The organism is Pseudomonas sp. MIACH (assembly GCF_001269925.1).
In the GTDB taxonomy this organism is placed as follows: domain Bacteria; phylum Pseudomonadota; class Gammaproteobacteria; order Pseudomonadales; family Pseudomonadaceae; genus Aquipseudomonas.
The window spans coordinates 1-106,419 of the sequence record NZ_LHVO01000066.1 but is presented as its reverse complement, the minus strand read 5'-3'; the positions used below and the strand labels follow the sequence as shown (position 1 = coordinate 106,419).

General features: G+C 61.0%; 88 protein-coding genes and 3 pseudogenes. 41 read left to right on the top strand and 50 right to left on the bottom strand.

Annotated elements, in window-relative coordinates; all coding sequences use genetic code 11:
- Positions 1-208: 208 nt before the first annotated feature.
- The 10 genes and pseudogenes from hemE to pilM all read right to left on the bottom strand — a co-directional run bounded on the left by hemE (position 209) and on the right by pilM (position 14,666).
- Positions 209-1,276: a uroporphyrinogen decarboxylase gene (gene hemE, locus AD670_RS29785; protein WP_053140577.1), complete on the bottom strand. Its 1,068-nt coding sequence runs from the start codon at positions 1,274-1,276 to the stop codon at positions 209-211.
- 241 nt (positions 1,277-1,517) lie between these two features.
- Complete coding sequence (locus AD670_RS29780) at positions 1,518-2,936, bottom strand: FAD-dependent oxidoreductase (protein ID WP_053140574.1); 1,419 nt, start codon at positions 2,934-2,936, stop codon at positions 1,518-1,520.
- Between the two features lie 32 nt (positions 2,937-2,968).
- Complete coding sequence (gene gltB, locus AD670_RS29775) at positions 2,969-7,414, bottom strand: glutamate synthase large subunit (RefSeq protein WP_053140571.1); 4,446 nt, start codon at positions 7,412-7,414, stop codon at positions 2,969-2,971.
- A 353-nt stretch (positions 7,415-7,767) separates the two neighbouring features.
- Entirely contained in the window at positions 7,768-9,339 is a 1,572-nt protein-coding gene (locus AD670_RS29765) for an SPOR domain-containing protein (protein WP_053140567.1), read from the bottom strand.
- A 10-nt stretch (positions 9,340-9,349) separates the two neighbouring features.
- A complete protein-coding gene (gene aroB, locus AD670_RS29760; protein ID WP_027605004.1) occupies positions 9,350-10,450 on the bottom strand; it encodes a 3-dehydroquinate synthase in 1,101 nt (366 codons plus the stop codon).
- Positions 10,451-10,575: 125 nt separating this feature from the next.
- The gene (gene aroK / locus AD670_RS29755) at positions 10,576-11,094 is read right to left on the bottom strand and encodes a shikimate kinase AroK (protein WP_010213757.1); all 519 of its coding nucleotides are present in this window, start codon (positions 11,092-11,094) and stop codon (positions 10,576-10,578) included.
- 4 nt (positions 11,095-11,098) lie between these two features.
- Positions 11,099-12,355, bottom strand: a pseudogene (locus tag AD670_RS29750) (type IV pilus secretin PilQ); the annotation flags it as partial.
- Between the two features lie 138 nt (positions 12,356-12,493).
- Positions 12,494-13,465, bottom strand: a complete 972-nt coding sequence (locus tag AD670_RS29745; protein WP_053140560.1) for a pilus assembly protein PilP — start codon at positions 13,463-13,465, stop codon at positions 12,494-12,496.
- Positions 13,462-14,013: a PilN domain-containing protein gene (locus AD670_RS29740; RefSeq protein WP_053140557.1), complete on the bottom strand. Its 552-nt coding sequence runs from the start codon at positions 14,011-14,013 to the stop codon at positions 13,462-13,464. The genes AD670_RS29745 and AD670_RS29740 overlap by 4 nt, the downstream gene beginning before the upstream one ends.
- Positions 14,010-14,666: a type IV pilus assembly protein PilM gene (pilM, locus tag AD670_RS29735; RefSeq protein ID WP_053140554.1), complete on the bottom strand. Its 657-nt coding sequence runs from the start codon at positions 14,664-14,666 to the stop codon at positions 14,010-14,012. Before pilM ends, AD670_RS29740 begins: the two co-directional genes overlap by 4 nt.
- A gap of 220 nt (positions 14,667-14,886) precedes the next feature.
- Between pilM and AD670_RS29730 the strand changes: the two genes are divergently transcribed.
- Positions 14,887-17,346 carry a penicillin-binding protein 1A gene (locus AD670_RS29730; RefSeq protein WP_371263209.1) on the top strand — a complete coding sequence of 820 codons (2,460 nt, stop codon included), beginning with the start codon at positions 14,887-14,889 and terminating at the stop codon, positions 17,344-17,346.
- 149 nt (positions 17,347-17,495) lie between these two features.
- On the opposite strand, the gene AD670_RS29725 is transcribed toward AD670_RS29730, so the two are convergent.
- The 3 genes from AD670_RS29725 to rpmE form a co-directional block, all read right to left on the bottom strand.
- Positions 17,496-18,764 carry a malic enzyme-like NAD(P)-binding protein gene (locus AD670_RS29725; RefSeq protein WP_027605010.1) on the bottom strand — a complete coding sequence of 423 codons (1,269 nt, stop codon included), beginning with the start codon at positions 18,762-18,764 and terminating at the stop codon, positions 17,496-17,498.
- Positions 18,765-18,945: 181 nt separating this feature from the next.
- On the bottom strand, positions 18,946-19,752 hold the full coding sequence (locus AD670_RS29720; protein WP_053140548.1) for a thermonuclease family protein: 807 nt from the start codon (positions 19,750-19,752) through the stop codon (positions 18,946-18,948).
- A gap of 14 nt (positions 19,753-19,766) precedes the next feature.
- Positions 19,767-20,000, bottom strand: a complete 234-nt coding sequence (gene rpmE, locus AD670_RS29715) for a 50S ribosomal protein L31 (RefSeq protein WP_005784030.1) — start codon at positions 19,998-20,000, stop codon at positions 19,767-19,769.
- Between the two features lie 230 nt (positions 20,001-20,230).
- Between rpmE and AD670_RS29710 the strand changes: the two genes are divergently transcribed.
- From AD670_RS29710 to AD670_RS29665, 10 genes are all read left to right on the top strand, one after another.
- Entirely contained in the window at positions 20,231-22,450 is a 2,220-nt protein-coding gene (locus AD670_RS29710) for a primosomal protein N' (RefSeq protein ID WP_053140545.1), read from the top strand.
- A 110-nt stretch (positions 22,451-22,560) separates the two neighbouring features.
- Positions 22,561-24,297: an arginine--tRNA ligase gene (gene argS / locus AD670_RS29705; RefSeq protein WP_053140543.1), complete on the top strand. Its 1,737-nt coding sequence runs from the start codon at positions 22,561-22,563 to the stop codon at positions 24,295-24,297.
- A 1-nt stretch (position 24,298) separates the two neighbouring features.
- The gene (locus AD670_RS29700; protein ID WP_027605014.1) at positions 24,299-25,000 is read left to right on the top strand and encodes an SPOR domain-containing protein; all 702 of its coding nucleotides are present in this window, start codon (positions 24,299-24,301) and stop codon (positions 24,998-25,000) included.
- Positions 25,001-25,196: 196 nt separating this feature from the next.
- Entirely contained in the window at positions 25,197-25,727 is a 531-nt protein-coding gene (gene hslV, locus AD670_RS29695) for an ATP-dependent protease subunit HslV (protein ID WP_010563201.1), read from the top strand.
- Between the two features lie 37 nt (positions 25,728-25,764).
- A complete protein-coding gene (gene hslU / locus AD670_RS29690) occupies positions 25,765-27,102 on the top strand; it encodes an ATP-dependent protease ATPase subunit HslU (RefSeq protein WP_053140540.1) in 1,338 nt (445 codons plus the stop codon).
- A gap of 149 nt (positions 27,103-27,251) precedes the next feature.
- Positions 27,252-27,629 (top strand): gamma-butyrobetaine hydroxylase-like domain-containing protein, encoded by a 378-nt coding sequence (locus AD670_RS29685; protein ID WP_053140537.1) that lies wholly within the window; start codon positions 27,252-27,254, stop codon positions 27,627-27,629.
- A gap of 249 nt (positions 27,630-27,878) precedes the next feature.
- Positions 27,879-29,558, top strand: a complete 1,680-nt coding sequence (gene phaC / locus AD670_RS29680) for a class II poly(R)-hydroxyalkanoic acid synthase (protein ID WP_053140534.1) — start codon at positions 27,879-27,881, stop codon at positions 29,556-29,558.
- Between the two features lie 149 nt (positions 29,559-29,707).
- The gene (gene phaZ / locus AD670_RS29675) at positions 29,708-30,553 is read left to right on the top strand and encodes a poly(3-hydroxyalkanoate) depolymerase (RefSeq protein ID WP_053140530.1); all 846 of its coding nucleotides are present in this window, start codon (positions 29,708-29,710) and stop codon (positions 30,551-30,553) included.
- A gap of 88 nt (positions 30,554-30,641) precedes the next feature.
- Positions 30,642-32,324 (top strand): class II poly(R)-hydroxyalkanoic acid synthase, encoded by a 1,683-nt coding sequence (gene phaC, locus AD670_RS29670; RefSeq protein ID WP_053140526.1) that lies wholly within the window; start codon positions 30,642-30,644, stop codon positions 32,322-32,324.
- A 27-nt stretch (positions 32,325-32,351) separates the two neighbouring features.
- Positions 32,352-32,972, top strand: a complete 621-nt coding sequence (locus AD670_RS29665; RefSeq protein ID WP_053140523.1) for a TetR/AcrR family transcriptional regulator — start codon at positions 32,352-32,354, stop codon at positions 32,970-32,972.
- A gap of 7 nt (positions 32,973-32,979) precedes the next feature.
- Here the strand turns inward: AD670_RS29665 and AD670_RS29660 are convergent, their stop codons facing one another.
- Positions 32,980-33,675 carry a response regulator transcription factor gene (locus AD670_RS29660; RefSeq protein ID WP_256243958.1) on the bottom strand — a complete coding sequence of 232 codons (696 nt, stop codon included), beginning with the start codon at positions 33,673-33,675 and terminating at the stop codon, positions 32,980-32,982.
- Positions 33,676-34,015: 340 nt separating this feature from the next.
- Here AD670_RS29660 and AD670_RS29655 point away from each other — a divergent pair, with 340 nt between their 5' ends.
- From AD670_RS29655 to AD670_RS29630, 6 genes are all read left to right on the top strand, one after another.
- On the top strand, positions 34,016-34,594 hold the full coding sequence (locus AD670_RS29655) for a fimbrial protein (protein ID WP_053140520.1): 579 nt from the start codon (positions 34,016-34,018) through the stop codon (positions 34,592-34,594).
- An 89-nt stretch (positions 34,595-34,683) separates the two neighbouring features.
- Entirely contained in the window at positions 34,684-35,457 is a 774-nt protein-coding gene (locus tag AD670_RS29650) for a fimbria/pilus periplasmic chaperone (RefSeq protein ID WP_053140517.1), read from the top strand.
- Between the two features lie 7 nt (positions 35,458-35,464).
- Positions 35,465-36,232, top strand: coding sequence for a molecular chaperone (locus tag AD670_RS29645; protein WP_053140514.1), 768 nt, complete (start codon positions 35,465-35,467; stop codon positions 36,230-36,232).
- A 154-nt stretch (positions 36,233-36,386) separates the two neighbouring features.
- Complete coding sequence (locus tag AD670_RS29640; protein ID WP_082341073.1) at positions 36,387-38,969, top strand: fimbria/pilus outer membrane usher protein; 2,583 nt, start codon at positions 36,387-36,389, stop codon at positions 38,967-38,969.
- Between the two features lie 2 nt (positions 38,970-38,971).
- Entirely contained in the window at positions 38,972-39,913 is a 942-nt protein-coding gene (locus tag AD670_RS29635; RefSeq protein WP_053140589.1) for a fimbrial protein, read from the top strand.
- 18 nt (positions 39,914-39,931) lie between these two features.
- Positions 39,932-40,459: a fimbrial protein gene (locus tag AD670_RS29630; RefSeq protein WP_053140511.1), complete on the top strand. Its 528-nt coding sequence runs from the start codon at positions 39,932-39,934 to the stop codon at positions 40,457-40,459.
- A gap of 89 nt (positions 40,460-40,548) precedes the next feature.
- Here AD670_RS29630 and AD670_RS29625 read toward each other — a convergent pair whose 3' ends face one another.
- From AD670_RS29625 to AD670_RS29615, 3 genes are all read right to left on the bottom strand, one after another.
- Complete coding sequence (locus tag AD670_RS29625) at positions 40,549-41,475, bottom strand: phasin family protein (RefSeq protein WP_053140508.1); 927 nt, start codon at positions 41,473-41,475, stop codon at positions 40,549-40,551.
- Between the two features lie 12 nt (positions 41,476-41,487).
- Entirely contained in the window at positions 41,488-41,910 is a 423-nt protein-coding gene (locus AD670_RS29620; RefSeq protein WP_053140505.1) for a phasin family protein, read from the bottom strand.
- A gap of 119 nt (positions 41,911-42,029) precedes the next feature.
- Positions 42,030-42,305, bottom strand: a complete 276-nt coding sequence (locus tag AD670_RS29615) for a polyhydroxyalkanoic acid system family protein (protein ID WP_053140503.1) — start codon at positions 42,303-42,305, stop codon at positions 42,030-42,032.
- Between the two features lie 144 nt (positions 42,306-42,449).
- On the opposite strand from AD670_RS29615, the gene ubiE reads away from it, so the two are divergent.
- The 12 genes and pseudogenes from ubiE (at position 42,450) to AD670_RS29560 (ending at position 52,610) form a co-directional block, all read left to right on the top strand.
- Positions 42,450-43,220 (top strand): bifunctional demethylmenaquinone methyltransferase/2-methoxy-6-polyprenyl-1,4-benzoquinol methylase UbiE, encoded by a 771-nt coding sequence (gene ubiE, locus AD670_RS29610; protein WP_053140500.1) that lies wholly within the window; start codon positions 42,450-42,452, stop codon positions 43,218-43,220.
- On the top strand, positions 43,220-43,843 hold the full coding sequence (locus AD670_RS29605; RefSeq protein ID WP_053140496.1) for an SCP2 domain-containing protein: 624 nt from the start codon (positions 43,220-43,222) through the stop codon (positions 43,841-43,843). Before ubiE ends, AD670_RS29605 begins: the two co-directional genes overlap by 1 nt.
- A complete protein-coding gene (ubiB, locus tag AD670_RS29600; protein WP_053140493.1) occupies positions 43,840-45,444 on the top strand; it encodes a ubiquinone biosynthesis regulatory protein kinase UbiB in 1,605 nt (534 codons plus the stop codon). The genes AD670_RS29605 and ubiB overlap by 4 nt, the downstream gene beginning before the upstream one ends.
- A gap of 41 nt (positions 45,445-45,485) precedes the next feature.
- Entirely contained in the window at positions 45,486-45,878 is a 393-nt protein-coding gene (gene hisI, locus AD670_RS29595) for a phosphoribosyl-AMP cyclohydrolase (RefSeq protein WP_053140490.1), read from the top strand.
- 2 nt (positions 45,879-45,880) lie between these two features.
- Positions 45,881-46,213 carry a phosphoribosyl-ATP diphosphatase gene (locus AD670_RS29590; RefSeq protein ID WP_027605032.1) on the top strand — a complete coding sequence of 111 codons (333 nt, stop codon included), beginning with the start codon at positions 45,881-45,883 and terminating at the stop codon, positions 46,211-46,213.
- Positions 46,214-46,239: 26 nt separating this feature from the next.
- The gene (locus tag AD670_RS29585; protein ID WP_053140487.1) at positions 46,240-46,518 is read left to right on the top strand and encodes a twin-arginine translocase TatA/TatE family subunit; all 279 of its coding nucleotides are present in this window, start codon (positions 46,240-46,242) and stop codon (positions 46,516-46,518) included.
- 10 nt (positions 46,519-46,528) lie between these two features.
- The gene (tatB, locus tag AD670_RS29580; RefSeq protein ID WP_053140484.1) at positions 46,529-46,939 is read left to right on the top strand and encodes a Sec-independent protein translocase protein TatB; all 411 of its coding nucleotides are present in this window, start codon (positions 46,529-46,531) and stop codon (positions 46,937-46,939) included.
- The gene (tatC, locus tag AD670_RS29575; RefSeq protein WP_053140481.1) at positions 46,936-47,727 is read left to right on the top strand and encodes a twin-arginine translocase subunit TatC; all 792 of its coding nucleotides are present in this window, start codon (positions 46,936-46,938) and stop codon (positions 47,725-47,727) included. Before tatB ends, tatC begins: the two co-directional genes overlap by 4 nt.
- A complete protein-coding gene (locus AD670_RS29570; protein ID WP_053140478.1) occupies positions 47,724-48,431 on the top strand; it encodes a 16S rRNA (uracil(1498)-N(3))-methyltransferase in 708 nt (235 codons plus the stop codon). Before tatC ends, AD670_RS29570 begins: the two co-directional genes overlap by 4 nt.
- Positions 48,432-48,620: 189 nt before the next feature.
- Positions 48,621-49,631: pseudogene (locus AD670_RS32430) on the top strand (methyl-accepting chemotaxis protein); the annotation flags it as partial.
- Positions 49,632-49,664: 33 nt separating this feature from the next.
- Positions 49,665-50,537 carry a methyl-accepting chemotaxis protein gene (locus AD670_RS32425; protein ID WP_371263208.1) on the top strand — a complete coding sequence of 291 codons (873 nt, stop codon included), beginning with the start codon at positions 49,665-49,667 and terminating at the stop codon, positions 50,535-50,537.
- A 165-nt stretch (positions 50,538-50,702) separates the two neighbouring features.
- On the top strand, positions 50,703-52,610 hold the full coding sequence (locus AD670_RS29560) for a methyl-accepting chemotaxis protein (RefSeq protein WP_053140473.1): 1,908 nt from the start codon (positions 50,703-50,705) through the stop codon (positions 52,608-52,610).
- Positions 52,611-52,637: 27 nt separating this feature from the next.
- Here AD670_RS29560 and AD670_RS29555 read toward each other — a convergent pair whose 3' ends face one another.
- From AD670_RS29555 to hutC, 21 genes and pseudogenes are all read right to left on the bottom strand, one after another.
- On the bottom strand, positions 52,638-53,372 hold the full coding sequence (locus AD670_RS29555; RefSeq protein WP_027605038.1) for an amino acid ABC transporter ATP-binding protein: 735 nt from the start codon (positions 53,370-53,372) through the stop codon (positions 52,638-52,640).
- Entirely contained in the window at positions 53,365-54,324 is a 960-nt protein-coding gene (locus AD670_RS29550; RefSeq protein WP_053140470.1) for an amino acid ABC transporter permease, read from the bottom strand. Before AD670_RS29550 ends, AD670_RS29555 begins: the two co-directional genes overlap by 8 nt.
- Positions 54,325-54,417: 93 nt before the next feature.
- Entirely contained in the window at positions 54,418-55,215 is a 798-nt protein-coding gene (locus AD670_RS29545) for a transporter substrate-binding domain-containing protein (protein WP_053140467.1), read from the bottom strand.
- Positions 55,216-55,425: 210 nt separating this feature from the next.
- Entirely contained in the window at positions 55,426-56,235 is an 810-nt protein-coding gene (locus tag AD670_RS29540) for a transporter substrate-binding domain-containing protein (protein WP_053140464.1), read from the bottom strand.
- A 187-nt stretch (positions 56,236-56,422) separates the two neighbouring features.
- Complete coding sequence (gene mdoH, locus AD670_RS29535; RefSeq protein ID WP_053140461.1) at positions 56,423-58,993, bottom strand: glucans biosynthesis glucosyltransferase MdoH; 2,571 nt, start codon at positions 58,991-58,993, stop codon at positions 56,423-56,425.
- Entirely contained in the window at positions 58,986-60,665 is a 1,680-nt protein-coding gene (locus AD670_RS29530) for a glucan biosynthesis protein G (protein ID WP_256243959.1), read from the bottom strand. The genes mdoH and AD670_RS29530 overlap by 8 nt, the downstream gene beginning before the upstream one ends.
- Positions 60,666-60,988: 323 nt before the next feature.
- Complete coding sequence (gene dtd / locus AD670_RS29525; RefSeq protein WP_053140458.1) at positions 60,989-61,426, bottom strand: D-aminoacyl-tRNA deacylase; 438 nt, start codon at positions 61,424-61,426, stop codon at positions 60,989-60,991.
- Complete coding sequence (gene pip / locus AD670_RS29520; RefSeq protein ID WP_027605045.1) at positions 61,423-62,394, bottom strand: prolyl aminopeptidase; 972 nt, start codon at positions 62,392-62,394, stop codon at positions 61,423-61,425. Before pip ends, dtd begins: the two co-directional genes overlap by 4 nt.
- Before the next feature lie 103 nt (positions 62,395-62,497).
- A pseudogene (locus AD670_RS32125) lies at positions 62,498-62,632 on the bottom strand (alpha/beta hydrolase); the annotation flags it as partial.
- Positions 62,633-62,738: 106 nt separating this feature from the next.
- The gene (gene hutG / locus AD670_RS29515) at positions 62,739-63,539 is read right to left on the bottom strand and encodes an N-formylglutamate deformylase (RefSeq protein WP_053140455.1); all 801 of its coding nucleotides are present in this window, start codon (positions 63,537-63,539) and stop codon (positions 62,739-62,741) included.
- 11 nt (positions 63,540-63,550) lie between these two features.
- Positions 63,551-64,756 carry an imidazolonepropionase gene (gene hutI, locus AD670_RS29510; RefSeq protein ID WP_053140450.1) on the bottom strand — a complete coding sequence of 402 codons (1,206 nt, stop codon included), beginning with the start codon at positions 64,754-64,756 and terminating at the stop codon, positions 63,551-63,553.
- A gap of 16 nt (positions 64,757-64,772) precedes the next feature.
- Positions 64,773-66,182 (bottom strand): amino acid permease, encoded by a 1,410-nt coding sequence (locus tag AD670_RS29505; RefSeq protein WP_053140447.1) that lies wholly within the window; start codon positions 66,180-66,182, stop codon positions 64,773-64,775.
- Positions 66,183-66,293: 111 nt separating this feature from the next.
- Positions 66,294-67,832: a histidine ammonia-lyase gene (gene hutH, locus AD670_RS29500; protein ID WP_156338343.1), complete on the bottom strand. Its 1,539-nt coding sequence runs from the start codon at positions 67,830-67,832 to the stop codon at positions 66,294-66,296.
- A gap of 33 nt (positions 67,833-67,865) precedes the next feature.
- Positions 67,866-69,374: a histidine ammonia-lyase gene (gene hutH, locus AD670_RS29495; RefSeq protein ID WP_053140444.1), complete on the bottom strand. Its 1,509-nt coding sequence runs from the start codon at positions 69,372-69,374 to the stop codon at positions 67,866-67,868.
- A 54-nt stretch (positions 69,375-69,428) separates the two neighbouring features.
- Complete coding sequence (locus tag AD670_RS29490) at positions 69,429-70,253, bottom strand: glycine betaine/L-proline ABC transporter ATP-binding protein (RefSeq protein WP_051429333.1); 825 nt, start codon at positions 70,251-70,253, stop codon at positions 69,429-69,431.
- Positions 70,250-71,101 (bottom strand): proline/glycine betaine ABC transporter permease, encoded by an 852-nt coding sequence (locus tag AD670_RS29485; RefSeq protein WP_053140441.1) that lies wholly within the window; start codon positions 71,099-71,101, stop codon positions 70,250-70,252. The genes AD670_RS29490 and AD670_RS29485 overlap by 4 nt, the downstream gene beginning before the upstream one ends.
- Positions 71,102-71,172: 71 nt before the next feature.
- Positions 71,173-72,138, bottom strand: a complete 966-nt coding sequence (locus AD670_RS29480; RefSeq protein ID WP_053140439.1) for an ABC transporter substrate-binding protein — start codon at positions 72,136-72,138, stop codon at positions 71,173-71,175.
- A 70-nt stretch (positions 72,139-72,208) separates the two neighbouring features.
- Positions 72,209-73,669, bottom strand: coding sequence for a cytosine permease (locus AD670_RS29475; protein ID WP_053140436.1), 1,461 nt, complete (start codon positions 73,667-73,669; stop codon positions 72,209-72,211).
- 43 nt (positions 73,670-73,712) lie between these two features.
- Positions 73,713-75,383 (bottom strand): urocanate hydratase, encoded by a 1,671-nt coding sequence (gene hutU / locus AD670_RS29470; protein WP_053140434.1) that lies wholly within the window; start codon positions 75,381-75,383, stop codon positions 73,713-73,715.
- A 406-nt stretch (positions 75,384-75,789) separates the two neighbouring features.
- Positions 75,790-76,350 (bottom strand): HutD family protein, encoded by a 561-nt coding sequence (locus tag AD670_RS29465; protein ID WP_053140431.1) that lies wholly within the window; start codon positions 76,348-76,350, stop codon positions 75,790-75,792.
- The gene (hutC, locus tag AD670_RS29460) at positions 76,347-77,057 is read right to left on the bottom strand and encodes a histidine utilization repressor (RefSeq protein ID WP_262417316.1); all 711 of its coding nucleotides are present in this window, start codon (positions 77,055-77,057) and stop codon (positions 76,347-76,349) included. The genes AD670_RS29465 and hutC overlap by 4 nt, the downstream gene beginning before the upstream one ends.
- A gap of 147 nt (positions 77,058-77,204) precedes the next feature.
- Between hutC and AD670_RS29455 the strand changes: the two genes are divergently transcribed.
- Positions 77,205-78,569 carry a formimidoylglutamate deiminase gene (locus AD670_RS29455; RefSeq protein WP_053140424.1) on the top strand — a complete coding sequence of 455 codons (1,365 nt, stop codon included), beginning with the start codon at positions 77,205-77,207 and terminating at the stop codon, positions 78,567-78,569.
- A gap of 54 nt (positions 78,570-78,623) precedes the next feature.
- Here the strand turns inward: AD670_RS29455 and AD670_RS29450 are convergent, their stop codons facing one another.
- The 6 genes from AD670_RS29450 to AD670_RS29425 form a co-directional block, all read right to left on the bottom strand.
- A complete protein-coding gene (locus AD670_RS29450) occupies positions 78,624-79,193 on the bottom strand; it encodes a lipocalin family protein (RefSeq protein ID WP_053140422.1) in 570 nt (189 codons plus the stop codon).
- 30 nt (positions 79,194-79,223) lie between these two features.
- Positions 79,224-79,478 carry a hypothetical protein gene (locus AD670_RS29445; protein WP_027605061.1) on the bottom strand — a complete coding sequence of 85 codons (255 nt, stop codon included), beginning with the start codon at positions 79,476-79,478 and terminating at the stop codon, positions 79,224-79,226.
- A gap of 176 nt (positions 79,479-79,654) precedes the next feature.
- A complete protein-coding gene (locus AD670_RS29440) occupies positions 79,655-80,665 on the bottom strand; it encodes a class 1 fructose-bisphosphatase (RefSeq protein WP_053140419.1) in 1,011 nt (336 codons plus the stop codon).
- 108 nt (positions 80,666-80,773) lie between these two features.
- Positions 80,774-82,126, bottom strand: coding sequence for a DUF3999 domain-containing protein (locus AD670_RS29435; RefSeq protein ID WP_053140580.1), 1,353 nt, complete (start codon positions 82,124-82,126; stop codon positions 80,774-80,776).
- Positions 82,126-85,653 (bottom strand): DUF2339 domain-containing protein, encoded by a 3,528-nt coding sequence (locus tag AD670_RS29430; RefSeq protein ID WP_053140417.1) that lies wholly within the window; start codon positions 85,651-85,653, stop codon positions 82,126-82,128. The genes AD670_RS29435 and AD670_RS29430 overlap by 1 nt, the downstream gene beginning before the upstream one ends.
- 133 nt (positions 85,654-85,786) lie before the next feature.
- A complete protein-coding gene (locus AD670_RS29425) occupies positions 85,787-88,237 on the bottom strand; it encodes a glycogen/starch/alpha-glucan phosphorylase (protein ID WP_053140414.1) in 2,451 nt (816 codons plus the stop codon).
- 239 nt (positions 88,238-88,476) lie between these two features.
- Between AD670_RS29425 and AD670_RS29420 the strand changes: the two genes are divergently transcribed.
- Complete coding sequence (locus tag AD670_RS29420) at positions 88,477-88,911, top strand: YkgJ family cysteine cluster protein (protein WP_024072902.1); 435 nt, start codon at positions 88,477-88,479, stop codon at positions 88,909-88,911.
- A 125-nt stretch (positions 88,912-89,036) separates the two neighbouring features.
- On the opposite strand, the gene typA is transcribed toward AD670_RS29420, so the two are convergent.
- Together typA and thiI are read right to left on the bottom strand one after the other, a co-directional pair.
- Complete coding sequence (gene typA, locus AD670_RS29415) at positions 89,037-90,857, bottom strand: translational GTPase TypA (RefSeq protein ID WP_053140412.1); 1,821 nt, start codon at positions 90,855-90,857, stop codon at positions 89,037-89,039.
- 139 nt (positions 90,858-90,996) lie between these two features.
- Positions 90,997-92,451 (bottom strand): tRNA uracil 4-sulfurtransferase ThiI, encoded by a 1,455-nt coding sequence (gene thiI, locus AD670_RS29410; protein ID WP_053140409.1) that lies wholly within the window; start codon positions 92,449-92,451, stop codon positions 90,997-90,999.
- Positions 92,452-92,785: 334 nt separating this feature from the next.
- Here thiI and glnA point away from each other — a divergent pair, with 334 nt between their 5' ends.
- The 5 genes from glnA to ntrC all read left to right on the top strand — a co-directional run bounded on the left by glnA (position 92,786) and on the right by ntrC (position 98,174).
- Positions 92,786-94,192 (top strand): glutamate--ammonia ligase, encoded by a 1,407-nt coding sequence (gene glnA, locus AD670_RS29405; protein WP_024072899.1) that lies wholly within the window; start codon positions 92,786-92,788, stop codon positions 94,190-94,192.
- 103 nt (positions 94,193-94,295) lie between these two features.
- The gene (locus tag AD670_RS29400; protein ID WP_053140407.1) at positions 94,296-94,835 is read left to right on the top strand and encodes a chorismate mutase; all 540 of its coding nucleotides are present in this window, start codon (positions 94,296-94,298) and stop codon (positions 94,833-94,835) included.
- 99 nt (positions 94,836-94,934) lie between these two features.
- A complete protein-coding gene (locus tag AD670_RS29395) occupies positions 94,935-95,360 on the top strand; it encodes a cupin domain-containing protein (RefSeq protein WP_053140404.1) in 426 nt (141 codons plus the stop codon).
- Between the two features lie 295 nt (positions 95,361-95,655).
- A complete protein-coding gene (gene glnL / locus AD670_RS29390; RefSeq protein WP_053140402.1) occupies positions 95,656-96,741 on the top strand; it encodes a nitrogen regulation protein NR(II) in 1,086 nt (361 codons plus the stop codon).
- Positions 96,738-98,174, top strand: coding sequence for a nitrogen regulation protein NR(I) (ntrC, locus tag AD670_RS29385; RefSeq protein ID WP_048723367.1), 1,437 nt, complete (start codon positions 96,738-96,740; stop codon positions 98,172-98,174). The genes glnL and ntrC overlap by 4 nt, the downstream gene beginning before the upstream one ends.
- A gap of 530 nt (positions 98,175-98,704) precedes the next feature.
- Here the strand turns inward: ntrC and AD670_RS29380 are convergent.
- On the bottom strand, positions 98,705-99,145 hold the full coding sequence (locus AD670_RS29380; protein ID WP_053140400.1) for a hypothetical protein: 441 nt from the start codon (positions 99,143-99,145) through the stop codon (positions 98,705-98,707).
- Here AD670_RS29380 and AD670_RS29375 point away from each other — a divergent pair.
- Positions 99,144-99,599 (top strand): tRNA (cytidine(34)-2'-O)-methyltransferase, encoded by a 456-nt coding sequence (locus tag AD670_RS29375; protein WP_046070509.1) that lies wholly within the window; start codon positions 99,144-99,146, stop codon positions 99,597-99,599. The two genes, AD670_RS29380 and AD670_RS29375, sit on opposite strands and share 2 nt — an antisense overlap.
- Positions 99,600-99,725: 126 nt before the next feature.
- Here the strand turns inward: AD670_RS29375 and secB are convergent, their stop codons facing one another.
- The 3 genes from secB to AD670_RS29360 are packed head-to-tail and all read right to left on the bottom strand — an operon-like array spanning position 99,726 to position 100,917.
- On the bottom strand, positions 99,726-100,205 hold the full coding sequence (gene secB / locus AD670_RS29370; protein WP_014716520.1) for a protein-export chaperone SecB: 480 nt from the start codon (positions 100,203-100,205) through the stop codon (positions 99,726-99,728).
- Positions 100,206-100,247: 42 nt separating this feature from the next.
- Positions 100,248-100,502 carry a glutaredoxin 3 gene (gene grxC, locus AD670_RS29365; protein ID WP_010213876.1) on the bottom strand — a complete coding sequence of 85 codons (255 nt, stop codon included), beginning with the start codon at positions 100,500-100,502 and terminating at the stop codon, positions 100,248-100,250.
- A gap of 1 nt (position 100,503) precedes the next feature.
- Positions 100,504-100,917 carry a rhodanese-like domain-containing protein gene (locus AD670_RS29360; protein ID WP_053140397.1) on the bottom strand — a complete coding sequence of 138 codons (414 nt, stop codon included), beginning with the start codon at positions 100,915-100,917 and terminating at the stop codon, positions 100,504-100,506.
- A 151-nt stretch (positions 100,918-101,068) separates the two neighbouring features.
- Between AD670_RS29360 and gpmI the strand changes: the two genes are divergently transcribed.
- From gpmI to AD670_RS29340, 4 genes are all read left to right on the top strand, one after another.
- Positions 101,069-102,595: a 2,3-bisphosphoglycerate-independent phosphoglycerate mutase gene (gene gpmI, locus AD670_RS29355; protein ID WP_053140395.1), complete on the top strand. Its 1,527-nt coding sequence runs from the start codon at positions 101,069-101,071 to the stop codon at positions 102,593-102,595.
- Between the two features lie 246 nt (positions 102,596-102,841).
- On the top strand, positions 102,842-104,137 hold the full coding sequence (locus AD670_RS29350) for a murein hydrolase activator EnvC (protein WP_053140392.1): 1,296 nt from the start codon (positions 102,842-102,844) through the stop codon (positions 104,135-104,137).
- Between the two features lie 30 nt (positions 104,138-104,167).
- Complete coding sequence (locus tag AD670_RS29345; RefSeq protein WP_053140389.1) at positions 104,168-105,484, top strand: S41 family peptidase; 1,317 nt, start codon at positions 104,168-104,170, stop codon at positions 105,482-105,484.
- Between the two features lies 1 nt (position 105,485).
- Positions 105,486-106,259 (top strand): divergent polysaccharide deacetylase family protein, encoded by a 774-nt coding sequence (locus AD670_RS29340; protein ID WP_053140386.1) that lies wholly within the window; start codon positions 105,486-105,488, stop codon positions 106,257-106,259.
- Positions 106,260-106,419 lie beyond the last annotated feature (160 nt).

The window sequence follows — 106,419 nt, the reverse complement described above, 5'->3', positions numbered from 1 at the left end:
ATAGTTGAATTATATAGGGTGAAACATCTTAAATATCGAATTCAGCCACATAAAAATAAGACCTTTCCCACAAGTCTTATTTAAATTAAACAAACTAGCGAGCACCGAAGCAACATTTGCAAGTTAGGTATTCAAGCAATAAATCCTCAGTAACAACTGTCACCATCACCCTCTTCATGAAGAGGGTGACGTGGCAATCTCGAAAATATTACTCGTGGTATTGCGCGGACAACTCATGCACGGCTTGCAGGAACGCGCCGGCATGCTCGGGGTTCACTTCCGGGGTGATGCCATGGCCGAGGTTGAACACGTGGCCGCTGCCTTTGCCATAGCTGGCCAGGATGCGACCGACTTCAGTGCGGATCGCTTCTGGCTTGGCGTACAGCACGGTCGGGTCCATGTTGCCTTGCAGCGCGACCTTGTCACCGACACGACGGCGGGCGTCGCCAATGTCGCAGGTCCAGTCCAGGCCCAATGCATCTGCGCCGGCGTCGGCGATGCTTTCCAGCCACAGGCCGCCGCCCTTGGTGAACATGATGACCGGCACTTTACGGCCCTCGTGCTCACGGATCAGGCCGCTGACGATCTTGCGCATGTAGGCCAGGGAGAATTCCTGGTACGCCGCCGCCGAGAGGTTGCCGCCCCAGGTATCGAAGATCTGTACCGCTTGGGCGCCGGCCAAGATCTGGCCGTTGAGGTAGGAAGTGACCGACTGGGCCAGCTTGTCCAGCAGCAGGTGCATGGCTTGCGGGTTGTCGTAGAGCATGGCCTTGGTCTTGCGGAAGTCTTTCGACGAGCCGCCTTCGACCATGTAGGTGGCCAGGGTCCACGGGCTGCCGGAGAAGCCGATCAGCGGCACACGGCCGTTCAGCTCGCGGCGGATGGTGCTGACGGCGTCCATCACGTAGCCGAGGTCTTTGTGTGGATCAGGGATCGGCAGGGCTTCGATATCGGCGAGGGTGCTGACGACTTTCTTGAAGCGCGGGCCTTCGCCGGTCTCGAAGTACAAGCCTTGGCCCATTGCATCAGGGATGGTGAGGATATCGGAGAAGAGGATGGCCGCGTCCAGTTGCGGGTAGCGGTCCAGTGGCTGCATCGTGACTTCGCAGGCGAACTCCGGGTTCATGCACAGGCTCATGAAGTCGCCGGCGTGGGCGCGACTGGCGCGGTATTCCGGCAGGTAGCGACCGGCTTGACGCATCATCCACACAGGAGTGACGTCAACGGGTTGCTTGAGCAGGGCACGAAGGAAACGGTCGTTCTTGAGGGCAGTCATGTCGGCATCCGCAAAAAAAGTGCGGGCATTTTCTCAGAGCGCGACGCAAAAGGCACGGCAAGAGCGGTGCCTTTTGTCTATCGGGTCAATTTGTCGCGGACATAGAAGCGCTGCAAAACCAATGTGGGAGGGGGCTTGCCCCCGATTGCAGTGTGTCAGTCTCAGTATCTGTCACTGAACCACCGCAATCGGGAGCAAGCCCCCTCCCACATTTTGATCGCATTTCAACCTGGGATCAGGGTCAGACTTGCAGGTAGTCCAGGATCCCTTCGGCGGCATTGCGGCCTTCGAAGATCGCCGTTACCACCAGGTCAGACCCGCGCACCATATCGCCACCGGCGAAGATTTTCGGGTTGCTGGTCTGGTGTTTGTACTGGCCTTGTTCCGGCGCCACGACACGGCCCTGGCTGTCGGTCTGGATCTCGAACTGCTCGAACCACGGCGCCGGGCTTGGACGGAAACCGAAGGCGATAACCACGGCATCGGCCGGAATGATCTCTTCGGAGCCCGGGATCGGCTCGGGGCTGCGACGACCACGGGCGTCCGGTTCGCCGAGACGGGTCTCGACCACCTTCACGCCTTCGACACGGTCTTCACCGACGATGGCGATCGGCTGGCGGTTGTAGAGGAATTTCACGCCCTCTTCCTTGGCGTTCTTCACCTCTTTGCGCGAGCCGGGCATGTTGGCTTCGTCACGGCGATACGCACAGGTCACCGACTTGGCGCCCTGGCGGATCGACGTACGGTTGCAGTCCATCGCCGTGTCGCCACCGCCAAGTACCACGACCTTCTTGCCTTTCATGTCGACGAAGTCTTCCGGCGACTTTTCAAAGCCCAGGTTGCGGTTGACGTTGGCGATCAGGAAGTCGAGCGCGTCATACACGCCCGGCAAATCCTCACCGGCAAAACCGCCTTTCATGTAGGTGTAGGTGCCCATGCCCATGAACACCGCATCGTATTCTTCGAGCAGTTGCTCCATGGTCACGTCTTTGCCGATTTCGGTGTTCAGGCGGAACTCGATGCCCATGCCGGTGAACACTTCACGACGGTTGCTCAGTACGGTTTTCTCCAGCTTGAACTCGGGGATGCCGAAGGTCAGCAGGCCGCCGATTTCCGGGTTCTTGTCGAACACCACCGGGGTTACGCCGCCACGCACCAGCACGTCGGCACAGCCCAGGCCCGCCGGGCCCGCACCGATGATCGCGACACGCTTGCCGGTCGGCTTGACCTTGGACATGTCCGGACGCCAGCCCATGGCGAACGCGGTGTCGGTGATGTACTTCTCCACCGAACCGATGGTTACCGCGCCGAAGCCGTCGTTCAGGGTGCAGGCACCCTCGCACAGACGGTCCTGCGGGCACACCCGGCCGCAGACTTCCGGCAGGGTGTTGGTCTGGTGCGATAGCTCGGCGGCGGCGAGGATGTTGCCCTCGGCCACCAGCTTGAGCCAGTTGGGAATGAAGTTGTGCACCGGGCACTTCCATTCGCAATACGGGTTACCGCAACCCAAACAGCGGTGGGCCTGGTCGGCCGAGTGCTGGGGTTTGAAGGGTTCGTAGATTTCCACGAACTCTTTCTTGCGTTGACGCAACAGTTTCTTCTTCGGATCTTTGCGCCCGACATCGATGAACTGGAAGTCGTTATTCAGACGTTCAGCCATGTTAAAACCTCATCAAACTCTTCAGGCGCATATCACTGCGGGTTGGCACGGATGCTGGAAAGCAACGATTTCAGGTTGGCAGCCTTGGGCTTGACCAGCCAGAAACGACGCAGGTAATCATCGAGGTTTTCGGCGAGGTTACGACCCCATTCGCTGCCGGTCTCCTCGACGTACTCGTCCAGCACGTGCTGCAAGTGGTTCCGGTAGGATTCCATGGCTTCGCCGCTGATCCGCTGGATCTCGACCAACTCGTGGTTGACCTTGTCGACGAAGGTGTTGTCCTGGTCGAGCACGTAGGCGAAACCGCCGGTCATGCCCGAGCCGAAGTTGTAACCGGTCTTGCCCAGTACCGCGACAAAGCCCCCGGTCATGTACTCACAGCAGTGATCGCCAGTGCCTTCCACCACGGTGTGGGCACCGGAGTTACGCACGGCGAAACGCTCACCGGCCGTACCGGCGGCGAACAGCTTGCCACCGGTGGCGCCGTACAAGCAGGTGTTGCCGATGATGGCACTGTCCTGGGTCTTGTAGACGCTGCCTTTGGGCGGAACGATGACCAACTTGCCGCCGGTCATGCCCTTGCCTACGTAGTCGTTGGCGTCGCCTTCCAGGTACATGTGCAGGCCGCCGGCGTTCCAGACGCCAAAGCTCTGGCCCGCAGTGCCTTTGAAGCGGAAGGTGATTGGCGCTTTCGCCATGCCCTGGTTGCCGTGCTTGCGTGCGATTTCGCCGGAGATGCGTGCGCCGATGGAGCGGTCGCAGTTGCAGATATCCAGGGCGAATTCGCCACCGCTGGCGTCGTTGATCGAAGAAGAAGCCATCTCGACCATCTTCTCGGCCAGCAGGCCTTTGTCGAACGGCGGGTTGCGATCCACCTGGCAGAATTGTGGCTTGTCTGCAGGGATGTGATCGCTGCCCAACAACGGCGTCAGGTCCAGGTGCTGTTGCTTGGCGGTCTGGCCTTCGAGGATGTCCAGCAGATCGGTGCGACCGATCAGCTCTTCCAGCGAACGCACGCCCAGCTTGGCCAGCCACTCACGGGTTTCTTCGGCGACGTAGGTGAAGAAGTTCACCACCATGTCGACGGTGCCGATGTAGTGATCCTTGCGCAGTTTTTCGTTCTGAGTGGCGACGCCGGTGGCGCAGTTGTTCAGGTGGCAGATGCGCAGGTATTTGCAGCCCAGGGCGATCATCGGCGCGGTGCCGAAGCCGAAGCTTTCGGCGCCGAGGATCGCGGCCTTGATCACGTCGAGGCCGGTCTTCAGGCCACCGTCGGTCTGCACCCGCACTTTGCCGCGCAAGTCGTTGCCGCGCAGGGTCTGGTGGGTTTCGGCCAGGCCGAGTTCCCACGGCGCGCCGGCGTACTTGATCGAGGTCAGCGGCGATGCGCCGGTACCGCCGTCGTAGCCGGAGATGGTGATCAGGTCGGCATAGGCCTTGGCCACGCCGGCGGCGATGGTGCCCACGCCCGCTTCGGCGACCAGTTTCACCGAGACCAGCGCCTGCGGGTTGACTTGTTTCAGGTCGAAAATCAGCTGCGACAAATCTTCAATCGAGTAGATGTCGTGGTGCGGCGGTGGCGAAATCAGGGTCACGCCTGGTACCGCATAACGCAGCTTGGCGATCAGGCCGTTGACCTTGCCGCCCGGCAGTTGGCCGCCCTCACCGGGCTTGGCGCCCTGGGCCACCTTGATCTGCAGCACTTCGGCGTTGACCAGGTATTCCGGGGTCACGCCGAAACGGCCAGTGGCAACCTGCTTGATTTTCGAGCTCTTGATGGTGCCGTAGCGCGCCGGGTCTTCGCCGCCTTCGCCGGAGTTGGAACGCGCACCCAGGCGGTTCATGGCTTCGGCCAGGGCTTCGTGGGCCTCAGGCGACAAGGCGCCCAGGGAAATACCCGCGGAGTCGAAACGCTTGAGGATCGATTCCAGCGGTTCGATTTCGCTGATGGCCAGCGGCGTGTCCAAGGTCTTCACCTTGAACAGGTCACGGATCATCGACACCGGGCGGTTATCCACCAACGCGGTGTATTCCTTGAACTTGGCGTAGTCGCCCTGCTGCACGGCGGCTTGCAGGGTGCTCACCACGTCCGGGTTGTAGGCGTGATATTCGCCACCGTGCACAAACTTGAGCAGGCCACCTTGCTGGATCGGCTTGCGCGCGCTCCAGGCTTCGGCGGCCAGGGCTTTCTGTTCGGCTTCGATGTCGACGAAACGCGCACCCTTGATGCGGCTCGGCACGCCACGGAAGCTCAGCTCGCAAACTTCTTCCGACAGGCCGATGGCTTCGAACAACTGCGCACCACGATAGGACGTGACGGTGGAGATGCCCATCTTCGACAGGATCTTCAGCAGGCCCTTGGTGATGCCCTTGCGGTAGTTCTTGAACACCTCGTAGAGGTCGCCCAGGACTTCACCGGTGCGGATCAGGTCACCCAGCACTTCATAGGCGAGGAACGGGTACACCGCCGAGGCGCCGAAGCCGATCAACACCGCAAAGTGGTGCGGGTCGCGGGCGGTGGCGGTTTCCACGAGGATGTTGGAGTCGCAGCGCAGGCCTTTTTCGGTCAGGCGGTGGTGCACCGCGCCGGTGGCCAGCGAAGCGTGGATCGGCAACTTGCCTGGCGCGATATGGCGGTCAGTCAGCACGATTTGGGTACGACCGGCGCGCACGGCTTCTTCGGCCTGGTCGGCGACGTTGCGCACAGCGGCTTCAAGGCCGAGGCTCTCGTCGTAGTTCAGGTCGATGATCTGGCGATCGAAACCCGGGCGTTCCAGGGTCATCAGCGAACGCCACTTGGCTGGAGACACGACCGGCGAACTGAGGATTACGCGGGAGGCGTGCTCAGGCGACTCCTGGAAGATGTTGCGCTCGGCACCGAGGCAGACTTCCAGGGACATCACGATGGCTTCGCGCAGCGGGTCGATCGGTGGGTTGGTCACCTGGGCGAACTGCTGGCGGAAATAGTCGTACGGCGTGCGCACACGCTGGGACAGCACAGCCATCGGCGTGTCGTCGCCCATGGAGCCGACCGCCTCGTAGCCTTGCTCGCCAAGTGGACGCAGCACTTGGTCGCGCTCTTCGAACGTGACCTGGTACATCTTCATGTACTGCTTGAGCTGGTCGATGTCGTAGAAAGCCGAACCGTGGTCGTTGTCTTCCATGGTCGCCTGGATGCGCAGGGCGTTCTTGCGCAGCCATTGCTTGTACGGATGACGGGACTTCAAGCGGTTGTCGATGGCGTCGGTGTCGAGGATCTGCCCGGTTTCGGTGTCCACGGCGAGGATCTGGCCAGGGCCTACGCGGCCCTTGGCGATCACGTCTTCAGGCTTGTAGTCCCACACGCCGATTTCCGACGCCAGGGTAATGAAACCGTTGGTGGTGGTGACCCAACGTGCCGGGCGCAGACCGTTACGGTCGAGCAGGCACACCGCGTAGCGACCATCGGTCATGACCACGCCGGCCGGGCCGTCCCACGGCTCCATGTGCATCGAGTTGTACTCATAGAACGCCCGCAGATCGGGGTCCATGGTCTCGACGTTCTGCCACGCAGGCGGAATGATCATGCGCACGCCACGGAACAGGTCGATGCCGCCGGTGACCATCAGTTCGAGCATGTTGTCCATGCTGGAGGAGTCGGAACCCACGCGATTGACCAGCGGGCCGAGCTCTTCGAGGTCCATCAGATCGTTGGCGAACTTGGTGCGACGGGCCACGGCCCAGTTGCGGTTGCCGGTGATGGTGTTGATCTCGCCGTTGTGGGCGAGGAAGCGGAATGGCTGGGCCAGCGGCCATTTCGGCAGGGTATTGGTGGAGAAGCGCTGGTGGAACACGCAAATTGCGGTTTGCAGGCGCTCATCGCTCAGGTCTGGATAGAAGGCGGTCAAGTCCGCCGGCATCATCAGGCCTTTATAAATGATGGTCTTGTGGGAAAAGCTGCAGATGTAGTGGTCAGCATCCGCCGCGTTGGACACGGACGAGCGACGGCGGGACGTGAACAGCTTGATCGCCATGTCCTGGTCGCTCAGGCCGTCGCCTGCGATGAACACTTGTTCGATCTGCGGCAGACGCTCGAGAGCCAGGCGGCCGAGTACGCTGGTGTCGATCGGCACTTTGCGCCAGCCGACCAGCTGCAGGCCGGCAGCGACGATCTCGCGATTCATGTTTTCGCGAGCGGCTTCGGCTTTGACCGGATCCTGGTTGAAAAACACCATGCCCACAGCGTACTGCTTGGGCAGGTCGACAGCAAAATGCTCTTTGGCGACCGCGCGCAGGAACAGGTCGGGCTTTTGAATCAGCAAGCCGCAACCGTCACCGGTCTTGCCGTCGGCGTTGATCCCACCGCGGTGGGTCATGCAGGTCAGGGCCTCGATGGCCGTTTGCAAAAGGGTATGACTGGGCTCGCCCTGCATATGGGCTATCAGGCCGAAACCGCAGTTATCCTTGAATTCATCGGGTTGGTACAGACCTGCTTTCATAGACACTTTCTCACCAGGCTGCCTCTTATACCGAGGCAAATTTCTTTTCAATTCAACCGGTTACCTTCCACGCCGAACGTACGCCGGCTTAGCGGGGGCAAAAGGGAGGTCATTGTACACACCGACACGAACGCTCACAAATTTAGCGACGAAATGTCGCAAATCTATGTCGCATTTATGAAAGGTTTAAAACGATATGCTGTGCTAGTCAAAACTTTTTTAATTCTGACCGCTACGACTCAAAAGCTACTGTGACGCAGACACCACAAGGCGCGCGGCCTGGAAGGCTGCACGCACTTGCGGTTTTAATTTTGAGGTGCCGGGAGGGCGGCCTGGGTAAGGCCGCCGGATCTTCAGCGAGTTGTCGCCAGTTCTTGTTGAACGCTGGCAACAGTGCGAGGCCAAGGTTTACCAGCCTGAACCTTCGCTGGCAAGGCTTTGATGGCGGAATCAGCTGCGGCACGGCTTGGGAAACTGCCGTAGGTGATCACATAGAGAGGCTTGCCGTTGAGGACTTTCTTGAAATAACGGTACTCGCCACCCTGCTCTTTCACGAACGCCTGGGCGTTGGCTTCGGAGCTGGTGCCGAGGATTTGCACCACAAAGTTGCCGGTGGGCTGGCTGCTGTACCAGCTGCTGCCGGCGGCGCCAGCTTTGGCAACGGTGGCGGCTGGTTTTTCAGCCGGCTTGGCAACCACTGCCGGAGCTGGCTTGGCGGCTGGCGCAGGCGTGACCGGCTTGGTCACCGGCGCAGGCTTGGCGGTAGCGACGGTAGGCACAGGCACAGGCGCAGGTGTTGGCTTGGCAGCAGGCTGGCCGGCTGGCACGCCCGCAGGTGGCGCGGTAGTGGTCACGGTCGGCGGTGTGGCACTGGAGCCTTCCACCGGTACGCCGTCATCGCCTTCGGAGATGCCACCGGCTTCTTCGGCGAGCGGGCCGCGCATCACCGGCTGGCCAACCATCGGCAGATTGGTCGGTTGACCGGAGTTGGCAAACTCGACGTTGGGTGTGGGCTTGCCCAGTGGCAACTGCGCCTGTTCGGTTGGCGCGCCGGCAGTGGTCGGTGCCTTACTGCGACCCGGAATCAACCAGGCAGCGGCAACGGCAACCACGACAACGGCGGAAATTGCCAATACGTGCTTCTTAGGCATAGTGAACCCCATCTTTGGACGCTTGACCGCAGAGCGGCTGGCAATCATGGCTTCGATCATGGCATCGCGGGCAACCTGGTTGATGGTGCCAGGCCAGCCGTCGGAGCTTTCGTGAATATCAGAGATCTGCGCAGCGGAGAAAAGTTCGATGCCCTGCCCTGCGCCTTCGAGGCGTTGAGCCAGGTATTCGCGGGTTTCTTCCTCTTCGTATGGCTGCAGTTCGATGACGTGGAATAGCTCCTGATCACCGCTGATCTGCTCCAGATCGGCGATCAACGACGACTCACCGAACAGGAACACATGCGGGCGACCTTCCGGTGTGCCCGCCGCCAAGGCCAGCAACGCTTCCAGGGCGGATTCGTCGAGTTGCTCGGCGTCATCCACCAGCAGGTAGACTTCCTGGCCAGTCAGGCCCAATTGCACGACCTGCTTGAGGATAGCGCTCGGCTCAGCAGTGGAAACATCCAGGGCCTGGGCAACCTGGCGCAGCACGCCCGCCGCATCACCGGCACCACGGGCCGAGACGACCACGCTCTGTACCGACTGTTTGTTGGTGCTGGCCACCAGGGCCTGGCGCAGCAGGGTCTTGCCACTGCCCAACGGGCCGGTGACAACCAGCAGTAATTGGCTGTAGCGCGCGAGATGGTGCAGTTGCCCGAGCACCGGCTTGCGCTGGGCGGGGAAAAATTTGAAACCAGGTACCCGTGGAGCAAAGGGGTCGTGGCTTAACTGGTAATGGCCGAGGAACGCCTCGTCGGCATGCAAACTAGTCATCGGGATCTTATTAACCTTTAAGCTGGGCCAGGGCGCGGTAATCCGCTCCCAGCGTGGCCTGTAAAATCTCTTTCGGATAATCGTCGGTCACGACCGCTTCGCCCATGTGGCGTAACAGCACCAGTCGCAGTCGACCGTCGATCACTTTCTTGTCTATCGCCATATGTTCGAGGAAATCCGCCTCGGTCATCTCTTCCGGCGGGATAACCGGCAAACCAGCGCGCTGGAACAGGCGGATACCGCGATCACGCTCTTGGGCGCTGATCCAGCCCAGGCGCTGCGACATCTCCAATGCCATCACTGTGCCAGCCGCTACGGCCTCCCCATGCAACCACACACCATAGCCCATGTGCGTTTCGATCGCATGGCCGAAGGTGTGGCCCAGGTTCAAGGTGGCCCGTACGCCGGACTCCCGCTCGTCGGCATTCACGACCAACGCCTTGGCGGCGCAGGAGCGGGAAATCGCTTCGGTGAGCGCTACCTGGTCGAGGGCGCGCAGGGCGTCCACATGTTCTTCCAGCCAGGCCAGGAAGGGCTCATCGCAAATCAGCCCGTACTTGATAACTTCCGCCAGTCCGGCCGACAGTTCGCGCGGCGGCAAGGTGTTGAGGGTTGCGGTGTCGATCAGCACGGCCTGAGGCTGGTAGAACGCGCCGACCATGTTCTTGCCCAGCGGGTGGTTGATGCCGGTCTTGCCGCCCACCGACGAATCGACCTGGGACAACAGGGTGGTCGGCACCTGGATAAAGTCCACGCCACGCTGGTAGCAGGCCGCTGCGAAGCCGGCCATGTCGCCGATCACACCGCCGCCCAGGGCAATCACGGTGGTTCGGCGGTCATGGCGTGCGGTCAGCAGGCCATCAAAGATCAGTTGCAGGGTTTCCCAGTTCTTGTGGGCTTCGCCATCGGGCAGAATCACCGAGATCACTGAGTATGCCGCCAGGCTGCGGCTCAAACGCTCAAGATAGAGTGGCGCGACCGTTTCGTTGGAGATGATCGCCACTTGCCGCCCGGCAATGTGCGGTGCCAGCAATTCGGGCTGGTCCAACAGACCTTCGCCAATATGGATCGGGTAGCTGCGCTCGCCTAGATCGACCTTAAGTGTCTGCATGTGTCCCCGCGTTGAAGATGTATTGACGACCGGTAACGTCGAGATCTGACGCTGCCTGATGGCTCTACGCCACACCCCACAGGGTGATGACGCGCCGCCGAGAATAGCGCATTTCGAGCCTGGCTTTAACGGGGTGGCAGCCGTTGCAGGCGCTCAAGAATGTCGAGGACCACCATCCGAGGCGGCCGCTCATCGGTTTCCACCACCAGATCGGCGATTTCCCGATACAGCGGATCGCGCAGCGTGAGCAAGTCCCGCAAGGTTTTTTCCGGGTTGGCCGTGCGCAGCAACGGACGATTGCGATCGCGGGCGGTACGACCCACCTGCTGCTCGACCGACGCATGCAGATAGACCACCCGACCACCGGCATGCAGCGCCCGGCGGTTTTCATCGCGCATTACTGCGCCACCGCCGGTGGCCAATACCACACCATCGCAGCCGCACAGCTCGGCAATCATCGCCTGCTCGCGGTCGCGAAAGCCCAGCTCGCCTTCCTTATCGAAGATCCATGGGATATTGGCACCCGTGCGCAATTCAATTTCCTTGTCGGAATCTTTGAATGGCAGGCGCAGCTCTTTGGCCAGCAAACGGCCGATGGTGCTTTTTCCAGCCCCCATCGGTCCTACAAGAATCAAATTTCGCACAGAATCAACGACTCACAGCAATCGCCTGGTTATTCATAATACGCGGAGTCAGGAATACCAGCAGCTCGGATTTTTTCTCCGCCAGCACATCGCGCCGGAAAAGGCGGCCAAGATACGGCACATCGCCGAAAAATGGCACTTTATCTACCACTTTGCTTTGGGTATTGGAGAAAACCCCACCGATGACGATGGTCTCGCCGTCCCTGACCAGCACCTTGGCATTCACCTCGTTTTTCTTGATCGGCGGTACGTCGTTGAGTTTGTTGAGGTAGTCAGGCTCATCCTTGGTGACTTTCACTTCCATGATCACATGGTCATCGGGGGTAATTTGCGGCGTGACCTCCAACGACAGAGAGGCCTCTTTGAACGACACCGACGTAGCACCTTGGGAAGTGGATTCCTGGTAGGGAATTTCGGTGCCCTTAAGAATCCGCGCGGTTTCCTTGTCGGAAGTGACCACCTTCGGCTGCGAGACGATTTCGCCATTGCCGGTTTTCTCCATGGCCGTCAGCTCCAGGTCCAGCAGGAGGTTATCGGTGATAAAGGCAATGCCCAGGCCCGACGTCCCCGTGAGCGTACCCAGGTCGACAAATGGCGAGCTGGCCAGGTTTTCCGGCGCTTGAGCGCCGTCAGGCAATGGCCCCTGGATACCACCGGCAGCCCAATTGCCTCGATTGAGCCGACCACCCCAGCGCGCGCCCAGACTTTTGTCGTAATCAACATTGGCCTCGACAATCCGCGCCTCGATCATCACCTGGCGCACCGGGATGTCCAACTGCGCCACGATCCGCCGCAACTCTTCCAAACGCTCGCCGGTCTGGTAGGCAATGATGTTATTGGTGCGGTCATCCACCGCCACTGAACCGCGCTCATCGGTCGCGCCTTCAAGACCGTTCGCCGACTGAAACAGCTTGGCCAGGTCTGACGCCTTGGCATAGTTGACCTGCAGCAGCTCACGGCGCAGCGGTGCCAGGTCGGCCATCTGCTTGCGTGACTCCAGCGTGAGCAACTCGCGAGCGGCCAACTCCTCCGCGGGCGCCACCAGCAACACACCGGACTTTATCCGCTTATCCAAGCCTTTGGTTTGCAGCACCAGGTCCAGCGCCTGATCCCAGGGCACGCCTTTGAGGCGCAGGGTGATGGAGCCCTGTACGTCGTCGCCAACCACCAGATTGAGGCCCGCCACGTCGGCAATTTGCTGCAATGCAGCGCGCAGCCCTATGTCCTGGAAGTTGAGGTTCAATGTGTCACCGCTATAGGCGCCCGATACTGCGCTGCCGGGAGGCGGCAGCTGGATCAGATCCACACGATTGGGCACAGCAGCAGCCATCGGTGCCGTGAACGCTATCCATAGCGCCACACCGAAGGACGAGAAAGTCCTTTTCATTGTTTGATTCCGTTATGAGTTGACGTTTAGCACGAGGGTTCGCGGGCGCTCCAGCCATGCACCCTGTTCATCGGGAAACAACTCGACCAGTTCGATATGGCCGTCATGAATTGCGGTGACTCGACCGTGATCCGGCCCCATGTAGTCGCCGACTGCCAGGCGATGCACCGTTGAGGCTTGGCGCAGCAGGGCGAAGGTCTGCGCCCCACGGGACAACGTGCCGACCATTTCGAACTGATCCACCGAGTGCTCTTCCAGGAGCCCACGCGGTCGAGTGAGGTCCGGCGCAACAGCCGCCCGCCCTGGGGCGCGGCCGACTTGCAGGGCAACGGGCTGGAACGGGTCGCGCATACCGAAGGCGTCATATACAAAGGGCTGCTCTTGCACCACCGGCACATCTCGTTTGACGCCTTGCAGCTCGCTCCAATAGGTCTTGACCAGCAGATCAAGGCGCAGCAGCTTGCCATCACGTCGCAGGGCAACATCATGCACCGTCGCGATTCGCGAAAGGCCACCCAGGGCACTCATAAACGTCGCCAGGTCGTGATAGATGCCGCTGGCGCCGATTTGAACGGGCTGTTGGTTGTAGAACGGCTGAAACTGCTGATCCAACGGCGTGACGCTCTCAATCACCACACCATTGGCCAGCGCCAACCTGGCGATGTCTTCGAGCACGCCGGGCATTTCGGACTCACCTGGCAGTTGCTGCAAAAGCACGCTGGCCTTGTCGTGCATCAGTTGCAACTGGCGAGTCCGCTCTTCAAGGTCGGCAGCCAAGGCGGTTTTTTCCGCGAGTTGCTGCTGCAGGGCCACTTCCTGCACCTCGACCTCGCGCAAGCGCTCCCGTGATGGGCTGAGGTACGCGAGATCGCCCACCAGCAGCACCACGCCGGCCAGCGCACAGCCCAGCAAGGCTTTACCGGGTAAGGGCCATTTAGCAGCATTGTGAGTCAGGGCGGAAAATTCGAGCCTGGACAGGCTCATGGCTGGGCCTCGGAAGATTCTCCCTGGCGCACCATCAACTGGAATTCATTGTTGCCGCGAGTACCTTCGGTCCGCACATGCTGCAGACGCGTGGCGTGGGCGCCCTCAGAGGCTTGCAGGCGACGCATCAGTTGGGCGATATCCTGGCTGGATTCGGCACTGCCGCTGATACTCACCGTATCGCCTTTCGCCACTACCTCATGCAAATGCACACCGTCAGGCACCGCACGGGCCAACTGATCCAACAGTTGCGCACCGGCGGAGCGATTTTCGTGCAGGTCTTGCACGACCTTCATGCGCTCCGCCAGTTGCTGGCTTTGCACCTGGAGGTCATCAATGGTCTTGATCCGCGAGTCCAGAACGGCGATGTCCTTGCCCGCATGATTGTTTCGCGTCACCTGCCGGTCGATTGCCTGGTCGATCACTTGGTCCGCCAGCCAGACAGCCGCAAGCGCCACGCCGGCAAACGCCAGCAACAGCATCAGGAAATATTTACGCCGCCGTTGCGCCAATGCCTGGCGCCACGGCAAAAGATTGATTCGTGTCATCCAGCGAAACTCCTCAGGGCCAACCCGCAAGCGACTCCCATCCTTGGGGCATCCATGATCCATTGTGCACCATCGACTCGATGGCCCAGGGTGAAGCTGGCGAAATCCTGACTGCAAGCGCGCGCCAATGCAAACCCTTCGACATCTACCACCCGGGGCACTAATCCGGCCAGGGCCAAAACGGCTTCACAGGCTTCGACATGCTCCTTCAGGCACGCCGCCAACAATACCTCGACCCGCGCCGGATCCTGCGCCGACGGCCCTTGGACCTGAAAGTCCAGCGCCACCTCGTCCAGTGCGTAGGGAATGTATTGATCTGCTTCCATCTGGATTCTCAAGGCCAATTCGTCGTCGCAAAGTCCCGCCGGCATTTCAATGACCCGTGTAATGACCGAAGCGCCCGCCACCGCGACTGCCGCCTGCCTGGCCGACGTCCGCAGCCGGAACAGCGCCATGTGCAACGCATGGCCTATGCCCTCCAGGTCGCGCAGGGTGCCGTCGACTACCGCATGGGCCGGCAGCGCCTGTGTGGCATAGCTCTGCACGCTGTAACCGCTGACTGAACATCCCAGCTCGACCAGCTTGATCCCTGCATCATTGATGTCGACGCCAAGGACGGTATCGACTTTTCGCCTGAAAAATCCCTTTCTCATAAAACTCCCCAAAACTTTGCCTGTCTTAACGCCTGATTGCCGCCGGGACCCTGCATTCGGTCGACATGTTGAGCATGCGCGAATGACGTCCCAAGCCGAAAAATGCTTTAATGCCCAGCGTTTTTTCCCGCTTTTTATCTGCTGCCCGGGTCGATCCATCGTTTGCCATGCATGCCCCGACGCCTAACTCATTCTTTTCTCTGGAAATCCAAAAGCCTTGATTCGTCTGCTGAAGTTTTTCGGGTACTCCATTGTCGCGATCGTCTGCGGGCTGCTGCTCGTACTCAGCGGGGCCTACCTCTACCTTAGTCCGGGTTTACCCTCCGTAGAGGCTCTGAGAAGTATCCAGTTGCAGATTCCTTTGCGGGTCTACAGCAGCGATGAAAAGCTGATCGCGGAGTTCGGCGAAATGCGCCGCACACCGATCCGTTTTGCCGATATTCCACCCAATTTCATCAGTGCCCTGCTGTCGGCCGAAGACGATAACTTTGCCAACCACTATGGCGTCGACCCCAGCAGCCTGGTACGCGCCGCCACGCAACTGGTAAAAAGCGGACACATTCAATCCGGTGGCAGCACCATCACCATGCAGGTGGCGAAGAACTTCTTCCTCACCAGCGAGCGCAGCTTTTCGCGTAAAGCCACTGAAATCCTGCTGGCATTGCAGATCGAACGTCAGCTGACCAAGGACGAAATCCTTGAGTTGTACGTCAACAAGATCTACCTGGGTAACCGCGCCTACGGCATCGAAGCCGCGTCACAGGTGTACTACGGCAAGTCCATTCGGGACGCCAGCCTGGCGCAGATGGCCATGATTGCCGGCCTGCCCAAGGCCCCTTCACGCTTCAACCCCCTGGCCAACCCGGCGCGCAGCAAAGAGCGTCGTGACTGGATCCTGGGGCGCATGTACAAGCTGGGCAAGATCGACCAGGCCGCCTATGAAAGTGCAGTGGCCGAACCATTGAACGCCAGCTATCACGTGCCGACGCCGGAAGTGAATGCACCGTACATCGCTGAAATGGCGCGTGCCGAGATGGTCGGTCGTTATGGCAGCGAGGCCTACACCGAAGGCTTTCGCGTGACCACGACGGTTCCGAGCGACTTGCAGGACATCGCCAATGACTCAGTGCACTCCGGCCTCATCACCTACGACCAACGCCACGGCTACCGTGGCCCCGAGTCGCGCCTGCCGGGCAAGACCCTGAGCGCCTGGACTGTCGAGCTGGGCAAACAGCGTGCGATCAGCGGCCTGGAACCGGCCATCGTCACCCAGGTGAAGAAAGATGGCGTGCAGGTGCTGACCCGCACCGGCGAAGCGCATGTGGCCTGGGACAGCATGAAATGGGCGCGCCCGTTCCTGAACACCAACAGCATGGGGCCGATGCCGAAGCAACCCTCGGATGTCGCGCAAGTCGGTGACCTGATCCGCGTGCAACGCCAGAAGGACGACAGCCTGAAATTCAGCCAGGTGCCGCTGGCCCAGGGTGCACTGGTATCGCTGGACCCGCAGAACGGCGCAATTCGCGCCCTGGTGGGTGGCTTCGCCTTCGAACAGAGCAACTACAACCGAGCCACCCAGGCCAAGCGCCAGCCGGGCTCAAGCTTCAAGCCGTTCATCTACAGCGCCGCCCTGGATAATGGCTACACCGCCGCCAGCCTGGTCAACGATGCGCCCATCGTGTTTGTCGACGAGTACCTGGACAAGGTCTGGCGTCCGAAGAACGACACCAATACCTTCCTAGGCCCTATCCGTATCCGTGAGGCGCTGTACAAGTCGCGCAACTTGGTATCGATCCGCTTGCTGCAGGCGATGGGTGTCGGCAAGACCATCGACTACATCACGCGCTTTGGCTTCAACAAGTCGGACCTGCCGCCGAACCTGTCCCTGGCCCTGGGCACCGCGACCCTCACACCGATGGAAATCGCCACTGGCTGGAGCACGTTTGCCAATGGCGGCTACAAGATCACCCCGTACCTGATCGACAAGATCGAAAGCCGCAATGGCGACACGCTGTTCACCGCCAACCCACCGCGGGTACCGGGTGACGTGGTCAACGGTGTAGCGGCCACGGATGGGCTGGCAGCGCCGAGCAACGGCGGTATTACCATCGAGCCGACGCCGGGTGCTACACCGACCACAAACGCCGCCCCGACCGAACCCCAGGCACCCGCCGTGGCCGAACGCATTGTGGATGGCCGTACCACCTATATCCTCAACAGCATCCTGGAAGACGTGATCAAGAAGGGTACCGGCCGTCGCGCCCTGGCCTTGGGCCGCGCAGATATCGCGGGCAAGACTGGTACCACCAACGAATCCAAGGACGCCTGGTTCTCCGGCTATAACGCCGACTACGTGACCACCGTGTGGACCGGCTATGACCAGCCGGAAAGCCTTGGCCGCCGCGAGTTCGGTGGCACCGTCGCGCTGCCGATCTGGATGAGCTACATGGGCGCCGCCCTGAAGGACAAGCCGTTGCATACCCAGCCGGAGCCGGAAGGTATCCTCAGCCTGCGGATCGACCCGGTCAGTGGCCGTGCGGCCTCGCCGAGCACGCCGAATGCGTACTTTGAACTGTTCAAGAGCGAAGACACGCCGCCGTCGGTCAATGAACTGGGCAACGGCGTCGCACCGGGCAGCCCGTTGCCGGCAGATGAGGCGGCGCCGATCGATCTGTTCTAACCTGGACCTCAAGCCTACGCAGAACCCAATGTGGGAGGGGGCTTGCCCCCTCCCACATTTGATCTCCACAGGACACACGTTAATCGCCACCCCAGCAAAAAGCCCCGACTCGTGAGAGCCGGGGCTTTTTGTTGGTGCGCTACAACGGCTTAACCGTTGAACACATCATCCACGCTTTGCAGCGGGTAGTTTTTCGGATATGGCAGGGTGGCCACACCGGTCTCGATCGCGGCTTTGGCCACGGCATCGGAGATCAGGGTGATCAGGCGCTTATCCATTGGTTTCGGAATGATGTACTCACGACCGAATTCCAGCTTGGCGCCACCGTAGGCGTCACACACGTCCTGAGGCACCGGCAGCTTGGCCAGTTCACGCAGGGCGTTGGCGGCAGCCACTTTCATCTCTTCGTTGATGCGCTTGGCGCGAACGTCCAGGGCACCACGGAAGATGAACGGGAAACCCAGCACGTTGTTGACCTGGTTCGGGTAATCCGAACGACCGGTGGCCATGATCACGTCGTCGCGGGTGGCGTGGGCCAGTTCCGGAGCGATTTCCGGATCAGGGTTGGAGCAGGCGAACACGATCGGGTTGGCCGCCATGGACTTCAGGCCTTCAGCGCTCAGCAGGTTCGGGCCGGACAGGCCAACGAACACGTCGGCACCGTTCAGGGCGTCAGCCAGGGTACGCTTGGAGGACGGGTGGGCAAACATCGCCTTGTACTGGTTCAGGTCGGTACGCTCGGACTGGATCACGCCCTTGCTGTCGACCATGTAGATGTTTTCCAGCTTGGCGCCCATGCTGACGATCAGCTTCATGCAGGAGATGGCCGCAGCGCCGGCACCCAGGCAGACGATCTTGGCGTCAGCCAGGGTTTTGCCAGCGATTTCCAGGGCGTTGATCATGCCAGCCGCGGTGACGATCGCGGTGCCGTGCTGGTCATCGTGGAATACCGGAATGTCGCACTGCTCGATCAGGGCCTTTTCGATCTCGAAGCACTCAGGTGCCTTGATGTCTTCCAGGTTGATGCCACCGAAGGTGATGGAGATGCGCTTGACGGTGTCGATGAAAGCCTGCGGGCTCTCGGAATCGACTTCGATGTCAAAAACGTCGATGCCGGCGAAGCGCTTGAACAGCACGCCTTTACCTTCCATGACTGGCTTGGAGGCCAGTGGGCCGAGGTTACCCAGGCCGAGAATCGCGGTGCCATCGGAAATCACTGCAACCAGGTTGCCTTTGCCGGTGTACTTGTACGCCAGTTCAGGGTCGCGGGCGATTTCACGTACGGGCTCGGCCACGCCAGGGCTGTAGGCCAGCGACAGGTCGCGGGCGGTGGCAGTGGCTTTGGTGAGCTCTACACTCAGCTTTCCTGGACGAGGATGGGCATGATATTCGAGAGCGGCAGTTTTCAAATCAGACATATCGGCATTCCGCTTTTACTGTTGGTCGACGGACCGCCGAGGATACTCGTGTCGTAAAGTCCCTACAAGACTGGGCAGTCACAGGTGTCAAGGGCCCTGCGCTAAGACTTTCGGCCAAGAGCCACGGGATACAAGGGCTTAACTGTTCACAATCGACTTGAAAAATGTCTACAATTTTTTCTCAACGCGTCGATTTGAGCATGCCCGGATCGGTCAGCGGCAGGAGCCAGCGGGCCTGGCCATTTTTAAGCCCCCCACGTCGCGAGCGATCCTGCACCCACCCACGCGCCTCGATAGTGCGGCCTTGCAGACCATTGAGCGTGGCCGCATCGAATTGGCTGGCCAGAGCAGGGGCGATACGTAATACCAGTGAGCCCTGAAGTTCAATCCAGACCCCACCACGGTTGCGCTTTACCTTGCTGACCCGGCCGCTGACCACGGCAAACCCGGAGCGCTTGAGCTGTGCCACAGTCTTGACCGGCGATTGGCGCCACAGGCCAAGGCGCGCTTTGCGGGCACGGTTCTCAGCCGCCTGCTGACAGGTGACGAGATCGACATTCGGCGCCACGCCCACCTGGAATCCCAGGCCCTCGGCCAACAGTTGCGCCTCCAGGTTCTCGCCGTTGGCGCCATAGAGGTGGGCCAGGGTGCGACCGTAATGATCCTTGCGCTCGCGCCCCGGCACCAGGCCGACCCGGCCACCGCTGGCATCCACCAAGGCCTGCAAACGCTGGCGTGCGGCGACCGCGAAAGGCTCGTCGGGGCGGCCCTTCCTGCCGGTTTCCGGGGTGTTGATTCCGATCATCCGCACACTGCGGCCATCCTTGAGGCGCACCGTGTCGCCATCCACCACCCGCTGCACTTCCACACGGGCCAGGGCCGCTGGCGCCGGGCAAAACACCTGCGCCTGGGCCACCGACAACCAAATCGCAGGCACAAAAAAGGCGCCCGCAAGGGACGCCTTTTTCAACAGCTGGCAAAAGCCCATAAGGCTTTTGAGCCTTACTCTGCTGGAGTAGCAGCAGGCTTCTTGCCGAAAGCACCAAAGCGATCTGCGAAGCGCTGTACACGGCCGCCGGTGTCCAGAGTTTTCTGCTTACCGGTGTAGAACGGGTGGCACTCGTTGCATACGTCAGTACCCAGTGGCTTGCACAGGTTCGAGCGAGTTTCGAACTTGTTGCCGCAGCTGCAAGTAACTTCGATGGTTTCGTACGCTGGATGGATATCGGCTTTCATGGTGACTTCCTCGGGCTAGCGTGCCGCCACTCGACACTATTGTCGAATACCGCACGTAATTAGGCCGCGGATTCTACCAGACCTTTTTAAACGCGCAAGCGGCGGTACCTCTCGCGTGTAAACATAAAAGCACCTTTCATCAGAAAACTAGCGGCTACCCCAAGCCTCCCGCTGTCTGCTAGGCTCGCGCCCCTGCGCCACCGCCTGCCTTTATAGATGAGACCCCTCGCGTGCCCGACGCCATTTTGCGCCTAGCCCTGCCCTCGCCCCTGCGCCGCCTGTTCGACTACCGGGCTCCGGCCGGCGTACTGCGGGCACAGTTGCAGCCGGGCATGCGCGTGCGCGTGCCGTTTGGCCGCCGGGAGATGATCGGCATCCTGGTGGAAGTCGCCGATCACAGCGAAGTACCGGCCGAGAAGCTCAAACCGGCCATCGCCCTGCTGGATGCCACACCGCCCTTGCCTCCCGCGCTGTTCAAGCTGTGCCTGTGGACCGCCCAGTATTACCAGCACAGCCTCGGTGACACCCTGAGCTGGGCGCTGCCGGTGCTGTTGCGCCAGGGCGAACTGGCCGAAGCGCGCCAGGAACGTTTCTGGTCAACAGTGCCCGGCGCGCGCCTCGACGACCCGCGCATCGCCCGCGCCCCTCGCCAGCGTGAGGCCCTGGCGACCCTGGCACAGCATCCCCATGGCGTCGCCCATCAGCTCCTCAGCAAGCTGATGCTGAGCAAGGACAGCCTCGACCTGTTGCTGGCCAAGGGTTTGGTGCAGGTGGAAATCCGCAAGCACGCCCCCGACCCGCGCCACGAACACTGGCTGGCCCAGCCCGAACTGCCGCTGAACCCCGAGCAGCGCGCGGCGTATGAAGCGATTCGCGCAGGTTTCGACAGCTTCCATGCGTTCCTGCTGGCCGGCGTCACCGGCAGCGGCAAGACTGAAGTCTATCTGCAACTGATCCGCGAAACCCTGCAGGCCGGCAAACAGGCGCTGGTGCTGATTCCCGAGATCAACCTGGGGCCGCAAACCCTGGCGCGCTTCGAACAGCGCTTCAACGCGCGTATCGCCCTGGTGCACTCGGCGGTCAATGACCGCGAGCGCCTGGAGTCATGGCTGGCGGCGCGGGACGGCGAAGCCGACATTATTATCGGCACCCGTTCGGCGCTGTTCACGCCGATGAAAAATCCCGGGCTGATCATCATCGACGAGGAACACGACGGCTCCTATAAGCAACAGGAAGGCCTGCGCTACCACGCCCGCGACCTGGCGCTGGTGCGCGCGCGCCAGGAAGACATTCCGATTGTGCTGGGCTCTGCCACCCCCTCCCTGGAAAGCCTGCACAACGCCTACACCGGTCGTTACGGACTCCTACGCTTGAACGAGCGGGCCGGCGGCGCCAAGCAACCACGCTTCCTGCGCCTGGACGTAAAAAGCCGGCCGCTGGACAGCGGCATCTCCGGGCCGATGCAACAGGCTATCGGCCAGACCCTGGCGGCCGGCCAGCAGGTCTTGGTGTTTCTCAACCGCCGAGGCTTTGCACCGACGCTGCTGTGCCATGACTGCGGCTGGATGTCCGAGTGCGAGCGTTGCGATGCGCGCATGACCGTGCACCAGCGCCATGGCGAGTTGCGTTGCCATCATTGCGGCCATGTGGAACGTGTACCGCGCCACTGCCCGCAGTGCGGCAAGGTCGACCTGCGACCGGTCGGCGCAGGCACCGAGCGCGCCGAGGAGCGCCTGGGCATTCTGTTCCCGGACTACCCGGTGCTGCGCGTCGACCGCGACAGCACCTCGCGCAAGGACGCGATGAACCAGCTGTTCGCCACCATCCAGAAGGGCCAGCCGTGCATCCTGGTGGGAACGCAGATGCTCGCCAAAGGACATCACTTCCCACGGGTGACCCTCGTGTCGATCCTGGATGCCGACGGCGGCCTGTTCTCCGGCGACTTCCGCGCCAGCGAACGCATGGCACAGTTGATCGTGCAGGTCGCCGGTCGCGCTGGGCGTGCCGAAGAGCCGGGCAAGGTGATTATCCAGACCCACCTGGCCGACCATCCGCTGCTGATTCAACTGACCGAACAAGGCTACTTTGCCTTCGCCGAACAGGCGCTGAGCGAACGCCGCTCTGCCGGCCTGCCGCCCTTTGCACACTTGGCGTTGCTTCGCGCCGAAGCCCATAAACCAGGGCAGGCCGAGGGCTTCCTGGATGAAGCCTGCAGCGCAGCGGAACGCTTGCTCGGCGAGCTGGGGCTGAGCGGCATCGAACTGCTCGGCCCGGTACCCGCGCCCATGGAACGTCGTGCCGGGCGTTATCGCGCTCAGCTACTCTTGCAAGCGACATCCCGAGCACCGCTGCATCGACTATTAAGTAGCTGGTTACTTGCCCTGGAGCAAATGCCGAGTGGCCGCCAGGTGCGATGGTCGATGGATGTAGACCCGGTAGATTTGTATTAAGCCTGGCCACAGGTCCTGCGAAGGTTGGCAAGCCCGCCCTCGCCACGGATAATGCCCAGTTTTTCCACCTGCGCATCGCGCGCCGCCGCTTGCGGTCGAAAGAGAACACCATGAAAGACACCATTCGCCAGCTGATCCAACAAGCCCTCACCCAACTCGTCCACGAAGGTGTGTTGCCTGAAGGCCTGACGCCGGCGATCCAGGTGGAAAACACCCGCGACAAGACCCACGGCGACTTCGCCAGCAACATTGCAATGATGCTGGCCAAGCCTGCGGGCATGAAGCCGCGTGACCTGGCGGAAAAAATCATCGCCGCGCTGCCTGCCGACGAGAGTGTTACCAAGGCCGAAATCGCCGGCCCGGGCTTTATCAACTTCTTCCAGAACACCCAGGCCCTGGCTTCGCGCCTGGACGCGGCCCTGGCCGACGCCAGGATCGGCGTGCGCAAGGCCGGCCCGGCTGAGCGCGTGGCCATTGACCTGTCGGCGCCCAACCTGGCCAAAGAGATGCACGTCGGCCACCTGCGCTCGACCATCATCGGTGACGGCGTGGCACGGGTGCTGGAGTTTCTCGGCGACACCGTGATCCGCCAGAACCACGTAGGCGACTGGGGCACCCAGTTCGGCATGCTGATGGCCTATCTGCAGGAAAACCCGATCACCAGCAACGAGCTGTCGGACCTGGAGAACTTCTACCGCGCCGCTAAAAAGCGTTTCGACGACTCCGAAGAGTTCGCCGACCGCGCCCGCAGCCTGGTGGTCAAGCTGCAAGCCGGCGACAAGGAATGCCTGGAACTGTGGGGCCGCTTCCGCGAGATCTCGCTGTCCCACTGCCAGGAAATCTACGAGCTGCTCAACGTCAAACTGACCATGGCCGACGTAATGGGCGAAAGCGCCTACAACGACGACCTGATCAACGTGGTCAACGACCTCAAGGCCAAGGGCCTGCTGGTCGAGAGCAACGGCGCGCAGTGCGTGTTCCTCGAAGAATTCAAGACCGCCGACGGCGAGCCGCTGCCGGTGATCATCGTCAAGGCCGATGGCGGCTACCTCTATGCCACCACCGACCTGGCGGCCGTGCGCTACCGCAGTGGTGTACTCAAGGCTGATCGTGCGCTGTATTTCGTCGACCAGCGCCAGGCCCTGCACTTCCAGCAGGTGTTCGAAGTGGCACGTCGCGCCGGCTTCGTTACCCACCCGATGCACATGGAACACATGGGCTTCGGCACCATGAACGGCGCCGATGGCCGCCCGTTCAAGACCCGCGACGGCGGCACCGTGAAGCTGATCGACCTGCTCAACGAAGCCCAGGAACGTGCCTACAACCTGGTGAAGGAAAAGAACCCGGAGCTGGCCGAAGCCGACCTGCGCAACATCGCCCGCGTGGTGGGCATTGGCGCAGTGAAATACGCGGACCTGTCCAAGCACCGCACCAGCGACTACAGCTTCAACTTCGAATTGATGCTCAACTTCGAAGGCAACACCGCGCCTTACCTGCTGTACGCCTACACCCGCGTAGCCGGTGTGTTCCGCAAGCTGGGCAAGGACTTCAGCGAAGTCGAAGGCCAGATCGTGCTGGACGCGCCCCACGAACAGGAACTGGCCGCCAAGCTGGCGCAATTCGGCGAAGTGCTGAACAGCGTCGGCGAGAAAGGCACGCCGCATATCCTCTGCACCTACCTGTACGAAGTCGCCGGGTTGTTCTCCAGCTTCTACGAGAACTGCCCGATCCTCACCGCCGACGACGAAGCCCAGAAGCAAAGTCGCCTGCGCCTCGCCGCACTGGCTGGACGGACCCTCAAGCAAGGCCTGGAACTGTTGGGCCTGGAAACTCTGGAGCGTATGTAAGTTGGCTGCCAAGAAAAAACCTGCACCCAAGCGCGGCGCCAGCCGCTACCAGGCCCCGGCGAAGAAGCCGATCCCGGGTTGGCTGTGGATGGCGATCGGCCTTACGGTCGGCGCGTTCATTGTGTTCCTGATGAAGCTGGACCCAGGCCAGGGCGATGACGTCAAACGGGTCAAGCAGGAGCAGCAGAAGGCCACGAAAATGGCTGAAGCCAACAAGACTGCGCCGAGCCCGACGGCACCGGTAAAGCCGAAGTACGACTTCTATACGCTGCTGCCGGAATCGGAAGTGATCGTGCCGCCTGACGCCGTGCCGGAGAAAACCCTGCCGACGCCGCAAGTGCCGACCACCCCGGTAACCCCGGCAGAAGCAGCGAAAATCGACACCGCGCGGGCCCAGGCAGCATTGGCCGGGATTACTCCGCCGCCAGCACCACCGGTTGCGGAAACCAAAGCCGCACCTGTGACCAAGTTCTTCCTGCAAGCGGGCTCTTTCCCGAAACAGGCGGACGCGGATCGTGTGCGTGCGCAGATCATTCTGCTGGGCCAAACGGTGACGGTGGAATCTGGCACAGTGAAGGACGCGACCTGGTATCGCGTACTGGTGGGGCCGTTCAGCAACCGCGAACAGCTGACCGTGGCGCAGAAACAATTGGCCGGCGCCGGGTTTAGTAACCTGTTGTTACAACAACGCCAGAGCCGCTGATTCGGGCTCAACTTCGATCAAAATGTGGGAAGGGGCTCGCCCCCTCCCACATTTGGTTCTGCAGCGCTCTGAAATGCGTGTCAGACCGATAAACACCACTCGTCCGCCATAAACCCCTATGGTTGAAATCCCCCCCGCCACCCCCATATGAGTTTCCATCAGGGCATTTTCGCCCCGCTGCGTGGAGACTCTCCCCTTGACCACCATCGTTTCAGTACGTCGCCACGGCAAAGTCGTCATGGGCGGCGACGGCCAGGTTTCCCTGGGCAATACCGTGATGAAAGGCAACGCGAAAAAAGTGCGTCGCCTGTACCACGGCCAGGTCCTCGCCGGTTTTGCCGGTGCCACCGCCGACGCCTTCACCCTCTTCGAGCGTTTCGAAGGCCAGCTGGAAAAACACCAGGGCCACCTCGTACGCGCCGCTGTCGAACTCGCCAAAGAATGGCGCACCGACCGCTCCCTCAGCCGCCTGGAAGCCATGCTGGCCGTCGCCAACAAAGATGCGTCCCTGATCATCACCGGTAACGGCGATGTGGTTGAGCCTGAACATGGCCTGATCGCCATGGGCTCCGGCGGTGGCTACGCACAAGCCGCAGCCAGCGCACTGCTGAAGAAAACCGACCTGTCGGCCCGCGAAATCGTCGAGACTGCCCTGGGCATCGCCGGCGACATCTGCGTGTTCACCAACCACAACTTCACCATTGAGGAGCAGGACCTCGCCGAGTAAGCCGTAGGCTTATTCCCGCTTGAGGCCGCCAAACACTATGTCCATGACTCCCCGCGAAATCGTCCATGAACTCAATCGCCATATCATCGGCCAGGACGATGCCAAGCGCGCGGTTGCCATCGCGCTGCGTAACCGCTGGCGCCGGATGCAACTGCCCGAAGAATTGCGCGTTGAAGTAACGCCGAAGAACATCCTGATGATCGGCCCGACCGGCGTCGGTAAAACCGAGATCGCGCGACGCCTGGCCAAGCTGGCCAACGCGCCGTTCATCAAGGTCGAAGCCACCAAGTTCACCGAAGTCGGCTATGTGGGCCGCGATGTCGAGTCGATCATTCGTGACCTGGCCGATGCCGCCCTGAAGCTGCTGCGCGAACAGGAAATGACCAAGGTCAGCCACCGCGCCGAAGATGCCGCCGAAGAACGCATCCTCGACGCCCTGCTACCACCGGCGCGCATGGGCTTCAACGAAGACGCCGCACCGGCCTCGGACTCCAATACCCGCCAGCTGTTCCGCAAGCGCCTGCGTGAAGGCCAGTTGGACGACAAGGAAATCGAGATCGAAGTCGCTGAAGTTTCCGGCGTCGACATCTCCGCACCGCCTGGCATGGAAGAAATGACCAGCCAGTTGCAGAACCTGTTCGCCAACATGGGCAAAGGCAAGAAGAAAAGCCGCAAGCTCAAGGTGAAGGAAGCGCTGAAGCTGGTGCGCGACGAAGAAGCCGGACGCCTGGTGAACGAGGAAGAACTCAAGGCCAAGGCCCTGGAAGCCGTCGAGCAGCACGGCATCGTGTTTATCGACGAGATCGACAAGGTCGCCAAGCGCGGCAACTCCGGTGGCGTCGATGTATCCCGTGAAGGTGTGCAGCGTGACCTGCTGCCGCTGATCGAAGGCTGCACCGTCAATACCAAGCTGGGCATGGTCAAGACCGACCACATCCTGTTTATCGCTTCGGGTGCGTTCCACCTGAGCAAGCCAAGCGACCTGGTGCCGGAGCTGCAAGGCCGCCTGCCAATTCGCGTAGAGCTGAAGGCGCTGACCCCAGGCGACTTCGAGCGCATTCTCAGCGAACCGCATGCCTCGCTCACCGAGCAATACCGTGAGCTGCTGAAAACCGAAGGGCTGGGCATCGAGTTCCTGCCGGACGGTATCAAGCGCTTGGCGGAGATTGCCTGGCAGGTCAACGAGAAGACCGAGAACATCGGTGCGCGTCGCCTGCACACCTTGCTTGAGCGCCTGCTTGAGGAAGTGTCCTTCAGCGCCGGCGACATGGCCGGCGCGCAGAATGGCGTAGCGATCAAGATCGATGCCGACTACGTCAACAGCCACCTGGGCGAATTGGCGCAGAACGAGGACTTGTCGCGGTATATTCTGTAAGCCTCACACAGAACTGCTTTGCTTCAAATGTGGGAGGGGGCTTGCCCCCGATAGCGGTGGATCAGTCAGCTTATCTATAGCTGACCCACTGCAATCGGGGGAAAGCCCCCTCCCACACTTTTATGCCGGTTTATTCAAGAGCACCTCATATGGCCAAGTTTCCTACCGCTGTAAACCTGCACAAAACCTCCAACACCCTAGGCCTCACCTACGGCCCCGACGAGATCTACCAGTTGCCCGCCGAACTGCTGCGGGTGCACTCGCCTTCCGCCGAGGTCCAGGGCCACGGCAAACCTATCCTGCAATTCGGCAAGCTCAACGTGCGCTTGACCAAGATCGAACCGGCCGGCCAGTACGCACTGAAACTGACCTTCGACGACGGGCATGACAGCGGACTGTTCACCTGGGACTACCTCTACCAGTTGGCCGTGCGTCAGGACGCGTTGTGGGCCGATTATCTTGCCGAGCTCAAGGCCGCCGGAAAAACCCGCGATCCGAGTCAGTCGGTCGTGCGGCTGATGCTCTAGCCCAGGCTTCTTGCTCTTTAGAGGGCATTTTCTAATTTCATCTGCTTGAATGCCCTGTCGCGTGGCCAACGATTGGCCCGCTTGCGAAAAAAATTAAACTCGGGTAACCAATGGAACTGGCAAGTTCCCTGCATTTGACGATGCGGTATCAACGGTCACCCGAGTCGCAGTACCTGGCTTGTGTTGTGTATCGAAACCTGGTGCGCAGCGGTACCCGGTACTCGTCTTTCGGACAATGGAGCGTCGTAGATGAGTAACAAGAACAACGATGACTTGAAACGCCAGGCCTCGGAAAACACCCTGGGGCTCAACCCGATCATCGCGTTACGTAAAAAGGATTTACTGGCCTCGGCCAAGATGGTGCTGACCCAAGCCATCAAGCAGCCGTTGCACAGCGTCAAGCACGTCGCCCACTTTGGCGTTGAATTGAAGAACGTGATGTTCGGCAAATCGCAGCTGCAGCCCGAAAGCGATGACCGTCGCTTTCACGACCCAGCCTGGAGCCAGAACCCGCTCTACAAACGCTACCTGCAAACCTACCTGGCGTGGCGCAAGGAACTGCACGACTGGATCGGCGACAGCAACCTGTCGGAACAGGACATCAGCCGCGGCCACTTCGTGATCAACCTGATGACCGAAGCCATGGCCCCCACCAACAGCGCGGCCAACCCGGCGGCGGTCAAACGCTTCTTTGAAACCGGCGGCAAGAGCCTGCTCGACGGGCTGTCGCACCTGGCCAAGGACATGGTGCACAACGGCGGCATGCCGAGCCAGGTCAACATGGGCGCGTTTGAAGTGGGCAAGACCCTGGGCATCACCGAGGGCGCGGTGGTATTTCGCAACGACGTGCTGGAGCTGATCCAGTACAAGCCGATCACCGAACAGGTGCACGAACGCCCCCTGCTGGTGGTACCGCCGCAGATCAACAAATTCTACGTATTCGACTTGAGCCCGGAGAAGAGCCTGGCGCGCTTCTGCCTGCGCAACGGCCAGCAGACCTTTATCGTCAGTTGGCGCAACCCAACCAAGGCCCAGCGCGAGTGGGGCCTGTCGACCTATATCGAAGCGCTCAAGGAAGCGGTCGATGTGGTCACGGCGATCACCGGCAGCAAAGACATCAATATGCTCGGCGCCTGCTCCGGCGGTATCACCTGCACCGCGCTGCTGGGCCACTACGCGGCGCTGGGAGAGAAGAAGGTCAACGCCCTGACCCTGCTGGTGAGTGTCCTGGACACCACCCTGGACACCCAGGTGGCGTTGTTTGTGGATGAGCAGACCCTGGAAGCGGCCAAGCGCCACTCCTACCAGGCCGGCGTGCTGGAAGGCCGCGACATGGCCAAGGTGTTCGCCTGGATGCGCCCCAACGATTTGATCTGGAACTACTGGGTCAACAACTACCTGCTGGGCAACGAGCCACCGGTGTTCGACATCCTGTTCTGGAACAACGACACCACGCGCTTGCCGGCGGCCTTCCATGGCGACCTGATCGAGCTGTTCAAAAACAACCCACTCGTGCGCGCCAATGCACTGGAAGTGTGCGGCACGCCGATCGACCTCAAGCAGGTCACGGCCGATATCTACTCACTGGCCGGTACCAACGACCACATCACGCCATGGCAGTCCTGCTACAAGTCAGCGCAGCTGTTCGGTGGAAAAGTGGAATTCGTGCTGTCGAGCAGCGGGCATATCCAGAGCATCCTCAACCCACCCGGCAATCCCAAGGCGCGCTACCAGACCAGCGATAGCCTGGCGGGCAAGCCACTGGAGTGGCAGGAGAATGCGACCAAGCACACAGATTCGTGGTGGTTGCATTGGCAGGTGTGGCAAGCGGAACGTGCGGGCAAGCTGAAGAAGGCACCGACGAGTTTGGGTAACAAAACCTTCGCCGCAGCGGAAGCAGCCCCCGGGACTTACGTACACGAACGCTAAATTGAAATGCGTTCAAATGTGGGAGGGGGCTTGCTCCCGATGGCAGTGTGTCAGCCATCTGATCCATTGGCTGATCAGTTGCAATCGGGGGCAAGCCCCCTCCCACAGTTGGCCTGCATTCCAACCGTCACATCTCACAGGGCTTGAGCATGCCGCAACCGTTCATCTTCCGTACCATCGACCTGGATGGCCAGACCATCCGCACGGCGGTACGCCCGGGCAAGCCTCACTTGACGCCGTTGCTGATCTTCAACGGCATCGGCGCCAACCTTGAGCTGGTGTTTCCGTTCGTCCAGGCCCTGGACCCGGACCTGGAAGTGATCGCCTTCGATGTACCGGGCGTGGGCGGCTCCTCGACACCCAACCGCCCCTATCGCTTTCCCGGCCTGGCCAAGCTCACCGCACGCATGCTGGACTACCTGGACTATGGCCAGGTGAATGCGGTGGGCGTGTCCTGGGGCGGCGCTTTGGCGCAGCAGTTTGCCTACGACTACCCGGAGCGCTGCAAGAAGCTGATCCTTGCGGCGACCGCTGCCGGTGCCTTTATGGTGCCGGGCAAGCCGAAGGTGCTGTGGCTGATGGCGAGCCCCCGGCGCTACATCCAACCGTCCCACGTGGTGCGCATTGCACCGATGATTTATGGCGGTTCGTTCCGCCGCGATTCGAAACTGGCCGCCGAGCACGCCAGCAAAGTGCGCTCGGCCGGCAAGCTGGGTTACTACTGGCAACTGTTCGCTGGGTTGGGCTGGACCAGCATCCACTGGCTGCACAAGATCCGCCAGCCGACCCTGGTGCTGGCCGGGGACGACGACCCGCTGATCCCGCTGATCAATATGCGCATGCTCGCCTGGCGCATTCCCAACGCGCAGTTGCACATCATCGATGACGGCCACCTGTTCCTGATCACCCGAGCTGAAGCCGTGGCGCCGATCATCATGAAGTTTCTCGAGGAGGAGCGCATGCGGGCCGTGATTCACCCGCGACCGGCGGTGTAAGGACCACACCGCCGCGCAACTTGCCGAGAACCGACTATGGTTCTGAATTGGCGTGCCTGTTGATGGCTTGACGAAGGAGTGTTGGCTCATGCGAGAAAGACCCGTGACGAACCCGGCGCCCACCCCCGCCGCGTTCATCAACGCGCAAAACGCGATCACCGGCCTGCGCGGTCGGGATTTGCTGTCGACCCTGCGCAGCGTTGCCGCCCACGGTTTGCGTAACCCGGTGCATACCGCCCGTCACGCTCTCGCGCTGGGCGGTCAACTGGGTCGCGTACTGCTGGGTGAAACGGTGCACGAGCCCAACCCGCGGGACAACCGCTTCATCGACCCGACCTGGACGCTCAACCCGTTCTACCGGCGCAGCCTGCAGGCCTATCTGAGCTGGCAGAAGCAAACTCGTCACTGGATCGATGACAGCTCGCTGAGTGCCGACGACCGCGCCCGCGCGCACTTTGCCTTCGCCTTGATCAACGACGCGGTCTCGCCCTCCAACACCCTGCTCAACCCGCTGGCCATCAAGGAGCTGCTCAACTCCGGCGGCAACAGTGTGGTGCGCGGCGTGAGCAATCTGTTCGACGACCTGCTGCACAACCACGGCCTGCCGCGCCAGGTGAGCAAGCAGGCCTTTGAAGTCGGCAAGACGGTGGCCACCACCCCAGGCTCGGTGGTGTTTCGTAATGAGCTGCTGGAGCTGATCCAGTACAAGCCCATGAGCGAAAAACAGTACGCCAAGCCGCTGCTGATCGTGCCGCCGCAAATCAACAAGTACTACATCTTCGACCTGAGCCCGGCCAACAGCTTTGTGCAATACGCCCTGAAGAACGGCCTGCAGACCTTTATGGTCAGTTGGCGCAACCCGGACGTGCGCCATCGCGAATGGGGCTTGTCCACCTATGTGGCGGCGCTGGAAGAAGCGCTCAACGTCTGCCGGGCCATCACCGGCGCCCGCGAGGTCAACCTGATGGGCGCCTGCGCGGGTGGCCTGACCATCGCCGCGCTGCAGGGCCACTTGCAAGCCAAGCGCCAGCTGCGCCGTATCTCCAGCGCCAGCTACCTGGTGAGCCTGCTGGACAGCCAGATCGACAGCCCCGCCATGCTGTTCGCCGATGAGCAAACCCTCGAAGCCGCCAAGCGCCGTTCCTACCAGCAAGGCGTGCTCGACGGCCGCGACATGGCCAGGGTCTTCGCGTGGATGCGCCCCAATGACCTGATCTGGAACTACTGGATCAACAACTATTTGCTGGGCAAGGAACCGCCCGCCTTCGACATCCTGTACTGGAACAACGACAACACGCGCCTGCCCGCTGCACTGCATGGCGACTTGCTGGACTTCTTCAAGCACAACCCCCTGAGCCACCCCGGTGGCCTGGAGGTGTGCGGTACGCCCATCGATTTGCAGAAGGTCACGGTGGACAGCTTCAGCGTGGCCGGGATCAACGACCACATCACGCCGTGGGACGCGGTGTATCGCTCCACACAACTGCTCGGCGGTGAGCGGCGCTTCGTGCTGTCCAACAGTGGGCATATCCAGAGCATCCTCAACCCTCCGGGCAACCCCAAGGCCAACTACGTCGAAAACCCCAAGCTGAGCAGCGACCCGCGCGCCTGGTACTACGACGCCAGCCACGTCGAAGGCAGCTGGTGGCCGCAGTGGCTGGCGTGGATCCAGCAGCGCTCGGGCGTACAGCGTGAAACCCTCACCGCCCTGGGCAACCAGAATTACCCACCGATGGAAGCGGCGCCGGGCACCTACGTGCGAGTGCGCTGAGCTCAACGATCACATTAAGAAGACTGGATGAAGACCCGCGACCGTATCCTTGAATGTGCCCTGCAGTTGTTCAACCACAAGGGCGAGCCAAACGTATCGACCATGGAGGTGGCCAATGAAATGGGGATCAGCCCCGGCAACCTCTACTACCACTTCCATGGCAAGGAACCTCTGGTCATCGGCCTGTTCGAGCGTTTCCAAGCTGAGCTGGCGCCGTTGCTCGACCCTCCGGCGGATGCGCAACTGAAGGCGGAGGACTATTGGTTGTTCCTGCACCTGATCGTCGAGCGCATGGCCCACTATCGGTTTCTGTTCCAGGACTTGTCCAACCTGGCCGGGCGCCTGCCGAAACTGGCCAAAGGCATTCGTAACCTGCTCACGGCGCTCAAACGCACCCTGGCGTCATTGCTGGCGCGGTTGAAGGCGGCAGGGCAAGTGGTCAGTGACACCCAGGCGCTGGGGCAACTGGTGGAGCAGATCACCATGACCCTGCTGTTCTCCCTGGACTACCAACGGATCCTTGATCGCGAAGGCGAGGTGCGAGTAGTGGTGTACCAGATCATGATGCTGGTGGCGCCGCACCTGTTATTACCGGCACGGCTGGCGACGGAGCGGCTGGCCCTGCGCTATCTGGATGAATCCGCTTGACGCTCGGTCACCCAGGCTCGCCGAACTGCTGACTGAACTTGAATAGTTCGCTGTCACTGCTGATACCCAGTTTCCGATAAGCCGATTGTTTTTGCGTACTGATCGTACTTGCACTTCGCGAAAACTTGGCCGCAATTGAATTGACTGACATCCCGTCCAAAAAACACCGCAACACCTCCTGCTCTTTGGGTGTAAGGCAGGCGTTTAACTGTAGCGAACTTGAAAAATCCACTTTCTTTTTTACATTCGCAACATCAAGTACGGACTGCATGCCCTGAAGCGCTGGCACCATACAAGGTTGCAGGTAAATCCGGCCTTGGGCGACGGTTCGAACAGCCGTGACTAACTCCGTCAAGTTCTGGGTTTTCCCCAGAATCCCCCAACATCCGGCTTTCAAAGACAGTGACACGATGGCAGGCGTGTAGTGCGAACACACGATCAAAGGCCTGCACTTACTGAAGCGCCTGTTCAACACCTGAAGCAGACTAAGACCGTCGCTGTCCGACGGCGCCAGGATAAAGTCCATGACCACCACATCCGCAGACCGCCTGGAGAGCGCTTCCAGCAAATCCCTGCCGGTGCCGAAGGAACCGATCACATCGAAGTCGGCCTCTTTATTCAAGCCTAACTCAATCCCCTGCCGGACCATCTCGTGGTCATCTAACAACATGACGGTATACGTGGTGGAAATTGAAATAGACATCGATAAACCCGTATAAGTGAATACAGCCTGCACACGCCAATACTCTATTTTGAGTACGGTATACCCAGCTATACATGGGGATCAATACAGCGAGGCAATAAGTGTGAGTCCTTCAGGAGTTTCTTACAGTCGAATCCCAACGTTATATAGAAACGTCCTAAACTGCCGGAATAAGTTTCGAATAATTACGAAGTAAAACTCGCGACTTCTCTATAGAGAACATTGGCGTTACACGACACAGTACGACGCCCCCGCCAATCGAGAAAACCTCGAAACAAATCGCAGGCGCAGCACTTTAAACCTGCGGCGGGTCATTCCTATAACTCACGAGTGGAACACCATGAAAGTCAACGTCTTATCCACCGTTGCAGGCGCAATGGTCTTAATGGCCGGCCTCTCACAATCCGCCTACGCCACCGATGGCATTATCAATTTCAGCGGTCTGGTGACTGATGTGACCTGCACGGTCGAAGGCTCGCCACCGGGCAGCGGCGCAGTGGTCAAGGACGTCAACCTGGGTGGCGTCTCTGCCGCGCGCCTGGCAACTGCAGGTAGCCGTGCCAACCTCACTGGCTTCACGATTCGCATTGGCGCCCCCGGTGAAGGCAGCTGCACCAACGGGCGTACCGCCATGGTTGCGTTCGACCCAACCAGCCCGGCCATCGACGTCGCCACCGGCCGCTTGAACATCGACGGATACGACGACCCGACGGATACCACCACCGCGAAGAACGTGCAGGTCGAAGTCACCAACCGCGATGGCTCCCCTATCAACGTCTACACCGAGAAATCGGAAGGCGTAGTGATTGCTGACAACCAGGCAATCATCCCCCTGGCCGCACAAATGTACGCCAGCGGCCCCGCCACCGAAGGTACGGTGAACACCCGCGTCGGCTTTATGATCGAGTACGCCGAGTAAGGAGCGAGCAGGCCTGCGCAGGCGGGCCTTGCACGCCATGGACCTGCGCTGATAACGCAGGCCCCCTTGACTCGCAGAGACTTCTGACTATGAAAAAAAAGGTCCGCATTGCGCTTGCCACCTGTGCCTTTGCAATGCTGTCGCTGCTGGCACTGCCCTCCCATGCCGGCGTGATTATTCATGGCACCCGCGTGATCTACCCTGCCGAACAGCAGGAGGTCGTGGTGCGCCTGGAAAACAAGGGAAACCTCCCGGCACTGGTGCAAACCTGGCTGGATACCGGCGACCGGCACTCGACACCGGCGACAGCGCAAACGCCACTGACCCTTTCGCCACCGCTCTTTCGTATCGAGCCTTACCAGCAACAGGCGCTGCGCCTGCGCTATTCCGGCGAGCCACTGCCCACCGACCGCGAGAGCCTTTTCTGGCTGAATGTACTGGAAGTCCCGCCACGCTCCGCGGATGCCGCGCAAAACAACAAGATCGAATTGTCGTTCCGGACGCGCCTGCGCGTGTTCTTGCGACCACCGGCGCTGCCCTACCCGGTCGGGAGTGCTCCGTCAAAACTGCAATGGAAACTGGTCGCCCACGAACAGGGCTTCGCCGTGCAAGCCACCAACCCCACGCCGTATCACATTTCACTGGCCTCGGTGGACTTGCTCACCGCAGGCAAACGGTTCAGCAAAGCCCCGAATAAGACGGCCAACGACAGCCTGATGCTGCCCGCCGGTGACGTAAAAGTGTTCGTGCTGCCTCAACTGCGCAATCGCCCAAGTGACGCCGCCAAAGTCGAGTTCACCACCGTCAGCGACTTTGGGGCGCGAGTGCGTCACTCGGCTGCCCTTACCCCCACCGCCGGATAACCCCCGTATGAATGCGACATCGATCTCACACGCCTTGGCGAAGGTCGCAGTGCTGACACTTGTGCTGCAAGGCGCGACCACGGCCCACGCAAGCGTTGTGATCAACAACACTCGAATCGTTTATCCACAGGACGACAAGGAAGTAACCGTCAGGCTGGAAAGCAAGAACCAGGCGCCGGTGCTGGTCCAGACATGGCTGGACGAGGGTGATGAACATTCAACACCTGACCTGGCAGGCATTCCATTCGTCGCCACACCACCGGTCGTGCGCATGGAGCCAGGCAAACAGCAAGTCATACGCCTGGCCTACACCGGCGAAACCTTACCGTCGGCCCAGGAAAGCCTGTTCTGGTTCAATCTGCTGGAGGTGCCTTCGCAGCCCCAAGGCGCCCAACCAGGCAATCAGCTGCAGCTCGCCTTCCGGACCCGGATCAAGCTGTTTTTTCGCCCGTCGAATCTGCCGTACGCGGTCGAGGCCGCGCCGGCAAAACTGCAATGGCGTCGCGTACCCACAGAGCAAGGGCAGGCACTGGAAGTCTACAACCCGAGCCCGTATCACGTGACCTTCGAACATATCGAACTGCTGGCGTCCGGGCAGCGTCATGCCAGCCAAGCTGCGGCGTCAGGCCCGGGGAATATGGTGCGGCCCGGAGGTCGCAATCGCTTTGAGCTACCAACGCTCAAAACACCGGCGAGTACTGACGCAACCGTCGAGTTCCAGACGCTTGATGACTTTGGGGTGAAAGTCTCCCACAGCGCCAAGGTATCGCCATGACGACCCGGACCCGCTGCCCACCGTAACCGTCCCGACGACCCGCCATCGGGGGGTCACACGGCCCCCTCACCCCACACATTTGGATGCCCATTGATTCGGGCAGGAACTCCCTATGCCGAAATTCGGGCAGTCTCCACTCGCGGGAGCGGTAAACATGCGTTTGAACATGCGCAGAGGCGCAAGCAGCAATCCCCTGGAGCGTCATCGCTCAGCACTTACGATACCCAGCGTGCTGCTGGTATGGGGTGCTTATGCGGCAGCAGCCCAGAGTGCCGAACGTGTCGAATTCAACCCGGCCTTCTTTCCAGACAGAGCGGCCGGCTTGCAGGTGGATATTTCAAAGTTCAGCCAGGCCAACGTCGTGCTGCCCGGACACTACAGCACCGACATTCACCTCAACGGCCAATGGATTGGACGTGAAACCTTGACCTTCACGGCGGTCGCCCATCAGCCGTCGGCGCAACTGTGCCTGGAACGGGACGCGCTGCTCAGGTTTGGCATCAACGTGGATGCAGCGCCCACGCACCCCACCGATTCGAATGCGCCCCCCGCATCGGCGTTTTCCAGTTGCGCCGACATCGCGACGTACCTGCCGGGTGCCAGCAGCCAATTTGACTCAGGTGAAAGCCGCCTGGACTTGCAGGTCCCCCAGATCTACCTGGCGCGCAAGGCGCGGGGTTACGTCGACCCGCAGCACTGGGACAGCGGCATCAATGCCGCCTTCGTGCGCTACAACGCCAATACATTCAGCTCCCAGACCCATGGAAGCTCGCTCAATTCCAATTACCTGGGCCTCAATACCGGCCTCAATCTGGGGGACTGGCACTGGCGCCATAACGGCAGCTACAGCCAGACCAATATCGGTTCTGGCTATCAAAGCAGCGCCACGTACGTGCAGCGCGAGCTGAGCAGGCTGCAATCACAGCTGATGGTCGGCGAAATCTACACCCCAGGGGAGCTGTTCGACAGCGTGCGCATGAGAGGCGCCAGCCTGTTCAGCGATGACCGGATGCTGCCGGATTCCCTGACAGGCTTCGCTCCGGTGGTGCGTGGTGTCGCCGAGACCAATGCCCGCGTCACCGTGCGCCAACGCGGGGTGTTATTGGACGAAGTGTCTGTAGCGCCGGGCCCGTTTGTCCTCAACGATTTGTTTCCTACCGGCTACGGCGGTGACCTGAACGTCACCGTCACCGAAGCCGATGGCCGCACACGCGAGTTCATCGTACCGTTCGCCGCCAACGCCAACCTCCTACGCCCCGGCTACAGCCGCTACTCGTTGAGCATTGGCCAACTGGATGAAATCGGCCTGCGGCACCCTCCCACGCTGATGCAAGCCACTTACCAGCATGGCCTGAGCAATCTGCTGACCGGCTACACCGGCGCGGTACTTGCCGACGACTATCGCTCGCAATTGCTCGGCACGGCCTTTAATACACCGCTCGGCGCGCTGTCCCTTGACCTGACCTACTCCAACGCCGACCTTCCGGGCCACGGTTCGCGTGAGGGGCAAAGCGTACAACTGCGCTACAGCAAAAACTTCACCGAGACCGGCACCCACTTCGCCCTCGGCGCATACCGCTACTCCACCGAAGGCTTCCTGACCCTGAGCGATGCCGCACGCGTGCGCGACCTCGCCATCGACGGACTGAACCTGGACAACGTGTCACGGCTACGCGACAGGATGGACATCAGCCTCAACCAGAGCCTGGGTACTGGTTCGCTGTACCTGACCGGTTCTTCGCAAAACTATTGGAACCGCAAAAGCGGCAACCTGACGTTCACCACCGGTTACAGCGGCACCTGGAAGAACCTTCACTACACCGTCAGTGCGCAGCGCACCCGCGACTTGCTGAGTGACCGGGTCGACAAGCAAGTGGACTTCACCGTGAGCCTGCCACTGGGCAGCGGCGCGCACTCGCCAACCTTGACCACCACGGCCTACCGCGGCGATCAAAGCAGCGGCGAGCGCGTCAGCCTGGGCGGCAGTCTTGGCGAGCGCAGCGAGTTCAGCTACGGCCTGGGGGCCAGCCGAACGCACGGCATCGGCAACACAACCAGTGCAGACGCGAAATACCAGACAAGCCATGGCGTGCTATCCGCCGGTTTTGGTCAGAGCAATGCGTATCGCGCGACCTCCTTGGGCATGACCGGCGGGATTCTCGCCCACGCTGGCGGCGTGACCTTCGCCCCGGAGCTGGGCGACACCATCGGCATCGTCCAGGCACCCGACGCCCTGGGCGCGCGGATCAATGGCAACCACAGTTCACAAGTCGGGAAAAGCGGCTTTGCCGTAGTGCCTCACCTCACGCCCTACCGGCAGAACGTCGTCGAGCTGGACCCAAAAGACCTGTCCGTCGATGTGGAACTCAAGACCGCCGCGCAAAACGTGGCACCACGCGCCGGCGCGGTGGTGAAGTTGCAATTCGAGACCGCCAGCGGCCACGCCCTGTTGATTACGGCTGTGCGCGAGGATGACAGCCCGCTGCCGTTCGGCTCGGATGTATTCGATGAAGAGGGCGCCAGTGTCGGCGTGGTCGGGCAAGGGGGTAAGGCGTTTGTCCGCGTGGCACGCCCCCAGGGGCAGTTGACGGTCAAGTGGGGAGCCAATGCCAGCGCCACTTGCCGCCTTCACTACGACCTCGACGTGCAACCGGATGCCCAGGGCACCCGCCGTTTGCAGCACTTGGACGCGGGTACTTGTCAGCCCGAGTCGGCCCTTTTCTCACTGCGAGACTGATGATGAAACACACCCTAAAACTGATCTCAACACTGCTGGCCCTGGTTCTGCCGATCGCAGCTCATGCAGGTTGTGAACGCTATATGAACAGCACGCTCACCCTCACGCTTCCCAGCACGATCACCGTGCCGGCCAATCTACCGGTGGGCGGGGTAATCGTCAGGCGTTCATTCAGCGGTACAGCCCCGGCTTTCTTTGCGGTTTGCTGGGCCTCGCATCAAAGGATCTTCGGGCGATTCCACTCGTCACCTCCTGCCCCCCCGTACTATCGCACCGAGGCCCGAGGTGTGGGGGCTAGCCTGCGTATCACGGATGCCAGGGGAATAACCAATTACTATGGAATGCGTACTCAAGAAGGCTCGCCGGCAAGTGGCACATATCCCAGCTTCACGGCTGCGGAATTGACGTTCCACAAAATCGAACCTGTAGCCAATGGGACGGTACCAGCCGGAGAAATTTGGGCAGCAAGAAGGGAGCGGCGCTCAGATGGTTTTGTCCTGCGGATGGGTAACGCTGTTCGGTTTGTCACCCCTGTCGCCACCTGCGACCTGGCGACCGGTGACGTCAACCGTACGATCACACTCGACCCGATCAAAGTCAGCGCACTTCAAAACGCCACCTATACCGGCGCACGCCAATTCGAGCTCACCGCCAACTGCACCAACGCATCCAATGTCACCTTTCGTTTTTCCGGCACACCCGCGCCAGGGAATAACCGGCTGTTCGCCAATACAGGCACGGCCGGCGGCGTAGCAGTGTGGCTGTACTCACGCATCGGCGCAGGCACCCAGAACATTCTCCCCACTGGCGCCGAAAGCTCCCGCACGATCGCTGTTTCGGCCAATAGAGCCGTCCTGCCGCTCGGCGTGGCATACCACAAAAACGGCACAGTCACCCAAGGCACTCTTGTCAGTACGGCCACCGTCAACATTACCTATAACTGAAACGCTGAGGGCTTCTTGATGAGCTTGCGAACACTTCCCCTGCTACTGGCAATCACCGCCGGCCTGGTCGTCAATGCGGTCCAGGCCGCCACCACGGGCACCTTGCGCTTTACCGGCCAGATCAATGCCGGTACCTGTAACCTGGCGGCCGGCGACGAAAACCGTACCATCACATTGCCGACTATCAAGATTTCCGACTTGGACGCGACCTCCAGCGCGGGCGCGTTTGATTTCGAGATCTCTGCCGATTGTGAATCGGATTTGCGCAACGTGATTTTCCTGTTCGCAGGCACAGCCTCCACCGGGAACGCCGCGCTGTTTTCCAACACGGGCACCTCCAAGGGTACCGCCCTTCGACTACTGCACCGTGCCTCTCCCGCTTATGCCATCCCCGCCAACGGTACCGCCGCCCAGCGCAGCCGCACCATCGCGACGAGCAGCAACAAGGCGGTGATCCCCCTCACAGCGGCGTACCACAAAACCGGCGAAGCGATCACCCAAGGCACCCTGGCCAGCGCGGTTACCGTTTCGATCACTTACAACTGACCGAACCTGGCGCCACGGATCACGCTGTAAGCGCGCAAAAAAAATGCCCGACCTTTGCAGGCCGGGCATTTTTTTGTATCCCGAAAAAATCAGGACTGACTGGATGACGTCGGGGTTGCCGGCGTTGCAGTCGGGGCAGCAGCAGGCGCTGGTGCAGACACCGAGTTGGCGGTCGAAGCGGTGGGTGTCGGGGTTGCAGGCTTGGCGGCAACGGCCGGCTTTGGCGCTGCTGGTTTTTTCGCTACCGCAGGCTTCTTCGCGGCAGCAGGTTTGGCGGCCGGCTTGGCCACCGCAGGTTTCGCAGCGGCAGGCTTGGCAGCTGCCGTTTTCGCCGCAGGTTTGGCGACGGCCTTGGCTGCAGGTTTAGCCGCAGGCTTGGCAGCGGCTTTAGCAGCCACGGGTTTAGCTTTAGCGGCTGGCTTGGCGGCCGGTTTGGCTGCTGCAGTTTTCGCCGCTGGCTTGGCAGCGGCTTTAACCGGCGCCTTGGCCGCAGGTTTTGCAGCAGGCTTGGCGGCAGCTTTTACCAGCGGCTTGGCGGCCGTTTTAGCGGCGGGTTTGGCAGCAGCTGTTTTAGCGGCAGGCTTGGCAGCCGGTTTAGCCGCAGCCGCTTTCACGGGGGCGACTTTGGCGCCGGTGAGTTTTTCGATTTGCCGGGTCAACGTATCGACCTTGCTGTGCAGCGCTTTCACTTCTGTACGGCTAGGAACGCCCAGTCGCGAAATAGCACTGTTGAGGCGCTTGTCCAGCGTCTCTTCCAACTTGCCCCAGGTGTCAGAAATACTCGACTTGGCGGAACCAGCGCTCGCCTTTGCCGCATCGACTTTCTTACCCACTGCACTTTTGGTCAACTTCTCGGCTTTCTCGCCGTCTTTAACCAACGTCTCGAAGAGTTTGCTGCCGTCACTGTCGATCTTCGAATAAACGCCTAAACCAGCCAGCCAGATTTTGCGGGAATATTCTTCAACTTTCCCGACCCACGAGCTGCTTTCTTTCTGAGTAGTCTTTTTAACAGCCATCCCGATGTCTCCTTAGTGTTTACGCGCGACACGTTCGAGCAATGCCGTCAGCTCTTCGAGCTTAGCAGAGAGTGTCTCCACGTCATGTTTAGACGCAATGCCGATTCGATTCAAGGCACTTGCAACACGAGTATCAAAAGCTTTTTCAACTTTATCCAGCTGAACTTCTACCAGACCTTTGACTGCAGAGACATTATTCTTTACTTGATCAATCTGACTGTTGGCGGCATCAAGTTGTTCAACTGCAACTTTTTTACCTTTACTTTCAACATGTTGACCGCTCTTAACGAGTTCTTTGAAGTACTCGCCGCCCTCGCTGCCAACCTTCGCGTAGGCACCAAGACCGGCCAACCAGATCTTGCGGGCGTAGGTTTTAACGTCACTCAAAGCGCCGGTCTGAGCATCGATTTTTTTCTTCAGGATAACTTTGGCCATGGTGCACCTCACGCAGGATAGGGGGGAGGAACGGCCCGCAGGAGTTGTGGGCTTGGGCACAAAGTAGGAGGAAAAATTAGAATCGGCACCCTAAGTACACAGGAGGGGTGAAAGACCGGTCAGGCCAACGCCTTATCCAGGGCCTTCTCGATTTCGGACTTGATCGTGCCACTCATGGCCGACATCAACAGGCCCAGCTCCACATCGATGCGCAGCGAATCATCCGCCACTAATACCGTGCCTTTAACCCCGGAACGCTTGAGGTTCAAGGTATCGCCCGACCACGAAGGCTCCAGTCCATATTGCTCCTTGAGCTTGTGCGCCAACTTCTCGGCCTTTGCCCGTGCGCCTTCTTTACCCAGGGAATGTGCACGTTCAACGGTTATACGGGCCATTGCAATGACTCCTCTTTATAGGGATTTGAATACCTTCGATGCGGCAAAAGGTCTCGGTGACCTTCCATCTTACCTGCAGCCTTGCCAAGACAAAGCAGGCCTTGGGGATTATCATGTCCCGCATTCTCTTTTGGTGACAGCGATATGACTGATCAGCGCAAAGGCAGCGATGCCGAACCCACCACTCACTTCGGCTTCAAGAACGTCCCGGAAAGCCAGAAAGCGGAAAAAGTCGCTGAGGTGTTCCACTCCGTAGCGGCCAAGTACGACCTCATGAACGACGTGCTGTCGGGCGGTATGCACCGTTTGTGGAAGCGCTTCACTATTGAATTGTCGGGCGTACGTACCGGCAACAGCGTGCTGGATATCGCCGGCGGTACGGGCGACCTGGCGGCCAAGTTCTCCAAGCTCGTTGGCCCTACCGGCCAGGTGGTGCTGGCGGATATCAATGGCTCGATGCTCAAGGTCGGCCGCGATCGCCTGCTCGACAAGGGCGTGGCCGGCAATATCGAATTCGTCCAGGCCGACGCGGAGAAGCTGCCGTTCCCCGACAACCATTTCGACTGCGTGACCATCGCCTTCGGCCTGCGCAACGTGACCCACAAGGAAGACGCGATCCGCTCGATGCTGCGCGTCCTCAAGCCAGGTGGTCGCCTGTTGGTACTGGAGTTCTCCAAGCCGACCAACGCGCTGATGTCCAAGGTCTACGACACCTACTCCTTTGCCTTCATGCCGTTGATGGGCAAGCTGATCACCAACGACGCCGAGAGCTACCGCTACCTGGCCGAATCGATCCGCATGCACCCCGACCAGGAAACCCTGAAGTCGATGATGGTAGAAGCCGGTTTCGACCGCGTGACCTACCACAACATGACCTCGGGCATCGTCGCCCTGCACCGCGGCATCAAGCCCTGATGCTGTTCGCAGGCCTGCTTGCCAGCGTCGAACACGGCCTCAACCGTGTGCTGCGCCTGGACAGTACCGCCCTGGCGCGGCTCGCGCATTTGAACGGCAAGGTCATCGCCGTGGACTGCACCAGCCCCGCCTTGCAGCTGTTTATCCTGCCCAGCGATGAAGGCCTGCTGCTCGCTACTCAATGGGCCGCCGAAGCCGACTGCACCCTGCGCGCACCGGCCTCCAGCCTGTTGCACCTGGCGCTGAGCCGCAACAAGACCGCCATCCTCCACGGCCCCGAAGTGCACCTGGAAGGCGACAGTGCGGTACTGATGGACCTGGCCGCCGTGCTGCAAGACCTGGAGCTGGACTGGGAGTACGAACTGTCACGCTGGATCGGCCCCGTCGCCACCCAGTTGATCAGCGGGCACCTGCGCAGTCGCACGCGCTGGTACCAGCAGGGGTTCGCCAGCCTTAACCAGAACCTCGCCGAATACCTGAGCGAAGAATCGCGCACCCTGGTCGGAGAACGCGAAGCGCAAGCGCGCTTTCGTGAACTCGACAAGGCCAAAATCGACCTGGAACGTCTTGAGGCACGCTTCGAGCGCCTGAGCCGTTCCCTTGATCCAAGCGATAACGCATGAAGCTGCTCGCCGTCCGCCGTTTGTTCCGTATCCAGCGCGTCGTAATCCGCTACCGCCTCGATGACCTGCTGTTCGCCCTGCCCCTGCCGTGGTTCCTGCTGGCAGTGCGCTATGTGCTGCCGTGGCGCTGGTTCCCGCGCAAACAGCTGGAGCTGAGCCGTGGCGCGCGCCTGCGCCTGGCGTTGCAGGACCTGGGACCGATCTTCATCAAGTTCGGACAGATCCTCTCCACACGTCGCGACCTGCTGCCCGAAGACATCGCCGACGAACTGATGCTGCTGCAGGACCGCGTGCCGCCATTCGATTCGCAGCAGTCGATGAAGCTGATCGAAGAGCAACTGGGCAAGAAGATCAGCGAGGTGTTCAGCCGCTTCGACGTCGAACCACTGGCCTCGGCCTCGGTGGCACAAGTGCACGCGGCGCAGTTGAAGACCGGCGAAGAAGTGGTGGTCAAGGTGATCCGCCCGGGCCTCAAGCCGATCATCGGCCAGGACCTGGCGTGGCTGTTCATCCTCGCCCGCGCCGCCGAACGTTTCTCTGCCGATGCGCGCCTGCTGCACCCGGTAGACGTGGTCGCCGACTACGAAAAAACCATCTACGACGAACTCGACCTGCTGCGCGAAGCGGCCAACGCCAGCCAGCTCAAGCGCAACTTCGAAGGCTCGCCGTTGCTGTATGTACCGCAGGTGTATTGGGATTGGTGCCGCCCGAAAGTGCTGGTGATGGAGCGCATCTACGGCGTGCAGGTCACCGACCTCGCCACCCTGGCCGACCAGCGCACCGATATGAAGATGCTTGCCGAGCGCGGCGTGGAGATTTTCTTCACCCAGGTGTTCCGCGACAGTTTCTTCCACGCCGACATGCACCCCGGCAATATCTTCGTCAGCACCGTCAACCCGTGGAGCCCGCAGTACATTGCGATCGACTGCGGCATCGTCGGCAGCCTGACCCCGGAAGACCAGGACTACCTCGCGCGCAACCTGTTCGCCTTCTTCAAGCGCGACTACCGCCGCGTGGCGCAGTTGCACATCGATTCGGGCTGGGTGCCGGCGGAAACCAAGCTCAACGAATTCGAAGCGGCGATCCGCACGGTGTGCGAGCCGATCTTTGAAAAACCACTGAAGGATATCTCCTTCGGCCAGGTGCTGATGCGCCTGTTCCAGACCGCGCGGCGCTTCAATATGGAAGTGCAGCCGCAACTGGTGCTGCTGCAAAAAACCTTGCTCAACATCGAAGGCCTGGGCCGCCAGTTGTACCCGGACCTCGACCTGTGGAACACCGCGCAGCCGTTCCTGGAACGCTGGATGCGCGAGCGAGTCAGCCCGAAAACCCTGCTGGGCAACCTGCACAGCCAGTTCGAGCAACTGCCGCACCTGGCCAATATGACCCGCGACCTGCTGGAGCGCATGTCCCAGCCCCACGCCAAGGACCCCGCGCCACCGTGGCACACGCGCAAGGATGACTGGTTCCTGCGCCTGCTGGGCGCCGCGCACCTGGTCGGTGGCGTGATGCTGGCGATTGGCGGGCCGCTGAACCAACTGGGGCACTGGCCGGCCGGCATCATGGTCGCCGTGGGTGTTTATCTGATCGTGCGTCGATAGCCAATCCGGTTATACACTGTCGCAAATTGCCGGAGCCGAACATGAAAGACTGGCTGGACGAGATCAAGTGGGACAGTGACGGCCTGGTGCCGGCCATTGCCCAGGACTACAAGACCGGGCGCGTGCTGATGATGGCCTGGATGAACCGCGAGGCCCTGAGCCTCACCGCCACTGAGCAGCGCGCCATTTACTGGTCACGTTCCCGTGGCAAACTGTGGCGCAAGGGCGAAGAGTCCGGGCATGTGCAAACCCTGCACGAGATGCGCATCGACTGCGACGCCGACGTGGTGATCCTCAAGGTCGAGCAGATTGGCGACATCGCCTGCCACACCGGCCGACACAGCTGCTTCTATCGCGTGTTAGAGAACGGCGAATGGAAGGTTGTAGAGCCGGTGCTCAAAGACCCGCACGCCATCTACTCCGCAGGACACTGAACATGAGCGATACCCTCAACCGTGTGGCCCAGGTGCTGGAAGACCGCAAAGGCGCGGATGCCGACAGCTCCTACGTCGCCAGCCTGTACCACAAGGGCTTGAACAAGATCCTGGAAAAACTCGGCGAAGAGTCCATCGAGACCATCATCGCCGCCAAGGATGCGCAAATCAGCGGCGATTGCAGCGATGTAATCTACGAGACCGCTGACTTGTGGTTCCATAGCCTGGTCATGCTCGCCCAACTGGGGCAGCATCCACAGGCCGTGCTGGATGAACTGGACCGTCGCTTCGGCTTGTCCGGGCATGCCGAAAAGGCCTCGCGCCCGTCCGCTTGAATAACTAAGACTAGAGGATTTGCAGCATGGGCATTTTTGACTGGAAACACTGGATCGTCATTCTGGTGGTGGTGGTACTGGTATTCGGCACCAAGAAACTCAAAAACCTCGGCACCGACGTGGGCGAGTCGATCAAGGGCTTTCGCAAAGCCATGAACGACGACGAAAAACCGGCCGACCCTGCCGCCAACCCCGTGCCACCGGCCCAGCCTGTCCACCCCCAGGCCACCCAGCCGATCACCGAGCGTCGTACCTTCGACGTGCAGGCTGAAAAAGTCCAAGAGCCGACCCGCAAAGACTCGTGAGCACTGACTAATGTTTGGTATCAGCTTCTCTGAACTGCTGCTCGTCGGCCTTGTTGCCTTGTTGGTACTCGGGCCAGAACGCCTGCCCGGTGCCGCACGCACGGCCGGCCTGTGGATCGGGCGCCTGAAACGCAGTTTCAACGCCATCAAACAGGAAGTTGAACGGGAAATCGGCGCCGACGAGATCCGCCGCCAACTGCACAACGAACATATTCTGTCGTTGGAGCAGGAAGCCCGGAAAATACTGTCGCCGGTACAGGAACCCACCAAGCCGGTGGAGCCTGTGGCCGAGCACAGCATCGCACCTGCGGTTGAAATCCCGCCCGTCGCCCCGATCCCGACTGCCCCAACCGAGCCTGCGCCGACGCCCGTTGCGTCGCCCGCGCCCCATGACCCTACATTGCCGCCGCGAGCCCCATGAGCGCTGATAAACCGGAAAACGACCAGCATATGCCGCTGGTCTCGCACCTCACCGAGCTGCGGACCCGCCTGCTGCGTTGCGTCGCGGCAATCTTCATCATTTTTGCCGGGCTGTTCGCCTTCACCCAGCAGATCTACACCTTCGTCTCCACGCCGCTGCGCCAGTACCTGCCGGCCGGTGCGACGATGATCGCCACCGATGTGTCATCGCCGTTCCTCACGCCGTTGAAGCTGACGATGATGGTCTCGCTGTTCCTGGCGATCCCGGTGATCCTGCATCAGATCTGGGGCTTTATCGCGCCGGGCCTGTACAAGCATGAGAAGCGCATCGCAGTGCCCTTGCTGGTATCGAGCATCCTGCTGTTCTACACCGGCATGGCCTTCGCCTACTTCCTGGTGTTCCCGTTGATCTTCAAGTTCTTCGCCGCCGCTACCCCGGCCGGCGTGGAGATGATGACCGACATCACCAGCTACCTCGACTTCGTGATGACGCTGTTCTTCGCCTTTGGCGTCGCCTTCGAAATCCCGGTGGCCGTGGTGTTGCTGGTGTGGATCGGCGTGGTCAACGTGCAGTACCTGAAGAAGATCCGCCCGTATGTGATTATCGGCTGCTTCGTGGTCGGCATGATCCTCACGCCGCCGGACATCTTCTCCCAGACCCTGCTGGCCGTGCCGATGTGGATGCTGTTCGAGATTGGCATCCTGTTCAGCGGCTTGATCAGCAAGCGTGGCGATCACCCGGATGACCAACCCGCCGACGACGACCAGCCGCCAGCGACCCAGCCGTGAACCTGCTGCTGCTGTTCGATGCCGACTTCATTGCGGCCGACCGGGTGATCCTGCGTGACCGGCGCCTGGTGCATATGCAGGAAGTCCACCGCGCCGCTGTAGGCGATAGCCTGCGGGTCGGACGCATTGGCGGGTTGATGGGCAACGCGCAGCTGCTGCGCCTGGAAGCCCACGAAGCCGAACTGCAAGTGAGCTTCGACCAACCACCACCGGCCAAACTGCCCCTGACCCTGCTGCTGGCCCTGCCACGCCCGAAAATGCTGCGCCGGGTGCTGCAAACCGTGGCGGCCATGGGTGTGCCGAAAGTGGTGCTGGTCAACAGTTATCGGGTGGAAAAGAGCTTCTGGCAAACGCCGTTCCTGGAACCCGAGGCCGTTCGCGAGCAACTGATCCTCGGCCTGGAACAGGCGCGGGACACGGTGCTGCCCGAGATCATTATCGAAAAGCGCTTCAAACCTTTCGTCGAAGATCGCCTGCCAGCCATGACCGAAGGCACCCTTGGCCTGATTGGCCATCCCGGCGACTACCCACCCTGCCCACGCGGCCTGGACGAACCGGTCACCCTGGCGATCGGCCCGGAAGGCGGCTGGATTCCCTACGAAGTGGATTTGCTGGCCAAGGCCGGCTTGCAGCCAGTGCAATTGGGTGCGCGCATCCTACGCGTCGAAACGGCCGTCACCGCCCTGCTCTCTCGCCTGTTCTGAACCCACCGCTGTTCCCCTGTGGGAGGGGGCTTGCTCCCGATGGCGGTGGTTCAGTATCAGAAGTGCTGACTGACCCACAGCGATCAGGAGCAAACCCCCTCCCACAGGGGACAGCGTCGCTACAGAATTCCGTATGCAGGCCGATAACCCGTGAATAAGTCAAAGCCTTGTTCCAGGGGAGTTCGCAGCATGTATCGTTGGTTAGCCGAGAAACTGGGGAATGTCAGCGTCAAAACCAAGCTGGGCGTAGGCTTTGGCTTGGTATTACTCTTGACCCTGATGATCACCTTCACCGGCTGGTCCGGCCTGGGCAGCGTGATCAGCCGGGGCGACAAGCTGGGCTACATTTCCAGCGTCAACGAGCTCACCAAGGACCTGCGCCTGGCTCGCCTGGACTACGAAATGCGCCGGGGCGAACAGGGCCCGACGGAAGTCAACGAGCTGATTGGCAAACTGCAAAACGGCCTGAAAACCGCCGATACCTTGATCGATCAACCTGCCGACAATTTGCTGGTGGACGAGCAGCTGACAGCCATCGATCAATACAAGCGCGCATTCGACGACATGGTTCAGGCCGGCGCCAACCGCGAAAACGCCCGCAGCAAGCTGGGCGATACTGCTGACAACGCGGTGATCAAGATCAGCGAGATCGAAAAAGCCCTGCTGCAAGGCGACAGCGTTACCCAGTTCGACAGCGTGGTCGGGCTGAGCAAGCTGATCCAGCAGGCGCGGTTCCAGGTGCGCGGCTACACCTACAGCGGCAAGGTTGAAGCCGAACAGCCGGCGTTGGACGCCATCGACAATGCCCTGAAGAAAATCGCCGCCCTCAACGGTACGTTGCCTGAGCAATACGCAACCAACCTGCAACAGGCCAGCGTGTCGCTGCAGGCCTATCGCGCCGCTGTCAGCCAATACCGTGACTCCCAGGTGACGACTGCCGCGGCCATGAAAAAGATGGGCGAACAGGGCGATATCCTGCTCGACCGCAGTAAAAAACTGACCCTCTCCCAAACCGTCGTGCGCGATACCGACGCGGCGCAGGCCAAGAACCTGTTGCTGCTGGCCACCGCGCTCGCGTTGATCTTCGGACTGGTCGCTGCCTGGGCCATCACGCGGCAGATCATCCTCCCGCTGAACCAGACCCTCAAAGTTGCAGAACGCGTAGCTTCAGGCGACCTGAGCCAAGACCTCATTTCACTGCGCCAGGATGAGCTGGGGCAACTGCAACGCGCCATGCAAAGCATGACGGTGGGCCTGCGCGAGTTGATCGGCGGCATCAGCGACGGCGTCACCCAGATCGCCAGCGCCGCCGAACAGCTGTCGGCGGTGACCGAACAGACCAGCGCCGGGGTCAACAGCCAGAAGGTCGAGACCGACCAGGTGGCCACCGCCATGAATGAAATGGCCGCCACCGTGCAGGAAGTGGCACGCAACGCCGAGGAAGCCTCTGAAGCCGCCCTGGCCGCAGACCAGCAGGCGCGCGAAGGCGACAAGGTCGTCGGCGAAGCCATCGCCCAGATCGAACGCCTGGCCACCGAAGTGGGTAACTCCACCGAGGCCATGGGCCATCTCAAACGCGAAAGCGACAAGATCGGCAGCGTGCTCGACGTGATCAAGTCGGTGGCACAGCAAACCAACCTGCTGGCCCTGAACGCGGCGATTGAAGCCGCGCGTGCCGGTGAAGCCGGACGCGGTTTCGCAGTGGTGGCCGATGAAGTGCGCAGCCTGGCCCAGCGCACCCAAAAGTCCACCGAAGAAATCGAAGAGCTGATTGTCGGCCTGCAAAGCGGCACCCAGCAGGTGGCGAACATCATGGACAATAGCCGTGGCCTCACCGACAGCAGTGTCGAGCTGACTCGCCGCGCCGGCACCACCCTGGAGAACATCACTCGTACGGTCTCAACCATCCAGGCGATGAACTCCCAGATCGCCACCGCCGCCGAGCAGCAAAGCGCCGTGGCTGAAGAGATCAACCGCAGCGTGTTGAATGTGCGCGATATCTCGGAACAGACGGCGGCGGCCAGCGAAGAGACCGCCGCGTCGAGTACCGAGCTGGCGCGCCTGGGCACCCATCTGCAAACACTGGTTGGCCGTTTCCGGATCTGACCCCTTCCCCGCGCGGCGACCTGCCCTGGGTCGCCGCCTGCAGCCTGTGAAATTTCCTACGCGTTTATCAGCCTCATTCCTGCGCCAAGAGAACTAGCGTTTCACTCAGCTCAACGTGCCTGCGCACCTTGAGAACGCTCACTGTTCACTTGTCGGAGGTTAATCATGCTTCGTCGAATGACTCACCTGCTCGGTGACGCCAGTGTCACCCTCAAACTGGTCCTGGGCTTCTCCCTGGTCCTGGCGTTGAGCCTTGTGATTGCCGTGACTGGCTGGCAGGCGCTGGCTGCATCCCTTTACCGCTCGCAAACACTGACAGTGCTCGCGCAATTGGCGGTGACTGGCGAAGAACTGCGGGCCGACAGGATCGTTTACCGCACCCTGGACGATAGCGCCAGCTTCAATAAGTTGAGCGTGAGCACGGTAAAGATCGACGGACTGCTGGTGGAGCTTTCGCCACGGCTAAAAGCGCCAAAATCCATTGAGTACCTGAAGGAGATGGCCCGCATCAGTGCGAGTTTCAAAACCACCCTCAAGGATGTGCCCTCGCTGGTCGAGCAACGCGAAAATGCCCGAGAGCAACTCAAGCAGAGCAGCGCGCGAACCGGCGATGTGCTGGCACAACTGGCAAGCGATCTGCCGGACCAGGAGGACACCAAGGCCCTGGATGCCATCGAAGACCTGCGCCAGGCCATCGAACAGGCCGAAGATCGCGCCCAGAGCGCCGCCTGGGCCGCCAGTTCGCTGGATGCCTACGCCCAGGCCGTCAGCGACGCCGAACGCAACCTCGAAACCGCTCAGGCGGCCGTGGCCAAACTGCCGGTCGATAGCAGCACGCTGAAAAATGCCGTGCTCAGCATTCGCACCCACCTGACACGCCTGAAGGAAACCCAGCTCGCCACCGAGAACACGCAAAACCAGTTGGAGCAGCAGCTGGACCAACTGCTCGGGCAAAGCGATCTGCTGAGCCAGGACCAGACCCAACGCCGCGACAATGAAGCCGAGCAAGCCCGCACCCAGACCCTGGGGGTTACTGGCGCCGCGTTGCTCTTCGGCACCCTGGCCGCCTGGCTGATCGCCGGGCAGATCGTCAGGCCGTTGCGCAAGGCGCTGACAGTGGCCAATCGCATTGCCCAGGGCGACTTGAGCCACGATGTGCAGACCCGACGCCGGGATGAATTGGGCCAGTTGCAAAGGAGCATGAGCGAAATGACGCTTAACCTGCGGGGGCTGATCGGCAACATCAGCGACAACGCGCGACAAATCGCCAGCGCCGCCGAAGAGCTTTCCACCGTGACCGAACAAACTCGCGCAGGCGTAAATGATCAGCGCGATGAAACCGAGCAGGTCGCCACCGCGATGAACCAGATGCTCGCCACCGCCCAAGAGGTCGCGCGCCATGCCGAGCAGGCTTCGATCGCGGCTGGCGAGGCCAATCAACAGACTGAACTGGGTGACCAGGTCGTGACCGATGCGGTGGCGCAAATTGAGCACCTGGCCCATGAAATGGCGCGCGCAGGCCAAGCCATGCTGGGCCTGCAAAGGGAAAGCCAGAAAATCAGCAGTGTGCTGGACGTGATCAAGTCGGTTTCACAGCAGACCAACCTGCTGGCGTTCAATGCCGCGATAGAAGCCGCACGGGCCGGCGAAGCCGGTCAAGGATTTGCGGTGGTCGCCGATGAGGTGCGCGGTCTCGCCCAACGCACCCAGCAATCCGCAGAGGAAATCGAAGAGCTGATTGGAGGCCTGCACAGCGGTACACAACAGGTAGCCGACATCATGGACTACAGCCGCACCCTGACCGAGAACAGCGTCGGCCTGGCCCGCAACGCTGGGGACTCCCTCACGGAGATCGCCCGCACGGTGGCGGTCATCCAGGAAATGAACCCGCAGATCGCCGCAGCGGCAGAGGAGCAAAGCGCAGTGGCCGAAGAGATCAATCGCAGTGTGTTGAAAGTCCGCGACGCCTCGGAGCAAACCGCCGCCGCCAGCGCACAGACGGCGGCGGCCAGTATCGAACTGGCGCGACTGGGAACGGATTTGCAGCAGTGCGTGGGGAGGTTCAAGGTGTGACGCTCCCCGCTTTCAAAGACCTGGGCCTTATAGAACCTGACGCAGGAACGCCTGGGCCCGTGGATCTTTGGGCGCCGCGAAGAACTCGGCCGGAGCTGCATCTTCCAGCAATTTGCCGTGATCGAAGAACAGCACCCGATCCGCCACTTCACGGGCAAAGCCCATCTCGTGGGTGACGCAGACCATGGTCATGCCTTCAAGGGCCAGGGTCTTCATGACATCCAGCACTTCGCCGACCATTTCCGGATCGAGGGCCGAGGTGGGTTCGTCGAACAACATCACCTTGGGCTCCATCGCCAACGCCCGGGCAATCGCCACGCGCTGTTGCTGTCCGCCGGAAAGCCGTGATGGAAACTCGTTGGCTTTCTGCGCAATGCCGACCTTTTCCAGCAGCGCCAGGGCCTTGGCTTCGCGCTCCTTCTTGCCGCGCTTGCGCACGACTTTTTGCGCCAGGCACAGGTTTTCCAACACGGTCATGTGGGGGAACAGGTTGAAGTGCTGGAACACCATGCCGACTTCACGGCGATAGGCGTTCACATCGGTTTTCGGATCGGCCAGTTGCAGGCCGTCGATGCTCACCGAACCCGAATCGAACTCCTCCAGGCCGTTGAGGCAACGCAGGAACGTGGACTTGCCGGAGCCGGACGGGCCGATCACCACCAGCACTTCACCCTTGGCCACCTGGGTGGTCACATGGTCCACCGCGCGCACCACGTGCCCACGGGTATCGAAGACTTTTACCAGATCGCGGACTTCAATCACTTTGGGCGAGCCTCCGCTCAAGCCGGCTGGCCATTTTCGACAGCGGCAGGTTGATCAGCAGGTACAACCCTGCGACGCAGAACAGGATTTCAAACGGCGAGAACGAGGTGGTGATCACTTCGCGACCGCTTTTGAGCAGTTCGGTAATGGCGATCACCGAGACCAGCGAGGTGTCTTTCACCAGGCTGATAAATTGCCCGGCCAGCGGCGGCAACACGCGTTTGAAGGCCTGCGGCAGCACCACATGACGCATCGACTGGCTGGCACTCAGGCCCAGGGAGCGCGCGGCTTCGTTCTGACCACGGGTGATGGACTGCACGCCGGCGCGGACGATTTCCGCCACATACGCGCCCGTGAACAGTGACAGCGCGGCGATCCCGGCAAACTCCCGGGACAGGTTGAGCACCGTGCCGATAAAGAAGTAGAAAATGAAAATCTGCACCAACAGCGGCGTACCACGCACCAGTTCGACGTAGATCGTCGACAGATCGCGCAGGGTCGGGTTAGTGGAGAGTCGGCACAACCCCGTGGCCAGGCCAATCGCCAGGCCGAGGATCCCGGATACCACCGACAGCCACAACGTGGTCCACAAGCCCCACATCAAGGGGCCCAATGCCCAGTGGCGGTTAACACCGATGACATCGCCCTCGGCCACATCGTCGCCGCGCGCCACTTGCAAGCTGTTGTCGGCCACACTCACGCGTTGCTCGACGCCGGCATCGTTGCGCAGCGTGACTTCGGCCACATCGCCTTTACGGACCAGTTCAACGACGGTGGAGATGTCTGCGGCGCGCTGGGACTCTTCAGCCTGGTAGGCGAAGTATTGCGGGACACGGTTCCAACGCCATTCGTAGGACATCAGCGAGGTGGCGTAATACAAGGCGCCGGCCAGGCCGACCAGCACGACTACGGTCAGCAGGTGCCAGGGCCATTGGGCTTTTTTCTGTTTCATTTACTCAACATCCAAAAGAATCGTGGCACGCACACCTGAGGTGGCGAGCGGGCTTGCCACATCAAGCCCCCTCACAACAGAAAACAGTCCCGCTTATTCCATGTCCTTGAGCCACTCGGAGCTCTTGAACCACTTGTCATGGATGCGATCGTAGGTGCCGTCGTTCTTGATCTGGTGCAGGAAGTTATTGATGAAGTTGATGCTGTCGTAGTCACCCTTCTTCAGGCCGAAGGCCAACGGTTCAAAGGTGAAGGGTTCGTCGAGGAACACCAGCTTGCCGTTACCGACTTTTTTCTCGGCGACCACGTTGTACGGCGCGTCATACACAAAGGCATCGGCCTTGCCGTTGACCACGTCCAGCACACCTTCCTGCTCGTTGTCATAGCCGTGGTACTTGGCCTTGGAGATCAGCTTCTTGGCAACCATCTCGCCGGTGGTGCCGAGCTTGGAGGTCAGGCGGTATTTTTCGTCGTTCAGGTCTTTGTAGGACTTGATGGTGCCTTCCAGCTCCTTGCGGATCAGCAGGGTCTGGCCAACCACAATGAAGGGTTCGCTGAAGTTCAGGCGCAGGTTGCGTTCCTGCGTCAGGGTCATGCCGCTACCGATCATGTCGAACTTGCCGGTCAGGAACGCGGGAATGATGCCGTCGTAACCCGTGGAAACCAGCTCCAGCTTGACCCCCATGGACTTGGCCATGGCCTTGAGGATATCAACCTCGAAACCAATGATTTCGCCACGTTTGTCGGTCATTTCGAACGGCATGTAGGTCGGGTCCATGCCGACTTTCAGCGTGCCGCGCTTGACCGCATCATCGATGGCACCGGCCTGGGCGGCGTTGGCCGCGACCAGCGCGGTGACGCCGAGCAGCAGCATCGAAAGATACTTTTTCATCATCAAGTCCCCTGAACGATTCTTATAAGGTCGGCGCGCAAAAGGGCTGCACCATTTCGGGGTGCGATCCTAACCCACTCATTGCCCGTCACAAAGGTTTGCCGGGTAATTGTTATCTGCGTATGTCGGAAAGGCCCCACAACGGCGCAGCCAAATGCAGAGATAGACACCTGCGCCGGCGACGTCGGCAACGGATTGATGTGTAAGAAGTTATGACCTCCAGTCAACCTCCACCATCCAGTCCAAGTCCTTGAACCACTTGTCGTGCAAGCGATCGTAGGTTCCGTCCTGGGCGACCTGATTGAGGAAATGGTTGATCCAATTGAGGCTGTCGAAATCGCCTTTCTGCACGCCAAACGCCAAGGGTTCAAAAGTGAATGGCTGTTCAAGCGCCAGCAACTCGCTGTTTTCCGGCAAGCTCAGGGCAATCAGGTTGTAGGGCGCGTCATAAATAAAGGCATCGGCGCTACCTTTCACGACTTGGCGCACGGCTTCCTGTGGCGTTGCAAAACTGCTCAAGCGCGCCGCCCCCAGAAATCGTCGCGTCGCCGCCTCACCGGTGGTGCCTTCAACGGTGGTGACACGGTAAGTGGCGTCGTCCAGGTCTTCGACACTGGTGACCTTGCCGGTCAGGCTGGGGTGTAGCAGCACAGTTTGGCCCACCACGATAAAGGAGTCGCTGAAATTCAGATTCAGGTTGCGCTCCTGGGTGACGGTCATGCCGCTGCCGATCAGGTCGAACTTTTTCGCCTTCAGGCCCGGCAACAGTTCGGTATAGGGCACAGTGACCAATTCGAGTTCCACACCCAGGGCCTGGCTCATGACCTTGAGCAGGTCGACTTCAAAGCCAACGACGCGCCCCTGTCTGTCGGTCATTTCAAAGGGTACGTAGGTGGGCGTGGTGCCGACTTTCAGCACACCGCGCCGAACAGCGTCGTCGATGGCGCCGGCCTGCACCAGACCACTGTGAATCAATCCGACAACGCCGATCAGCAATGCCAAACAATACCTTTTGATCATGAATCCCCCTGTGACCGAGTCAAATTTGGGGGGCGATCCTACCCCACTCGCGGGTGCGTAAATACGCCTCGAACAAGGGTCTTTTGTTTCGAAATAACAAGGAGTTAGGACAATAAAGAAGTGGCGTGAAACGCTGTAGGACCAGCGCTTCGAACACCCCCGAGGTGAGCCCTCGGGGGTGTCTGAATCAGGCCGGTTGGGCCTGGGACGACAGCGGTTGCAACGGCAGCAACGGCGCGTGCGGATCGGCTTTGATCGAGTTACGCCAAGCGGCCAGCCACTCGGCATGCGCCTCGCTCCAGACCAACTCGTGCAAGCGGGCCAAGGCCACCGGGTCGCTGAGCAACGCCAGGCGTTCGCCGTTGTTGAGGCCGGCAGGGCCGACTTTCAATGCGTGACGCACGCGTTCGGTACGCAGGTACTCGATCGGCTCGGCCTGACCGTGACGCGAGGTCGCCAGGGCACAGGCCAGGGCGTTCTGCTGCGGGTCGACCACCGAGCGCACAAAGCCGTCGTTCAGCGCGTGCCAACGGTTTTCGTGGGTGTACTTGTCGGTGGACAGCAGTGCCTGCGGCGGATTGTATTCCTCAGGAATCAGGAACAGGCTCTCATCGCGGGACTTCAAGCCAAGGTTGACCCGACTGGAGATCACCGACACCGGGATCGACAGCATCAGCGAACCCACGATCGGTACCAGCCACCACAGGAAGCTCGGGTTCAACCACACCACCAGCAGTGCCCAGAAGAAGCCCAGCAAGGTCTGTGTGCCGTGACGCTTGATCGCTTCGCCCCACGGAGTAGAGTCGTCATCACGCTGCGGCGAGTTCCAGGTCGCGGCCCAGCCGAGGAACGCGGCGAGCACGAAACGGGTGTGGAAAATCATCCGCACCGGCGCCAGCAGCATGGAGAACAGCATCTCCAGCAGCATCGACATCGTTACCTTGAACTTGCCACCGAACTCTTTCGCGCCCTTGGCCCAGATCAGGATGATGCTCAGCAATTTCGGCAGGAACAGCAGCACGATGGTGGTGGAGAACAGCGCCACCGCCTTGTCCGGATGCCACTGCGGCCACAGCGGGTACAACTGGCGTGGCGCCATGAAGTACTGCGGTTCCATCAGCGTGTTGACCGCCAGCAAGGCCGTGGACAACACCAGGAACAGGAACCACAACGGCGCCGACAGGTAGGACATCACGCCGGTCAGGAACACCGCGCGGTGCACCGGGTGCATGCCCTTGACCAGGAACAGGCGGAAGTTCATCAGGTTGCCGTGGCACCAGCGACGGTCACGCTTGAGTTCATCCAGCAGGTTCGGCGGCAGTTCTTCGTAGCTGCCCGGCAGGTCGTAGGCAATCCACACGCCCCAGCCGGCACGGCGCATCAGCGCTGCTTCAACGAAGTCGTGGGACAGGATGGAACCGGCGAATGCACCTTTACCCGGCAATGGCGCCAAGGCGCAGTGCTCGATAAACGGCTTCATGCGGATGATCGCGTTGTGACCCCAGTAGTGGGATTCCCCCAGCTGCCAGAAGTGCAGGCCGGCGGTAAACAGCGGGCCGTACACGCGGGTGGCGAACTGCTGCATGCGCGCATACAGGGTGTCCATGCCCGACGCACGTGGCGCGGTCTGGATAATCCCGGCATCCGGCGTGGCTTCCATCAGGCGCACCAGGCTGGTCAGGCATTCGCCGCTCATCACGGAGTCGGCGTCGAGAACGACCATGTACTTATAGTCACCACCCCAGCGACGGCAGAAGTCGTCGAGGTTGCCGCTTTTGCGTTTCACGCGACGGCGACGGCGGCGGTAGAAGATCTTGCCGAAGCCACCCGCCTCACGGCACACGTCGAGCCAGGCTTGCTGCTCGGCGATGCAGATGTCGGCGTCGTTGCTGTCGCTGAGCACGAAGAAGTCGAAACGATCGAGGTCACCCGTAGCGGCCACCGATTCGAACGTCGCACGCAAACCTGCGAATACTCGCGGCACGTCTTCGTTGCAGATCGGCATGACCAACGCGGTGCGCGCGTCTTTCGGGATCGGCTCGTCGCCAGCGCTTTTACCGGAAATCCGGTATTTATCGTGGCCGGTGAGCAGTTCGAGGAAGCCCATCAACGCGGTCCAGAAACCGGCCGAGACCCAGCAGAACAAGATCCCGAACATGATCAGGATGCTGGTTTGCAGGGCGTAAGGCAGTACCTGGGTGGCGGTTTGCAGCAGCGTCTGGTTGCGGATCTCGTCGAAGTCGACCAGCGACCAGCCCTGGTACGGCATGATGCCCTTCATGTACCAGCCAGCCACGATGGTCTGGCCGAGCATCAGCACCAGCAGGATGTATCGACGTATCGAACCCACGGTACGCCAGCGGGCGGCCGGCAATACGCGCTCGTCCTTCGGCGGCGCCGGCGGGTTGCTGCGACCGGTAATCCGACGCCAACCGCGCACCAGGATATTGGTGCGCCACGGTTCTGGGACCACGCGAGTGCGCCGAATCGGCGGCGTGGCCTTGAGGCACACGCGGCCACTGGCGTCGACCGCCAGCATTTCGGCCTCTTGCAGTTCCTCGGCGGTGTTGAGGGTCAACCGGCGGCCAACCGAAGCCTGGGCGGCGTCGACTGGCGCATCGAACGCCTTGGACGACAAGCGCTCGTGCAACTCGGCGAAGGATGTGCAGCCCGCCAACTCGGCGCGCTGCTCAGCGGTCATCGGAAGATGCGCCAGATACTCGGACAGAGTCTCTGGCTGGACTTGAGAGTTACTCATCGGCAGGCAACTGATAGCTCCAGGTTTCGGTCAGGACTTGCTCGGTCTTGATCGGCTCCGGTGTGGCTGGGGCAGCTTCTGGCTGCTTGGCTTCCTTGTCTTTCGCGTCTTTCTTGGCCTGTTTCTCGTGTTGCTTGGCCAAGACCTTGTCAGCCTTGAGTACCTGGGTCGAAACCTTCTCAGGCTCAGGCGGCGTGATGTCCTGTACCAGGGCTGCACGCATCTCGGTCGGCTTGCCGGCGTCCTTGATCTTCATGCGCAGGGTCAGGCGCCAGCCTTTGGTGTGCTCGTTGTAACGCACGCTGTTCTCTACCAGCTCAGCGTTGTCACCCACGCTCACCTGGCTGCGCACCGGGGCGTCCGGCAGCAGTTTTTTCAGGGCCGGGCCTTCGAAGTCGACCAGGTACGCGACGCTGCCATCCGGCTGACGGATCAGGTTGGATTGCTTCACGTCACCGGTAGAACGCAGGGTCTGCTTGACCCAGGCGCTGTCCGGCGAGTGGAACGCTGCATCGTCGAGGGTCCAGTGCAGGCGATAGGCTATGTCGAGCGGCTTGCCGACTTCCGGCAATTCGGCCGGGCTCCAGAATGCAACGATGTTGTCGTTGGTTTCGTCGGCAGTCGGAATCTCGACCAGGTCGACGGAGCCCTTGCCCCAATCGCCTTCAGGCTCGATCCAGGCGCTTGGGCGCTTGTCGTAGTTGTCGTCGAGGTCTTCGTAGTGGCTGAAGTTGCGACCGCGTTGAAGCAGGCCGAACCCACGCGGGTTCTCCACGGTGAAGTTGCTGACCGACAGGTGTTTAGGGTTGTTCAGGGGACGCCAGATCCACTCGCCGTTGCCGGCATGGATCGACAGGCCGCTGGAATCGTGGAGCTCGCGACGATAGTTGAGCACCTTGGACGGCTGGTTAGCACCGAACAGGAACATGCTCGTCAGCGGTGCAACGCCCAGTTTGCTGACCTTGTCGCGCAGGAACATCTGGGATTTCACATCGACAACCGTGTCGGTACCCGGACGCAGGATCAGGCGATAGGCGCCGGTCGCACGTGGGGAATCGAGCAAGGCGAAGATCACCAGGTGCTTGTCACCCGGCTTTGGACGCTCGATCCAGAACTCGGTGAAACGCGGGAACTCTTCGCCTGACGGCAGCGCGGTATCGATCGCCATGCCACGGGCGGACAGGCCATAGACCTGGTCCTTGCCGACTACGCGGAAATAGCTGGCGCCGAGCATGGTCATGATTTCGTCTTGCTTGTCAGCCTTGTTGATCGGGAACAGCACACGAAAGCCCGCATAACCCAGCTGTTCGGTGGCTTTAGGATCAAACTTGACGTCGCCGAAATCGAAGCGCGTCGGGTCGTATTTGATTTCCTGGACGCTGTCAGCGGTGACTTCGTTGATTTTCACCGGTGTATCGAAATGCATACCCTGGTGATAGAAGGACAGCTTGAACGGGGTGTTTTGATCGGCCCATTCGGCTTTTTCGTTGCGGAAACGAATCTTCTGGTAGTCCGCGAACTTCATTTCGCGGAATTCGTTCGGCAGATTGCTGCGCGGAGCTTCGTATTTCTGCCCGGCCAGCTCTTTTGCCTTGGCCGACACATCATCCAGACTGAATGCCCACAGTTGACCCGCGCCGAACAGGCAAAACAGGGCAGAGCCCGTCACCAGTGCGTTTCGTAACCGTTTGGCAGACAATTTTGGTGCATTACAGGGACTAACAATCACGAGCAACCCTCGCCGAAAACAGATCAAAAAACCAACGGCCAGCTATCTATATGCCAGGTTGGCGAGCATTGTTCCGACTCCCCTGGGTCAAAATGATTCCCCTGAGGCCGTCGGACAAGTCTCTACCTAAGTCAAAAATGGACCAAACAACGCTGATCCCCGTAGCGCGCGATTATCTAGTAGCCCGCGAGACAACGCATCAGGGACAACGAAGTATTTGTAGCGAAACCCTACGTTTTTGGGCATTAACGTCGTTTTTAATACATTCATGTCTGTAAGAGAAAGGTCACAGGGCCATCATTGACCAAATGCACCTGCATATCCGCGCCAAAACGCCCCGACGCCACCTTGCCATGCAATTGTTGCGCTTGTAACAGCAAGCGATCAAAAAGCGCTGCTCCGAGGGCTGGCGGGGCGGCAGTGGAGAAGCTCGGCCGCAGGCCGCTCTTGGTATCCGCCGCCAGGGTGAACTGCGACACCAGCAGCAATCCCCCATCGATATCCTTCAACGACAGGTTCATCTTGCCCTCGTCGTCGCTGAACACCCGGTAGTTAAGCAGCTTGTGCAGCAGTTTGTCGGCGCTCTCTGGCGTATCTGAAGGTTCGACGGCCACCAGCACCAGCAAACCCTGGTCGATCGCCCCGACAATTTCGCCCGCCACTTCGACCCGGGCGCCGCGCACCCGTTGCAGCAAGCCCTTCATGCTTCTTCTGGCGGCAGATCAAGCAGGCGCCGGGCCATTTCGCCGGTCGCGCGTACCAGGGCATCGGTAATACCGGGCTCGGACGCCGCATGGCCCGCTTCACGGATGACCTGCAGTTCGCTGTTCGGCCACGCCTGATGCAGCTCCCAGGCGTTATCCAGAGGGCAGATCATATCGTAGCGGCCATGGATGATTACGCCAGGCAGATGGGCGATCTTGTGCATATCGCGAATCAGCTGGTTGGGCTCCAGGAAGGAGTTGTTGGTGAAGTAGTGGCACTCGATGCGCGCAATGGACAGCGCGCGTTGCGGCTCGGAAAAACGCTCCACATGCTGCGGGCTCGGGCACAGGCCCAGCATGCGCCCTTCCCAGCCGGACCAGGCCTTGGCCGCGTGCATCTGGGCGATCTGGTCGTTGCCGGTCAGGCGCTTGTGGTAGGCCGCGATCATGTCGTGACGCTCATCGGCCGGGATTGGCGCGATGTAGTCCTGCCAGTAATCCGGGAACAGGCGGCTCGCACCGGCCTGGTAGAACCATTCGATGTCCTGCGGGCGGGCGAGGAAAATGCCGCGCACGATCAGGCCATGCACACGCTCGGGGTGGGTTTGCGCGTAGGCCAGGGCCAGGGTCGAGCCCCAGGAGCCGCCGAACAGCACCCATTTATCGATGCCCAGATGTTCGCGGATACGCTCAAGGTCGGCCACTAGGTCCCAGGTGGTGTTGTTTTCCAGGCTGGCGCGCGGGGTGGAGCGGCCGCAGCCACGCTGGTCGAAGGTAACGATGCGGTACAGGTTGGGATCGAAGTAGCAGCGGCTCTGGGCATCGCAACCGGCACCAGGGCCACCGTGGATGAATACGACAGGCAAGCCTTCGGGGGAGCCACTTTCATCGACGTAGAGCGTGTGGGTGTCATCGACGGCCAGATCGTGCCGGGCGTAGGGTTTGATCTGCGGGTACCAAGTCTGCATTGCGCGCTCCGTAGGGGGTCGGGTTCATCCCTGGGGGGACGTCTTTTATTTTGCCGTCTGGCACTATAAACCCGAATTGTGCAATCAGCATGTCCTTGAGCGCTTAGAGCTGTGTCAGTCGTTCGCTCCTGAGACCGCCCCGCAGATAAGCGTACAGCCGATCCACCTCCGAAGCCTGGCCGCGCGCGCGTAAACAGCCGTGGACCCGGCCTTTGCCCGGATACAACGGCGCAGGCACAGCAGGTTCAAGGTGGGAGGCTCCACGACCTCTTCGACGTAGCGCTGTCGCGCAGCAAACCGGGATCTCTGTGGCGACTGTTTAGTTGCACAGGGGCAACCGTTCGTCACCCGTAGCGCTTGCGCCCCCACGCCAGCAAGCCTTCCAGCAACTGCTTCAACACCACTTGCGTCGGCTCGGCCAGATCCGGGCGATAACGGAATGGCTCGACCTCTTCCATATACGTGCTCTGGCACAACTCCAACTGCACGGCATGGATATCCTGCGCCGGATTGCCGTAATGGCGGGTGATATGCCCACCCTTGAAGCGTCCGTTGAGCACGTGGGTGTACTGCGGATGCTCGGCGCAGATGGCTTCCAGCTGGCTGGCCAGCTCAGGGTCACAGGCCGCGCCGTTGAAGGTGCCGAGGTTGAAGTCCGGGAGTTTGCCGTCGAACAGGTGCGGGATCACCGAGCGTATCGAGTGCGCATCGAACAGCAGCGCATAGCCGAACTCGGCCTTGAGCCGTGCCAGTTCCTCTTGCAACGTGCGGTGGTAAGGGCCCCAGATTTTTTGCAGATAGCTGGCACGTTCGGTCTCGCTCGGCTCCAGCCCTTCGCGGAACAACGGCACACCGTCGAACAGCGTCGCCGGGTACAGGCCAGTGGTAGCCCCCGCGTACAAAGGCTTGTCGTCCGAAGGCCGGTTCAAGTCGATGACGAACCGCGAGTACTCCGCCGACAGGGTGCTGGCGCCCAGCTCTTCGGCAAAGTCATACAACGTGGGGATGTGCCAGTCGGTGTCCGGCAGGCTTTGCGCCTCGGGGATCAGCCCGGCTTCCACCACAGGCGTCAGGCGCAGGCCGGCGTGGGGCATGCTGATCAGCAGTGGTACGCGGCCTTGTTTGAAGTTCAGAACCTTATCCACAACAGTGCTCCTTATACAGTGACATCAACGCCGTGGCGCACGACGCGTTTATCCAGTTCGCCGCCCAGCCAGTAGGCCAGGTCCGCGGGGCGATCGATCTGCCAGGCAACAAAATCCGCGACCTTGCCGACTTCCAGCGAACCATGGGTATCGCCCATGCCCAGGGCGGTAGCCGCGTGTTGCGTGGCGCCGGCAAGGGCTTCTTCCGGGGTCATGCGGAACAGGGTGCAGGCCATGTTCAGCATCAGGCGCACCGACAGCGCCGGCGAGGTGCCGGGGTTGAGGTCGCTGGCGATGGCGATCTTCACGCCGTGCTTGCGCAGGGCGTCCATCGGCGGCAGCTGGGTTTCGCGCAGGAAGTAGAACGCGCCCGGCAGCAAGACGGCGACGGTGCCGGCAGCGGCCATGGCGATGGCGTCTTCTTCGGTCATGAATTCCAGGTGGTCCGCCGACAATGCGTGGTAACGCGCCGCCAGGCTGGAGCCGTGCAGCGACGACAGCTGCTCGGCGTGCAGCTTCACTGGCAGGCCGAGTTGCTGGGCGACCTTGAACACGCGCTCCACCTGCTCGGTGGAAAACGCCAGGTATTCGCAGAACGCATCCACCGCGTCCACCAGCCCTTCCGCCGCCAAGGCCGGCAGCATCTCGGCGCAGATGTGCTCGATGTAATCATCGGCGCGATCCTTGTACTCCGGCGGCAACGCATGGGCCGCCAGGCACGTGGCGCGCACGCTGACCGGCAGCGCTTCGCCAAGGCGCCGAGCCACACGCAACATCTTGCGCTCGTTGGCCAGGTCCAGGCCGTAACCGGACTTGATCTCCACCGTGGTCACGCCGTCGCGCAGCAGACTGCGCAAGCGCTTGTGGGCGCTGGCGAAGAGTTCATCTTCAGTCGCGGCGCGGGTGGCACGCACGGTGCTGGCAATACCGCCACCCTTGGCCGCGATGTCGGCATAGCTCACGCCCTCGAGGCGCTGCTCGAATTCGCCGCTGCGGTTGCCGCCAAACACCGTGTGGGTGTGGCAGTCGATCAGCCCGGGAGTGACCCACGCGCCTTGCAGGTCATGCACCTGGGCGTAATCCGCCGTCGGCGCTTGGCTGCGGGGGCCGATCCACTCGATGAGCGAACCGGCGGTGACCATGGCGGCATCCTCGATGATCGAGTATTTGCCGCCAGCCATGGTTGCGACGTGGCAGTGCTGCCAAAGGGTTTTCATCAACGCCTCCCTAAAGTTATCGATGAGACAAAGCCGGGTCGTAATCGACCTTGGCTGCTTGCCCCGCAGCGGGCTTGACCCACAGCAGGTAGGCAACGACCAGCAACACGATCCACACCGCACCGACCATCAAGGCCGCCTGGGTGTCCGGGAAGTAACCGAGCACGCCAAACACAAACAGCATGAACACGATGGCCGCAGCCGGCGCGTAGGGCCAGAACGGCACCGGGAATTTCAGATCAGCAACCTGCTCTTTCGTCATTGAGCGGCGCATTGCGACCTGGGTGAACAGGATCATCAGCCACACCCATACGGTGGCGAAGGTGGCAATCGACGCGATCAGCAGGAAGACGTTTTCCGGGATCAGGTAGTTGAGCAGTACACCGCCGAGCAAGGCGGCGCCCATCACCACCACCGTCATCCACGGTACGCCTTGCCGGGACAATTGGGCAAAGCCCTTGGGCGCCTGCCCTTGCTGGGCCAGGCCGTACATCATGCGGCCGGCACCGAAGATGTCACTGTTGATCGCCGACACGGCCGCCGAAATCACCACGATATTGAGGATGGTCGCCGCCGAGCCTATCCCGAGGTTGCTGAAGATCTGCACGAACGGGCTGCCCTGGCTGCCGATCTGCGGCCACGGGTAGATGGCCATCAAGACAAACAACGTCAATACGTAGAACAACAGGATGCGCAGCGGCACGGCGTTGATCGCCTTGGGGATCACGCGCTGCGGGTCCTTGGCCTCACCGGCAGTGATACCGATGATTTCGATACCGCCAAAGGCAAACATCACCACCGCAAACGAGGCGATCAGGCCGCCGATACCGTTGGGCATGAAGCCGCCGTGAGCCCACAGGTTGCTCAGGCCACTGGCCTGGGTTTCGCCGGCCGAATGGATGCCGAACAGCATGATGCCAAACCCGCCGAGGATCATCGCGACGATGGCACCGACCTTGAGCAGCGACAGCCAGAACTCCATCTCGCCAAACACTTTGACGTTGCACAGGTTCAGGCCGCCGATCAAAAACACGATGCCGAGCACCCAGACCCAACGCGCGACTTCGGGAAACCAGAAGCCCATGTAGATGCCGAAGGCGGTAACGTCAGCGAGGCAGACGATGATCATTTCAAAGGCGTAGGTCCAGCCCAGGATAAAACCGGCCAAGGGGCCCAGGTAGGTGCTGGCGTATTGGCCGAAGGAGCCGGAAACCGGGTTGTGCACGGCCATTTCGCCGAGGGCGCGCATCACCATGAACACCGCGGCGCCGCCAATCAGGTAGGCCAGCAGCACGGCGGGACCGGCCATCTGGATGGCCGAGGCGGAACCGTAGAACAGCCCGGTGCCGATCGCGGAACCGAGTGCCATGAAGCGAATATGTCGGGCGGTTAGCCCGCGTTTCAAACCCTTTTCTTGCTGGTGCATTTCTCGTCCTTAATTATTTTTATCCTGAGAAAGTCGTGCGCCTGCGGACGGCGGGCTTTTGTGGTGAGCAAGCTCGCTCGCCACAGCGAGCCACGCCGTCCTCTGAACCGTTTACAGGCTTGGCAGCAACTTGGCCGGCACCAGCTCATTCAGGCAGCGACTGGCAAGCAGTTCGCTGGCGGCGATGATGTCCGGGGCGAAGAAGCGGTCCTTGTCGTAGAACGCTACTTTGGCGCGCAGGATGTCACGGGCTTTCTCCAGTTTCGGCGAGGTTTTCAAGCCTTCGCGCAGGTCCAGGCCCTGGCATGCGGCCAGCCATTCCACCGCGAGGATGCCGCGCGTGTTCTCGGCCATTTCCCACAGGCGCTTGCCGGCAGCCGGGGCCATCGACACGTGGTCTTCCTGGTTGGCGGACGTCGGAATGCTGTCGACGCTATGGGGATGGGCCAACGCCTTATTCTCGCTGGCGAGTGCTGCAGCGGTCACCTGGGCGATCATGAAACCGGAGTTCACCCCGCCATTGCCCACCAGGAACGGCGGCAGTTGCGACATGTGCTTGTCCATCATCAGCGAGATACGGCGCTCGCTCAGGGAGCCGATTTCAGCGATGGCCAGGGCCATGTTGTCAGCCGCCATGGCCACCGGTTCGGCGTGGAAGTTACCGCCGGAAATCACGTCACCCTCAGCGGCAAATACCAACGGGTTGTCGGACACGGCGTTGGCTTCGACCACCAGCACCTCGGCCGCCTGGCGCAACTGAGTCAGGCAGGCGCCCATGACTTGTGGCTGGCAGCGCAGGGAGTACGGATCCTGGACCTTGTCGCAGTTCTGGTGCGACTGCGACACCTGGCTGCTCTCACCCAGCAGGTCACGGTAGGCCGCCGCCGAATCGATCTGCCCACGTTGACCGCGAGCCGCATGAATACGGGCGTCGAACGGCGAGCGCGAACCCAGCACCGCTTCCACGGTAAGACCGCCGCAGGCCAGGGCGCCGGCAAACAGGTCTTCGCCTTCGAACAGGCCACGCAAGGCATAGGCGGTGGACACCTGGGTGCCGTTGAGCAGCGCCAGGCCTTCCTTGGCGGCGAGGGTCAGCGGCGTCAGGCCGGCGACTTTCAGCGCGTCGGTGGCCTCCAGCCATTCGCCCTTGTAGCGCGCCTTGCCTTCGCCGAGCAGCACCAGGGACATGTGCGCCAACGGCGCCAAGTCACCGGAAGCGCCGACCGAACCTTTCAACGGAATATGCGGGTACACCTCGGCGTTGATCAGCGCGATCAGCGCGTCGATCACCTGCCGGCGAATCCCGGAGAACCCACGGCTGAGGCTGTTGACCTTGAGCACCATGACCAACCGCACCAGCGCATCGCTGATCGGCTCACCGACGCCGGCGGCGTGGGACAGCACCAGGGAACGCTGGAGGTTTTCCAGGTCTTCACTGGCGATGCGGGTCGAAGCCAGGAGGCCGAAACCGGTGTTGATGCCGTAGGCGGTGCGGTTCTCGGCGAGAATCTGTTCCACGCAGGCCACACTGGCTTCGATCTGGGCCGAGGCACTGTCATCCAGACTGAGGGTTACCGGCTGCTGGTAGATGGCCCGCAGTTGGGCGAGGCTCAGTTGGCCTGGAATCAGGTTTAGCGCAGTCACATTCATACTCCTTGTGAATTATTCTTTTGAAATAAGTGTTCAGTGCAGATTTGGTAATGCGGTGTCTTTGAGCACCTTGGCGGCGCTCGCAATATCCGGCGCCAGCCAACGGTCCTGCTCATAGGCCGGCACCACTTCACGCAACAGGCGCCAGGCGCGATCGGTGCCCGCGCCGAAGCGTTGGTCTTTCAGGAATTCGAAAGCCTGGGCCGCCAGCAGGTACTCGATGGCGAGGATCTGGGTGACGTTGGCCAATAACTGATGCAGCTTGAGCGCAGCGTTGGTGCCCATGCTCAGGTGGTCCTCCTGCAGGCCTGAGGTGACGAAGTTGTCGAGCACCGCCGGTTGCGCCAACTGGCGGTTCTGTCCGCACAGTGAGGCGGCGACGTACTGCACGATCATCATCCCGGAATTGACCCCAGGGTTGCTCACCAGGAACGCCGGCAGGCCGCTGACGTGCGGGTTGATCAGGCGGTCGAGGCGGCGTTCGGCGACCGAGCCGATTTCGGCCATGGCAATCGCCAGCATGTCGGCGGCCAGGGCGACGGACTGGCCGTGGGGGTTGGCCTGGGACACCACGCGGTAGTGGTCCGGCGTGCCGAGCACCAGCGGGTTGTCGGTGGCGCTGTTGAGTTCGGTCTCGATCTGGCGCGTCGCGTGCTCCACCTGGTCGCGCGCCGCGCCGTGGATCTGCGGAATCGAGCGCAGGCTCAGGGCGTCCTGGGTACGGATGCCTTTGCTGCTGGCGATCACTTCACTGCCATCGAGCAACGCACGCAGGTTGCTGCCGACCTGCTGCATGCCCAGGTGCGGCTTGAGGGCGATGATTTCTTCGTCGAAAGCGTCGATCTGGCCGCGTTGTGCCTCGAAGCTCATGGCGCCGATCACGTCGGCCCATTGCAACAGATGATGGGCGTCGGCCAGGGCCAGGCAGCTCAGGCCGGTCATGCACGGCGTGCCGTTGACCAGGCACAGGCCGTCCTTGGCGCCGAGCACCACCGGCTGCAAACCTGCTTCGGCCAGGGCCTGTTGCGCCGGGACGATCTGGCCGCGATAGCTCACATTACCGACACCCAGCAGCGCCACGCCGACATGGGCCATATGGGTCAGGTAACCCACCGAGCCCTGGGACGGTACTTGCGGCGTGATGCCGTGGTTGAGCAGCGCCAGCAGCGACTGCACCACCTGCGGATGCAGGCCGGATTTGCCGTGGCAGTAGTTGATGACCGCCGCGCACATGATCGCGCGGGTCTGCTCGTCGCTGAGTACCGGGCCGACGCCACAGGCGTGGCTGAGCAAGGTATTGCGCGACAGCTGGCTCAGTTGCTCGCCCGCAAGCGATACGTTGCACAATGCGCCCAGCCCGGTGTTCACGCCGTAAGCGCGTTCGCCGCTGGTGACGATGCGCTGCACGATGGCCTGGGCATTGTCGATCCGCGCCCAGGCCTGGCCCGAGAGTTCCAGCACCGCACCGTGACGGGCCACGGCGACCACGTCCTGCCAGCGCAGGGGGGTGTCGGCGATGATGATGTTTGCTGCCTGGGACATTGTTGACCTCTTCATATTCTCTACAGCTTTGCCGGCCTCACCACAGAACCTGGGTCAGACCACCGCCGCGCGCCGCTGAACAAACCGATCCACATACTCATCCGCCGGCGAATGCAGGATCTCCCGGGGCGTGCCGACCTGGATCAGCCTGCCGTCCTTGAGGATCGCGATGCGGTTGCCGATCCGCACGGCCTCGTCGAGGTCGTGGGTGATGAACACGATGGTCTTGTGCAGGGTCTTTTGCAGCTCCAGCAGTTGGTCCTGCATCTCGGCGCGGATCAGCGGGTCGAGGGCGCTGAATGCTTCGTCCATCAGGATGATGTCGGTGTCTGCGGCCAGGGCACGGGCCAGGCCGACACGCTGGCGCATGCCGCCGGAAAGCTGGTGCGGGTATTTGTTTTCGTAGCCCTTGAGGCCCACGGTTTCGATCCAGTGCAGCGCGCGTTCGGCGCAGACCTGCTTGGTTTCGCCACGCACCTTGAGGCCGTAGGCGACGTTGTCGAGCACGCTCTTGTGGGGCAGCAGGCCGAAGCTCTGGAACACCATGCTGATCTTGTGCCGACGGAATTGGCGCAGGGCGTCCATGTCCAGTTGCAGGATGTCTTCGCCGTCCACCAGGATCGCGCCGCTGGTGGGGTCGATCAGGCGGTTGAAGTGGCGCACCAGCGTCGACTTGCCGGAACCCGACAGGCCCATGATCACGAAGATCTCACCGGTGCCGATGCTCAGGGACAAATCGTTCACGCCGACCACGCAACCGGTCTCGGCCAGCACCTGGTCCTTGGTCTTGCCCTGGCCAACCATCGCCAGGGCCTCCTTGGAGCGGGCGCCGAAGATCTTGAAGACGTTTTTAACTTCGATTTTGCTGACAGTCGTCATTTGCTCGCCTCATGCCGTGGGCGGCCATAGGCCTGGGTAATGCGGTCGATGACCACTGCAAGAATCACGATTGCCAACCCGGCTTCCAGGCCACGGCCGACGTTGAGGGTCTGGATGCCGACCAATACGTCTTCACCCAAGCCACGGGCACCGATCATCGAGGCGATCACCACCATCGACAACGCCATCATGGTGGTCTGGTTGATACCGGCCATGATGCTCGGCAGCGCCAGCGGCAATTGCACGCCAAACAGCTGTTGCCAGCGGTTGGCACCGAAGGCGTTGATGGCTTCCATGACTTCGCCGTCGACCTGGCGAATCCCCAGGTCGGTGAGGCGAATCAGCGGCGGTGCGGCGTAGATCACCGTGGCGAAAATCGCCGGCACCTTGCCCAGGCCGAACAGCATCAGCACCGGGATCAGGTACACGAAGCTGGGCATGGTCTGCATGATGTCGAGCAACGGCATCAGCACCGAGCGCAGGCGATTGCTGCGCGCCGAGAGGATGCCCAGCGGGATGCCGATCAACACCGAGATCACCGTGGCGACCATCATCAGCGCCAGGGTCTGCATCAGCTTGTCCCACAGGCCAACCGCGCCCACCAGGAACAGCAAACCGACGATCACCGCCGTGGTCACCACCTTGCGCGTGGCGTGCCAGGCAACTGCGCCGACGATGGCCAGCATCAGCCACCAGGGGGCTGCACGCAGCAACCCTTCCAGGTTGACGATGGCCCACAGCAGGGTGTCGGAGATTTGCCGGAACACATCGCCGTAGTTGGTGACCAGTGAATCCACCCAACCGTTGACCCAGTCGGCGATGGAAAACGTAAAACTCTCAGGAAACATAGCGTGCTCTCGATCCAATGGGTTGTAGCCAGGCACCCGGCCACCCCTCAGGGTAGCCGTGCACACTTGACCTACAAGGCCGCGTCGATTTTCTTGGCTGCGTCTTCACTGACCCAGGCGTGCCAGACTTCAGGATGTTCCTTGAGGAAAATTTTCGCCAGTTTCGGCGACTCAATGCGTTCCTTGGCCATGCGCCCCAGGTTCTGGTTCAGCAGGTCGATGGGCAGGTTGACCTTTTCCAGCACGGCCACCAGTTCCGGGGCCTGCTCGTGGAAGGTCTTGGACAGGCCGACCTTGATGCTCACGCTTTTATCCACACCAGGCTTTTCTTCCAGCTTGACCAGGTCGACCTGGCCCATCAGCGGGGTTGGCGACCAGTAGTAGAACAGGATCGGCTCGCCGCGCTTGTAGCTCGACAGCACCGCCGCATCCAGCGCCGGGCCGGTGCCTGGGCGGAAGTTGGTGTAGGTGCTTTCCAGGCCGTAGCTCTTGAGCATTTCGCTGTTGTCCAGCTCGCAGGTCCAGCCGGCCGGGCAGTTGTAGAAACGGCCCTTGGACGGTTCTTCCTGGTCCTTGAACACCGCGGCGTACTTGGCCAGGTCGGCGATATTTTTCAGGCCCGGCGCCTTGGGTTCAAGCTTGCGCTTGGCGTCGCCTTCGATCACGTAGCGCGGTACGTACCAGCCTTCGATAGCGCCCACCACAGGGGCACCGACACCGACGACTTTGCCGGCCTTCTCGGCCTTGTTCCAGACTTCGCTGCGGCCGACCCATTCTTCGGCAAATACTTGGATATCGTTGCTGCTCAGGGCGTTTTCCATGGTGATGGAATTGCCTGGCAGACTGTCGGTTTTACAGTCGTAGCCTTTTTCCAGCACGGTTTGCAGGATGTCGGTGAGCAACATGCCGCTTTCCCAGTTAAGGCCGGCAAATTTGACCGGTTTGCCGGATTCACACCAACCGGCCGCCTGGGCGCCAGCGCTGGCCAGCACGCCTGCTGAGAACAAGGTGGCCAACAGGGTCTTATGCATTTTCATTGTTGTGACGCTCCCAAATCTTGAAATGGATTACGGCAGTCAGTAGGCATCCTGCCCTGTCCACGTCCCATCAGGCCTGTGCAGCCAGCCCGTTTGTCGTCGTCGGTGCAACGCCCTGCTCTAGCGGCAGGATCAGGTGTTCAGGGTGTGCGGCAGGCCACTTTTTCGCCGCCCAGTAGTAAAGCGCGGCGGGAAGCACCAGGCCGATGATCCAGGAAATATCCACATCACCCAGGGCGGCCACCAGGGGGCCGGTGTAGAACTTGGTGGAGATGAACGGCAACTGCACCAGCACGCCGAAGACATACACGCTGATACCGAGCAGGTTCCAACGGCCATAGCGCCCGTTCGGATCGGCCAGCGCTGGTACGTCATAGCGATCGCGGGTGATGCAGTAGTAGTCGACCAGGTTGATCGCGCTCCATGGCGTAAAAAACGCCAGCAGGAACAGGATGAAAGACTTGAACGCCCCCAGGAACGAGTGCTGCCCGAGCAAGGCGATCAGGGTCGCCGTACCGACGATGACCAGCACGAAAAACAGCCGCTGCAAGCGCGTGACCTCCAGGCGACCGCGAAAGCCGCTGATGATGGTGGCAATGCACATGAAGCTGCCGTAGGAGTTCAGCGTCGAGATGGTGACCTTGCCGAACGCGATGCTGAAATACAGCAGCGCCGCAGTGGCCCCCGTACCGCCCAGACCGACGATGTAGGCCACTTCGTGACCGGCAAATTGCCCGTTGGACATGGCCGCGGCAAACACCCCGAGGATCATCGCCACTTGTGCGCCAACCACCGAGCCCGCGCCTGCGGCAAGAAAGGTTTTCACCGAGGACGTCTTGCTCGGCAGGTAGCGTGAATAGTCCGCCACGTATGGGCCGAAGGCGATTTGCCAGGAAGCCGCTAACGACACCGCCAGCAGAAAGCTGCTCAAACTGAAGTGGCGGATTTGCAGGAGTGCACCGACGTCGGCCTGGCTCATCAAACGACTGAACAGGTAGACAAAGGCAATCACGCCAATGACGCTGGCAACGCGGCCGATGAAGTGGATCACCCGGTAACCGAGCACCGTGACCAGCACGATGACACTGGCGAAAACCAGGATCCCGACACTGTCGCTGACACCAAACAACTGGCCCAGCGCCTGACCGGAAAGCACGGTACCCGTGGCGGTGAAACCGAGGTACATCAAGCAGACCAGTACGATCGGGATCGCCGCGCCATACACACCGAACTGCACCCGGCTGGAGATCATCTGCGGCAGGCCCAGCTTGGGCCCTTGCGCCGCATGCAACGCCATGACACCGCCGCCCAGCAGTTGACCGATCAACAGACCGATCAACGACCAGAACACATCACCGCCCAGCACCACGGCCAGGGCCCCGGTGACAATCGCGGTGATCTGCAGGTTGGCACCCAGCCACAGGGTGAACTGGCTCAATAGACGACCGTGTCTTTCCGCTTCCGGGATGTAGTCGATCGAACGTCTCTCGATCAACGGGGTGGTGCTTGCACGCGCGTCACTTGCAGCCATGGGTGTTCAACCTCTGATGGATTGTTTTCAGGGTGGTGCTGGCTTACTTGATCATTGGAAGATTGAGACCCTGCTCTTTGGCGCAATCGATCGCGATCTGGTAACCCGCGTCCGCATGACGCATCACACCAGTGGCCGGGTCGTTGTGCAGCACACGGGCAATGCGCTCCGCCGCTTCGTCGGTACCGTCGCAGACGATGACCATGCCGGAGTGCTGGGAGAAGCCCATGCCGACGCCGCCACCGTGGTGCAGCGAAACCCAGGTCGCGCCGCTGGCGGTGTTGAGCAAGGCGTTGAGCAACGGCCAGTCGGACACGGCGTCAGAACCGTCCTGCATGGATTCGGTTTCGCGGTTCGGGCTGGCGACCGAGCCGGAGTCCAGGTGGTCACGGCCGATGACTACCGGTGCCGATAACTCGCCGCTGCGCACCATCTCGTTGAACGCCAGGCCGAGCTTGGCGCGTTGGCCCAGGCCGACCCAGCAGATACGCGCCGGCAGGCCCTGGAAGCTGATGCGCTCGCGCGCCATGTCCAACCAGTTGTGCAGGTGCGCGTCGTCGGGGATCAGCTCTTTGACTTTGGCGTCGGTCTTGTAGATGTCCTGCGGGTCGCCCGACAGCGCAGCCCAACGGAACGGGCCGATGCCACGGCAGAACAGTGGACGGATGTACGCCGGTACAAAGCCTGGGAAGTCGAAGGCGTTTTCCACGCCCTCTTCCTGGGCCATCTGGCGGATGTTGTTGCCGTAGTCGAAGGTCGGGATGCCTTGCTTCTGGAATTCCAGCATGGCTTTGACGTGCACGGCCATCGACTGCTTGGCAGCCTTGATCACGGCAGCCGGTTCGGTCTTGGCGCGGGCGCGGTATTCGTCCCAGGTCCAGCCGGCCGGCAGGTAACCGTTGAGCGGGTCGTGGGCGCTGGTCTGGTCGGTGACCATGTCCGGGCGTACACCACGCTTGACCAGTTCCGGCAGGATTTCAGCGGCGTTACCCAGCAGCGCGATGGAGATCGCCTTGCCTTCCTTTGTGTACTTGGCGATGCGGGCCAGGGCGTCGTCGAGGTCGGTGGCTTGTTCGTCGACATAGCGGCTGTTGAGGCGGAAATCGATGCTGACCTGCTGGCATTCAATGTTCAGCGAGCACGCGCCGGCGAGTGTCGCGGCCAGAGGCTGGGCACCGCCCATGCCGCCGAGGCCGGCGGTGAGGACCCAACGGCCCTTGAGGTTTGAGTCGTAGTGCTGGCGACCGGCTTCGACGAAGGTTTCATAGGTGCCTTGGACGATGCCCTGGCTGCCGATGTAGATCCAGCTGCCGGCGGTCATCTGGCCGTACATGGCCAGGCCTTTGGCATCCAGTTCGTTGAAGTGCTCCCAGCTGGCCCAGTGCGGCACCAGGTTGGAGTTGGCGATCAGCACACGCGGGGCATTGCTGTGGGTCTTGAATACGCCGACCGGCTTGCCGGATTGCACCAGCAGGGTTTCGTCGTCATTCAGGTTGGTGAGGCTCTCGACGATCTGGTCGTAGCACTCCCAGTTGCGCGCTGCACGGCCGATACCGCCGTACACCACCAGTTCTTTGGGGTTCTCGGCCACTTGTGGGTCGAGGTTGTTCATGAGCATGCGCAGCGGCGCTTCAGTCAGCCAGCTTTTGGCGGTGAGCTTGTTACCGCGGGCGGCGCGGATTTCGACGTCACGGTATTTTGTAGGCTTGGTCACTGCTAGGACTCCTCGGCGATCGATGCGCGAACATGGATGGTGCGAAGGAGAGTCTTACGCACACATCTTTACTTGTACATACAAGCATATGCAATCAAGCGGCCAACTTTTTGAGCGAGGTGTTTGGTTTTTTTTGGAAAGCGTGTCCGAGCCTTGAAAATTAAGGCTTCGAGGCATGATGAAATTTCTTACGAAGGCGTTTTACAGCGAGGGAGGTTTGTTACGACAGCGTGGTTTTGCGCCACGCTGGGGCGTTCGGTAACAAATTGGTGCGGGGGTTGGAAACAGATTCTATAAGCGACACAAAAACAAATGTGGGAGGGGGCTTGCTCCCGATTGCGGTGTGTCAGCCCAGGATATACCGACTGATCCACCGCTATCAGGGGCAAGACCCCTCCCACATTTTTTAACCCCGCGGGGTCAGTTCGATGATGCAGCAGCGACCCGTGACGGAAATATCCAGCAGACCGCTGTTACCGTCCACTTGCAGGCAATCGTGATGACCCAGTACCTGGTCCAGCACCTTGACTTCATCCGCCACGCTGAACACCAGCACTGTCTGCGCGGTACTGAAAAACCGCTGCACACCATCCACCCACTGCAACCGCGCGTGGTAACGCTGGGGCGAGTAGATCAGGTTGAAGTCGCGGATCGGCCCGGTGATCAGGCGGCATGAAACCTGGCTGTCGCCCTTGAAGGCGAACGGTTGCAGCGGTAACAGCCCGCGCTGCTCCTCGCCATCCACGGTCAATACCATGCCTGCGCCTTTGATCACGGTGATCACGCGTTGGTAACCGGCGAAGGTGGAAAACCCGCCGGACTCACCGATATCGGCAATCGACAGGCGCCAGCCGAAGCCGTCCAGGCCCTCGCCGGCATCGCGGGTGATTTCTTCGGTGCTGCCGCCGCCGTTTTTCCACGGCATGCGTACGTAATCGGCGGCGCGCCAGACTTTTACTGCACTCATTTACTGAACCGTCCTTCCAGGCTGTGGCGGGAACCGGGGTGGATCAAACGTGCCGCCGTCACCGGCTGGCGGCCGGACCAGGTGCGTCGACGAATCAATAGGCACGGCTCGCTCGGCTCGATCTGCAACAACTCGCACTCGGCCGCGTCGGCGAGAATCGCTTCGACCACATGCTCGCCTTCAGTCAGCGGCGCCACTTGGTTGAGATAGGCATAGGGGGTTTGCAGGGTGAAGTCCTGTTGCAGGTATTCCGGCGCGACCAGGGCGTTGACGAAGCGGTCCTCGATTTGCACGGGAATATCGTTTTCGTAATGCACGATCAACGAGTGGAACACCCGCCCGCCTTCACGCATCTCCAGGGCGACGGCGCGCTCGGAACCGGCAGCCTCCTCACCCAGGGTAATGACCTGGCACGTATGCCGATGACCGCGGGAAGCGATCTCATCGGCAATGTTGTGCACTTCAAACAGCGCCGACTGGCTCTTGGGCTCGGCGACGAACGTGCCGACGCCTTGCATGCGCACCAGCAAACCTTCGGCGGTGAGCTCGCGCAGGGCGCGGTTGATGGTCATGCGGCTGAAGCCCAACTGGCTGACCAGTTCGCTTTCCGACGGTACGCGGTAATGGGGTGGCCAGTTGCCGTTGAGGATCTGCTGGCTGATCATCTGTTTGACGCGGGCATACAAGGGCGCCGGACTTTCGTCCATGTGGGCAGCCAGTGAAGACTTGGCGGGCGGAGTCGGCACAGGGAATCCTTGCAGGGGGAAAAGATGCATAGATTGCCGGAGTTTACCGAGCAGGCAAACGTCTGTATATGTATATACAAATAAACACACGACCGGGGTGCTCTAATCATGTCCGCTTTCTTTGCCGAACGCGCGCTGCTGCCTAATGGATGGGCCAAAGATGTACGTCTTGAAGTCAGCGCCGATGGCCTGCTGACACAGGTTGAGGCCAACGCCAGCGCAGACGGTGCCGAACGGCTCAGGGGTCCGGTGCTGGCGGGCATGCCGAACCTGCACTCGCACGCGTTCCAGCGCGCCATGGCAGGGTTGGCCGAAGTGGCCGGCAATCCGAATGACAGTTTCTGGACCTGGCGCGACCTGATGTACCGCATGGTCGGCAAGATCAGCCCGGAGCAACTGCAGGTGATCGCCCGCCAGCTGTACATCGAGATGCTCAAGGCCGGTTACACCTCGGTGGCCGAATTCCACTACGTGCATCATGACGTCAGCGGCCAGCCCTACGCCGACCGTACGGAACTGTCGCGGCAAATCAGCCAGGCGGCCACCAGCAGCGGGATCGGCCTGACCTTGGTGCCCGTGCTCTACACCCACTCGGGCTTTGGTGGGCAGGCGCCGAATGAAGGCCAGCGACGGTTCATCAACAGCACCGAGAACTACCTGGACCTGCAGGCGCGCCTCAGACCGATCCTGGCGGCACAACCGGCGCAGCAACTGGGTCTTTGCTTCCACTCCCTGCGCGCCGTGACCCCGCAACAAATCAATCAAGTCCTGGCAGCCAGCGACAAGGCCTGCCCGGTGCATATCCATATCGCTGAACAGCAAAAAGAAGTCGACGACTGCGTGGCCTGGAGCGGCAAACGCCCGCTGCAATGGCTGTACGACAACGTCGAGGTCGATGAGCGCTGGTGCCTGGTGCACGCGACCCACGCCAACCCGGAAGAAGTCACGCGCATGGCCAAGAGCCGGGCGATTGCCGGTTTGTGCCTGACCACCGAAGCCAACCTGGGCGACGGGGTTTTCCCGGCCGTGGATTTCCTCGCCCAGGGCGGGCGCCTGGGCATCGGTTCAGACAGCCATGTGTCGCTGAGCGTGGTGGAAGAACTGCGCTGGCTGGAATACGGCCAACGTCTACGCGATCAACGGCGCAACCGCTTGTATCGCAGCGATCAGCCGATGGTCGGCCGTACGCTGTTCGATGCCGCGCTGGACGGTGGCGCACAGGCGCTGGGGCAGCCAATAGGTCGACTGGAAGTGGGCAAGCGTGCGGATTGGATCGTGCTGGACGGGAACGACCCTTACCTGGCGACAGCGACAGACGACGGCATTCTCAATCGCTGGTTGTTTGCCGGCGGCGATCGGCAGGTGCGCGACGTACTGGTCAACGGCAAGTGGGTAGTGCGCGACGGGCATCATGCCGGCGAAGAAGACAGCAGCCAGGCATTTACGCAGGTCTTAAGAGCGTTACTCGGTTAGAAAATGTGGGAGGGGCTTGCTCCCTCCCACAATTGGATCTGTGGTGATCCAGAGTTACTGCGAAGTCTTCGCCATCTGCTTATCCGACGTACGCCAGATCAACCGCGTGGTGTCATACCCTTGCTGGCGCGCCCTGCTCAACAGGTCTTCGCGAGTATCCGCACTGACCGTTGGCGTGCGTGACAGGATCCACATATAGCGCCGGCTCGGGCTGCCGACGATGGCGGTCTTGTAGTCATCGCTGACGTACAACACCCAGTAATCGCCCTTGGCGACGCCTGGCAACAGTGACGTAAACCAGTTATTGAATTCCACCCAGAGCTTGTCGGTCTTGCCGGGTACTTGCGGCGTGGCCGTGCCCTTGGCTTCTTCCCACTTCCAGTCGGTGGTCAGGCAGCGGTTGAATACCGACATATCGCCATCAGGCAGCAGTGTGTAGCGGGCTTCGGACTGCGCGCAGTTGCGCTGGAAGTACATCGGCAATCGAGCCAACTCATACCAGGTGCCCTGGTAACGCTTGAGGTTGACGTTGCTCGCTGTCTTGGGTTGCAGATCATCGCCAGAATGGCTGGCGCAGCCCGCCAAAAACAGGCTGGCACAAAGGCACAAAACAAAACGCATCATTCTTCTTCTCCCGCAGGCTCTCGCCCCGGTTTACTTCAGGCCTTGCCCGGAAAACATCAGAACTTTGTCACCGGCATATTGAACGCTGATAAAGCTGTTTTTATCGCCCCACGTGCAGCTGGACATGCCCAGTGCGCCGGAACAATCAGTCGGCTTACCCAGCAGCGACTCCACCTCGGCCTTAGGCATGCCGGCCGACAACTTTGCGTAGTTTTCTTGATTGACCTTGCTGCAAGCGGCCAACAGCACGCAAAAGGCCAGCAAAGCGAGACGGCGTAACGACATGGAATAACTCCTGGAGGGGCGAAGCAGCTTGGGTATCTGCCAGAAGCTTAGAAGGGAAAAGAGGTGTCTGGTTCCCGACGAACGAAAACAAAAAAGCCCCGAAAACGCTGAAACGTTTCGGGGCTTCTTTAAGGGTGAACCGGCTCACAACAACGCCGTTCACTTATCGCCGCAGGTTACTTCTTGTGGTAAGCGGTCACACGTTCAACTTCTTCCTTGGAACCCAGGAACACCGCCACACGCTGGTGCAAGCCTTCAGGCTGGATGTCGAGGATACGCTGGTGGCCGTCGGTGGACGCACCGCCCGCCTGCTCGACCAGGAAGGACATCGGGTTGGCTTCGTACATCAGGCGCAATTTGCCCGGCTTGGACGGCTCGCGGCTGTCGCGTGGGTACATGAACAAGCCACCACGGGTCAGGATACGGTGCACGTCGGCCACCATCGCGGCGACCCAGCGCATGTTGAAGTTCTTCTTCAACGGGCCTTCTTCACCGGCCATCAACTCGCCCACATAACGGGTGACGGGCTCTTCCCAGTGGCGCTGGTTGGACATGTTGATCGCGAATTCCTGGGTAGCGGCAGGAATGGTGATGTCTTCGTGGGTAAGGACGAAGCTGCCCATTTCACGGTCCAGGGTGAAGCCTTTGACGCCATCGCCCAAGGTCAGCACCAGCATGGTCTGCGGGCCATAAATGGCGTAACCGGCAGCGACCTGCTCGGTGCCTGGCTGCAGGAAGGCTTTTTCGTTCAGCGCTTCGTTCTGGCTCAGGTATTCGTTCGGGCAACGCAGTACCGAGAAGATGGTGCCGACCGGGGCGTTGATGTCGATGTTGGACGAACCGTCCAGTGGGTCGAACACCAGCAGGTAGGCGCCCTTCGGGTATTTGCCCGGGATCTGGTAGGCATTGTCCATTTCTTCGGACGCCATGCCGGCCAGGTGACCGCCCCATTCGTTGGCTTCGAGCAGGATTTCGTTGGAGATCACGTCGAGCTTCTTCTGCACTTCGCCCTGCACGTTTTCAGTGCCCATGCTGCCCAGGACACCACCCAGTGCGCCTTTGGACACGGCGTGGCTGATTTCCTTGCAAGCACGCGCCACCACTTCGATAAGGAAGCGCAGATCGGCAGGCGTGTTGTTGCTGCGGGTCTGCTCAATCAAATAGCGACTCAAGGTAACGCGGGACATGGAAGGCTCCGATGAAGGGGGGGCTAAAAACCCGCGCAGTTTAACGCGAGTCGGGGCGTATTTCCTCCTATCAGAGGATTTAAACCCAATAGAGTTCATGGACTTTATTTAACGTGCCGCCGGTGGCTTGCGCAGCAAACTGTAGGCCATGGCGCCCAGTGCCGCCACGCCGAGCAATAACACGGCCCAGAGCCCGAGTTTTTTCCAGTTCGTCCCGCTGTCGACAGTGGCTGCGACGGCAGGCGAGGTGACAGCGACGGCCCCGGCCACCTTGGCCTGCCCCAACGTGTTGAGGCGTTCGGCGGTGTAATCGGGGATCAGCGTCGACAAAGGCAGGTTCGCCGCCTTCGCCGAGGCATTCCCCAGCGCCAGCGTGAACGGCGGCTCGCCCCGCGCCAGGAACACCAACTGCGTGGCGCGCACCGCAAAGTGCAGGGCCGGCGCTTCGGCGCCAAGGCCGCCGCCACGCTCGTCGACCTGCAACTTGAGTTCGGTGACCGTCTGGCCGGGCAGCTGCAATTCGTCCTGCACCACGTCCTGGCCATTCTGGGTCAGGCGATACAGCAAACCGTTGCTCAACGGCTGCCAGGCTTGATTGCTGTCACGTCGCCCCGCCAGGGTCACCGGCGCCAGCGTATTCGGCTGCTTCAACTCGATACGCAAACGTTCGACGCTCAGGCCTGTGGGTAATTTCCAGCTGTACTCACCCGCCTTGAGCCGCGTGCCCGAGAGCGGCGGCGACCACACCAAAGGCAGCGGCAGGCTGCTGCTGGTTGCACTGGCCAACTTGGCCGAGGTCAGCAACGGCGCCGCTTGCCCCTTCCACACCAGGCGCAGGTAACGGGCGGATTGACCCGGCAAACTGACGTCATGCTGCTCGACCCGCTCGTCGGCAAACGACAAACGCGCCACTTGCCCATCCCCCCAGGATTGCCAGTGCTGCAAGTCATCACTGGCTTCAATGCTGAAGCGCTGGAAGCCCTCTTGCTCGCGACTCCAGTCCAGGCTCAGTTGCTGCAACGGCGCCTTGATCTTACTGGCGTCGAGCACCCAGCCGCGCAGCACCTGCTTGCCCGGCTTCGCGGCGGTGGAGGGTTTGATTTCCACCAGGGTGCCTTCGGCCGTGGTTTTCATCACCACACCGGGCAAGGTTGCCTGGGTGTCGGCGGCGTACAGCGGGAACCACTTCACGTCGGTGACTTCACGACTTTCGGTGCGTTGCGACGCTTGACGCGACAGCGCGTAGGCCTGGGGTTCACCGGCAGCGTTAAACACGCGCACATCGCTGAGGTCAGCCTGGCGCGCATTCAGTTGCACGGCCAAGGGCAACTCAAGGCGATACCAGGGGCCGTTGCCGCTGACGCTCAGGGGCACCTGGCTGCTGAAGTCGGCCGGCGTTTCCTGGGCCCACACCGACAACGTCGTACACATGCCCAGCACGACCACGCTCAACTTACCGATCAAGAGGATGCTCCTTCAGTTTCCAATACAGGTTCGGCACGCTTGGGCGGCAGCGGCGCAAAGTAGCCCACCACCAGCAACAACCCGCCCACGCCGATAAACGACACGATCCGCGCCAGGCCGCCACGGTTGCTCAACTCGACAAAGAACAGCTTGGCCACCACTACCGCGATCAACGCCGCGCCGATCAGCCACACTTCGCGGCGATGGCGCAGGTGGCCGCCGATCATCAGGCCGAGGGCTATCAGGGTCCAGACAATCGACAGGCCGGCCTGTACGAGCATCGATTCCAGCAACGCATCCAGATGGAACGGCACGCCGCCCCAGTGGTGGGCGGTGCGCATCACCAGTGCCGTAAAGAACGCGAACAGCGAAACACCGGCGATGCCCTGGGCGATCAATTCAGCACGCGGCCCTCGCTGCGGCGCCACGCTGCGCGACCACAGGTACACGCCCAGCAGCGCAAACAGCAAACCGAGGTCCAGCGGGTTGAGCAGCGGCACATACGGCAATGGCTTGGCGGTGCCGTCGCTGAAGGTATTCGCCAGCCAGAACCAGCCCAGCATCAGCACCGCCAAGGGCAGCGCCGCCAACACTCGATATTCCCGTGGATACGCCGACACCGGCCACGGCCAGTTGCGCGGTGCAGCAGCCAGCACCAGGTACAGACTTGGCAGGATCGCCCAGCCCAGCCAGCGCCAGGCGTTGTATTCGCTCGACAGCAACAACAGGCCGTAACGCAACTCCAACGCCAATACGCCGATCAACATCCAGCAACCCAACACGTGAGCAACGCTCAGGACGGTGGCCGGCGCCACCGTTGCCAAACGCCGCAGCGCGATGAAATGCACCCCGAACACCGCCAACCAGGCCAGCCAGCCATAGTGCGCTGCCGGGTGGTAATAATTATGTGCAGACACCAGCAATACCATCCCCGCCGCCGGCATCAACACGGTGCAGAGCACGCCCAGCGAGGCCCAGCGCAGCCGCGTCGCGAGCAACGCCCAGATCGCCACGCTGACCGCCGCAATGCCCAGCAGGAACGGCCCCTGGAGCTCATCGGGAACAAACCGCAGCACTTCAGCGATCAGCGCCAACGCCCACCACGCCGCGCCCCACACCAGCAGCAGGTCAGACAGGCGTTGCAGCTTGAGTACGGCAAACACCGGCGCATGGGGCTCACGTTGCAAGCGCCAGGCGCCGACCAAGGCGGCCAGGCCCAACACCATCGGTGTCCAGAAACCGCTATGTCCCAGCGGACGCAAACCTTCGCTGGTCAGGGGCCCGAGCAGCTCCGGCACCGCTAGCAGGAACGAGGCGCCGCCGATCACCTGCAGCAGCAACCCGAACACGAAACTGACGCGCTGTTGCAGGTACAGGCTCAGCCAGATGATCAACAACCCACTGGCTGCCCACACACCACTGGCGCTTTCCCATGGCAGTACAAACAATACGGCGAGATTGATCAGCACCAACCCGGCCAGCAGCACCACGGACAGCCCACGCAACAGGCGCACATCGCTGCGCACCATATCGTCGCGGGCCGCCAGCAGCATGCCGCCGATCAACGCCAGGCCGATCAACGAGGCGGTGAGCAAGCCGCTCCAGCCTGCATTGAATACCGCCGCCGAGTCACCGCCTTGCAAGCGCAGCAGGAACAACGCCCCACCCAGCAGTTGCACGGCAAACGCCGTGAACAGGAAGGTGCGCGAGCCAATCCGCAAGCCGATAAACAGTGTCGCCAGACCGGCGAGCGCCCAACTGATCGCGGTGCCTTGAGTCAGCAACAGCAGCGGCGCGAGCAGGTACACGAAGATCAGGCCGAGGCTGGCCAGAACCGGCAGGCCCTTGCGCTCCCACTCTGCCGCCTGCTCCGTCGAGGCCTTGCGCAGTTGGTCAAAGCTGAACAGCAACGCCGCGCCCAGCAACAGCGCCCCCAAAGGCGCCCCATCCAGCAACGTGTGTTCGCCGATGCGCAATTCACTGAGAAACGCCAGCGCCGAACCCAATTGCAGCAACAGGCCAAAGGCGCGCGCCAATGGCCGTTGCTGGCGCAGGCCGAGCCAGAAGATTCCGGCGCCTTCCACGGCCCACGCCGCAGCAGTCCAGCGCGCATCGAGGCCCAGGGGAATCGCCAGGCTGGCAAAGATCACGCCCAAGGCCAGGCAGGTTTCCGCCAGCAGCAAAGCGCGCCCACCACTGAGCACGCGGGCCAGGCCCATGTAGAGGATGCCCAGGCCCAGCGCGCTGAACGCCGCGGCGAACTCAAGGTGCTGCACCAGCGCGAACTGCAGGCCAAACCCCACCAGCGGCGGGCCGAACAGCATGCTGCCGTCGACGTAGTCGCCTTTGGATGCCGACCAGCGCAACAACGCATCACGGCCTTCGGGCGCGTCGCCCATCTCCCGCAACTTGCGCCTGGCGAACAACAGGCCGATAGCCAGGTACATCAGGAAAAACAGGATCAGGAACGGCTCGGTACTCCACAGCAGTTCCGGCGTGTAGGAGCGCATGCCCCAGGCAAAGCCGATACCGAAGGTGCCGACAAAGCCGATCAGGTTGAGCAAGCGCCAGGCCTTGAACCAGGCGATGGCAAGGATACCGGCGTTGAGCAGGGCAAAATAACTGAACAGCGCGACATGGTTGCCGGCGCCGGTCGACGTGAGGATCGGCGCCGCGAAGCCGCCGAGCGCTGCCGCACAGGCCAGTCCCAACGCATCCTGGGTAATCGCCAGGATCGCCGAGAACACCGTGACCGCCACCAGCAGGCCCAGCGCCGCGCTCGGGTCGATCAACGGGTGCAGGCGCATCGCAGCAAACACCGTCAGGTACAGCACCGCGATCCCGGTGCCTTGCAGCATCAAGCCGTAGTTGCTGTTGCGCAGCCGCAGCCACCAGCCCAGGCCCAGCAAACCAAGGGCTGCCGCAGCAACGCCGGCGTAACGCAGCTCGATCGGCACCACCATGCCTTCGGTGGCGTAGCGCAGCAGGAAGGCAAGGCCGAGGAACAACAGCACCACGCCGACACGCAGCACAGTGTTACCACCCAACAGCCAATTGCGTGCGCCGCTGATGGCGCGTTCGATCAGGTTGGGGCCACGGGGAGCGGCAGGCTCTTGAGGCGGACGAGGGGTCGGAGCAGGCATCGGGGCAGGCGCCCAGACGTCGTCCGGCAGTGGTTGGCTCGGTTCGGCGACCATCGCGACAGGCGCCAATTCAGCCGGCAGCTCCCACACCAGTTCTGGCGCCTTGGCGACCGGTGCCGGCTCAGGGGCAGGCGTTTCGACGATGACAGGGCTTGGCGGCGTGGGCACTTCCAGTTGCCGCAGGCGCTCACCGAGGGCAATCAAAGCCTTCTGCGTGGTTTCCAACTGAGCAGCCTGCTGCTGCGCCTGGGTCGCCAGCTTCGACAGGCGAATCGCCTGGCCAATGCCCAACCCCAACAGCGCACCGATGCCCGCATCGTAGAACGACTCATCGAGCGTCCAGCCGAGCACCAGACCAATCAGCATGAAAATCCATTGCATGGTCGATATTCCCTAAACAAACCGTGCTGTAGGAGCGAGCTTGCTCGCGAAGAACGCAAAGATACCGCGTTAAATCAGAAAGCACGCGTTATCGTTGGCGTTTTTCGCGAGCAAGCTCGCTCCTACAGTAGATCTAGTCGAGGGCTTTCCAGATTTCAGTGGCGTACTCGCGAATCGTCCGGTCCGAGGAGAACCAGCCCATGCGCGCGGTGTTGAGCACCGCCGAACGCCACCACGCCTTGGAATCATGCCAATGCGCTTCGACCCGCGCCTGGGCATCCCAGTAGGAATCGAAGTCGGCGCAGACCAGGAAGCGGTCGTAGTCGATCAGCCCGTCGATCAAGCCCACATAGCGGCCCGGATCATCCGGCGAGAACACCCCGCCCCGAATCGCTTGCAGCACGTCGTTCAGACGATGGGAGGCCGCAATGTCCGGCCCGGCGTTGAACTCACCGGCATGTTTACGCGCCTCGACCTGCTGCGCACTGAGGCCGAAGATAAACATGTGATCGGCCCCCACGCGCTCGTGCATCTCCACGTTGGCGCCGTCCATGGTGCCGATGGTCAGCGCGCCGTTGAGGCCGAACTTCATGTTACTGGTGCCCGATGCTTCAAAGCCGGCGGTGGAGATCTGCTCGGACAAGTCCGCCGCCGGGATGATGCTTTCCGCCAGGCTGACGTTGTAGTTGGGCAGGAACACCACCTTGAGCAAGCCGCGTACGGTCGGGTCGTTGTTGACGGTGCGCGCGATGTCGTTGGTCAGCTTAATGATCAACTTGGCCTGGTGATAACTGGCCGCCGCCTTGCCCGCGAAGATCTTCACCCGTGGCACCCAGTCGGTGCCCGGCTCGGCGCGGATTGCCTGGTACAGCGCCACGGTGTGCAGCAGGTTGAGCAGTTGGCGTTTGTATTCGTGGATACGCTTGACCTGCACGTCGAACATCGCCGCCGGGTTCACCGAAATGCCCAGGCGCTCGTGGATGATCTCGGCCAGCGCACGCTTGCTGTGCAGACGCTGGTCGGCGAAGGCTTTGCGGAAGGCCTGTTTCTCGGCGAAGGTTTCCAGCTCGCCCAGGCGGGTTTCCATGGTGTCGAGAATGTCCGGCCCCAAAGCTTCCACCAGCATTTCGGTGAGCTTGGGGTTGGCCTGGTACAGCCAGCGGCGGAAGGTAATGCCGTTGGTTTTGTTGTTGATGCGCTCCGGGTAGAGCTTGTGCAGTTCGGAGAACACGGTGCTGCGCATCAACTGGGTGTGCAAACCCGATACGCCGTTGACGCTGTGGGAGCCGAGGAACGCCAGGTTACCCATGCGCACACGGCGGCCGTTGTCTTCTTCGATCAGCGAGACGGCGCGCAGTACGTCGAAATCGTGGATGCCCTTGGCCCGCAGCGAATCGATGTGCTGGGCGTTGATCAGGTAGATGATCTGCATGTGCCGGGGCAGCATGCGTTCCATCAGGCCTACAGGCCAGGTTTCCAGGGCCTCGGGCAACAAGGTGTGGTTGGTGTACGACAGGGTTTCGACGGTGACATCCCACGCGGCTTCCCACGGAATGTCGTGCAGGTCGACCAACTGACGCATCAACTCGGCCACGGCGATCGAGGGGTGGGTGTCGTTGAGCTGGATCGCTGCGTGCTCGCCCAGGCTGAGGACCGAGCCGTGCATGTTCTTGTGGCGACGCAACAGGTCTTGCAAGGAGGCGGCGACGAAGAAGTATTCCTGGCGCAGCCGCAGCTCCTGCCCCGCTTCGGTGCTGTCGGCGGGGTAAAGCACTCGGGAGATGCTCTCGGCGCGGGCCACTTCGGCGACGGCGCCCAAGTGGTCACCGGCGTTGAAGCGCTCCAGGTGCAGATCTTCCACCGCCCGGGCGCGCCACAGACGCAAGGTATTCACGCTGGCGCCGCGCCAACCGACCACCGGGGTGTCGTAGGCAACGGCACGCACGGTTTCGCTGGGCGTCCACACCTGGATCAGCTTGCCGGAAGCATCCGGCAAGGTTTCGACGCTGCCGCCAAAGCCGATGGGGTAAATCACCTCGGCCCGTTCGAACTCCCACGGGTTGCCGAAATCCAGCCAGCGTTCGGTCTGCTCCTGTTGCCAGCCATCGACGATGGCCTGGCGGAACAAGCCGTGTTCATAACGAATGCCATAACCATGGCCGGCGATGCCCAAGGTCGACATGCTTTCCATAAAGCACGCCGCCAGGCGGCCGAGGCCACCGTTGCCGAGCGCCGCATCGGGCTCCAGCAGACGGATGCGTTCGAGGTCCACCCCGAGTTCAGACAGCGCTTCGCGAGCGATCTCCAGCACACCGAGGTTACTCAGGCTGTCGTAGAGCAGGCGGCCGATCAGGAACTCCAGGGACAGGTAATAAACCCGTTTCTGGCCTTTGCGGTAGATACGCCTGGTGTGGTCCATCCAGTGGTCGACCATCTGGTCGCGGGCGGCCAGGGCAATGGCTTCGAACCAGTCATGGTCGAAGGCATGGTCCGGGTCTTTGCCCACCGCGTAGGTGAGTTTGGTCAAGACAGCATCGCGGAATGCGGCTACCTCTGCTTCTCGTGCAAGCGGTTCCTGAGACATCGGTGTGACCTCGGGCGAGATTGAAGGAGTTGCTAGAGCCTAGTCGGTCTGACAGACGGTAGACGCTCTGGTTCGGCAGTTTTTTAACTCATTCACCTTTGCAGGCATTTGATGCAGGGGTCGTGCCCAATCAGCCCAGGTTCTGGCCTTTAAGCTGAAATTCGCAAAATATTGTTCAAAAAACCACCAATCCCGGTATGATCGCGCGCCCGGATACAGCCCTACCTTTTGGAACCCTGATGAAGCCTCAACTGATCGCCGCCGCGGAACTTGACCGTCTCGAAACGTGGCAGAAATATTCCGCCCATATGTGCGGTGGCTGCGTGTCCAGCTGCTGCACGCTGCCGGTCGAGGTGAAGATCAAGGACCTGATCCGCATTGGCATCGTCGATGAATTCGAGCGTGGCGACCCGCCGAAGAACATCGCCAAGCGCTTGCAGAAGGAAGGCATCGTCGAGCGCTACAACAACAAATCCGAGATTTTTACCCTGCAGCGCATGAGCAACAACGATTGCCTGTACCTGGATCGTAAGACGCGCTTCTGCACTATTTATGACAAGCGCCCGGATACTTGCCGCAACCACCCGAAAATCGGGCCGCGGCCTGGGTATTGCGCGTATAAGCCGAAGGAAGTGGTGCGCGAGACTAAGTTCAAGACCCTCGACAAGTTCTGATCCGGATTTTGTGGGGCTCTCAAGGGCCCCCGATGAGGCCAGTACAGCCACCACCAAAACTGCAGACATAAAAAAACGCCCCCGGCCTTTCGACCGGGGGCGTTTTTCATTCAGCCTGAGTTAACTCAGTTCTTGGCTTTCTTGGCAGCGCGGGTACGCTCGCCTTCGTCCAGGATCTTCTTACGCAGGCGGATCGACTTAGGCGTCACTTCGCACAGCTCGTCGTCCTGGATGAATTCCAGGGCCTGTTCCAGGGTGAAGCGAACAGGTGGAACCAGGGCGATGGTTTCGTCTTTACCCGAAGCACGCATGTTGTCGAGCTTCTTGCCTTTGGTTGGGTTGACGCCCATGTCGTTGTCACGGCTGTTCAGACCAACGATCTGACCGTTGTAGATCTCTTGACCGTGTTCAACGAACAGCTTGCCACGCGCCTGGAGGGTTTCCAGGGAGTAGGTCAGTGCCTTGCCGGTTTCTACCGATACCAGAACACCGTTCTGACGGCCGGACATGTCGCCGGACTTCATGGTGTCGTAGCGATCGAAGATCGAGGTCAGGATGCCAGCGCCGTTGGTCAGGGTCAGGAACTGGTTACGGAAACCGATCAGACCACGAGCAGGGATGTTGTATTCCAGACGCACACGGCCTTTGCCATCCGGCACCATGTTGGTCAGGTCGCCCTTACGCAGGCCCATCTCTTCCATGACCTTGCCCTGGGATTCTTCAGGGGTGTCGATGGTGACGTTTTCGAACGGTTCCTGCTTCACGCCGTCAACAGTACGGATGATCACTTCAGGACGACCAACGCCCATTTCGAAGCCTTCGCGACGCATGGTTTCGATCAGTACCGAGAGGTGCAGCTCACCACGGCCGGAAACCTTGAACTTGTCAGCCGAGTCGCCTTCTTCAACGCGCAGTGCAACGTTGTACAGCAGCTCTTTGTCCAGACGTTCCTTGATGTTACGGGAAGTCACGAACTTGCCTTCTTTACCGCAGAAAGGCGAGTCGTTTACCTGGAAGGTCATGGAAACGGTTGGCTCGTCGACGGTCAGAGGCTTCATCGCCTCGACAGTGTCCGGCTGGCACAGGGTGTCGGAGATGAACAGCGAGTCCATACCACTGACGCACACGATGTCGCCGGCGAAGGCTTCTTCAACGTCGATGCGGTGCAGGCCGTGGTGACCCATCAGCTTCAGGATACGACCGTTACGCTTCTTGCCGTCGGCGCCGATAGCGACAACCGGGGTGTTCGGCTTGACGCTACCACGGGCGATACGGCCAACGCCGATAACACCCAGGAAGCTGTTGTAGTCCAGTGCCGAGATTTGCATCTGGAACGGGCCTTCACGGTCAACCTTCGGTGGTGGAACGTGGTCAACGATCGCCTGGTACAGCGGGGTCATGTCTTCCGCCATGGCGGTGTGTTCCAGACCGGCAATACCGTTCAGGGCCGAAGCGTAGATCACTTGGAAATCAAGTTGCTCTTCGGTGGCACCCAGGTTGTCGAACAGGTCGAAGATCTGGTCCAGAACCCAGTCCGGACGCGCGCCTGGACGGTCAACCTTGTTGATGCACACGATCGGACGCAGGCCGGCTTCGAAAGCCTTCTTGGTCACGAAACGGGTTTGCGGCATAGGGCCGTCTTGAGCGTCAACCAGCAGCAGAACGGAGTCAACCATCGACATTACGCGTTCTACTTCGCCGCCGAAGTCGGCGTGGCCCGGGGTATCCACGATGTTGATGTGGTAGCCGTTCCAGTTGATAGCGGTGTTTTTAGCCAGGATGGTAATACCGCGCTCTTTTTCCTGGTCGTTGGAGTCCATCACGCGCTCGTCGTTGAGCTCGTTGCGCTCCAGGGTGCCGGATTGACGCAGGAGTTTGTCTACCAGGGTGGTTTTACCATGGTCAACGTGAGCAATGATGGCGATGTTACGTAGATTTTCGATCACTTGTGTATCTCGATCAGAGGATTCGGTGTGCTGACAGGTCGTGGCAGCGATTAACAGTAGAGTCAGGCCTTGCCGTTACAGCTTGACGGCAGAGTCGGGGGGCCGGTGACGCAGGCCACAGGCAAACAGCCCCGGGCTCTTAGCTCGGTCGATAAACGCGCACATTGGCATGCCCCTCACTGAGCAAATGGTGGGCATGCAGGCGACTCATCACGCCTTTGTCGCAATACAGCAGGTACTGACGGCTGTTATCCAGTTCCTTGAAACGCGCGTTCAATGCATAGAACGGCAGCGTTTGTACGTCGATGCCAGCAATTTCCAGCGGCTCATCTTCAGCGGCATCCGGGTGACGGATGTCGACGACGATCTGGCCGGCCAGGGCTTCGCTGACTTCTTCGATCTGCACATCCTGGCCCAGTTCGTCGATAACACGATCGATCGGGACCAGCTTGGCGTTCTCGAGCGCACGCTCCAGAACCGCCATATCAAACTGTTGTTCTTCATACTCCACGCGGTTGCGCTTGGCGTGGGTCTTGGGGTTCACCGAAATGACCCCGCAGTATTCAGGCATATGCTTGGCAAAGTCGGCGGTGCCGATTTGTTCTGCCAAGTCGATGATGTCCTGTTTGTGGCTGGCGATCAGCGGGCGCAATACCAGCTTCTCAGTCACGCAGTCGATCAGCGACAGGTTTGGCAGCGTCTGGCTGGAAACCTGGGAAATCGCCTCACCGGTCACCAGCGCGTCGATCTGCAACTGATCGGCGATTCGGGACGCAGCGCGCAACATCATACGCTTCAATACTACGCCCATATGACTGTTATCGACTTTGCCGAGAATTTCGCCCAGCACTTCCTCGAACGGTACGCTCACAAATAGCACGCGCTGGGAGCTGCCGTACTTCTTCCAGATAAAGTGCGCAACCTCCATGACGCCCAATTCGTGTGCACGCCCGCCCAGGTTAAAGAAGCAGAAGTGGCTCATCAGGCCGCGGCGCATGATCTGGTAGGCCGCCACCGTCGAATCGAAACCGCCGGACATGAGGACCAGGGTCTGTTCCAGGGCGCCCAGCGGGTAGCCGCCGATGCTGTCGTGCTGGCTGTGAATCACAAACAACCGTTGGTCGCGAATTTCCATGCGCACTTCAATTTGTGGCGCTTTGAGGGAAATCCCAGCGGCGCCGCACTCGCGACGCAGCTTGCTGCCGACGTATTTCTCGACGTCCATGGAGCTGAATGGGTGCTTGCCGGCACGCTTGCAGCGCACCGAAAAAATCTTGCCTTCAAGGCTGTCGCCGAAGTGCCGTTTGCATTTTTCGGTGATGTCGTCGAAGTCGCCCAGCGGGTACTCATCCACCTGCAGGAAATGCGCGATACCCGGCATGCAGCTCAGGCGCTCGGTCATATCCTTCAAGGCTTTGGCGTCGGTCAGGCGGGTTTCCAGTTCGAGGTTGTCCCACACACCGTTCACCACCACAGCCGGGTCCAGATCGCGGAGCACGGCACGGATATTCTTGGCCAACTGACGGATGAAACGCATCCGTACCGGTCGGCTCTTGATGGTGATCTCGGGGAAGACTTTAACGATTAATTTCATGGAAACAGCGCGCGCAGGGCCTGCCGAAAAAGGGGGGCGCGGATTATAGCGGAAATCGCTCAAGGTTTAACCAGTTAATATGCACAACTCTCGACTCGCACTAAAGAGGTGCATTTACAGCCAGAAGCGCCACATTGCGGTGCGCCATTTTCGCGCTTTTGTCGCAATGCACCTTTATAGGGGCGTTTTTGGAGCAAAAAACCCATGTTGGCGCACTGGCATGCAATTTGCTCTCTTGTGAGGCAGGTTGCCATGGCGGACTATCCGCGCCGGCATCACCCACATTCTAAGGGCTAACTCCACTACCCCAGCCCGAAGCCACCCGGAGGACACTATGTCGAAGTCGGTTCAACTCATCAAAGATCATGACGTTAAATGGATTGATCTGCGCTTCACGGACACCAAAGGCACTCAGCACCACGTGACCATGCCGGCTCGCGACGCGCTGGATGATGCTTTCTTCGAAGAAGGCAAAATGTTCGACGGTTCCTCCATCGCTGGCTGGAAAGGCATCGAAGCCTCCGACATGATCCTGATGCCGGACGACAGCACTGCCGTCCTCGACCCATTCACCGAAGACCCAACGCTGATCATCGTCTGCGATGTGATCGAGCCTTCGACCATGCAAGGCTACGACCGCGACCCACGTGCGATCGCCAAGCGTGCCGAGGAATACCTGAAGTCGACCGGTATCGGCGACACCGTATTCGTAGGCCCAGAGCCAGAATTCTTCATCTTTGACTCGGTCAAGTTCAAGTCCGACATCTCCGGTTCGATGTTCAAGATCTTCTCCGAACAGGGTTCGTGGATGTCCGACCAGGACGTGGAAGGCGGCAACAAAGGCCACCGTCCAGGCATCAAAGGTGGCTACTTCCCAGTTCCGCCGTTCGACCACGACCACGAAATCCGTACCTCCATGTGCAACGCCATGGAAGAAATGGGCCTGGTCATCGAAGTTCACCACCACGAAGTGGCGACTGCCGGCCAGAACGAAATCGGTGTGAAGTTCAACACCCTGGTTGCCAAGGCTGACGAAGTCCAGACCCTGAAGTACTGCGTACACAACGTGGCTGATGCCTACGGCCGTACCGCTACCTTCATGCCTAAGCCGCTGTACGGCGATAACGGTTCGGGTATGCACGTTCACCTGTCCATCGCCAAAGAAGGCAAGAACACCTTCGCTGGCGAAGGTTATGCCGGCCTGTCCGACACCGCCCTGTACTTCATCGGCGGCATCATCAAGCACGGTAAGGCCCTGAACGGCTTCACCAACCCATCGACCAACTCCTACAAGCGTCTGGTCCCAGGTTTCGAAGCACCGGTAATGCTGGCCTACTCGGCTCGCAACCGTTCCGCCTCGATCCGTATTCCTTACGTGTCCAGCCCGCGCGCTCGCCGTATCGAAGCTCGCTTCCCGGATCCAGCAGCCAACCCATACCTGGCTTTCGCTGCCCTGGTCATGGCCGGCCTGGACGGTATCCAGAACAAGATCCACCCTGGCGACGCCGCCGACAAAAACTTGTACGACCTGCCGCCTGAAGAGGCCAAAGAGATCCCACAAGTGTGCGGCAGCCTGAAAGAAGCCCTGGAAGAGCTGGACAAGGGCCGTGCGTTCCTGACCAAAGGCGGCGTATTCAGCGACGACTTCATCGATGCCTACATCGAGCTGAAAAGCGAAGAAGAAATCAAAGTACGCACCTTCGTACACCCACTGGAATACGAGCTGTACTACAGCTGCTGATCCGGTAGCGCTGCTTGACGTAGCATGCTGAAAAAGGCCTCCTTCGGGAGGTCTTTTTTTGCCCGGAAATTAACCCGCTCCCCCTCCCATAAGGAGATCAGCATTGAAACGTCGACTTGCATTCGCTTTAGTGTTTTTCAGCGCCAGTGCATTGGCTGCGCCACCCACTCTTGAGCCGCTGCTCAACAGCATCGCCGAACGCCTGGAGATCGCCGACCAGGTGGCCCTGAGCAAATGGGACAGCAAAAAACCTGTAGAAGACAAAAAGCGCGAACAAGAGGTGATCGCCAGCGTCATGGCCCAGGCACCGAGCTACAAATTGGCGCCCGCCACCGCCGAACAATTTTTTTCGGCGCAGATCGAGGCGAACAAACTGGTGCAGTACACCCACCTGTCCGACTGGCAGTTCCAGGGCAAGGCACCGGACGATCCGCGCCCGGACCTGGTGAAGCAGATACGCCCGCAATTGGATGAGCTGCAGAAACGCCTGCTGCAGCAATTGGCTGACTTCACCCCGCAGCGTACCGACCCGCAGTGCCCTCAATGGCTGGCCGAAGCGGTGCATGAGCCGCTGAACGATCCGCTGCGGCAACTGGCGATGATCCGCGCTACGGCCGAGCTGTGTATCCGCACAGGCGAATAACGGATGACACCCACATCATTTTAGGCACCTTCCGGCATCCCTCCCCGAACAGCGATCGTAGCCTGACCGGCCACTCAGCGAACGGGATGAAACCCAACCATGGAAGCCCTCAAATGCTTGATCGCAACAGCGACCTGCCTGTCTGCCCTAGGCTGCAGCAGCCAGCCGAAAGACGTCATGCAAATCGAAAAGGAGATCCTGCTGCAGAGCAGCGCATCATGGGACGGAACACCTTACCAGGCTTACCCCTCCAGCCCGCCGGAACTCACGCTGTTGCGACTCAAGATCCCCGCGAATACGCAGTTACCCTGGCACAGCCACCCCATGCCGAATGCAGCGTATATCCTCTCGGGCGAGCTGATCGTTGAAGCCCGTAAAGGCGGGCAAGCCCTCACCCTGACACAAGGGCAAACCCTGGCCGAGATGGTGGGCACAGTCCATCGCGGCAGAACCGGATCCACACCGGTGGAGCTGCTGGTCTTTTACGCCGGCAGCGCGGGCATGCCGCTCTCCCAGCCGCATTGATAAAGCCCACCACGGAGATCGCTCTCGCACATCCGCCGAGAGCACTCTCTCATCACTTCCTGAACAACCTTCACAAAACAGCACTATATTGGTGCAATAGCCTGCACCCTTCCCACTGCCTCACACCATTTTGGTTCGAAACTTCGCGAAGAAGCTGGCAGAACGCCACAGTTTCGCGCCTTAAACGCCTATTTCAGGGCCTGCACGCTTCTTTTCGGAGCCTTGGTTTGGTTTTTGCATTTTCCTTGTATCAGCGTGTGCCTCAAGCCCGCGCCTTGCTCCAAAAGAGGTCCCGATGACCATCAGCGATGCACTGCACCGTTTGTTACTCGACAACCTGACCACCGCGACCATCCTGCTCAATGACGACCTGCGCCTTGAGTACATGAACCCGGCGGCAGAGATGCTCCTGGCCATCAGCGGCCAGCGCAGCCATGGGCAGTTCATCAGCGAATTGTTCACCGAGTCGGCCGAAGCCTTGAGCTCGTTGCGCCAGGCAGTGGAGCAGGCGCACCCGTTCACCAAGCGCGAGGCGATGCTCACGGCCCTGACCGGCCAGACACTGACTGTCGACTACGCCGTAACCCCGATCCTGAGCAACGGCGCCACCCTGCTGCTGCTCGAAGTACACCCGCGCGACCGCCTGTTGCGCATCACCAAGGAAGAAGCCCAGCTGTCCAAGCAGGAAACCAGCAAGATGCTGGTGCGCGGCCTCGCCCATGAGATCAAGAACCCGCTGGGCGGCATTCGCGGCGCAGCGCAGTTGCTGGCCCGCGAGTTGCCGGACGAGAACCTCAAGGACTACACCAACGTCATCATCGAAGAGGCCGACCGCCTGCGTAACCTGGTGGATCGCATGCTTGGCTCCAACAAGCTGCCGTCGCTGGCGATGACCAACGTGCACGAAGTACTTGAGCGCGTCTGCCATCTGGTGGAGGCCGAAAGCCAGGGCTGCATCACCTTGGTGCGCGATTACGACCCGAGCATTCCCGACGTGTTGATCGACCGCGAGCAGATGATCCAGGCGGTGCTCAATATCGTGCGCAACGCCATGCAGGCCATCAGCAGCCAGAACGAGTTGCGCCTGGGCCGTATCAGCCTGCGTACCCGCGCCCTGCGCCAGTTCACCATCGGCCACGTGCGCCATCGCTTGGTGACCAAGGTCGAGATCATCGACAACGGTCCGGGCATTCCTGTGGAACTTCAGGAAACCATTTTCTTTCCCATGGTCAGCGGCCGCCCGGACGGTACCGGGCTGGGCCTGGCCATTACCCAGAACATCATCAGCCAGCACCAGGGTCTGATCGAATGTGAGAGCCATCCTGGCCACACCACGTTCTCGATCTTTCTGCCTCTGGAACAAGGAGCCCCATCGACATGAGCCGTAGTGAAACCGTCTGGATCGTCGATGACGACCGTTCTATCCGCTGGGTCCTTGAGAAAGCCTTGCAACAGGAAGGCATGACCACCCAGAGCTTCGACAGCGCCGACGGAGTGATGAGCCGCCTGGCGCGCCAGCAGCCCGACGTGATCATCTCCGACATCCGCATGCCCGGCGCCAGTGGCCTGGACCTGCTGGCGCGGATACGCGAGCAACACCCGCGCCTGCCGGTGATCATCATGACTGCGCACTCCGACCTGGACAGCGCTGTCGCGTCCTATCAGGGCGGCGCCTTCGAATACCTGCCCAAGCCGTTCGACGTGGACGAGGCCGTGGCGCTGGTCAAGCGCGCCAACCAGCACGCCCAGGAACAGCAGAACCAGGAAGCCCCGCCGGCCCTTACCCGCACGCCGGAAATCATCGGCGAAGCGCCGGCGATGCAGGAAGTGTTTCGCGCCATCGGGCGCTTGAGCCATTCCAACATCACCGTGCTGATCAACGGCGAGTCGGGCACCGGCAAAGAACTGGTGGCCCACGCCCTGCACCGTCACAGCCCACGGGCGGCCTCGCCGTTTATCGCGCTGAACATGGCGGCGATTCCCAAGGACCTGATGGAGTCCGAGCTGTTCGGCCATGAGAAAGGCGCGTTCACCGGTGCAGCCAACCTGCGTCGCGGCCGCTTTGAACAGGCGGACGGCGGCACGCTGTTCCTCGATGAAATCGGCGACATGCCGGCCGACACCCAGACCCGCTTGCTGCGTGTACTGGCGGACGGCGAGTTTTACCGCGTGGGCGGACACACACCGGTCAAGGTCGATGTACGCATCATCGCCGCGACTCACCAGAACCTGGAAACCCTGGTGCACGCCGGCAAGTTCCGTGAGGACTTGTTCCACCGTCTCAACGTGATCCGCATCCACATTCCACGGATGTCGGACCGCCGCGAAGACATACCGACCCTCGCCCGCCACTTCCTCAGCCGCGCCGCCCAAGAGCTGGCTGTCGAGCCGAAGCTGCTGAAAAGCGAGACCGAGGAATACCTGAAGAACCTGCCATGGCCCGGCAACGTGCGCCAACTGGAGAACACCTGCCGCTGGATCACGGTGATGGCGTCCGGGCGCGAAGTGCATATCAGCGACCTGCCGCCGGAGCTGCTGAGCCTGCCGCAGGATTCGGCGCCAGTGACCAACTGGGAACAGGCACTGCGCCAATGGGCCGACCAGGCCCTGGCACGCGGCCAGTCGAACCTGTTGGACAGCGCCGTACCGGCCTTTGAGCGGATCATGATCGAAACCGCCCTCAAGCACACCGCCGGTCGCCGTCGCGATGCCGCCGTGTTGCTGGGTTGGGGTCGCAATACCCTGACGCGCAAGATCAAGGAGCTGGGCATGAAGGTGGATGGCGGGGATGACGATGAGGGCGACGACGCCTGATCTCCAATCTACTGAGGTCCAAATGTGGGAGGGGGCTTGCTCCCGATAGCAGTAGATCAGTCACAACATCTGTGCCTGATACACCGCCATCGGGGACAAGCCCCCTCCCACATTTGGACCGTCACAAAGCTTCAGGATCGTGCACCGCTTCAATGCACCATGAACCGGCATCGGGCATGGATCCAACGCCTGAAACCTCAGAGCCGCTGAAAAAAACCTGAATCCCGAAAACACCAAAGCCCCGTACTCCGGGGCTTTGCGCTTACTGAAGAATTTTTTTGTCACAACTTAGCCACTCTGGCACGCGCCCTGCAATAACCCCAGTACAACCCAGTTTCGGGGACCTTGGTACAGGCAGGCCGAGAATCCCCTCTTTACACCCGGGGTGCTTGATGCGAACCGCGTCGCGCTCCACACCGCTTTCGGGAACCTCGGTACAGGCAGGCCGGGGATTCCCTCTTTAACACCGAAGCCTCTGGCTTCACCCCGTTTTGGGAGCCCTGGTACAGGCAGGCCGGGAACTCCCTCTTTTATTGCTCTTGGAGATGGATCTCCAGCCGCCAGCGGTCATCGACCTCCTCGCCCTTCCACTCCCCGCGCAATGGCCGAGCCGCCACCAGGTTCAGCAGCAAGCCCGCATCGGTCTTGCGCACGCGCCAGTTCACATCCTTGTCGTTGACCTTGAGCTGCCCACTGGCGGCCTTGCCTTGCGCGTCGAACAACAGCGCCACGGTGCCGTCGATATGCTCACCATGCAGCTTGGGCTCGCTGTTGAACCACACCACCACACCGTCCGCCGCCGTTTCTATCTGCTGCAGTTCGACCGGGTCAGGGGTGGTCAGGCGACCGATCATCAGGCCCACCATCAGGCCGACAATCGCCAATGAGCCCATGACCCTCGGCATTAGCTTCGGTCTTGGGTCTTCTTCAGGGGTAGAATGCAGCGCATCTTTGCCTTCGGAGCCGTGCATGTTTCACGTCATCCTTTTTCAACCAGAAATTCCGCCGAATACCGGCAACGTTATCAGGCTGTGCGCCAACAGTGGCTGCCACCTGCATTTGATCGAGCCCCTGGGCTTCGACATGGACGACAAGCGCCTGCGCCGCGCCGGCCTGGACTACCACGAGTACGCCACCCTGCAGCGCCATGCTGACCTCGCCAGCTGCCTGGAAAGCCTGGGCCACCCACGGCTGTTCGCGTTCACCACCAAGGGTTCGCGACCGTTCCATGATGCCAGCTTTGCCGAAGGCGACGCCTTCCTGTTCGGCCCGGAAAGCCGTGGCCTGCCGGCCGACGTACTCGACGCCCTGCCTGACGGGCATCGCCTGCGCTTGCCGATGCGCGAAGGCTGCCGCAGCTTGAACCTGTCCAACACCGTCGCCGTTGCCGTCTACGAAGGCTGGCGCCAACTCGGTTTCAAGTAACACACATAGCAAATGTGGGAGGGGGCTTGCCCCCGATGGCGGAGTGTCAGTCGACATCTATCTGACTGATCCACCGCTATCGGGAGCAAGCCCCCTCCCACATTGGGGTCTGCGTCGGGTTCGAAATTACTGAACCGTCGGTGCGCCTTCCTGTTGCATGCGCTGCAGCTCTTGGGCGTACAGGGCATCGAAGTTCACCGGAGCCAGCATCAGCGCCGGGAACGAACCACGGGTGACCAGGCTGTCCAGGGTCTCACGGGCATACGGGAACAGGATGTTCGGGCAGAACGCACCCAGGGTGTGGCTCATGGACGCTTCGTCCAGGCCCTGGATCAGGAAGATACCGGCCTGTTGCACTTCAGCGATGAAGGCCACTTCTTCGCCATTCTTGACGGTGACCGACAAGGTCAGCACGACTTCGTGGAAGTCGCCTTCCAGTGCCTTTTGACGGGTGTTCAGGTCCAGGGCAACGCTTGGGGTCCATTCCTGGCGGAAGATAGCCGGGCTTTTCGGCGCTTCGAACGACAGGTCCCGCACGTAGATACGTTGCAGCGAGAACTGTGGGCCTTGGGCTTCTGCTGCTTCGGTGTTCTGTTGGTCAGTCATCGCAGATCCTTCTTGATCTTGGGGTCTTTTCGGGGTTGGGAGTCAGACGAGCAGCAGCGCATCGAGTTTACCGGCGCGCTCCAGGGCAAACAGGTCATCGCAGCCACCGATATGCTTGGCGCCGATCCAGATCTGCGGCACGGACGTGCGCCCCGCCTTCTGGGCCATTTCGGCACGCACCTGGGGCTTGCCGTCGACCTTGATTTCTTCGAAGGCAACGCCCTTCTTCTCCAGCAGGGCCTTGGCCCGCATGCAGTAAGGGCACCAATCGCTGGAATACACGACAACCTGGCTCATATCACTTCACCAGCGGCAGGTTATCGGCGCACCAGCTGCTGATGCCACCGGACAGCTTGGCGGCGGTGAAACCAGTCTTGAGCATTTCGCGGGCGTGGGTGCCGGCGTGCTGGCCCTGGGCGTCGACCAGGATGATGGTCTTGGCCTTGTGCTTTTCCAGCTCGGCCAGGCGCGCGATCAGCTTGTCCTGAGGAATGTTCAGGGCACCGACGATATGGCCGGCGGCGAAATCCTTGACTGGGCGGATATCCACCACAATGGCCTCATCCTTGTTGACCAGCGCGGTCAGCTCCGACGTGCTCAGGCTGCGGCCACCACGGCTCAATTCGTGAGCGATCAGCAGCGCCAGCAGGATGACGAAGGCACCCACGAGCAGATAATGGGCAGTGGCAAATGCAATCAGGTGATCAACCATCAAGGAGGTTCCAGGGCGTTAAAATGGCGGTAAGTATACACAGCCGTCAGGGGGGGCCAACCCCCGTAAAGCGGTGACGTGGTCGGAACTTCGCTTTAAACTGCCACTCCCTTTTCAATTGCCTTCCTTTATTACCGCCGCGAGAGGATCTATGACTACCACGCCTAAACCTTTGGTCCTGATAATTCTCGATGGCTTCGGACACAGTGAAAGCCACCACGACAACGCCGTATACGCGGCCAAGAAGCCCGTACTCGACCGACTGACTGCGACAGTGCCCAACGGCCTGATCTCCGGCTCGGGCATGGACGTTGGCCTGCCGGACGGCCAGATGGGCAACTCGGAAGTCGGCCACATGAACCTCGGCGCCGGACGAGTGGTATATCAAGACTTCACTCGCGTGACCAAATCGATCCGCGATGGCGAGTTCTTCGAGAACCCGACCATCTGCGCAGCGGTAGATAAAGCAGTGGCCGCCGGCAAAGCCGTGCACTTCATGGGCCTGCTGTCCGACGGCGGCGTACACAGCCACCAGGACCATCTGGTGGCGATGGCCGAACTGGCCTTCAAGCGCGGCGCCGACAAGATCTACCTGCACGCTTTCCTCGATGGCCGTGACACGCCGCCAAAAAGCGCGCAATCCTCCATCGAACTGCTGGACGCAACCTTCGCCGCCCTGGGCAAGGGCCGCATCGCCAGCCTGGTGGGCCGCTACTTCGCCATGGACCGCGACAATCGTTGGGACCGCGTGTCCCAGGCCTACAACCTGATCGTCGACGGCCAGGCCGAATTCCACGCCGCCACCGCCCAGGAAGGCCTGGAAGCCGCCTACGCCCGTGGCGAGAGCGATGAATTCGTCAAGGCCACGACCATCGGCGACCCGGTCAAGGTCGAAGACGCCGACGCCGTGGTGTTCATGAACTTCCGCGCCGACCGTGCCCGCGAGCTGAGCCGTGTGTTTGTCGAAGACGGTTTCAAGGAATTCGAGCGTACTCGCCAGCCAAAAGTCCAATTCGTAGGCCTGACCCAATACGCCGCCAGCATCCCGGCCCCCGCTGCCTTTGCGGCCGGCAGCCTGGACAACGTGCTGGGCGACTACCTGGCGAAGAACGGCAAGACCCAACTGCGTATTGCCGAAACCGAAAAATACGCCCACGTGACCTTCTTCTTCTCCGGCGGTCGCGAAGAACCGTTCCCGGGCGAAGAGCGCATCCTGATCCCGTCGCCAAAAGTCGCCACCTACGACCTGCAGCCGGAAATGAGCGCGCCGGAAGTCACCGACAAGATCGTCGATGCCATCGATCACCAGCGCTACGACGTGATCGTGGTCAACTACGCCAACGGCGATATGGTCGGCCACAGCGGCAACCTGGAAGCTGCGACCAAGGCCGTGGAATGCCTGGACCTGTGCGTCGGGCGCATTGTCGAGGCGCTGGAAAAAGTCGGCGGCGAAGCGCTGATCACCGCCGACCACGGTAACTGCGAGCAGATGTCCGACGAATCCACCGGCCAGGCTCACACGGCTCACACGACCGAGCCGGTGCCGTTCATCTACGTCGGCAAGCGCAACTTCAAAGTACGCGATGGCGGCGTACTGGCGGATGTGGCGCCGACCATGCTGATGCTGATGGGGTTGGAGAAGCCGAAAGAGATGACTGGCACCTCAATCCTGGTCTGATCTAAACAACAGTGTGGGAGGGGCTTGCCCCCGATAGCAGTGGGTCAGCCAACACCTATTCAGCTGACACACCGCAATCGGGGGCAAGCCCCCTCCCACATTGGATCTCCGGCGTTTGGTAGATGTCTTTTTGCCATACCACCGCCACTCGGCACCTATCTTGCCTTCCAGGCCGAATTGGGCGTTTTTTTTGCGACGCTTGGCGGGCATACTAGGCCGTCCCTTTCCCTGGTGTCGCCCGCCTCTATGCTTCGCGCCTTGATTACCCTTGCTCTTGTCTGCCTGCTCCAACCGGCGTTTGCCGACGAGCGCGCACAAACTCAACAACAGTTGGACGCTACGCGTCAGGACATTACCGAGCTGAAAAAACTGCTCGGCAAGCTCCAGGAAGAAAAATCCGGGGTGCAGAAAGACCTGCGCGGCACGGAAACCGAAATGGGCAAGCTGGAGAAGCAGGTCCAGGAGCTGCAAAAAGAATTAAAGAAGAGCGAGTCGGAACTGGAGCGACTCGACGCTGAGAAAAAAAAACTCCAGAGCGCGCGCGTTGAACAGCAACGCTTGATCGCGATCCAGGCCCGCGCCGCCTACCAGAGCGGCCGCCAGGAATACCTCAAGCTGCTGCTCAATCAGCAGAACCCGGAAAAATTCGCGCGTACCCTGACTTACTACGACTACCTGAGCAAAGCCCGCCTGGAGCAACTTAAAAGCTTCAACGAGACCCTGCGCCAGTTGGTCAACGTCGAACAGGAAATCGCCAACCAGCAGTCGCAGTTGGAGGACCAGAAAAGCGCCCTCGACACCCAGCGCGACGAGCTGGACAAAGTCCGCAAGGAGCGCCAACTGGCCCTGGCCAAGCTCAATGACGATGTGAAGGCCCGTGACGCCAAGCTCCAGGCCCGCGAGCAGGACCAGGCCGACCTGGCCAAGGTGCTCAAGACCATCGAAGAAACCCTGGCACGCCAGGCACGTGAGGCCGAAGAAGCGCGTCAGAAAGCGCTGATCGCCCAGCAGGAAGCGGAAAAAAAGCGTCAGCGTGAGGCCGAACTGGCCGCCACCAGCGATGCCCCGGCACCGCGTAAACCGGCGCATGCGGCCCCTGGTCCGTTGGTTTCCAGCGCCGGCGAGTCCTTTGGGGGGCCTTTTGCTTCGGCGCGCGGCAAACTTCCATGGCCAGTTGATGGTCGACTACTGGCGCGCTTCGGTGAAACCCGAGGCGACGACACCCGCGCCAAGTGGGATGGGGTGATGATCAGCGCGTCTGCCGGCAGCCAGGTCCACGCCGTTCACGGCGGGCGCGTAGTGTTTGCCGATTGGCTGCGGGGCGCCGGTTTGTTGGTGATTCTCGACCACGGTAATGGCTATTTGAGCCTTTACGGCCACAATCAGACTTTACTCAAGTCGGCAGGTGATGTTGTAAAAGCCGGTGAATCCATCTCCACTGTCGGTAACAGTGGTGGCCAGGACACCCCGGCGCTGTACTTCGCTATTCGTCAGCAGGGTCGCCCGAGCGATCCCGCACAATGGTGCCGGTCCCAAGGATAGGGTCGCATCTACATTAGGAGTTCGTTCGACATGCTGCATTTGTCCCGCCTCACTTCGCTGGCCCTGACGATCGCCCTGGTGATCGGCGCGCCTCTGGCTTTTGCCGACCAGGCCGCTCCGGCTGCACCCGCCGCCACGGCCGCGACCACCAAGGCGCCGTTGCCGCTGGACGAGCTGCGCACCTTTGCCGAGGTCATGGACCGGATCAAGGCAGCCTATGTCGAACCCGTAGACGACAAGACCCTGTTGGAAAACGCCATCAAGGGCATGCTCAGCAACCTCGACCCGCACTCCGCGTACCTGGGTCCGGAAGATTTTGCCGAGCTGCAGGAAAGCACCAGTGGTGAATTCGGCGGCCTGGGCATTGAAGTCGGCGCTGAAGACGGCAACATCAAGGTCGTTTCCCCCATCGACGACACCCCGGCATCCAAGGCCGGCATCCAGGCCGGTGACTTTATCGTCAAGATCAACGGCCAGCCGACCCGTGGCCAGACCATGACCGAAGCCGTCGACAAGATGCGCGGCAAGATCGGCCAGAAAATCACCCTGACCCTGGTGCGCGACGGCGGCAACCCGTTTGACGTGACGCTCACCCGCGCGACCATCGTGGTCAAGAGCGTGAAGAGCCAGCTGCTGGAGTCGGGCTACGGGTACATCCGCATCACCCAATTCCAGGTCAAGACCGGCGACGAAGTGGCCAAGGCCCTGGCCAAGCTGCGCAAGGACAACGGCAAGAAACTCAGCGGCATCGTACTCGACCTGCGCAACAACCCAGGCGGTGTGCTGCAAGCGGCGGTGGAAGTGGTCGACCACTTCATCACCAAGGGCCTGATCGTCTACACCAAGGGCCGGATCGCCAACTCCGAACTGCGCTTCTCGGCCACCGGCAACGACCTCAGCGAGAACGTGCCATTGGCCGTGCTGATCAACGGCGGCAGCGCCTCGGCCTCGGAAATCGTCGCCGGCGCCCTGCAAGACCAGAAGCGCGGCGTGCTGATGGGCACCACCAGCTTCGGTAAAGGCTCGGTACAAACCGTGCTGCCGCTGAACAATGAGCGTGCGTTGAAGATCACCACCGCGCTGTACTACACGCCGAACGGCCGCTCGATCCAGGCCCAGGGCATCGTGCCGGACATCGAAGTGCGCAAGGCCAAGATCACCAACGAAATCGACAGCGAGTACTACAAGGAAGCCGACCTGCAAGGTCACCTGGGCAATGGCAACGGCGGTGCCGACCAGCCAACCGGCAGCAGCAAGAAAGCCAAGCCGATGCCGCAGGACGATGATTACCAGCTGGCCCAGGCGCTGAGCCTGCTCAAGGGCTTGAGCATCACGCGCAGCCGTTGATATGCGTGTTGCCCTGATCATCGCTGTGCTGTGCAGCCTGGCAGGGGTCGCCCAAGCGGCCCCTGCCAGCGAATCCCACAAAGCCTACCTGACCCTCATCATCGACGACCTGGGGCAAAACCTGACCCGGGATCGTCGCGTGCTGGCCCTGCCTGGGCCGGTGACCACGGCGATCATGCCCGACACGCCCCACGCCGCCGAATTCGCCCGCGAAGCGCACAAGGCCGGCAAGATCGTAATCCTGCACATGCCCATGGACCCGGCCACCGGCCCGTTCGCCTGGCACCCCGAGCTGCCCATCGAAGAGCTCGGCAAGCGTCTGGACGCGGCCTTCAACGCCGTGCCCTACACTGCCGGCATCAACAACCACATGGGTAGCCGCATGACCGCGCAACCGGCCGCCATGGCCTGGTTGATGGCCGAGCTGCAACGGCGCAACAAGTTCTTCGTCGACAGCCGCACCAGCGCACAGACCGTGGCCGCTGCCGAGGCGCAGAAGATCGGCCTGGCTCATGTCTCGCGGGATGTGTTTCTCGACGATGAACGCACCGAAGCCGCGATCACCACGCAATTGCAGACGGCGATCAAACTGGCGCACAAACAGGGTTCGGCGGTGATGATCGGCCACCCCTACCCACAAACGCTGGCCGTACTGGAACGCGAGCTGCCCAAGCTCAAGGCCCAGGGCATCGACTGGATAGACATCAAGTTGATGATCAGCGTACGCAGCAACCAGGCCATGGCGGGGCACGGGAAGGACGGCGTTTACCGCTAGGAGCGGGCTTGCCAGCGATAGCCATGGGTATCTACACAACTTTTCAGCCCCTGACAAATCTCCCTGTGGCGAGCGGGCTTGTCCCGCGTTGGGCTGCGTAGCAGCCCCAGTAAAGCAGAATGCGGTGTATCAGACACTCTGTAGAGGCTGGTTTTGGGGC

Coding starts and splice junctions, on each gene's coding strand:
- hemE (WP_053140577.1), bottom strand. CDS start 1,276: ATGACTGCCCTCAAGAACGACCGTTTCCTTCGTGCCCTGCTCAAGCAA.
- AD670_RS29780 (WP_053140574.1), bottom strand. CDS start 2,936: ATGGCTGAACGTCTGAATAACGACTTCCAGTTCATCGATGTCGGGCGC.
- gltB (WP_053140571.1), bottom strand. CDS start 7,414: ATGAAAGCAGGTCTGTACCAACCCGATGAATTCAAGGATAACTGCGGT.
- AD670_RS29765 (WP_053140567.1), bottom strand. CDS start 9,339: ATGACTAGTTTGCATGCCGACGAGGCGTTCCTCGGCCATTACCAGTTA.
- aroB (WP_027605004.1), bottom strand. CDS start 10,450: ATGCAGACACTTAAGGTCGATCTAGGCGAGCGCAGCTACCCGATCCAT.
- AD670_RS29745 (WP_053140560.1), bottom strand. CDS start 13,465: ATGAGCCTGTCCAGGCTCGAATTTTCCGCCCTGACTCACAATGCTGCT.
- AD670_RS29740 (WP_053140557.1), bottom strand. CDS start 14,013: ATGACACGAATCAATCTTTTGCCGTGGCGCCAGGCATTGGCGCAACGG.
- pilM (WP_053140554.1), bottom strand. CDS start 14,666: ATGAGAAAGGGATTTTTCAGGCGAAAAGTCGATACCGTCCTTGGCGTC.
- AD670_RS29725 (WP_027605010.1), bottom strand. CDS start 18,764: ATGTCTGATTTGAAAACTGCCGCTCTCGAATATCATGCCCATCCTCGT.
- AD670_RS29720 (WP_053140548.1), bottom strand. CDS start 19,752: ATGGGCTTTTGCCAGCTGTTGAAAAAGGCGTCCCTTGCGGGCGCCTTT.
- rpmE (WP_005784030.1), bottom strand. CDS start 20,000: ATGAAAGCCGATATCCATCCAGCGTACGAAACCATCGAAGTTACTTGC.
- argS (WP_053140543.1), top strand. CDS start 22,561: ATGAAAGACACCATTCGCCAGCTGATCCAACAAGCCCTCACCCAACTC.
- hslU (WP_053140540.1), top strand. CDS start 25,765: ATGTCCATGACTCCCCGCGAAATCGTCCATGAACTCAATCGCCATATC.
- AD670_RS29685 (WP_053140537.1), top strand. CDS start 27,252: ATGGCCAAGTTTCCTACCGCTGTAAACCTGCACAAAACCTCCAACACC.
- phaC (WP_053140534.1), top strand. CDS start 27,879: ATGAGTAACAAGAACAACGATGACTTGAAACGCCAGGCCTCGGAAAAC.
- phaZ (WP_053140530.1), top strand. CDS start 29,708: ATGCCGCAACCGTTCATCTTCCGTACCATCGACCTGGATGGCCAGACC.
- phaC (WP_053140526.1), top strand. CDS start 30,642: ATGCGAGAAAGACCCGTGACGAACCCGGCGCCCACCCCCGCCGCGTTC.
- AD670_RS29665 (WP_053140523.1), top strand. CDS start 32,352: ATGAAGACCCGCGACCGTATCCTTGAATGTGCCCTGCAGTTGTTCAAC.
- AD670_RS29660 (WP_256243958.1), bottom strand. CDS start 33,675: ATGTCTATTTCAATTTCCACCACGTATACCGTCATGTTGTTAGATGAC.
- AD670_RS29655 (WP_053140520.1), top strand. CDS start 34,016: ATGAAAGTCAACGTCTTATCCACCGTTGCAGGCGCAATGGTCTTAATG.
- AD670_RS29650 (WP_053140517.1), top strand. CDS start 34,684: ATGAAAAAAAAGGTCCGCATTGCGCTTGCCACCTGTGCCTTTGCAATG.
- AD670_RS29645 (WP_053140514.1), top strand. CDS start 35,465: ATGAATGCGACATCGATCTCACACGCCTTGGCGAAGGTCGCAGTGCTG.
- AD670_RS29640 (WP_082341073.1), top strand. CDS start 36,387: ATGCGTTTGAACATGCGCAGAGGCGCAAGCAGCAATCCCCTGGAGCGT.
- AD670_RS29635 (WP_053140589.1), top strand. CDS start 38,972: ATGAAACACACCCTAAAACTGATCTCAACACTGCTGGCCCTGGTTCTG.
- AD670_RS29630 (WP_053140511.1), top strand. CDS start 39,932: ATGAGCTTGCGAACACTTCCCCTGCTACTGGCAATCACCGCCGGCCTG.
- AD670_RS29625 (WP_053140508.1), bottom strand. CDS start 41,475: ATGGCTGTTAAAAAGACTACTCAGAAAGAAAGCAGCTCGTGGGTCGGG.
- AD670_RS29620 (WP_053140505.1), bottom strand. CDS start 41,910: ATGGCCAAAGTTATCCTGAAGAAAAAAATCGATGCTCAGACCGGCGCT.
- AD670_RS29615 (WP_053140503.1), bottom strand. CDS start 42,305: ATGGCCCGTATAACCGTTGAACGTGCACATTCCCTGGGTAAAGAAGGC.
- ubiE (WP_053140500.1), top strand. CDS start 42,450: ATGACTGATCAGCGCAAAGGCAGCGATGCCGAACCCACCACTCACTTC.
- AD670_RS29605 (WP_053140496.1), top strand. CDS start 43,220: ATGCTGTTCGCAGGCCTGCTTGCCAGCGTCGAACACGGCCTCAACCGT.
- ubiB (WP_053140493.1), top strand. CDS start 43,840: ATGAAGCTGCTCGCCGTCCGCCGTTTGTTCCGTATCCAGCGCGTCGTA.
- hisI (WP_053140490.1), top strand. CDS start 45,486: ATGAAAGACTGGCTGGACGAGATCAAGTGGGACAGTGACGGCCTGGTG.
- AD670_RS29590 (WP_027605032.1), top strand. CDS start 45,881: ATGAGCGATACCCTCAACCGTGTGGCCCAGGTGCTGGAAGACCGCAAA.
- AD670_RS29585 (WP_053140487.1), top strand. CDS start 46,240: ATGGGCATTTTTGACTGGAAACACTGGATCGTCATTCTGGTGGTGGTG.
- tatB (WP_053140484.1), top strand. CDS start 46,529: ATGTTTGGTATCAGCTTCTCTGAACTGCTGCTCGTCGGCCTTGTTGCC.
- tatC (WP_053140481.1), top strand. CDS start 46,936: ATGAGCGCTGATAAACCGGAAAACGACCAGCATATGCCGCTGGTCTCG.
- AD670_RS32425 (WP_371263208.1), top strand. CDS start 49,665: ATGCAAAGCATGACGGTGGGCCTGCGCGAGTTGATCGGCGGCATCAGC.
- AD670_RS29560 (WP_053140473.1), top strand. CDS start 50,703: ATGCTTCGTCGAATGACTCACCTGCTCGGTGACGCCAGTGTCACCCTC.
- AD670_RS29550 (WP_053140470.1), bottom strand. CDS start 54,324: ATGAAACAGAAAAAAGCCCAATGGCCCTGGCACCTGCTGACCGTAGTC.
- AD670_RS29545 (WP_053140467.1), bottom strand. CDS start 55,215: ATGAAAAAGTATCTTTCGATGCTGCTGCTCGGCGTCACCGCGCTGGTC.
- AD670_RS29540 (WP_053140464.1), bottom strand. CDS start 56,235: ATGATCAAAAGGTATTGTTTGGCATTGCTGATCGGCGTTGTCGGATTG.
- mdoH (WP_053140461.1), bottom strand. CDS start 58,993: ATGAGTAACTCTCAAGTCCAGCCAGAGACTCTGTCCGAGTATCTGGCG.
- dtd (WP_053140458.1), bottom strand. CDS start 61,426: ATGAAGGGCTTGCTGCAACGGGTGCGCGGCGCCCGGGTCGAAGTGGCG.
- pip (WP_027605045.1), bottom strand. CDS start 62,394: ATGCAGACTTGGTACCCGCAGATCAAACCCTACGCCCGGCACGATCTG.
- hutI (WP_053140450.1), bottom strand. CDS start 64,756: ATGAAAACCCTTTGGCAGCACTGCCACGTCGCAACCATGGCTGGCGGC.
- AD670_RS29505 (WP_053140447.1), bottom strand. CDS start 66,182: ATGCACCAGCAAGAAAAGGGTTTGAAACGCGGGCTAACCGCCCGACAT.
- hutH (WP_156338343.1), bottom strand. CDS start 67,832: ATGAATGTGACTGCGCTAAACCTGATTCCAGGCCAACTGAGCCTCGCC.
- hutH (WP_053140444.1), bottom strand. CDS start 69,374: ATGTCCCAGGCAGCAAACATCATCATCGCCGACACCCCCCTGCGCTGG.
- AD670_RS29490 (WP_051429333.1), bottom strand. CDS start 70,253: ATGACGACTGTCAGCAAAATCGAAGTTAAAAACGTCTTCAAGATCTTC.
- AD670_RS29485 (WP_053140441.1), bottom strand. CDS start 71,101: ATGTTTCCTGAGAGTTTTACGTTTTCCATCGCCGACTGGGTCAACGGT.
- AD670_RS29480 (WP_053140439.1), bottom strand. CDS start 72,138: ATGAAAATGCATAAGACCCTGTTGGCCACCTTGTTCTCAGCAGGCGTG.
- AD670_RS29475 (WP_053140436.1), bottom strand. CDS start 73,669: ATGGCTGCAAGTGACGCGCGTGCAAGCACCACCCCGTTGATCGAGAGA.
- AD670_RS29465 (WP_053140431.1), bottom strand. CDS start 76,350: ATGAGTGCAGTAAAAGTCTGGCGCGCCGCCGATTACGTACGCATGCCG.
- hutC (WP_262417316.1), bottom strand. CDS start 77,057: ATGGACGAAAGTCCGGCGCCCTTGTATGCCCGCGTCAAACAGATGATC.
- AD670_RS29455 (WP_053140424.1), top strand. CDS start 77,205: ATGTCCGCTTTCTTTGCCGAACGCGCGCTGCTGCCTAATGGATGGGCC.
- AD670_RS29450 (WP_053140422.1), bottom strand. CDS start 79,193: ATGATGCGTTTTGTTTTGTGCCTTTGTGCCAGCCTGTTTTTGGCGGGC.
- AD670_RS29445 (WP_027605061.1), bottom strand. CDS start 79,478: ATGTCGTTACGCCGTCTCGCTTTGCTGGCCTTTTGCGTGCTGTTGGCC.
- AD670_RS29440 (WP_053140419.1), bottom strand. CDS start 80,665: ATGTCCCGCGTTACCTTGAGTCGCTATTTGATTGAGCAGACCCGCAGC.
- AD670_RS29430 (WP_053140417.1), bottom strand. CDS start 85,653: ATGCAATGGATTTTCATGCTGATTGGTCTGGTGCTCGGCTGGACGCTC.
- AD670_RS29425 (WP_053140414.1), bottom strand. CDS start 88,237: ATGTCTCAGGAACCGCTTGCACGAGAAGCAGAGGTAGCCGCATTCCGC.
- AD670_RS29420 (WP_024072902.1), top strand. CDS start 88,477: ATGAAGCCTCAACTGATCGCCGCCGCGGAACTTGACCGTCTCGAAACG.
- thiI (WP_053140409.1), bottom strand. CDS start 92,451: ATGAAATTAATCGTTAAAGTCTTCCCCGAGATCACCATCAAGAGCCGA.
- glnA (WP_024072899.1), top strand. CDS start 92,786: ATGTCGAAGTCGGTTCAACTCATCAAAGATCATGACGTTAAATGGATT.
- AD670_RS29395 (WP_053140404.1), top strand. CDS start 94,935: ATGGAAGCCCTCAAATGCTTGATCGCAACAGCGACCTGCCTGTCTGCC.
- glnL (WP_053140402.1), top strand. CDS start 95,656: ATGACCATCAGCGATGCACTGCACCGTTTGTTACTCGACAACCTGACC.
- ntrC (WP_048723367.1), top strand. CDS start 96,738: ATGAGCCGTAGTGAAACCGTCTGGATCGTCGATGACGACCGTTCTATC.
- AD670_RS29375 (WP_046070509.1), top strand. CDS start 99,144: ATGTTTCACGTCATCCTTTTTCAACCAGAAATTCCGCCGAATACCGGC.
- AD670_RS29380 (WP_053140400.1), bottom strand. CDS start 99,145: ATGCACGGCTCCGAAGGCAAAGATGCGCTGCATTCTACCCCTGAAGAA.
- secB (WP_014716520.1), bottom strand. CDS start 100,205: ATGACTGACCAACAGAACACCGAAGCAGCAGAAGCCCAAGGCCCACAG.
- grxC (WP_010213876.1), bottom strand. CDS start 100,502: ATGAGCCAGGTTGTCGTGTATTCCAGCGATTGGTGCCCTTACTGCATG.
- AD670_RS29360 (WP_053140397.1), bottom strand. CDS start 100,917: ATGGTTGATCACCTGATTGCATTTGCCACTGCCCATTATCTGCTCGTG.
- gpmI (WP_053140395.1), top strand. CDS start 101,069: ATGACTACCACGCCTAAACCTTTGGTCCTGATAATTCTCGATGGCTTC.
- AD670_RS29350 (WP_053140392.1), top strand. CDS start 102,842: ATGCTTCGCGCCTTGATTACCCTTGCTCTTGTCTGCCTGCTCCAACCG.
- AD670_RS29345 (WP_053140389.1), top strand. CDS start 104,168: ATGCTGCATTTGTCCCGCCTCACTTCGCTGGCCCTGACGATCGCCCTG.
- AD670_RS29340 (WP_053140386.1), top strand. CDS start 105,486: ATGCGTGTTGCCCTGATCATCGCTGTGCTGTGCAGCCTGGCAGGGGTC.